A 115,343-nucleotide genomic window follows, 5' to 3' on the forward strand; every position below is an offset into this window, starting at 1 on the left:
CTCTCGGGACTTGATATAAATCAAGCGTCACCCTCGGCGAACACCCCCACAACGGGCAAGCGCCCGGTCCATTCAGCATCATGCTTCCACAGAGCATTGATGCAGGCTTCTGCATCTTGCTCTGTTACGGGCTCAAGTGACTGCGGAGCCAGTAAGTGGCTGTCGACCAAGGCAAGTCGCACAACTCCGTTTTTTTTGAGCAGCGCTTTTGCCTGACATTCGCACAAGGATCGCGATAGAACTTCGAGCGGAGGCTCTACTTCGGCCTGTTCGAACTCTACTTCAAAACGCGCGGTACAAACGTTCACCAGCTCCCTCAACGTATGGGCAGCAAAGTGATACGCAGTGAAGTATCCAACCGGCAACAGCAGCAAGATTATCAACAGGTGGGTTGCGTCACGTATCCAATGCCTTTTGCCCGGTCGGCGCAGATTTCCAGCTGTTGCTCCCCTGCTCCGCCGCCAGCCTTGCACCGCGTGAATCCCCATTGGTTTGTTGGTGTTCATGACCCGGCGCCAATCTCCGCATGTGACCAGAGCATGGAACCGATGACAGGCTGCCTATTGATTTAGATCAACCTGGCTGCCTGCAGCTTACTCATGTTCAGTAATCTGCAGGCTTAAGCACTTCGGGTTATTAATAACAAAAGAAACATGTGCTTTTGATCAATCAAAGCAACGCTGTTGAACAACTGTGGTTGCACGCGAATGAGGCCCGACGTCAATCAGCAAACGCTCGACTTAAAATTGATAAAAATCAATGTTGGCCCCAATAAGTTGCCTCTCAATACAGTCGAGGAGTCGGTCGATAGTCCGTTCCAGTTGTCTTCCTTTGCACTCAATTGAGTCTGATGGGGATCGAGCATGCACTTCCTTGCCTTGGCAGTTGACTACGACGGGACCATTGCCGAAAACGGTAGCGTTCCTGCTCAAGTCTGCGCATCGCTCAGCGAAGTGAAAAAAAGCGGTCGCAAGTTATTGCTGATTTCAGGCCGGGAATTGCAAGCGCTTAAACATCATTTTCCGCATCTGGATCTTTTTGACAGGGTGGTTGCCGAAAATGGCGCGCTCTTGTACGACCCGAGTACCGATACCGAGGAGCTTATTGCAGATCCCGCTTCAACCGAGCTGGTGGGTCACCTGCGCGCCAAAGGGGTGTCACCGTTGTCGATCGGACAGTCGGTCATCGCTACTTGGCAGCCATTCGAAAATGAGGTGATCAGTAGCATTCACGAGTTGGGGCTTGAACTGCAGATAACCTTCAACAAGGACGCCATCATGATCCTGCCGCCTGGCGTGAACAAAGCGTCCGGTCTTGTTGCAGCGTTACGAGATTTAGGCATATGCGAATTGAACGTGGTCGGAGTGGGCGATGCGGAAAACGACCATTCCTTTCTGTCGATCTGCGGCTGTGCCGCAGCGGTCAGCAATGCCATAGCCTCCATAAAATCCAGCGCTGACCTGTGCCTGACGCGTGACCATGGTCAAGGCGTGTGCGAGCTGGTCGAAATGCTGCTGGAAAAAGATGCCGCGCTGGTTGGCGTCGAACGCATCGGGGTTCAGTTGGGGCAGTCCACCGATGGGCACCCGTTATGGCTGCCTCCAGAATCGGTGATGTTGGTAATTGGCAATTCCGGGGCCGGAAAATCCAGTTACATCACCTGGCTGACGGAAAGAATGGTCCAGGCTCATCAGGGATTCTGCATCATCGATCCAGAGGGCGACTACCTCACGCTGGAAGACGCGGTGACCATCGGCGGCCTCACTGCGCCCCCGACGACAGAAGATGCCGTGCACTATCTTTTGCAGGCGCAGCTCAATGTGGTGGTCAATGCCCTTGCCCTGGATCTCTCGGCGCGCGTGCAGTTGTTTGGCGACCTGCTGCCTTTTCTTCAGCATTTGCGCAGCACTTCAGGTCGCCCCTACTGGTTGATCGTCGACGAAGCGCATTACATGCTTCCCCACTGTTCAAGTTGGCCGCCCGGCTTTCTCAAGGACATCGGCGCAATCATCGTAGCCCTCGACTTCGACCAGGTCTGCCCGGAGCTACTTGATGGGGTCGACGTGCTGGTAACGCTTGGCAGCACTGCTCGGGAACTGGTCGAGCAATTCGCCAAGCGCATGCAGCGACCTTCCCCTCGGTTTCCCGAGCGGACGCCAGGTCTGGAGCATGCCTGTCTCTGGAGCTTGCACGGAGACGACGAGGTATACCTGATCGAACAGATGCAGCCGCATCAAAAGCACCATCGCCACAGCGGCAAGTACGTTGCGGGAGACGTCGGTGCATGGCGATCATTCTATTTTCCTGCGCTTGGCCGGAGTGCCGCCAACCTGACTGAGTTTTTATCCTGTTTAACGCAAATTGAAGAACCAGCCCTTCGAGAGCATCTCGATGCCGGGGATTTCTCCAATTGGTTTCGCAAAGTGATCCGGGACGATGTGCTTGCCAATAAGACCCGCCTTATCGAAATGGACAAAAGCATGGTCCCCAAAAAGGCAATGGATCAGATCAGGCGCATCATCCAATCGCGCTATCACCTCTGAATCGGCCGGAGTCAGACGCTCAGCCGGTATCCACAACGTTCGTTCAGCGTGAGTCAAGGAAACGGAACAGCTCCTCCTCTTGGTCAAAGTGCAGGCGCACCAGGGTATCGAGCCTGATCAATTGATGCTGAATTTCGTCGGCATCGGCCCTGGCCGATTCGGCATTGAAATCACGACTCATGCGCGCCAGCAAATGGATCAGGCGGAAGATCTCTCGGTGGGCGTGACTCATGGCTGACATCGGGTCCTCGCCTGGCAACCGTTGCGTTAAAAGCGGGTAAAGCAGCTGTTCATCATCATGCTCGTGGTGCGCCAATGAGGTTTGTAACCTGTCGACCAGCTCCTGCAGTTCGGTTCGTGCCTGTACAACCGGGCGCCGGGCGAAGTCAGCGGCCAGGTGGTGCAGGTCACTCAGCACGCTGGACAGTTGCCGGTGTTCATCCTGCAGCCGATCAATATGCTCTGCAGTCAGCATGCCCTTTCGACGCCCCCACAGTGGCCCCAATGCCCGCAACGCATTGAGGATAATCAGCACATCAATGCCCTCCTGCACCACAGCGCCGATGAGTGGCGCAAGAAAGCCGAGCGCCGCCGCGACCATGGCCAGCAACGATAGGCCCATGCCGGCCAGCACACCGACGACAGCGATATGACGGGTTCGCTGAGCGATGTCCAGGGCCTCGACCAGACGATCCAGGCGATCGACCAGCAGAACGACGCCTGCGGCTTGTGCCGAAGCGGTTGCACCGCTGGCCCCCATTGCCACACCAACGTTAGCCGCCGCCAATGCGGGCGCATCATTGATGCCGTCACCGACCATCAGCGTGGGGCTGCGCAAACAGCCCTCCTGCACAGCCCGCACCTTATCCTCGGGTGTCAAACCCGCGCGCAGCTCGTCGATTCCGGCAGACATTGCGATCATCTCGGCAGTTTCCGGGCGATCGCCGGTGAGCATGACGATTCTCTCGATCCCTTTGCAGCGTAACCGGCGCAGCGTTTGTGGAGTTTCGCGCCGAACAGTGTCAGCGAGGACCAAAAGGCCCGCCAGTTTTCCATCCACTTCGATAAAGCTTCCGCTACAGGCCAGATAATCCATGTGGCGAAGCATGGCGACAGCCCAATCGGTTTCGTAAGCGTCCTGATGAGCAAAAGACAGTGTGCCCAATCGCACCTGCTTACCGTCGATGCGCCCGCAAAGCCCCTCGCCCGGACTCTCCTGCACCTCGGTTGGCAGGCTCAGGGACACCCTGCGCTGTTGCGCTGCCTCGACAATGGCCTGAGAGATGGGATGCGTCGAAGCCTGTGCGAGCGAGGCCGCCAGGCCAAGCAATTGCTGCGGATCGGCCAGTCCATTGACTTCGATCGACTGCAGGCGCGCGTGTCCACTGGTCAGCGTGCCGGTTTTGTCGAAAAACACTTGTTTGATCCCGGCCAGCGCTTCCAGGGTGGCGCCATCCTTGATCAATATTCCGCGCCGCGCGGCTCGGGATATACCCGACATGATCGAAATGGGCACTGCCAGAATCAGAGGACAAGGCGTGGCCACCACCAGCACCGCCAACGCTCGCAAGGGGTCGCCGCTCAGATGCCACGCCAGCGCCGCCACCAACAAAGTCAACGGGATAAAAAACAGTGCATAGCGGTCAGCCAGGCGCACAAAAGGCGCGCGTGAACGGCGCGCCGCTTCGGCCAGCCGCACGATGGCAGCGTAGGTGCTTTGCGCAACCGTTCGCGTAGCGACCAGCAGAATGGGGGCGCCTACGTTGGAGACTCCGCTGGGCAACTGCTCACCTTCTCTTCGGGTCACGGGCAAGGATTCACCGCTGAGTGCCGACTCGTCCAGAATCGCTGTCGGGCTGAGCAAGCGACCATCGACCGGTACAACCTCTCCTAGCCGTACCAGCAATGTCTGATCTGGATGAATCTGTTCAACGGGAATCTGGCGTAAGCCCCCCTTCTCCTGCAACCAGGCAAAACGCGGTGCCCGATCGATAAGCGCACGCAGTTCACGCTCGGCTCGTTGACGGGTAAAGAATTCCAGCGTGCGACCGGTCGCCAGCATCAGAGCGATCACTGCTGCGACCAAAGCCTGCTCGAAAAACAGGGCGGCGCTGATCGACAACAGTGCGATCAAATCCACTCCTGCCTCACGTCGGGCCAATCGCCCGGCAATCTCGACGAGCAGAACCAATGCCATCGTCAGGCTGCCTGCGGCCCAGCAATACGATGCCCAATCATTCTCTTGCGCACGATGTGCAACGACACCAGCCAGCAACGCCAGCGTTGTAAGCAGCAAAAGCATGGGGTCCAGCCATTTACTGAACATTGCTCTTCACGCCTCTGAACCGAATGTAGCCCCGCCTGTTACCGGAGCTCTGCACCCGGGAGTTGTGGTCTTTTTGATTTAGCTCAAAGTCTTTCTATCGCTCCAGCGTAGAAAAAAGACATGGGCTTTGCCGGCCCATGCATTTCAGTCACCTGGAAGAGGACAAGATCATGAGCGACATCACCCTGCGCAATACCATTTTGGATGAGCTTGACTTTCAACCCGACATCGATGCCGCCCACATTGGCGTCAGCGTGGAAAATGGCATCGTCACACTGTCCGGCCACGTGAAAAGCTACGCTCAAAAAATCAGCGCCGAGCGCGCGGTCAAGGCGATCAAAGGAGTACGTGCCGTGGCTGAAGAAATACAGGTTCGCCTGGATAAGGGTGCAGGTACGGACGATGACACCATCGCAAACCGTGCCGTCAATATCATCTCGTGGCGTTCCGACACACCCGCCGGCGACATCAAGGTCGTCGTGCAAAAAGGCTGGGTAACCCTGGAAGGCCAGGTGGACTGGCAGTATCAGAAAGAAGTCGCTGAAAGTGCGGTGCGCAAATTGTCAGGCGTTGTCGGGGTGGATAACCGAATCACCCTGCGCCCGAGAGTGAAGGTCGTCGATATCCAACAAAGTATCGAAGAAGCCCTCAAGCGCAATGCCGAAGTTGATGCCAAGGGCATACGGATCAAGGTCGATGGCAGTGTTGTAAAACTCGAAGGCAAAGTGCATTTCTGGCGTGAGCGTGAAATCGCCGAACGAGCAGCGTGGTCGGTGCCGGGCGTCAGCAAAGTGGAAGACCAGCTATTGATAGCCTGAATCACGGCCCCGGAAATTCCCTGAATATCCGGGGCTGTCCATGCTACGCCGCCTCCATCGGGGAATCGTGTGTGATCACGACATGCTGATGCTGCCGGGCAACATGAATGAGGAAATTGGCATCTACGTGGGCCTGCTTTTTGAGTCCATATGCAGATCAAGTCCGGTGACGGCCAACAGCGCAAGAAAGAACTTGAGCGTTTGAGATTTCCTTGCGTCAAGTGACCGCCCGATGGAGGGCTGAACGGTGAACGCCTCTGAAAATTCCTGGATTGATATTCTCGGCAACGGCCGCCCGGTGTTGATCAGGTATGTCACGCAAGCAGATCAAGTTCGTGAATACGCTCTGGTCCGGCATTCGGCGCCTGAATCCCGGCATGCGCTTTTACTCAGGCAGCAGCACGCCCCCCACCAGACCCAAGCCTGTATCGCGCTGGCCCACGAGAATGGCCGCTTGATCGAAATCGGCGCCAGTCGCTATGCCGCGACGGGCAAATACCAGTGCGAATGCGCCGTGACCATCGCATCTGGCTGGAAACGCCTCGGTCTGGGAACGTTATTGCTGGAGTACTTGATCGACGCTGCCCGCGCCAATGGCGTCCACCACTTGTACTCGGTCAGCACCTCCAGCAACGCGCCCTTTCGTGAGTTGGCCAGATGTCTGGGTTTTGAAACCCACGACGATCCTTTCGACCCCCATAAGGTCATTCATCGCCTGTACCTGTAACGCCTGTGCAAAGTTTCAAGCCGACGCATCAACTTCTGGTATGACCCGAGCGCCTTGCCGCCACAAGTTGCTCGCCATTCGGAGGACGACACTCATGAACTCTCATACGCACACATTGCTGGACAAATTAATCGGCCAGCGACACTTCCATGACACATCGCACATACCGGCAGTGTTGCGTCAATACGCCGAGCCGCTACCAGACCTGGACTCCCCCGCTTTCGGGGACCTGTTTGATCGCTACGCTGACGCGAGGGTGGTGATGATTGGCGAAGCAAGCCATGGGACCGCCGATTTCTATCGAGCCCGGGCAGTCATCACCCAAAGCCTGATCGAGCGACACGGTTTTAATATCGTCGCAGTGGAAGCCGACTGGCCGGACGCCGGCCACGTAGATCAGTATGTCCGAGGTCTGGCGCACACGGCGTGGACGCGCCACATTTTCAGCCGTTTCCCCACCTGGATGTGGCGAAACGGCGAAGTAAAAGCCTTCGCCCACTGGCTGCATCAATTCAACCATCGGCAGAGCCCTCAACATCGCGTCGAGTTTCGCGGCCTGGATGTCTACAGCTTGCGCAACTCCATCCATGAGGTACTGAGTTATCTGGATCGGATTGACCCGAAATTGGCCCAAGAAGCGCGTCGGCGCTATGGGTGTCTGACCCCATGGCAGGATGATCCTTCTTTGTACGGTCATTTCGTCGAGCGTGGCGGCGTGATGCCCTGTGAGCAACCAGTGATCGAGCAGCTCAGTGCCATGCTGGCTGACCAATTGACGGGGCTTATCCAAAACAACGAAGCATTCTTCAATGCGACGCAGAATGCCCGCGTAGTGATAGCGGCCGAGCAATATTACCGCGCGATCTATCGGGGTTCGGCAGCCTCCTGGAACCTGCGAGACCGACACATGTTCGATACGTTGCGCGCAGTACTGGAACATCGGGGGCCGCAGGCCAAGGCTGTGGTCTGGGCCCACAACTCCCATATCGGCAATGCCGCCGCCACGGAAATGGGCTGGAAGGGGCAGTTCAATATCGGCCAACTGTGCCGCAATGCCTTTGGACGTGATGTGGTCCTGATTGGTATGGCCACCGACCGTGGTCAGGTCGCAGCGGCCGATGACTGGGATGGCGAGATGTTGATCAAGGACATTCGCCCTTCTCGACCAGACAGCTGGGAACATCAATTTCTCAAGGCCGGGGTTGCAGCATCATTGACGGACTGGCGTGCTCCGCAGCAAAAGGAGCTTCGCAGTGCTCTGTCCGCGGTCTTGCTGGGACGCGCCATCGGGGTGATTTACCGTCCCCAGACTGAACGCTTCAGTCACTACTTCGAGTCGATGCTGGCGGAGCAATTCGATGCCATGATCTGGTTCGAGCAAACCAGGCCGGTCACCGCGCTGCCGCTGCCGAAAAACCAGCGACTGGAAGCAGAAGATGAAACCTATCCGTTTGGCGTGTGATGAACCTGAAACGATGTTCAGCGTTATGGTTGACGACTATCGCGAGCAATTAGTGTTGGCAATCTGCTGCGACAGTAAGAACGACCCACTACGTCGTCCGCAGGTGCTGCTCAAACCAGTCGCCGGCGAGCCTGGCGACTTCTTCCAGCGTGCCAGGCTCTTCAAAAAGATGCGTGGCACCCTCCACGACTTCCAGCCGTTGCTCACACCGCAGGATTTGTGAGCTCCGGCGATTCAAGGCCAGTGTCATTGGGTCTTGTGCGCCAACAATCTGCAACGTTGGCGCCTTCACTCGGGCCAGGGCCGGCCCGGCCAGATCGGTTCGCCCACCCCGGCTGACCACTGCCCCTACCACCGACGCTCGCTCGGCGGCAGCCACCATTGCTGCCGCCGCACCGGTACTGGCGCCGAACAGACCCATGAGCAAAGAACACAACTCACGGTCCCGCCCGACCCAATCGATCACATCGATCAACCGTCTAGCCAGCAGGGAAATATCGAAGCGCAGGACCCCGCTAAGATTATCCAGGCGCTGCTCCGGTTCCGTCAGCAAGTCGAACAGCAGCGAGGCCAAGCCCCGAAGGGCTAATACATCGGCCACGTATTGATTGCGCGGGCTCAATCGACCACTCCCGCTGCCGTGTACGAAGATGACCAGGGCGCGCGCGTTCTCCGGCAAACGCAAATCGGCGGACAATTCAACGCCAGGCAGATCCAGGCATCTAAATTCAGCTTCAGGCATCGCGATGTTCCGTGCAGGAGACGCTCGGCAATTTTCGCTCCCAAGCGCGTTGCAAGAGATCGATGACTTCTTCGTCCGAGGTCTGGGGAAAATCCAGATACCAGTAGCCGATCGACATCATCCAGTCAGGAATGAGCGAACAGACGACTTCGTCCACTTGCATCGATAAATCCTCGACTGTTTCCCGAGGAGCAACCGGTACCGCAACGATGACGCGCTCCGGCGCCTGCATCTTTACCGCCTGGATCGCAGCCATCATCGAAGAACCTGTGGCAAGACCGTCGTCGATCAGGATGACCACCTGGCCCCTTACTTTCGGTGGCGGGCGGGTTCCCCGATACGCTTTTTCACGTCGCGACAGCTCCTGCGCTTCCCGGGCGACCACCGCCTCGAAACCGGCTCGATCGATCGGGTGCGCCCGCAGCGCATCCTCGTTGAGGATTTGTACACCGCCACTGGCTATGGCGCCCATGGCGTATTCGGGGTGCGAAGGGACGCCGAGCTTGCGTACCAGCATCAGGTCCAGCCGCACACGCAGGGCGGTGGCGACTTCATAGGCCACCGGGACACCGCCACGGGGCAAGGCCAGGATGATTACCTCAGGCCTGTCAGCGTATTTGAGCAAGGGTTCGACCAAGCGCCGACCGGCTTCGGCGCGGTTAGGCAAGGTCGTTTGCAGTGAGGGACTGTGGATCACGTTAACCTCCTGGGAAGTTGAAGAAGGAAGTTGAACAATGGCGATTCATGACCGCGCTAAACGGCCAGGATGCTGCACGTCACCTGGTACAGGACATGTTCGGTGGTGCTGCCCAACAGTTTGTCCATGCCGTGACGCTCGACTCTGCCCATCACAATCACGTCCATCTCTCGCTCATCGGCGAACGCTTGCAGCACGGCTACGGGATGCCCCTCGATGAAATGCCGCCGGTCAGCCGGCACGCCATACCGACCAGCCAGGTCGAGGAAGGATTTTTCATGGCCTTGGCGCAACTGACTGTAGAGATCCGGGAGGGTCAGGCCCCCGCCGCCCATATCACCCAGGAACAGCGCAGATGCGTCGCAGGCATACACCAGGTGCAACTCGGCCTGACACTGGATAGCCAGGCTGGACGCCTGCTGGATGATCCGCTCATTGAGCCCGTCCTCCTGTTCCAGGGTGTCGGCCACATCGACCGCTGCCACTACCTTGCGCGGCAAAGGATGATCACCTTCGCCAGGCAGGTACACCGGTACCGGACAATGACGCAACAGACGCCAGTCCAGTGGGGTAAAGAAACCGCGCTTGAGCGCGGGCTCGCGTTGCACCTGCTTGATCAACAGGTCGGGCTGCATTTCCGCGACATAATCGAGAATGTCTTGCTGCAGGTCATCGGCCCATTTCGCCTCCGCCGTCACCTCAAGCCCCCTGCTGCGCAGGTGACCGGTGTGGTATTCGAGCCAGTTGCGCTGGTCTTGCAGGTACTCTTCGCGTGCTTTTTCCCGATCGCCTTCTTCGAGTAGCGACAAGAGCTTCCAGGTTGGGATCAAGGCGGCGACGTGCAGGCTGGCACCACTGGCCTTGGCCAGCGCGGCGGCATGGTCCAGGGCTTTGGACTGGCGCAGGGCCGGGTTGATGATCAGCAATAATCGTTGATACTGGCTCATGATCGGACTCCACGAAACTTGCTTGTCGCTGCCCGCCACCCTGAACGAACCGCTTGCTGTCCGGTGACCAGGCACCTGTATGGATTTCAGAATCCACCGTGAAGGCGGCCTTGACGTTGATTTATGTCAAGTGCCTGTACGAGCAGGCGACTTGTGGTCAAGCGCACGCTTCGCGCCTTCGGCACACACCGTGTACAGCAGACTGATCGCCAGCACCGATGCCAGGATCGGTAACGGCAAAGGCGCCAATCCCAGCGAAGCGGCGATTGAGCTGTACGGCAGCCCGATCGCCAGCAGCCCGACCGCCAGGGCACTGACCATCAGTAGCGTTGCCGGGCGACTGCGATAGAACGGTTTGTAGGTACGCACAATGAAAATCGTCAGCAGCTGAGTCAGCAGCGACTCCACGAACCAGCCGCTGCGAAAAACCTCGGGCACCATCTGCGACAGCAGGTACAAAGCCACGAACGTCACGATGTCGAACAACGAGCTCACCAGCCCGAAGACCACCATGAAATTGCGGATCTGAATGATGTCCCAGCGATGCGGGGTACTTTGCCATTCCCGGTCAACGTTATCGCTGGCGATACCCATGGAGGGAATGTCCGACAGGAAGTTGTTAAGCAGGATCTGCTTGGCGAGCAGCGGCAGAAAGGGCAGCGCCAGCGACGCGAGGGCCATGCTGATCATGTTGCCGAAGTTGGCGCTGGAAACGATGGAAATGTACTTCAATGTGTTGGCAAACGTGTGCCGCCCCTCTTCGATACCCTCGCGCAGCACGTCCAGGTCGTGCTCCAGCAACACAAAGTCGGCGGCCTGCTTGGCCACGTCGGCAGCGTTGTCCACGGAGATCCCGATGTCCGCCACTTGCAGCGCCGGGGCATCGTTGATTCCGTCCCCCATGTACCCCACCACATGACCGGTCTTCTGCAGGGCGCGGATGATGCGCTCCTTCTGATTGGGGTCGACTTCGGCGAACAGGGTCGTGCGCGCCGCCAGGTGCATCAGCGCCTCGTCCTTCATTACTGCCAGCTCGGCGCCGGTAATGATGCGCTCCACAGGCAGGCCGACTGCCGTGCCGACATGCTGCACCACCAGGTGATTGTCGCCGCTGATGATTTTCACCTGCACTCCGAGCCTGTCGAGGGTGGCGATGGTTTGCGTGACTCCCGGTTCCGGCGGATCAAAAAACAACAGGAAACCGCGAAAGCTCATGTCTCGCTCATCCTCGCGGCCATAATGCATCTGCTCCGGCAGCTCACGCGTGGCAAGTCCCAGGACGCGGTAGCCCTGCTCGCTCCACTCGCCGAAGCGTTGCGCGATCAATGCCCGTTCAGCGGTGTCCAGTGCCACGCTCTGGCCCCCATGCCGCACCTGCGTACAGACCTGCAACACGTTGTCCAACGCTCCCTTGGTAATCATCAAGCGGGGAGCCGGCGGCTTCTGGCTGACCACCACACTCAGGCGCTTGCGCACGAAGTCATAAGGGATTTCATCGATTTTCCGCACCCCGTCGTCCGTCCCCAGGTCTTTGCCCGCGAGGGTGATGGCATCGTCCATGGCGTTGCGCATGCCGGTCTGCAGGCTCGCGTTGAGCACTGCCAGTTGCAGAACGCTCGGTGCTGCGATGCCTTCGACATCCATCGCTGCGTCCAGAACCACAACCCCGCGGGTCAGGGTTCCAGTCTTGTCGGTACACAGAATGTCGATGGTCCCGAGATTTTCAATGGCATTGAGGTGACGCACGATCACCCCCTTGCCGGCCATGCGCTGCGCACCTTTGGCCAGGGTGATACTGAGGATCGCCGGCAACAGTTCCGGCGACAGTCCGATGGACAGGGCAATCGCAAACATGAGCGTGTCGAGGGGGGGACGATGCAGCAGGATGTTGATGCCGAACACGACGATGGTGATCACCAGCATTACGCGCAGCAGCAGGCCGCCAAAGTGCCGCAGGCCTCGCTCGAACTCCGTTTCCGGAGGGCGTAGCGCAAGAGTTCTGGCGATATGACCGATTTCACTGTCCTGGCCGTAGCGGGTCACCAGAACTTCGGCCGAACCGCTGCGCACCGACGTGCCCATGAACACACAATTGTGACGCTGCGCGAGGGTGGCTTCCGGGGCGCAATCCCCCGGTGTTTTCTCCACCGGGTAGGTTTCGCCGGTCAGCAGGCCCTCGCCGATGAAACAATCGAGTGCCTGCAGGATACGACCGTCGGCAGCGATCAGGCTGCCGGCGGTGAGCACCAGAATGTCCCCGGGCACCACATCGCTGGCGGCAACATCCAGCAAGTGGCCCTCTCGCCGCACGGTCGCTCGCAAGGCAATCTTGCTGCGCAACTGCTCAACCGCACGGCTGGCACGATTCTCGTACCAGGCACTGAGCACCGCGCTGATCAGCACAATGCAACCAACGATTGCCGCATCCAGCCAGTCCCCCACCCACACGGCAATACCGGCGCCGGCGATCAGAATCAATACCAACGGCGTACGCATCTGCTCCAGCACCAGCCTGCCCAGTCCCTTGGGTCGATCCTTGATTGGGGCGGGGGGCTCGACGCCGTCGTGCCCTGGCTTGAGCGTGACTCAATCCCGCTGGCCCACTGTGCAAGCTAATGAACAATTGACTGACCGCCGGACTCCAGTAATCCGGGTTTGCCGCAAGGCCGTGCCCGTGAGCGGAGGAATGCCATTCCCGGTGCGCCAGCCAAAGGCCGGGAAGCATCGGCAACCAGAACGTCAGCCCGCGAAACAGCAAGGTTGCGGAAAGCGCCACCGCCACGTCGATACCGGCCCAGTGCATGGTGACGACGGCAGCCGCCTCGAACGCCCCAAGACCACCCGGCACAATGCCAATACTGCGCAAGACGCTGGCGAGCATGAACCCGGCAAACAGGCCCAAGGGCGGCGCCGAAACACCTAGCGAGCGCACCAGCACCCACAGGGTTGCACTGTCCAGAAGGATGATTGCCAGTTCCAGCAAGGTGATGCGCAACAGCAGAAGGCGGCTGCGCACCAGACGCCGGTCCGCGCCGGTCAGCAAGGCAAGGCTTCTGGCAACGATCGCCAACCGTTGGCCCGGCACATGGGTCATCAGTCGTGCATTGCCCGCCAGCCCCGGAGTGACAAGCGCCAGCAGCAGGCTGAATGCGACGAAGATCACGCAGGTGGTCAGCACGGCGGTGGTACCGTGCCCCTGAACAATGATGACCGGCAACGCCAGGCCCACCGACAAGGCATAGGCCAGAAAATACCCCGACAGGTCCAGTACCAGACACGCCAGCACCACCGGCCTGACAAAGCCCAGACGAACAAACGAGGCCACGACAGCGAACGCCCCGCTGATCCCGGAGGATGGCAGCGCCTGGTCGACAAACAGCTTCATCACGCTGAGCTTGCCCGCGACCCACAGGGACAGGTCCTGGCCCCCGGCCTTGAGCACTACGCGAAAGACCTGGCCCTGGGCGACGTATGTCAGGGCCTGCAGAACGAAAGCAACGATGAGCCATTGCGGCTGCGCCTGCGTCAGCAAGCGGCTGAAGGATTCGACATCGGTAAAATGCAGAGCAACCCCTACCACCGTCGCAAACATCGCGGCGCCCAGCAGCCAGGTCAGCCACAGGGCCGACCGGCTGTAATGCCGGCCACGTTCCAGTGCTGGCTGTCGGTCGATCTCTGAAACGGGTGGTTTTAACGACATGCCGTGCCCCTGCGCAAATGAAGGCACCCGGGTACTGGCGCTGCCATCAGTCGACCCCGGACGTGGGCTTGACGATCATCAGGCTGCAGGGTGCCCGGTTCGTCAACGTTTCGACCGTACTGCCGACAAAACCATCGACATCGCGTTGATAGGCCGACCCCAGCACCAGCATGTCAAAAGCATTCTGGCGGGCGAACAGTTCGATTACCTTGTGGGGAATGCCGGTCAGTTGATGCCGCCGAGGCTTGTCGATGCCGTAGCGTTCGGCGAGCGCATCGAATGCCTCTTGTTGGGTATCGGTAATCGCCTCGCACAAGCTGCGGTCCAGACTTGGTGTCGGCACACTCATCGCGGCGTCCCCCAGCACCGACCAGTTACAGACGTTCAACAGCTGCAACGTCGCGCCGGTTGCGTCTGCCAGGGTTTTGGCGAGATCGAGAATCCGGTCGTTGAGGCCCTGGGTCAGTTCTTCCAGATGAGAAAGGTCGATGGCTGCCAGTATTTTCGCAGGCACGGGATTGGCGCCTTCGCTCACCAGGTGCAGATGAGCCGGACAGTCGCGCAGCAATACCCAGTCCAGCGGCCGATGAAAGGCACGCTCGAGTGCCGGCACATACTGCATGTCCTTGATCACCAGATCGGCATGGAAGTCATTGATGTATTCGAGTACATGGGCGGGCGTGGTCCTGGCCCACACCACTTCGGTGCTGACTGGCAGTCCGGCGCTGCGCTGAAACTGCGCTTGCTGTTCCAGCCACTGCCGGTGCACTTGCAGATAGCCCTCCCGCGCCTGGGTCATGGCATTCGGGTCCAAGAGGCCCGCTACCGCCAGCGCCTGGACATAATCGAATGCCACGATGTGCAAAAGCGCTCCGGTTGCCCTGGCCAGCGCTTCGGCACGTTCGAAGGCCGGAGAACGATTCATCTCGGGGCGAGCGATCAACAAAATGCGTTTGAGTTTGAGCATCACTTTTCCCCGGCAATGCTTGGCTGATCCTGCCAGCCTGACGTCCCTGTTCCGACTCGTGACCGATCTCGATTACTTGCGCACCGCTTTTTCGGCCATGCGTCTTGCGCGCTCGTACGCCTCTTCAGCCGCTCGCTGCGCCTGCTCTGCCTTGAGCAACGCCTCATCGGCCCGAAGCCTGGCGGTTGCGGCGTTGTCCTCGGCGGACTCCAGCCGAGCGTCGAATTCTTCGGTCTGGCGATGACCGCAACCGCCAGTCGCCGCCACCAGCAAACCGAGCACGACGATGACCAAGCGCCTGTTCATGGTTTTCTCCTCAATGGATCAATGCTGAAGGCCGTGTTGGCTTGAGTATCTGGCGTTGGCCGCCGCCGGCTCTGATCTTTGTCAACAAATCGCTCGCTTGCGGCCGCTGCGGCCCGAAGCGCCATTGTTGATATTCCTCAACGAAATTTTGTCGGCCAGGCGTAGAAAAAAGACTTGGCCAAGGCTATTCGCGTCAAGGTCGAAGGTCCCGATCAAATGATCGATTCTGGAGGGCGGCCCCCGCCGTAACTTGATTTAAATCAAGCGTCACCCTCAGCGCACAGGTTCAATTGACGACTCGCCCTGAAGCGAAAGTAGATGATGAGTGACATATTCCATTGGTCGTTTTTTTTCTTTGCCGACGCCGGTTTGAGTGCCCCTGACAGACGGGCAACTATAATTAAACGCCCGTGTGATGGGGATCACATTCATGTCCGACACCAAAGCGTTGCAATTTCGTCGCCTCAAGTCGGCCTGCTCCAACTGCAGTGTGCTGGAGCTGTGTTTGCCGATCGGCCTGTCCGGGCCGGAGGTAGAGCGGCTGGATGCACTCATCGCCCAGCGCTTCAAAGTCAGGAAAGGCGCGGCCCTTTACCGTGAAGGTGATCCGTTGCGATCCCTGTATGCCGTCCGCCTGGGTTCATTCAAGACCAACTTGCTGTCCCTCGACGGGCGTGAGCAGGTCACCGGTTTTCAAATGCCGGGAGAAATGCTCGGCCTGGACGCCATCAGCACTGACTCCCATACCTGCAACGCCTTTGCACTGGAAGACAGCGAAGTCTGCCCGATCCATTTTTCCCATCTGGAAAAACTCGCGCAGCAACTGCCCTCGCTGCAACACAACCTGACCAAGCTGCTGAGCCGGGAAATCGTGCGCGACCACGACATGCTCATGTTGCTCGGTACGATGAACTCCGACGAACGCCTGGCAGCCTTCCTTCTGAACCTCTCGCAACGCCTGAACCAGCGCGGTTACTCGGCGAAAAACTTCGTACTGAAAATGCGCCGCGAGGAAATCGGCTCGTACCTGGGTTTGCGCCTGGAAACCATTTGCCGGGGCATCGCGCACTTGCGCGACAAGGATCTGGTGGAGATCTCCGGGCGTGACGTAAAAGTCCTCGACCTGGAAGGGCTCAAGCAGATGATCGCCGGTTGCCATCGCCCTGTCGGGCATTGATCTCGTCCAATCTGGAGCCTGCCTGTGCGCGCCATGGTTCTGCACTCGCCCGGACAGCCGCTGCAACGGGAAGAACGTCCGGTTCCCGTTCCCGGCGAACGGCAACTGTTGATCAAAGTCCTGGCCTGCGGTGTGTGCCGTACCGATTTGCACCTGTTGGACGGCGAACTGCCGCAAGCCGTGCTGCCTCGGGTGCCGGGGCATGAAATCGTCGGTGAAGTCACCGCTGTGGGTAGCGACGTCGCCTCTGAGTGGATCGGACGACGGGTCGGTGTTCCCTGGCTGGGCTGGACCTGTGGCAAATGCTCGTTCTGTCGATCGGGCCGAGAAAACCTCTGCGATCAGGCGCAGTTCACCGGCTGCCAACTGGACGGCGGCTACGCCGAGTACACCGTTGCCGATCCGCGATTCTGCTTCCCGATTCCCGATGCCCTGAGCGATCTGCAGGCCGCGCCCCTGCTGTGTGCCGGACTGATCGGCTTTCGTGCGTTGCAAATGGCCCGTGACGCCCGCCACCTCGGTCTCTACGGGTTTGGCGCGGCAGCCCACCTGGCGATCCAGATCGCCCGGGGCCGCCACCAACAGGTGTACGCCTTCACCCGGCCCGAGGATCACGAAAGCCAGGCCTATGCCCGCAAGCTGGGGGCCGTATGGGCCGGCCCTTCGGATCAACTGCCGCCTCATCCGCTGGATGCCGGCCTGATTTTCGCTCCGGTCGGCGCGCTGGTGCCTCTGGCGCTGTCGGCAACAGTCAAGGGCGGTTGCGTGATCTGCGCCGGAATTCACATGAGCGACATCCCCGCTTTCCCCTATCGTCTGCTCTGGGGCGAACGCATCCTGCGCTCGGTTGCAAACCTGACCCGTGAGGACGGCACTGCGTTTTTCGCCGAGCTGCAACACACGTCAGTGCACTGCGACGTCACCCGGTTTGCGCTGGATGAGGCCAATCAGGCCTTGGCCTGTTTGCGCAGTGGTCGGTTCAACGGCGCCATCGTGCTCACTCCCTGATGCTTGATCGACCACATTGTTGACGTGACCACAGGCATCGTTGTCATGCCAACGCGTAGTGATCTGGTTGAATAGTGATCTGGGTGAAGTTGCGGTAGCTGGCACCAGACCGCGGATCGCTCATCACCAAGCCGCCCTGTAAATGGCCAAAGCATCGTCATGGCTGACTTCGCGCGGATTGTTCACCAACAGTCGTTGCTGCAGCATCGCGTCACTGGCCAATTGTTCGAGGCAATTCCCGGGGACGTTGATATCACGCAGGCGAGCCGGCAGGCCGCAGCGCTGCGTCAGTTGCTCCAGTTCCGTAATCATCTGCTCGGCGAGGCTGCTGCGATCACCTGCCTGCAACCGGTCCCCAAGCAATGGCGCGGCAAGTTCGGCGTAATCCGCTTGGGCCATGGGCAGGTTGAAACGCAGAACGTGCGGCAGCACTAACGCATTGGACAAGCCGTGGGGAATATGGAAGTGCCCGCCCAGCGGATAAGCCAGGGCATGCACTGCAGCAACCGGTGCGTTGGCAAACGCCTGCCCGGCAAGGCAGGCACCGAGCAGCATGGCCTGACGTGCAGCGAGATGACCGCCGTTATGTACCGCTTGATCAAGGTTCGTCGCCAGCAGTCGCAACGCCTCGCGAGCGAGCAGGCTGGACAGCGGGTTGCGTTTGATTTTGCTGGTGTAAGCCTCGATGGCGTGGACCATCGCATCGATACCCGTAGCGGCCGTGACCTGTGGTGGCAGCCCCAGGGTGCAGACGGCGTCGAGGATGGCGAGATCCGGCAGCAGCAATGACGAAACGATGCCCATTTTGCTGGTTTCGCCGGTGGTGACGATGGCGATCGGCGTGACTTCCGAACCGGTGCCCGCCGTGGTCGGCACCTGAATCAACGACAGGCGCCTGCCCTTGGCCTGATCGACGCCGTACAACTGGTTAAGTGTCTGGGCATTGTCGGGATGGGCGAGCAACGCGACCAGTTTGGCGACGTCCATCGAGCTGCCGCCACCGAAACCGACAATCAGGTCGGCACCGATATGCCGGGCGCGCTCGACCGCCGCCAGTACGCAGTTTTCATGGGGGTCGGCGGATACATCACTGAAAATCGCCACAGCGACTTTCGCAGTACTGAACCCTGGCAGCAGGTCGTCAAGTAAACCGAGCCGGGCAATTCCCGGATCGGTGACGATCAAAACGCGCCGGGCACCGCGTTCCCGGCACAGGTTGGCGAGTCGTTGCACCGCGCCGGCTTCGCAGAGAATCTGCGCGGCGGTGGCAAAGCTGAAGGACTGCATCGACACGATTCCTTGTTTTTATGAGTGACAGGCCTGATCAGGCGTTGAAATCGCCGGCCGCAATTGCCATCAGGCAATTCGCTCCGCCCAGTAACGCTTCGCGATGAGCGCCGGCGCGGGGCAGCAGACGTCGCCAATAGAAGTCAGCAGTGTGCAATTTGGTTTGATAAAACTCACGATCAGGACTTCCTTGCGACAAGGCCTGCTGCGCGCAGACAGCAGCCTGCAGCCAAAGAGCGGCCAGCAGGACGTATGCCGAGTAGGCAAGAAAATCCACCGACACCGCGCCGATTTCCTGCGGATCGCGCTGACAGGCTTCGATGACCGAGGTGCCGAGTGCGCGCCATTCGGTCAAGCGCAGGCTGACTACCCGGGCCATTTCCTGCAGCGTTTCATGGGATTGGGCGGTATCAAGCCCTGTTGCCAATTCATCGATCAGCGCATCGAGCTCGGCACCGCCGTCGGCCAGCAGTTTGCGGCGTATCAGATCCAGCGCCTGGATACCGTTGGTGCCTTCGTAGAGTTGAGTGATGCGGCTATCGCGCATTAACTGCTCCATGCCCCACTCGCGGATATAGCCGTGTCCGCCATAGAGCTGCACGCCAAGGCTGGCGACTTCCTGCCCCACGTCGGTAAAGAACGCTTTGACAATCGGAATCAGCAGCGCTGCACGGCGCTTCGCCGCGTTATGTTCCTCGCCCATTCCCCCTTCCTGGTCCAGCTGCCGCGCGGTATAGGCAGCGAGCATCCGGCAACCTTCAGTCAGCGCTTTTTGCGTCAACAGCATGCGGCGCACGTCGGGATGAACAATGATCGGATCGGCGGCCTGATCAGGCGCGACCGCACCGGCCAGGGAGCGGGACTGTAAACGCTCACGGGCGTAGCTCAGGCCACCCTGAAACGCCGCTTCGGCAATACCCAGGCCTTGCAGGCCCACCTGGAAACGCGCGTCATTCATCATGGTGAACATGCAGGCCAATCCCTGATTCGCCTCACCAACCAGCCAGCCTTGCGCACCGTCGAAATTCATCACGCACGTCGAGGTGCCCTTGATGCCCATCTTGTGTTCCAGCGCACCGCAACCAAGACTGTTGCGCTGGCCATCGGGCAGAATTTTCGGCACAAGAAACAGGCTGATCCCCCTCACCCCCGGCGGCGCGCTCGGCAGACGGGCGAGTACCAGGTGGATGATGTTATCGGTCAGATCCTGCTCGCCACCGCTGATGAAAATCTTGGTACCCGTGACCCGGTAACTGCCATCACCTTCAGGCTGAGCACGGGTGCGCAACAGGGCCAGATCGGTGCCGGCATGAGGTTCGGTGAGGCACATGGTTCCGGTCCATTCACCGCTGACCATTTTCGCCAGATAGGCTTGTTTGAGCGCCGGGCTGCCGTGTCGATGCACGGCCAGCACCGCGCTTTCAGTCAGACCTGAGTAAATGCGAAAGGCCAGGGAAGCCGACATCAGCATTTCGTGAAAACATGCCGCAACCATCTGCGGCACGCCCTGCCCCCCGAACGCCAGCGGCCCGGTCATGCTGGCCCAACCGTTAGCAACGTATTGTCGATACGCCTGGCGAAACCCTCGTGGCGTGCTGACTTCACGGCCATGCATCTGACAGCCCTGCTCGTCACTGTTGCGATTGAGCGGAGCGATGACTTCGCCGGCAAAACGCGCCGCCTCCTCGAGGATGCCATCAATCGTGTCGCGGTCGAGCTCAGTGCGCATTTGCTGACAATGTTCAGTGACGTTGAACAGTTCGTGCAAAACAAAGCGCATTTCACGCAGTGGCGCCTGGTAAGTCATACCTCACCCTCCTGGACATTGAAGAAGTGCCTGCCGTCAGCAATCAATTGGCGGATCAGCGCTGCCGGTCGCCAGCACTCACCGAACAGGCTTTGCAAATGTTCGAGCCGTGCGGCAATCAGGGGTAAACCTTGTGCGTCAGCCCAGCGCATCGGGCCACCTGCGTCCTTGGGAAACCCGTAACCGTTGAGCCAGACTTGATCGATGTCATGGCTGTTGGCAGCGATCTTTTCTTCGAGGATTTTCGCGCCCTCATTGATCAAGGCCAGCAGGCAGCGCTCGAGGATTTCCTGTTTGGAGATCTCGCGGCGGCGATAACCCAGCCCATGAGAGATTTCGAGCACCAGCGCGTCGACCTGAGGATCGTGTTCGGCGTGACGGCTGTCCTCCGGGTAGCTGTAGTAGCCATGGCCGGTTTTCTGACCGAAGCGGCCAAGGTCGCACAGCGCGTTATCAACCTGTACCAAAGGTGCCTCCATGCCCTCCCCGGCCAGTTGCCGCGCGCGCCACTCCAGATCGATACCGACCACGTCATACATGCGGAACGGGCCCATGGCGAAACCGAATTGCTGCAATACCGCATCGACCTGATGGGGCAATGCGCCCTCAAGCAACAGCTTGCGCGCTTCGGCCACGTAGCTGGCGAGCATGCGATTACCGATGAAGCCGGGACAGTTCCCTGCGACGACCACAACCTTGCCGATCCGCTCGCCCAGCCTGCACGCAGCATCGAGCACCGCGTTGTCGGTGCGTGCACCACGGATGACTTCCAGCAGCTTCATGACGTGCGCCGGGCTGAAGAAATGCAGTCCCAATACTTGCTGCGGGCGAGCCGTGACGGCGGCAATGGCGTCGATGTCCAGCGCTGACGTATTACTGGCCAGAATGGCCTGCGGCTTGAGTTGGCGGTCGAGTGCGCGAAAGATTTCCTGTTTGAGCTCAAGGCTCTCGTACACCGCTTCGATCACCAGATCGACCTCGGCCAGCGCCGCATAATCGTGAACGGCCTGGACACGCTGGCGGTTGGCTTCAGCCTCAGGCTGGCTGATGCGCTGCTTGACGACCTGCTGCGACCAGATCTGCTCGATCGTACTCAACCCTGCGTCGAGAGTCGGTGTATTGCTGTCCAGCCAAAGCACTGGCAGTCCGGCGCTGGCCAGGCTGATGACGATGCCGCGACCCATGGTGCCGGCACCAATGACAGCAACCTGTCTGATATCCAAAGAGGTACTCACACGCATGCTCCAGAGACGAAAAGAACAGCCGCCACCCTAAGCACGCATCAGATATTTTTGAAATTTAGATTAACCATGGAATATATTTTTCCCATGAATATGTCGAACTTTGATCTGAATCTATTGCGCGTCCTTGACATGCTGTTGCGCGAGCAAAATGTCTCGCGCGCAGCTGAGCGGCTGGCATTGACGCAACCTACGGTCAGCAATGCACTGGCGCGGTTGCGTGACCTGCTTGACGATCCGCTGCTGGTGCGTGTCGGCCGTCGCATGTGCCCGACGCCTCGCGCACTCGCCCTCGAAGGGCCAATTCGCGCGGCACTCGGGCAAATTGAGCAGACGCTGGCTATCGGCGATGTCTTCCAGCCGCTGCTCAGCCACCGCCAGTTGCGCATTGCGTTGACCGATTTTGTCGAACAGCTGTGCATGCCACCCTTGCTGGCGCATCTGCAGACAGCGGCGCCGCACCTGCGCATCGACGTTGTGCACCTGGCACCCAATCTGCCGGCCGATGCGCTGGACCGCGGCGATCTGGACATGGTGCTCGGGCGCTTCAACGAGCTGCCGGCGAGGTTCACCCGGCAACTTTGGCGCCGGGAAACGTTGCGGGTTGCCGTGCGCCGCAATCATCCGCAGGTCAACCACTCTCTGGATCTTCAAACCTTCTTGCGGTTGCGCCACCTCTGGGTGCACGGCGGGCAAACCCGCGGAATGGTCGATCAATGGCTGGCCGAGCAGAATCTGCAACGACAGATCGTGTACACCACACCCAATTACTTGCAGGCCGCGCACCTTGTAGCAGCCACCGACCTCTGCGTTGTCCTGCCCACTCAGCTCGCCCAGCAGTTCGCCGAATTGCTGCCACTGGACTTGCATGATCTGCCGTTTGCGCTGGATCCGTTCGAACTGGATCTGGTGTATCTGAGCCATCGCCAACATGACCCGGCGCTGGCCTGGCTGTCGGAGCAGATCCTCGCCATCGCGCAGCCTTGAAAGCATCGAAAAATGAGATGGCCACCATGCCGCTCTGGTATTGGCTGCGCTTTGGCAGGCTACTTAGAGTGATTGGCCCTCAACAATAACAAGGAACACCCCATGCGTTTGCGACCCTCATTGCTGGCACTGGCCGTGCTTGCACCGTTGTCCGGCCTGGCAGCTACGCCAGCCAAGGATGCAACGGCCATCACCCTCGACAGCAACGCGCAATGGCTGCAACGTCTGCCATTTGCCGACCGTAGTGATTTCGAGGCCGCGAACCGTGGCCTGATCGAGCGTTATGACGCAGTGGTCAGCAACGGCGCGGGCAACAGTGTCTGGGACCCAGGTCAATACGCGTTTCTCAACAACGCTGACGCGCCTGGCACGGTCAATCCGAGTCTGTGGCGGATCGCCCGACTCAACAGCATCGCGGGGCTCTTCAAGGTCACCGAAGGCATTTATCAGATCCGCGGCCTGGACCTGGCGAACATGACTATTGTCGAGGGCGACAGCGGGCTGATCGTGATGGATCCGCTGCTGTCGGTCGAGACGGCAAAAGCTGGCATGGCGCTGTATTTCAAACACCGACCGCGCAAACCGGTCAACACAGTGATTTACACCCATCCGCACGTCGATCATTTTGGCGGCGTGCGCGGGGTGATCGATGAGGCCGACGTCAAGGCGGGCAAGGTTCAGGTCATTGCACCGCAGGGGTTTTTCGAGCACGCCATCGGTGAAAACGTATTGGCCGGGCCGGCGATGAAGCGTCGCGCCCAATACATGTACGGCGCCGCGTTGCCGCGCAGTGAGCGCGGTCAGGTGGATGCGGGCCTGGGCAAAGGAATTCCGGCCAACGCCACCATCAGCCTCATCGCCCCCACACGGGAAATCACCCAGCCGCTGGAACGGCTGACACTGGACGGCATTGAGGCCGAGTTCCAGCTCACCCCCGGCACCGAAGCCCCAGCAGAAATGAACATCTATTTTCCAGGATTCAAGGCATTGTGCATGGCCGAAAACGCCACGCACGTTCAGCACAACGTGCTGACCTTGCGTGGCGCGTTGGTACGTGACCCGAAAATCTGGGCACATTATCTCGATCAGTCATTACGCCAATACGGTGATCAGGCGCAGGTCGTTTTCGCCCAGCATCACTGGCCGACCTGGGGTGGCCAGCAAATACGCGACTACCTGGCCGATCAACGTGACATGTACGCTTTCATCGACAGCCAGACGCTGCGCCTGATCAACCAGGGCCTGACGCCAATGGAAATCGCGGCGACCCTGACAAGTCTGCCGCCGCAATTGGCGAGCAAGTGGTATAGCCGTGACTACTACGGCTCGTTGAGCCACAACGTACGCGCGGTCTACCAGCGTTACATGGGGTTCTATGACGGTAATCCCGCCAATCTCGACCCGCTGACGCCACGCGATGCCGGCAAGCGTTACGTGGCGGCCATGGGCGGTGCCGATCAGGTACTCAAGCAAGCGCATACCGCGTTCGACGCAGGCGACTATCGCTGGGTGGCGCAGTTGGTCAACCACTTGGTGTTTGCCGAACCGGACAACGTTCAGGCGCGACAACTGCAGGCCGACGCGCTGGAACAATTGGGTTATCAAAGCGAAAACGCCACATGGCGCAATGCCTACCTCAGCGGCGCACAGGAATTGCGCGATGGCGTAGCTGCCGCAAGCGGTGCCGGTGGCAACGCCGATGACATGGTGCGTGCCCTCACACCCACCCTGTTTTTTGATTACCTGGCGGTGCGCATTGATGCGTTCAAGGCCGCTGACCGCGACCTGACCATCAACTGGCGCTTTACCGACCTGAACGAGGATTACGCCCTGACCCTGCGCAACGGTGTATTGACCCACCGTGACCGAACCCGCCACGAGCACGCCGATGTCGAGGTCAGCATGGCCAAGTCAACGCTCGACCGCATTGCCCTCAAGCAGACCGGTTTTCTCAAGGAAGCCACCCTGGGCGACATTTCCATTCATGGCGAACGTTTGAAGTTTTTGCAGTTCATGGGCGGTCTCGACGAAGCGGATGCGCGATTCAACATCGTCACCCCTTGAATAGGCCGAGCGGTGTGTCAATCACCGCTCAACAATCCCGCCACGCCAATGACTGCCATGACACATACACCAGCGCCGAGGCTCAATATCGAACCCGGCGCCGGCATTGCACGCTCCGCCTCCAGCATCGCCAGGCCCTGACGATATCGCCGTCCGGGCTGACACATCATGACCAGCACCGGCACCATTGCGACGGCGGACTGCAGCCAATCGCCCGCCCGGAACGCCAGCACCGCTACGACCAGCAGCGAGACGGTCGTGCGTCGCCACGCCAGCTCAGTGCGTTCGGCCTGCAAGCCTGGATCAACCATGCCAACGCGGCCACAACACTACCGCGAGCATCAACGCCGCAAAGACGCAAGCGAGAGTCAACAAGGGCACCAACGTCGGCAGTGGCAGCGCCCGGCCCTGTCGCAATGCTCGCTCCACGCGCAGCCAGCGCAAGCAAGCCCCCGAACTGATCAACAGGCTTACGAGCATCAGGCTCAGCGCCATGCCCATGCGCAATGGCGGCGCGAAGGCGTTCACCGCCAGGGCTTCGACTGCGATGCCCCCTCCGAGCAATGCCAGGGAGGTGCGCATCCAGGCAAGAAAGGTTCGCTCGTTGGCTAATGTAAAGCGTGGGTCCGGCGGCTCGCCCTCGCCCAGCAACCGCTCGGTCCAGCAACGGGTTGATCGCTCGCTCATCAACGCACTCCGAAGCTGCGCAATGCGCCGGGCGAAAAGTACGAGAGGCTGGTGGCGAGGTTGAACACAAACGGGCGCTGTTGTTCGTTGATCAATCCGGAGACGTGATAGCGCGAGCTCTTGAGGTCATAAGTGACCTCCAGCGCGTTCACTGCCACCTGCCCGACCGGGTGATAAAAACTGTGTGCCGCAGTGGTGCGCCACAGCTCGCCGTGCTGATCGTAGACGTCCGCCTCCAGAATCGCCCAGGTATCTTCATCAACGTAGAAATGGCGTTGGGTGTAGATGTGCCTGGCGCCGGGCTTCAGGGTAGCGACCACTTCCCAGACACGGTGCAGTTCGTAGCGCGTCGGCCCCGGGTCGAGATGACCACGCTGGATCAGCCCGCTGTAGCGCAAGTCCGGGGACGCCAGCCGGTAGCTGTTGTAGGGCACATGCAGCAGTTTTTTGCCGAGCAATTTCCACTCGTACCGGTCGGGTGCGCCATTGAACATGTCGCGGCTGTCTGCGGTACGCAGTCCTGCCGTGCCGGGGCCGGTGGTGTCATAGTCGACTCCCGGGGCGCGGCGCACCCGTCGCTGGCCGGCACTGTAGACCCAAGAAAGGCGTGGTTGGGCGACTTGATCGAGCGTCTCGTGCACGACGATGGCATCGCCGGCCACACGTGACGGCGCGGTCATCCGGTAGGTGAAGTAGTACAGGATATTATCGGTCGCATCATCTGAGACGGGTTGCGGGAGAGCGACGTCCTGACGCGAGCTCATGCGCACGAAGCGACCGTTCTTCAGCGGCGTCACGCTGTCGGACATCAGGCTGTAGCTGGCGTTGCGTGGGCGTGTCAGATGGTTCCAGATCACCTGCAGGCCGTTGGCAGGAATGGGAAAGGCAATCGCCCCGGAAAAACCCTTCAAGCCATTGCCACCATCCACCAGCGTTGCATTGGCAGCATTGCGTGCTGCCGACAGGGCCACCGCTGAAGGTACGCCGGCACTGCGATGAGTCGGGTAGACCGGCAATCGCATTGTTTCGGGAAACCGCTTGAGCATGGCGATCTGGCCTGGTGTCAACTGATCCTGATACTGCTGCGCATTCGCGGCGGTGATCTCATAAAGCGGTTGTTCATCGGCGTATGGGTCAAGCGGCGTACCATTGCTGGCCAACCGAAACTGCGCGGTGTCGAGTCCGCCCTGCCAGGCTGGAATTCTGCCATCGGCGCTGGCGGCACGTTCCGCTCCCGCCGGGGTCAGGTGTTCGCCAAGGCCGTCCGCCGCCATCGCACCGGTGATCCAGAGCAAACCGAATAGCATCATGCATGTGGTCTTCATCGTCGTGCCCTTCAGAAAGTGACGCCCAAGCTCAGTGAGAGAAAATCGCGGTCGCCGCGCGTGCCGTAATCGCCGTCGATGTAATCGGTGTAAGCGAGACTTACGCTGTAGGTACTGGCGAGCGTCGCGTCCAGACCGACGCTGATGGCTTTCGAGCCCTCACTGAATGCCGAGCCCTCCAGCGGCCCTGTGCCGTGCACGTCATGAGCCCAGGACAGGTTCGGGCGAAAATCGAAACCGGCCAGAACATTGGGATAGGTCCACGTTGCGCGCACGCGGTAGCCCCAGGAAAACGGCGTGAGAAACCCTTCGTTGTTGCAGTGCTGCGGCGTTTTCGAGATGGCCTGACAAACGCGAGGATCGGCCAGTTCTCCGCTGTTGAATGTGCCCGAGCGTCCATACCGGGGGCCGCCGCGCCCCTCCAGACCGCCGACATACGTGGCGCCGATTTCGCCCACCAGCAGCAGCTGACTGGCCCCCATCATTTGACCGAACGAATGCAGGGCGGTGATTTGTGCCTGGGTCATTTCCTTGCGCCGGTAGCCATCGAACAGCGCACTGTCGCGGTCGGTTCTCAAACCTTCGCCCAGCAATGGCGAGCGACCGTCGATATTGAGCAGTGACTGAATAATGTCCGTGCCGTTGAGTTGCATCGGCATGTTCGGCCGATAGCTCAGTTCGCCCTGCAGCGCCGTTCCAGTACGCAGGGTGGTGGCGAACGAAAGCCCATACAGGCGAATGTCTTCCGGGTACTGGACCTGATATTGCGAAGTCCCCAGACGCAGTGCGCCAGTCAGCGACTGGCCTGCGGCCGAGGCCACAAATGCCCCGCACCCGGCAGCGCCAATACCCAGGTTGGCGCACAACTGCGGAGCAAACGCGGTGTTGTTGAAATACGGGCTGCTGACGGTGCCCATGTAAGGCGTGCGGCTGTGATAGTTGGCCGCGTAGGCGCCGAATTCGGTGTCCACAGCGCTGACGTACCAGCGCAGCGACAATCCCCATTGCCCGCCGTTGCGTGCGTCATCGTCTGCTGCGCGGGGAATGCGCACGCCCTCTTGCGTCAGGTTGACCCCCAACGGCGTCAACCCGGCCACGGCGGCAGGGTTACCCAGCAATTTGGCGCCGACATCAAGGCCATCGCAGCCGTCAGGCAGAAAATCGTTGTTGGAGAAAAACGTCGCGCAGTTGTCGAGTTGAGTCTGCTCCCAATCAAGTTGATAGAAAGCGTCGAACGACAGTGCCTCGGTCAGGTTTTGCGTGACATAGAACAGGTTGACCGGCACCAGCGCATCCTTGACTTCGGAACCCGGACGGCGCAGCGCGGACAGGTTGAACGGGTTGATGACGTTGAGCCCGCCCTGAATGAAGGTGCTTTCGCCCCAGTTCACCACTTGCTTGCCCAGGCGCACCGAGCCCGGCTGGCCGTCGATGTCGTAGAGGTAGTAGCCAAAAGCATCGAGCAACTGAGTGCCCGCGGTTTTCGCCGATCGCTTGCGGTTGTTGTCGGCGACCTTCTTGAAGCGCTGGTCATGATCGCGCAGCGCGGTGTCGTACCAATATGTGCCGCGTAAAAACACGCCAATGTTGTCACGCTTCAGCTCAAGGTCATGGGTACCCTTGAACACCGCCGAGAACACATCGCCGGAGGCGAAGTTGAGTTTGCCATCGTCGCTGTTGGCGCTGTTGTGCAACGCCGGATCAGGGTTGGCCGTGGAAATACTCGTGCCCAGGCTCAGCGCCGAATCGAACTGGGCTTCGAGATCGTTCCATTGAAATTGCAGAGCGACGGCAGGACTGGAAACACAACAGCAAGACAATAAAAAAAACGACGGTCGAGCGAGACCGCGAATATGCAATTGCATCACTCTTTACCTCTTATTGTGTTTATCGAGAGTGAGATTTCCGGGGATGTCTTGTAGCGGGGACAGCGGCCGCTGACTCAGCAGGCAAGCGGATTGTTGCGGTTGATCTGGGCCTCTTGTTATGTCTCTATGGATACTAAGTAGGCGCCCCGACCTGAACAAATAGCGTCTTCAGATAGTTGCCATAACACTTCGGCATACCAGAGATTGACCCCATGACGTTGAAACAGCTGCGTTACCTCATCGCGATTGTCGAGGCTGGAAGCTTCTCCAGCGCCGCGCGACGCGCCTTCATTGCCCAACCGGCGTTGAGTCGACAGATCGGCTTGCTGGAAAGCGAACTGGATATGCAATTGCTGTCGCGCCTGCATGACGGCATCGAATTGACCGACGCCGGCCGGCAGTTGTATGAGGTGGCGCGTTCGGTGATTCAGCAAGTCGACTCGGTGAAGGATGAGCTCAAATCAAGCCGTGGCAATCCCATGGGGCACGTGTCGATCTCCATTCCGGCGACGGCGTCGGCGCTGCTGCTGCCCGCGATCATCACCCAGGCGCAGAGCAAATTTCCGGGGATCAAATTGACGGTGTGGGACGGCCTGAGCCGTGAAGGCGGCCAGGCGATCGAGTTGGGCAAGGTCGATTTCGGTGTGGTGCCCAATGCCGAGGAGCTGGAACACGTCATCGCCGAACCGGTGTTTACCGAGGACCTTTTCTGGGTCGGTGCCACCGCGCAAGAAGCCAATCACTCACCGATCAGCCTCGCCGAAGCGGCCGCGACGCGCCTGGTGATGCCGCCGCGCGCACTGCATCTGCGCCGGCGTATCGAACAGGCCGCAATGGAAGCCGGCGTGACACTCGATTCCAGCTACGAACAACAGTCGGCGCCGGGCATCAGCAGTCTGGTGCGCGCGGGACTGGCAGCGACCATCAGCAACTGGCCGCCATTGACGGATCTGCTTGAACCGATCTCAGCGCGACTGATCGTCGAGCCGCGCATCACGCGCACCGTGTCCCTCGCCCATTCGCAGCACAAGCCGCTGTCGTTCGCCGCCACCTGCATGCGCGACCTGGTGCGCAGCCTGCTTGTAGACGCTGTCATCGAAGGCCGCTGGAAAGGCAGCCTGATCGAACGCACTATCGAGCCACCGCTGAGTTTTGTCGGCGAAGCCTGAAGCTGTCACGGCGCAGTCGGACGGCGCCGTTTGCTCAAATCACTGCCGGCCGCCCGACAGCGTCGACCTGAAGCAAGCGCTGGCGAGTCTTCTGCGGATTCATCCACAACAAGCCCGCCAGCCCGGCAACCACCAGCACCGCCCCGCATACCAGAAACCCTTCGGCGTAACCCGCCGGATGCTCGGCGCCAGCACCCTGCACCAACAATCCGGTGACCACCGGAGCCGACAGACCGGCCAGCGACGCAATGCCGTTGCCAATCGCGAGGACGCCTGCACGCTGGCTGCCCGGCGTGAACTCGGCGAGCATCGCCGGGCCGACCGAATACATCACCAGGGCCAGCCCCCCGCTGAACGTCAGACAGACGATCCGCTCCACGTTGCTCAGTCCCTCAAGCATGAGCGCGGCGGACAGCAGGCCGCTGACAATCAGGCAAATGGCAACGAATGCGCCCCGCGACCAGCGGGTCGTGATGCCCGCACGCATGAACCGTTGCGATAACCAGGCCAGAAACAGACTCAACGGTGTCGTCACCACCACGAACAGTACAAACACCCGCCCCGTCATGATCGGGTCAATGCCCAAACCGGTCTGCAGGTAGCTCGGCACCCATGTCAGGGTCAGTGCCAGCGACCAGTTGGCGGCGAAATGACAGAGGTAGTTGCTCAGTACCGTGCTGTCGAGCAGCAGCCGCCGATAAGCGACTCTCCCTTCGTCCAGTCTCAATTGCCCGGTGCGAATCCTGTCGAGGGTGCCTTCGCTGCCAAGCAACCACCACAACACACACCACACTGCACCGATCACCGCGAGCACGATGAAGTTCATGCGCCAGCCGTAATGCACGCTGATCCACGGGATCATCGCACCGGCGACCAGCAGCCCCAGCGCACTGCCCGTGTGCAGCAGCGCAACCGGCAGATTGCGACGGTCATTGGGAAACCATTTGTACAGCGCATGGGTCGCAACTGGCGACGCCGGGCCTTCGCCAATACCGAGCAACACCCGGCAGGCAATGATGGCCCACAGCGAACTGACGAACAGCATCGGTAACTGGATCACCGCCCAGAACGCCCCCATGCCCAGCAACAATGTGCGCGTGGGGCGGCGGTTGGCGACAAATCCCCCGATCACAGCGGATATGGCAAAAAACCAGTGCAAGGCGCCGCCCACCAGACCGAATTCGGTGGGGGTCAGGCCCAGCTCCTTGGACATCGGTACCGCGACCAGGCCAATGACCACTTTGTCGAGGAAGTTCACCAGCATCAAAACCGCCAGCAGTACCGCAATCATCCAGGCCGTGCCCGGACGCGCAGGTTTGTCAGTGTGAGTCATGGTCATCTCTCGTTATTGTTTTTATCGGAGCGTCCGGCCCGCAAGGCCGGACGTACAGCAAGCGACCCTAAGCGGGCATCAGCACGCCTTTGGCGATGGTGTTGCGCTGGATTTCACTGGTTCCGGTCAGGATGCGCATCATTCGCGTCGCACGGAAAATCCACTCCACGGGATGCCCGCGCAACAGACCGGCACCGCCGTGGATCTGCACTGCACGATCAGCGATCCGGAACGCGGTCTCCGAGACGAACAGCTTGCACATCGGTGCCTGGGTACGAATGTCGCCACCGCTGTCATTTACTGCCGCAGTGGCGTACACCATGCTTCGGGCAGCGTGCAGTTCGGTGGCCATGTCGGCGATCATGTGATTGATCGACTGGAACATCGCGATCGGCTGACCGAACTGCTTGCGGGTTCGCGCGTAGTCGATCGACAGGTTCAGCGCCAGACCGGCCAGCCCCAGCAACGTCGGGCAATGGAGCAGGCGGTTGAGGGTAATGCGGCCCATCGCCAATTTGAAGCCCTGCCCCTCTTCGCCGATGCGATGGGTCACCGGTACGCGAACTTCATCGAGAAAAATATCCCCATGCGCACCGCCGCCGGACATCACCGAATAGTCGCTTTCGATGCGTACGCCGGGTGCTTTCAGGTCGACAAAAAAAGCCGAAATGTTTTGTGCTCCCGTGCCCGGTCCGGTGACCGCCAATAGCACGGCAATGTCGGCGTAAGGTGCGCCTGAAATGAAGCGTTTGCCGCCGTTGAGAACGTAATGGTCACCCTCCAGCCGCGCACGGGTCTGAATGGCCGCCGCATCAGAACCGGCCTCGCTTTCAGTGAGGGCGAAGCACACGGTTTTCTGCGCTTTGCAGATGGGCTGCAGGATCGTTTCGACCTGCACGGGACTTGCGACTTTGAACAGATGACCAATGCGCGGCGGACCGGACAGTTCGCCCAGAATGTGTGGCGCCAGCATCGAACCGGTCAGCACCGTCGCCTCCTTCACCGCACACAGATCGGCGACGCTCAGCCCCGCGCCGCCGATGGCTTCGGGCAGCATGATGTTGTAGTAACCCAATTCGCACGAACGCTGCCAGACCTGCTGCAATACCTGGCGGGGATGCGGTTCGGCCCAACTGAGGCCTTCACGCTGTTCAAGCGGGCGGATTTCTTCGCGTACAAAGCCCTCGATGCCTTCGATAATGCCGCGCGCCTTTTCACTTGGTTGATACATGATGATGTCCTCGGTCAGATGCGGCGTTCGCTGTTTTGCCAATAGGCATCGCGGATCAGGCGGCGGACCACCTTGCCGTTGGGGTTTTTCGGCAACTCGCTGACGAAATCCACGCCGCGCGGTTTCTTGAAGCCGGCCAGGATCCGGGCGCAATGCTCGATGATTTCGGTTGCGCTGATCTCGGCGCCGGGCTTGAGTACGATGACGGCGTGCACCGCTTCGCCCCACTGCTCGTCGGGGACGCCGACCACCGCCGCCTCAAAGACCTGCGGCAAGGTGTAAAGCACCTGTTCGACCTCGGTCGGGTAGACGTTGAAGCCGCCGGAAATGATCATTTCCTTTTTGCGGTCGACGATGAATACATAACCCTCGTCGTCCACCGTCGCCAGGTCGCCAGTAAGGTAGTAACCGTCGCGCATCACCTCCGCGGTCAGCTGTGGCGCCCGCCAGTAGCCCTGCATGATGTCTGGCCCCTTAACGACAATTTCGCCAATCTCACCGGGCTTTACATCGTCGAACCCATCATTGACCACCCGCAGGTCTGTCTCGAAATAACAACGCCCGCACGAGCCCAGACGCCGGTAGTCACCGTCCTCGCACAAGTGATCCTGTTCGGTCAGCACGGTCACCAGCGAGCAGGTTTCACCCGCGCCGTAACCCTGCGCCAGAATCGGCCCGAACACCTCTATAGCGCGTTTTACCAACGACGGTGCCATGGGCGCGGCGCCATACATGAGCAGGCGCAGACTGCTCAGGTCATACCGTGACACGTCTGGGAGATTCACCAGCCGATTGATCATCGCAGGGACCAGAAACAGGCGCGTTACCCGTTCGCGCTGAATGCTTTCCAGCAACTGCCGATCGTCGTAACGCTCCAGCAGCAGGTTGCAGGCACCGACAGCCAGCAACGGCATCAACTGCATGCCGCTGGCATGGGTGATCGGGCCGACGTGAGCCATGACATCGCCCGGCACTGCTCGTCGCGTGGGGCTGGCGATACTCTTGCGGATCAGCGCCTTGCGGTTGCCGACGCTGAGCATGGCAGCCTTGAGCACGCCGGAACTGCCAGAGGTGTAATGCAAAACGGCGAGGGTGTCGTCAGGCAGATCACAGCTGACAGGCTTGTCACAGCCTTGGCTGAGCAAGGTCGGGTAATCGATGTCGGCGCCACCTTCGTCCAGCGATACGATCAAGCGCAGTGCGGGCACTTCGGTACGTCGGGCGATCAGCGCTTCGGCGAATGCCGCCGTGGTGATCAGCGCCACGCTGCAGGAATCGTTGAGGATCTGAACGACTTCATCCAGCGACAGCCTTGCGTTGATCGGGACCTTGACCAGCCCAGCCTTGTAGAACGCCACCTCGGCCTCCACCAGCTCGACTCGGTTGGGCGCAAGAATGCCGACATGCTCACCGGTGCGGATACCCTTCTCCAGCAGGCTGGAAGCAAGCTGATTGGTGCGTCGCTCAAGCTGAGCAAATGTAAGCCGGCTTCGGTGATCAATGACCGCCATATGCTGCGGCCAGTACTTGGCACTTCGACTAATTATTTTTCCGAGGTTCACGTTGTTGTTCTCGTCGACAGTAAAAACCCGATCGATGCTAAACAGCGCAAACCCAACGGCGGTAATAACAGTTACGGATGGGGGCTATAACGTTTTTGACTGGAGCACGATGGATCCGTTGAGCAAGACCTCACGAGCGTCACGATCAATATCCGTCCCGTCCCCGCTACTCAACCAAGCCTTCACGTCGTGATGTGAGGCTTCGGATACACACGAAAAATTGCCGCTTCATTGTCAGGTGGTGTTTTTCCGCCTATCTTGTTTAATACCTATACAAAATGATCTTATGCGTACAACATTTTTTGCTGCCAACCTATTTTTACGGGCCCTCCTGCCGCGAGAAAGCGAAATTTGATGGCCACAACCCTGTACGTGCGATGCATGGCGTACAAGAAAGCGGGGCGAATACTTCCCCCGGTACCTCCGCAATCAGGAAGTAAGGCAATGTCTCGATTACTGCTGTTACTGACACTGATGCTCAGCATCGCAAGCTGCACCGGCGTGGATGTCAATCGTTATGCCGATCAACAGCCAGCCCTGGATCTGCACCGTTTTTTCAGCCAGCCCGTCAAGGCCTGGGGAATGTTCCAGAAGCGCAGCGGCGAAGTGACCAAGCGTTTCGAAGTCACGATCGTCAGCCGTCGCGAAGGCGACAACCTGATTCTCGACGAGCGCTTCCTGTACAGCGACGGTACTCGCCAGCAGCGCGTATGGACATTGACACCCGAGGGCCAGGGACGCTGGAGCGGTCGCGCCGGCGATGTGGTCGGCGTTGCCCGGGGCCAGATTGCCGGGAACGCCCTGCACTGGCGTTATCGCCTGAACCTGCCGGTCGACGATTCGACCTATGAAATGAGCATGGACGACTGGATGTACCTGATGGATGAGGACACGTTGATCAACCGCACCAGCATGTCCAAGTTTGGCGTGGAAGTCGGTCAGGTGACTTTGTTCTTCCGTCGTCAGGGCACAGAAGCAAGCCCATGATCCGTACAACGCAGAGCCCAGTTGAATGAACGCAACCCGCCGTCTGTGCCTGGTACTGGGCGACCAGTTGTCCTTCGACCTGGCTTCATTACAGGCACTCGATGCCGAGCGCGATACGGTGTTGCTGGTCGAAGTCATGGAAGAAGCCAGCCATGTGCCCCACCATCCACAGAAGATTGCCCTGATCTTCAGCGCCATGCGCCACTTCGCCAAGGCGCTGCGAGACCAGGGTGTACGTGTTGAATATGTCACCCTGGATGATCCAGATAACCGCAATTCGGTGCCGGGTGAGTTACAGCGCTGGCAAGCGCTGTTGCAGGCCGAAGAAGTGCACGTCACCGAGTGCGGCGACTGGCGGCTGGAGCATTCGATGAAGGAATGCGGCTTGCCGATTCACTGGCACGCCGATACGCGTTTTCTGTGCAGTCGCGAAGAGTTCGCTGCATGGGCCGAGGGCAAAAAACAGCTGCGCATGGAGTTTTTCTACCGGGAGATGCGGCGCAAGAGCCGCTTGCTGCTCAATGGCGACGGTTCGCCAGTGGGCGGCGCGTGGAATTTCGATGCCGAGAATCGCAAGGCCCTGCCCAAAGGCGTGAAAGCCCCCTACCCCGCGCGCTTCCATAACGACGCCATCACCAGCGAAGTACTGGCACTGGTCAAGGCGCGTTTCAGCCAGCACTACGGCGCGCTCGATGACTTCAACTATCCCGTCACCCATGCCGATGCGCAGGCACTGTGGGCGTACTTTCTCGATTACGGTCTGGCCGGGTTTGGCGATTACCAGGACGCCATGGCCAGTGATGAGCCGTTCCTGTTTCATGCGCGCATCAGCGCAGCACTCAATATCGGCCTGCTGGACTTGCGGCAGCTGTGCAGCGACGTGGAGTCGGCGTACTGGTCCGGCAGCGTTGCGCTCAACGCCGCCGAAGGCTTCATTCGGCAACTGATCGGCTGGCGTGAATATGTGCGGGGCGTGTATTGGCTGAAAATGCCCGACTACGCGCTGGGCAACTCGTTCGGCAACACCCGGCCACTGCCCGAGTTCTACTGGACCGGCGATACACAGATGAACTGCATGCGCCACGCCATCGGGCAAAGCTTGCAGCACGCCTACGCGCATCACATTCAGCGGCTGATGGTCACCGGCAATTTCGCCCTGCTCGCCGGTATCGCACCGAGCCAGATCTGCGAATGGTATCTGGCGATCTACATGGATGCCTTTGACTGGGTCGAGCTGCCTAACACACTGGGCATGGTCATGCACGCCGATGGCAGTTATCTCGGTTCCAAACCCTATTGCGCCAGCGGCCAGTACATCAATCGCATGTCGGATTACTGCCGCGATTGCGCGTACAAGGTCAGCGAAAGCACGGCTGACAATGCCTGCCCGTTCAATTCGCTGTACTGGCATTTCCTGATGCGCCACGGCGAGCTGCTGCGGGGCAATCAGCGCATGAGCATGATGTACAAGAACCTCGATCGCATGCCGCAGGCCAGGCAAGAGGCACTGTGGCAACGCGGCGAGAGGCTGTTGGCCCGCCTGGACAAGGGGGAGTCGATCTGAACTCAGTGTTCGCCCGAAACCATCGGTGAAACTTAACGACGGCGCCACCTGTCAACGAATGAACAGCAATCAAGCCTGACCGTTTTGCGATGACCACTGTCCCAGTCCGGCCTATCCGCCCCATGAAACCGGCCCCTGAAAAACCTAACAAAGCAGGTGAGATGGATACCCTCAAACACCTTACTCGCGAAGCACTTGAGTCCGAGGTAAAGCGATTACGCGCCGCGCTGCTGAGCAGTGAAGTCGACACTGAGCAAAATGTGGCGGCCCAACTGCAGGCCAGTAGAGCTGCGCTCGCCCGCAGTGAGGAACGCTTCAGCACCATTCTGGAAACCATCGAATCGGCATTTGCCATCGTCAAAGTCAAATTCGACGCCAACGACGATCCCGTCGACTACTACTTCGTCGAGGCCAATCCGGCGTTCGAGCGCCAGTGCGGGGTCAACCTGCGCGGCAAATGGGTCACCGAATTCGCGCCCAATCTGGAACGCTTCTGGTTCGAAACCTACGGCCATGTGGCCAAGACCGGGGAACCGGCGAACTTCGAAAATTACGCCAATACCTTTGAACGCTGGTTCGATGTGCGCGCCGTGCGGGTCGGCGATCCGGCCGACCGGCAGATCGCGATCCTGTTCAACGACGTCACCGAGCGACGCGATGCCGAGGAGCGCTTGCGCGCCAGTGAAGCGATCGCCCGAGAGAACGTCGAACGCGTGCAACTTGCCCTCGCCGCCGGTGCCATTATCGGCACCTGGCATTGGGACCTGCTGACTGATCGTTTTGCCGTCGACGAAGGCTTCGCCCAGGTGTTCAACCTCGACCCGAGTCTGGGGCGCGAGGGCCTCAGCCTCGAACAAGTGATCACCAGCGTGCACCCCGACGATCGGGATGCGCTGACCACGGCGATCGACGAAGCCATTGGTCGCGGCGGCGCCTATTCCCATCAGTACCGCGTGCGCCGCGCCGACGGCAGATACCAGTGGATCGAAGCCAACGGCCGCGTTGAGTGTGCCGATGACAACAAACCACTACGCTTCCCCGGCGTCCTGATCGACGTCGAGGAACGCCGCACCGTTGAGGCGGAGCGCGACGGGGCTATCGCCGCCTTGCGTGCGCTCAACGACACACTGGAACAGCGGGTGTCATCGCGCACCGCCGAGTTGATGCAAGCGGAAGAAAAACTGCGTCAGTCGCAGAAGATGGAGGCGGTCGGCCAACTGACGGGGGGCCTGGCTCATGACTTCAATAATTTGCTGGCCGGCGTTTCTGGCGCGCTGGAATTGATGGGGACGCGGATCAGTCAGGGCCGGTATAGCGAAGTCGACAAATACATGGTCACCGCTCAGGGCGCGGTCAAGCGTGCTGCTGCCCTCACCCACCGCCTGCTGGCGTTCTCCAGACGCCAGACCCTCGATCCGCGCCCTACCGACGTCAACATGCTGATGACCGGCATGACCGAACTGATCCAGCGCACCGTGGGCCCGAGCATTTTTCTGGAAACCATTGGCTCGCCGGAGCTCTGGCCGACGCTGGTGGATGCCAGTCAACTGGAAAACGCGCTGCTCAACCTGTGCATCAACGCCCGCGATGCGATGCCCGATGGCGGACGCATTACCATTGAAACGGCCAATCGCACCATGGATGCCGAGACCGCCGCCGCGCTGGACATTCCCGAAGGTGAATACGTGTGTCTGTGCGTCACCGATACCGGCATCGGCATGTCGGCGGATGTGGTCGCCAAGGCCTTCGACCCGTTCTTTACCACCAAGCCGCTGGGCCAGGGCACGGGGCTCGGGCTGTCGATGATCTACGGTTTCGCCAAGCAATCCGGCGGCCAGGTGCGCGTGCACTCGCAGGTCGACCGGGGCACCACGATGTGCATCTACCTGCCGCGTCACTGCGGCGACCCCGTGCACAGTCTCGATGACAAGCACATCGCACCGGCTGTAGTTCCCAAGGCCAGCGAGACCATTCTGGTGGTGGACGATGAACCCACGGTGCGCGCCTTACTGACCGAAGTGCTTGGCGATCTCGGCTACAACCTGCTTGAGGCAAGCGACAGCGTTGCAGGACTGAAGGTGTTGCAATCGAACGTGCATATCGACTTGCTGATCACCGACGTCGGCCTGCCGGGTGGCATGAACGGCCGACAATTGGCTGACGCCGGCAGAGAGATCCGGCCGAACCTGACGACCCTCTTCATTACCGGTTACGCGGAGAACGCAGTGATCGGCGCCGGTCAACTGGGCCCCGGCATGCAGGTGCTGACCAAGCCCTTCGCGATCGACACGCTGGTGGCGCGGGTCAGTGAACTGATGTGCTCAAGATCCGAATGAACGACCGCTGCGGCGGAACAAACCAGGCAGACGGGCTGCGGCCAAGGAGTATGAAATGGTGACTTTCCTGATTTTCCTGATCGCCTGCGGCGCGGCCGCAACCACCGGCATGGTTTTCAAGCCAGGCCAATGGTACGCGCAGCTCGACAAACCGAAGTTCACCCCGCCCAACTGGGTGTTTCCGGTGGCATGGACGACGATCTACCTGCTGCTGGCCTGGGTTGGCTTCCGCTTGACCCTGATTCCCGGCAGCGAAATGGTGTTGGCGTTATGGGCGGCGCAGATTGCCCTGAACACGCTGTGGACACCGGTGTTTTTCGGTGCCCAGCGGATCGTTGCCGCGATGATCATTCTCGTACTGTTGTGGCTGGTCGTCGCCGTGATGGTGGTCCTGGCCTTGCGCCTGGATGTCATCACCGGGTTGATCCTGTTCCCTTATCTGGCCTGGCTGTGTGTCGCCGCGGCGCTGAACTTCTCGATCATGCGCAATAACCGGGTGAGGTAGTGTGTGCCCGTCACAAAGACGACGAGCGCTTCAAGGTCTCGCTCGGCAACTCCTTGAACATCGCCCGGTAACTGCTTGAAAAGCGGCCCAAATGCCAGAACGACCAGTTCATCGCGACTTCTGCCACTGTCGTATCTGCCGGCGAGCGTTTGAGCAATTCTCGCCGGGCACTGTTGAGCCTGCGCAAACGCAGCCAATGGCTCGGCGACATCCCCGTGTACGCCTTGAACGTCTGCTGCAACTGGCGCAGGGAAACTCCGGCGACCCGCGACAGTTCCAGCAGATTCAGGGTTTGCTCCGGTGAATCTGCCGCCCACTCGCCCACGCGCTTGAGGGTGATTCGTTCTTCGGCGCGACGCTGCAAACCACCGCCGTCCAGGCACACGCTCGCGTTGTCGAGGATGAACAGGCAGTCCTCCAGCAACTGCTGGGTCAGCGCTTCTTTGCTTGGTTGATCAAGGGTTTGCGACAACTTCGTGAGTGTCGAGCTTAACCAGCGACTGAACAATCCGTTCTGCGCGCCATTGAGCGGCGCCATGAACAGACCTTCCAGTCTGGCCATGTCCAACCCATTGCGCTGGACGAATTGCGGGCCGAACACCACGGCGATCTCCTGGTAGTTCTCCGGAGTGATCCAGATGTTGCGGCTCTCTTCATTGAGCAGATAAAGCGCGTTGTCGCTGCGATCGAAACAGAACGCCAGCGAGCCTTCCGGCGCGCTGAAATTCTGCTCGACCCGGGTGTTCATCTGTTCCTCGTAGACCTCCACACCCTGCAAATCCAGATAACGGATCTGCCCGGCGAAATGCCCCGGCGACATCTGCTGGTAATGCTGAACCCAACCCGGCGTGGCGCGGATCTGTTCGGTGACATCGGCGGTGTTGAAAGCTTGAACCTGTAGCGGATTACACGTCGTCATGGGAGACCTTGCGCACTCTTTTGGTGCGCTTTGGTGCTGCTGAAAGTGGATAGATGGAACGTCAAGGCCCGCCCAAGATAGTCGTCAACGCGCCACAGGGGAAGCCTGCGAAAGATGAAATCGCTTTTCCCCCGCGTCAACAAAACCAACGACGAGGTCTTTATGAATGCCCCTTTCGATCAGCTGTTCACATGGCTGAAAGATCACAAGATTACCGAAGTGGAATGCGTGGTCAGCGACCTGACCGGCATCGCCCGCGGCAAGATCGCACCGACCAACAAGTTCCTGCATGAGCGAGGCATGCGCCTGCCGGAAAGTGTGCTGCTGCAAACGGTAACCGGGGATTTTGTCGACGACGACGTCTACTACGATCTGCTCGATCCGGCCGACATCGACATGGTCTGCAAGCCGGTGAGCGACGCGGTGTACGTGATTCCGTGGGCCATCGAGCCGACCGCCATCGTCATCCACGACACCTTCGACAAGTTCGGCAACCCGATCGAACTGTCGCCGCGCAACGTGCTCAAGAAAGTCCTTCAGCTGTACACCGACAAAGGCTGGAAGCCGATCGTGGCGCCGGAAATGGAGTTCTACCTGACCCAGCGCTGCGAAGACCCGGACTTGCCGTTGAAGGCACCGCTGGGCCGTTCCGGTCGTGCCGAGAGTGGTCGTCAGTCGTTCTCCATCGATGCCGCCAACGAATTCGATCCACTGTTCGAAGACGTTTACGACTGGTGTGAACTGCAAGGCCTGGACCTGGACACGCTGATCCACGAAGACGGCCCGGCGCAGATGGAAATCAACTTTCGTCACGGCGATGCGCTGGATCTGGCCGACCAGATCACCGTGTTCAAGCGCACCCTGCGTGAAGCCGCGCTCAAGCACAACGTGACCGCAACCTTCATGGCCAAGCCGATCGGCGACGAGCCCGGCAGCGCCATGCACCTGCATCAGAGCGTGGTCGAGATCGCCAGCGGCCAACCGATTTTCGCCAATGCCGACGGCAGCATGAGCGACCTGTTCCGCCACCACATCGGCGGCCTGCAGAAATACATCCCGAAGGTGCTGCCGATGTTCGCGCCGAACGTGAACTCGTTCCGCCGCTTCCTGCCGGACACTTCGGCGCCGGTCAACGTCGAGTGGGGCGAAGAAAACCGCACCGTCGGCCTGCGGGTGCCGACCTCCGGGCCTGAGGCGATGCGGGTTGAAAACCGTTTGCCGGGTGCTGACGCCAACCCGTACCTGGCGATCGCGGCGAGCCTGCTGTGCGGTTACATCGGCATGGTCGAAGGCGTCGAGCCGAGCGCTGCCGTCGAAGGCCGGGCTTACGAGCGTCGCAACCTGCGCTTGCCGATCACCATCGAAGAAGCCCTGACCCAAATGGAAGAGTGCGACACCGTCGCGCAATACCTGGGCAGCAAATTCGTACGCGGCTACGTCGCGGTGAAACGCGCCGAGCATGAAAACTTCAAGCGCGTGATCAGCTCCTGGGAGCGGGAGTTCCTGTTGCTGAGCGTCTGATTAAAACAACAAAAACCAACCCACGATCGTTCCCACGCTCTGCGTGGGAATGCCTCAATGGACGCTCAGCGTCCGCTTTGGGACGCAGAGCGTCCCGGGCTGCATTCCCACGCGGAGCGTGGGAACGATCAGCAAGAGTCGCCTGAAAAATCCAATAATTCGAAGAGGTGTCGATATGCGTCTGTTGAAATCCTTGATCCCCGCCGCTCTGGCCCTGGCGTGCAGTGCCGGAGCCATCGCCCAACCCCAGGTCAGCGTCTACAACTGGACCGATTACATCGGCGAAACCACCCTCGCCGACTTCCAGTCCACCAGCGGAATCAAGGTGATCTACGACGTCTTCGACTCCAATGAAACCCTTGAAGGCAAACTGCTCGCCGGCCGTACCGGGTACGACGTAGTGGTGCCGTCCAACCACTTCCTCGCCCGTCAGGTCAAGGCCGGTGCGTTCCTCAAACTGGATCGCTCGCAGCTGCCGAACTGGAAAAACCTCGACCCGAAACTGCTGGCCCTGCTTGAGAAAAACGATCCGGGCAACGAGCACTCGGTGCCATACCTGTGGGGCACCAACGGCATCGGCTACAACGTCGACAAGGTCAAGCAAGTGCTGGGCATCGATCACATCGATTCCTGGGCCGTGCTGTTCGAACCGGAGAACCTGAAGAAACTCACCCAGTGCGGCGTGTCGATGATGGACTCGGCCGATGAAGTGTTCCCGGCCATCCTCAACTACATGGGCATGGACCCGCGCAGCGAAAAACCCGAAGACTACAAGAAGGCTGAAGAGAAACTGCTGAGCATCCGGCCGTACATCACTTATTTCCATTCCTCGAAATACGTGTCCGACCTGGCCAACGGCGACATCTGCGTGGCCTTCGGTTACTCCGGCGACGTGTTCCAGGCCGCCAACCGCGCCAAGGAAGCCAAGAACGGCGTGAACATCGCTTACTCGATTCCCAAGGAAGGCGCGAACCTGTGGTTCGACCTGCTGGCGATTCCTGCCGATGCCGGCAACACCAAGGAAGCCCACGCCTTCATCAATTACCTGCTCGACCCGCAAGTGATCGCCAAGGTCAGCGCCTCGGTCGGCTACGCCAACCCGAACCCGGCGGCCAAGCAATACATGGATGCCGAGCTGGTCAACAATCCCGAGGTCTATCCGTCCCAGGAAGTCCTCGACAAGCTCTATATCTCCTCTACCCCGCCTCAGTCGATCATGCGTCTGATGACCCGGTCCTGGAGCAAAGTGAAGTCGAACAAATGAATCAGTACACCCAGGAACACGCCCTCTCCTATTACGCCGCGTCGGCCCGTGCCAGCACACCCTATCCGGAACTGGCGGATGACCTGATCGCCGATGTCTGCGTGATCGGCGGCGGTTTCACCGGCGTCAACACGGCCATTGAACTGGCGCAGCGCGGGCTCTCGGTGATCCTGCTCGAAGCCCGGCGCATCGGCTGGGGCGCCAGCGGGCGCAATGGCGGGCAATTGATTCGCGGGATCGGTCATGACGTCGAAGGTTTCTCACGGCATGTCGGCAGCGAAGGCGTGCGCTACCTGCACCGGGCCGGGATCGACTCGGTGGAGCTGGTGCGCCAGCGCATCACCGACAACGCCATCGAGTGCGACCTGCGCTGGGGCTTCTGTGAGCTGGCCAACACGCCGGCGCAGTTCGACGCCTTCAAGGCCGAGCAGGACAGTCTCGCGCAGCTGGGTTATCGCCATGAAACGCGGCTGGTTGCCCCTGAGCTGATTCGTCAGCAAGTGGTGAACGCGGGTGTCTACAAGGGCGGCCTGATCGACATGGGCTCAGGCCACTTGCACCCATTGGATCTGGTGCAGGGCGAAGCGCGGCTGGCAGCCACCCTCGGGGTGCGGATTTTCGAGCAGAGCCCGGTGCTGAAAATCGTCCACGGCTCGACCGTTCAGGTTCGCACTCAGAGCGGCACCGTGCGCGCTGGCAGCCTGGTGCTCGGCTGCAACGCGCACCTGGACGAACTCGAACAGCAACTCAGTGGCAAGGTGCTGCCCGCCGGCAGTTACATCATCGCCACCGAACCGCTGTCGGCGGCGCGCGCCGCCGAACTGATTCCGCAGAACCTGGCGCTGTGCGACCAGAAAGTCGGCCTCGACTACTACCGGCTCTCGGCGGACCGCCGCTTGCTGTTCGGCGGCGCCTGCCATTATTCGGGACGGGACCCGGCGGACATCGCCGCCTACATGCGCCCGAAGATGCTCAAGGTCTTCCCGCAACTGGCGGACGTACGCATCGACTACCAGTGGGGCGGCAAGATCGGCATCACCGCCAACCGTTTCCCGCAGGTCGGTCGACTCAAGCAACAGCCGAACGTGTTCTACGCCCAGGGCTATTCCGGCCACGGTCTGAACGTTACCCACTGGTGCGCCAAGCTGTTGGGTGAGGCGATCCACGCCGGTCACAGTCAGGGCATGGACGTGTTCAGCCACGTACCGCACATGACCTTCCCCGGCGGTCCGGCGCTGCGCTCGCCATTGCTGGCACTGGGCATGTTCTGGTATCGCCTGCGAGAGTTGTTGGGATAAGGCGTCCTGCACATTTGCTCTATCGCGAAGCACTTCTATATTGATGAAGTGCTTTGGCGTTCCTGACGCTCAGTGCCCGATACACTCTGGAGGTCATGGATGGAGTCGTCAGCCGCCGATCAACCGCGAGCGCCCGGCCAGGCGTCGGTCAAGACCCGCCGTTTCAGCATTTCGCTGGTGTGGATCGTGCCGATCATCGCGGTGCTGGTGGGCATTTCGCTGGTAGTGCACAACCTGATGCAGGAAGGCCCCAGCATCATCGTCACTTTCAAGACCGGCAGCGGCCTGACCGCCAACAAGACCGAGGTCAAATACCGCAACGTGGTGATCGGCCAGGTCACGGATGTCGAGCTGAGCAACGACCAGAAACACGTCAACGCCACGATCAAACTGGCCAAGCAAGCCGAAACCTTTACCCGCGCAGACTCACAGTTCTGGGTGGTGCGCCCGCGCATTGGTGCGGGCGGTGTCTCGGGCATCGACACGTTGCTGTCCGGTGACTACATCGGCGCCGACATCGGTCAGTCCAACTCGCGCGCAAAACACTTCAAAGGCCTGGAAAACCCGCCGCCGATCACCTACGGCGAACCGGGCAAGCGCTTCAACCTGCACGCCTCGGACCTCGGCTCGCTGGACATCGGCTCGCCGGTCTATTACCGCAAGATTCCAGTCGGTCAGGTGGTGGCCTACGCACTGGACGCCGATGGCAAAGGGGTGAACATCGAGGTGTTCATCCACGCGCCAAACGATGCTTTTGTCACCGAAAACACCCGGTTCTGGAACGCCAGCGGCATTGACGTCAACGTCGGCGCCAACGGCTTTGCGGTGAAAACCGAATCGTTGTCGACCTTGCTGGTCGGCGGCATCGCCTTTCGCGCGCCGGAGTACAGCCCCAACGATGTCGCTGCCGCCGAAGAAAAAACCTATGACCTGTTCGACGATCAGCAAACCGCCCTCGCCCCGCCCAACGGCAAGGCGCAGTACCTGAGTTTGCGTTTCGACCAGGCGCTGCGCGGGCTGAAAGTCGATGCGCCGGTGGAATTTCTCGGCATCGAGATCGGCCGGGTGGTCAGCGTCAACCTCGATTTCGACGCGAAAAAACGCAGCTTCCCGCTCAACGTCGGCATCGTGATCTACCCGGCACGCCTCGGCCAGGCTCATATCAAGATGCTCAAGGCACTCGAGCACAATCCGGACGACGAAGCGGCGGCCGTGCGCCTGATCGGCACCTTCATCGACAACGGTCTGCGCGCCCAGGCCCGTAGCGGCAACCTGCTGACCGGCCAGTTGTACATTGCCCTGGACTTCTTCCCCAAAGCCGAAAAAGTCGCGTTTGACCCCACTGCCCGCCCGGTCAGCGTTCCGACCGTCCCCGGCAGCCTCGAACAGTTGCAGGAAAAACTCGAAGCGATGGTCGACAAACTCAACAAGCTGCCGGTGGAACGGATTGCCGGCAACCTCGACAGCAACCTCGTGGAATTGCGCAAAGGCCTGACCCAGTTCAACGCCAAGACCCTGCCCGGCGTGCAGAACACCCTCGCCGACGTGAGCAAGACCTTGCAATCGGCCAGTTCGACCCTGGCCGAAGATTCACCGCAACGCGAACAACTGAGCCAGACCCTCGACGAGCTCGGGCGCATGTCCCGTTCGCTGCGTGAGCTGTCCGATTATCTGGGCCGTCATCCGGAATCGTTGATTCGCGGCCGCCCCGACAACGCCGCGCCACTGGACCTCAAAGGGCCGCCGCGCAACTGAGCACAGGAGCTGTCCCATGGCTTTAAAGCTGAAGTTCACCGTGCTCGCGATCAGCTTGTTGCTCGGCGCGTGCAGCAGCGCCCCGATCAGCTTTCATACACTGACGCCGACGCAACCGGTGGCCGGCCGCGCTGATTCGGAGATCGCCATCGAAAGCATCAGCGTGCCGCCGCAGGTCGACCGGCCGCAAATCGTGATCCGCCAGGGCAACAGCGGCCTGGCGATTCTTGAGACCGAATGGTGGGCCGCGAGCCTCAGTGATGAATTGCGCAGCGCGCTGGTGGATCAACTGAGCAATGCCGGCGGCGTGCGCAAAACGTCCGTGCGCATCGATGTGCAACGCTTCGATTCGATTCCCGGGCAATACGGGCTGATCGACGTCAAATGGCGCCTGCGCCAGGCCAACCCCGGGGACGATGTCCTGCTCGCCTGCCGTTCGCTGCTGCAAACCCCGTCCGGACCGACCATCGACGATCTGGTGGTGGCCCAGCAGAACAACGTCAAGCGTCTGGCTGCGCTGATCAGTCAGGCAGCGGGCACTTCGCGCGGCTGTCCACCGTCCTCTTGAGGAACCGGGCTCAGCGAGACGGCAAAACGACAACCGTGGGGCTCGCGCGTGGTGAGCCGGACTTGCCAGTGCTCCCGGTTGCAGATCCGCTGCACCAGTGACAATCCCAGTCCTAGCCCCTCTCCTCGACGCTCGTCACCGCGCACGAACGGCTGAAACATCGCTTGTCGCTGCTCCTCCGGAATACCGATGCCGCTGTCTTCGACCACAAAACCGTTTTCCCCGACGCTCAGCCTGACAAAACCCTGATCGGTGTAATGCCAGGCATTTCGCAGCAGGTTGCCCATTACTGACTGCAAGAAGGTCTGGTTGTAGCGAGCCGCGCCGGCCGGGTTGATGTCGCAGAAAAAATCGAGCCCTTTTTCGCGGATCAGCCGACCCCAGATTTCACCTTGGACCCGCGCAACCTCCTCAAGCGTGACGCAAATGTCACCACCGGTATCTTCCTGCGAGCGGGCGAGCATGAGGAAGGTGTCCACCAGCTGACGCATTTCATGGCTGGCCCGGGCGATACGGTTGACCTGCGCGGCCGAACGCGCATCGAGCGACGGATTGGCGAGCAGTAATTCGCAGGCGCCGCCGAGCACCATCAACGGTGTGCGAAGCTCATGGCTCACGTCGCTGGTAAAGAGCTTTTCACGGCTCAGCGTTTCGCGCAGCCGGCCCAGTGTCTGATCGAACGAGAGCGCCAGTTCCCCGACCTCGTCCGCCGCGTAGTCCGGATGCAGGGGCGGCGCCAGCACCAGCAGCTGGTCGCGGTGACGAACCTGGCGTGCCAGCCGAATGACCGGGGCCATCACGCGCCGTGCCAGCAATCGGCCCAGCACAATCGCAAGCAGAATGCTCAGAATGAATCCCACCGCGACCACAATAAACAACAGACGCTCACGCTGCTCGAGACTCTCCTGATCACGCAACAGCACGTATTTGCGTCCACCCACCATCTCGACCATGGCGAAAAAACCGTCACCCTCGAACATGACCTCCTGAAACCCCGGTGACAGAGACGCCAGTGACGGAACCAGCGCCATGGCACCCGGCCCGCCTTCGAAGAAAAACAGCTCGCTCTTTTCCGGTCGATGGCTCCAGCGACTGATGTCATCCATAGCCAGCAAACGATGTAGACCGCCCATCAAGGTCGTGGCGGTCAACTTGTGTTCCACCACATGCACGGTGGCAACGATTCCCAGCGCAAATACGCCGGCCACCAGCGCACTCATCGAGGCGAATACGATGACGATCCGTTTCGTCAGGCTTTGCTTGAAATCCATTCGGCTGGAGGACTCCACCTCTGTTGTCAGACTCAGCGGTCAACATCAGGTGTGTACTCAGTAGATGTGACCGAACAGATTCAGCTTCACCTCAAACAGCAACAGTTGTTAAGCCAGCCCGGTAAAAAAAGCGTATTTGAGTCTGGTTATCAGAAACTTGATTAATTGCACACTTTCAACTCTCGCAAATTTTTCACATGTTCTTCACTGCGGCCCAACGTGAACAGCTCCAACATTCAGCCAGCATTCAAGTACGCAACCATAAAGTTGATCAAATCGCAGGCCACTCGCGCCTGCGAAGTTAAGGGGCATGGCGTGGAGCGACAGATGCTGTTAACAGCAGTCTATAAACAACGTCGAATATTGCGACCTGGAAAACTGCTGACGGTTATCGGTGCAGGGGTAGCGATTGCACTGGTCAGCGGCTTCGTCTGGGTAACCCGCTCGCCCATTGATCTGGGCCATGCGGGGAAGGCCTCAAGAGCTGATTGGACCAACGCCTGGCAGGCGGGCGAAGTCGTGGCGCTGGTGCGCCATGCTGAACGTTGCGACCGCTCCGACCATGTTTGTCTGGGCCCGGAAGACGGTATCACTCAGGTAGGCAATGACTCGGCTGCGCGGGTGGGCAAGGGTTTTGCGAGGCTGGGCATGCAGCAGGCGCAGGTGTTGACCAGCCCGCTGACCCGGACCGTGCAAACGGCGCGTGCCATGTTCGGGCAGGACGCTACTGCCCAGACCTGGCTTGAATCCTGCGGTCCGTCGCTGCGTAACGAGGTGGTGGCGCACAAAGTTGCGCAACGCAATCTGGTGCTGATCACCCACAGCGGCTGTATCAGCGACTTTGAAAAACAGACCGGTTTCCCTCACGCGATCGCCGCTGATTATGGAAGCACGCTGTTTGTTCGCCTTGATGCCAAGGGGCAACTTAAAGTGCTGGGTATTCTGGATGCCGAGGCCTGGTCTCAACTCAATAGTGATTAACGCCTTGGACAGCTAATTGACAGTTCCGAGTTGTATTCAATCAAACAAAGCAGACTTCATTAAATTGTAATAAGCGGTGTATCTGCCCCCGATTTACTGGACAGCTGTTTTTTTCAGGCTTTGCTGTATTGCGAGAACTTCGGCCTGGAGGTACGGCAGTTCTCTGGATACAGGAAATGCCCCGACACCTGCATTCATTCAGCACGATGACACGCTCGTTCAGGAACACGCCGGGCAGGTCATCGACATCAGAATTTCGTACGGTACCAAGGCTTTGTCATGACGTCTGAGAACAACCCGCTGCGACACACCGCCCTCTTGTCCCCGGCAACAACAATCGAACGCTGGGCCATTCCCGGCCTGATTCTCGCGTTCGTGGTGTTTTACCTGCTGCCGTTGATGAACCACGGCCTGTGGATCCCCGATGAAACCCGCTACGGCCAGATCAGCCAGGAAATGCTGCTGAGTGGCAATTGGGTAGCCCCGCATTTCATGGGCATCCGTTATTTCGAGAAACCGATTGCCGGCTACTGGTTGATTGCCATCGGCCAGGCGATTTTCGGTGACAACCTGTTTGGCGTACGCATTGCTTCGGCGCTGAGTACCGGAGTCAGTGTCTGGCTGACTTATCTGCTGGCCCGTCGACTCTGGAACAACCCTCGAATCAGCCTCGCGAGCGCCCTGCTGTACATGAGTTTCGGGCTGATCGCAGGTCAAGCTGGCTATGCCAATCTCGATCCGCAATTCACCTTGTGGGTCAACCTGAGCATGGTGGCTGCGTGGTTTGCCATCGACAGCCGCACGCCCCGCGCTCGCCTGGGTGGCTGGGTCCTGCTCGGCGTCGCATGTGGCATGGGCCTGATGACCAAAGGCTTCCTCGCCCTGCTGTTGCCGGTGCTGATCGCCCTGCCCTACATGGTCTGGCAACGACGGTTCGGTGAGCTGGTGCGTTACGGACTGGTCGCTATGGCGGTCTGCGCCCTCGTCAGCCTGCCTTGGGTATTGGCAGTCCATTACCGGGAACCGGACTTCTGGCGGTTCTTCTTCTGGCACGAACACATCCGTCGCTTTGCCGCCGGAGACGACGCGCAACATGCCCGTCCGTGGTGGTTCTACCTGCCTTTGCTGTTTGCCTCAACCCTGCCGTGGGCGCTGCTGCTTCCTTCGAGCTTGCTGCGCATGTGGCGCGAAAGGGGTGAGGCAAAAATTGCGTACCTGACACTGTGGTTCCTGCTGCCACTGGCCTTTTTCAGTCTGAGCAGCGGCAAACTTCCTACGTACATCATGCCGTGCCTGCTGCCCGTCGCGCTGTTGATGGGGCAAACCGTGGTCTGGTGGCAGGATCAACGCAATGGCCGGATCCTGCGCCTGAACGGTGTGATCAACACGGTGCTTGCCAGTGTTGCGTTGGTGGCCCTGCTCTATCTTCAGGCCAGGAAAGAAATCTACGAAAACACCGAGATGTTCAGCCTGTCGCTGGCTTATATCGTGGTGATGGGCTGGATCATCGCCAACGCCTTGCAAGTGCTGCGGCCACTGACGTTGTGGGCAATGCCGGCGTTGGGTATCGGACTGCTCGTAGCATTGCTGCCTGCGGCCATGCCGGCGCAGATCGTCAACAGCAAGATGCCCGATCAGTTCATTGCCGAGCATCAACGGGAACTGAGTGAAACCGCGTCCCTGCTGAGCAACGATCTGGGCGCGGCCTCGGCGCTGGCGTGGCGCCTGAAACGCCCGCAAGTGGACCTGTTCAACACCATCGGCGAATTGAAATACGGCCTCGAAGACCCGGCCATGTCGGCACGCAAAGTCACCCTGGACAGCGTCGACCAGTGGATGACCGACGCGCGAAAAAAAGGCGCCGTCGGTGTGGTGTTGCGCGTCAACAGCACTCAGGAAGAGCAGGAAGTAGAACGGCTGCCGGTGGACGGCAAGCATTATCGGCGCGGCAATCTGCACATTTTCATCTTTGCGCAGGGTCAGCCATGACGGTGCGCAACAATGACCGCACCGCCCTGCTGCTCCTGCTGGCCGCCAGCGCCCTGATGTTGCTGCTGGGCCTGGGCAGCCGCGAACTGTGGGGCGCGGAAACCCGCTGGGCCAACATCGCGTTGCAGATGCTGCAAAGCGGCGATTACTTCGATCCGTACCTCAAGGGCGATCCCTATTACGACAAGCCGTTGCTGTCGTACTGGCTGATCACCGCAACCGCAGGGTTGACCGGTGGCCTGGATCACTGGTCGCTGCGTCTGCCTTCGGTGCTGTCCGCGTGGTTGAGCGTTTGGCTGGTGTATCGGCTGGGCGAGCAGTTATTTCGCAAGGGCACGGGGCTGATCGCCGGGTGGATGCTGGCAACCACCTTCTATTTCGTGTTCTGGGCACGGGTCGCCACGGCCGACATTCTGACCGTGTGCGGGGTGCTGGCAGCGGTCTGGTGGTATTGGCGCGGGCCGGAGGACACCCGTTTTTCGCGTTACGTGGTGTTCTGCTGTTTGCTGGCCCTGACCTCACTGTTCAAGGGGCTGATCGGCTTTATCCTGCCGGGGCTGGTGCTGCTGCCGCACCTGTTGAATAACGGTCGCTGGAAGCGTCATCTCAATCTGAGACTGCTCGCCGCGCTGCTGATTGCCGGGGTGTTCTACATGACGCCGTTCCTGCTGTCCCACCTCTACGGCGCGCCGAATTACGGGCAAAGCGGCCTTGGGCTGGTATTGCGGGAAAACGTCGTGCGGTTTTTCCAGCCATTCGACAATATCGGCCCGATCTACACCTATTTACTGTACCTGCCGATTTATACCCTGCCCTGGGCGCCGTGCTGGATCGTTGCCTTGTGGGTCGCGGCGCGGAACTGGAAACACATCGAGCCGGACACCCGCTGGCTGATTCAGGGGCTGGGATTATTAATGCTGTTCTTCACGGCCAGCGGCAGCCGACGCAGTTATTACGTGCTGCCACTGGTGCCGTTCGCGCAACTGCTCGGGGCGTGGTGGATCACCCGGCGCGCGGCGGCTCGAAATGGCGCAGGCCCGTTCGACGGGCGTGGCCTGAAAATCGCTTTCGGCGTGGCTACTGCCCTGCTGCTCGGCATACTCGGTGTGCTTTACCCGTGGACCAACAGCGGAGGCGGTGTAATCCGTTTCGGCGAAACCGTCCTTCTGCAAGCCAGCCAACGCGCACCGTTGAGCCAATGGCGCCTGGTCATGGTCGACGTCGACAACAAAGTCCCCTTGTACCTGCAGACGGGCGGTGCACCGTTCTACTACGTACCGGAAAACCGGGATTTCCCCCGCGACGGCGATACCGCTGCCATGTTCGCCTGGCTGGAACGCACCAGCGGCCAGCACTGGGATCCGCAACGGACCCTTTTTGTCGCCCAATACCGCACCGGCGATCCCATTCCGCTGAATCACCTCAGCCGCGACTATCAAGTCATCACCACCACGCCCACGCGCGGCGAACAGTTGTTCCACGGCCGGGAAGATCAAAGCGTGGCCTACCTCCCCCAACGTTTCTGAAAGACAGCGCCGGGTTCGCCCGGCGTCCCCGCCAAGTGACTGCTAACCTGAATGGCAATGACATGTATAAACGGTTGGTTTGACGATTTTTTCTCATTTGCTTCTCTACATTGCCAGCCAACATATGCAAATCATTCGCATTGAAACTCACGCGAACGCTTGCCCATGAACGTCTAAAAAACAGGAGCTGCCCCGCCATGAGTCCATCCCTTCCGTCCTTCCTGAAACAGGCCGCGCTGGCGACTGCGCTGCTCGCTGCCGGGCAGGCCTTTGCCGCCGATTCAGTCGGCCTTCTGGTCTACAACGCCCAGCACGAAACCCTGACCAAGGCCTGGGTGGCCGGGTTCACCGAAGAAACCGGGATTCCGGTCACGGTGCGCAACGGCGACGATACGGAAATGGGCAATCAGATCGTGCAGGAAGGTGCGGCGTCGCCAGCGGATGTGTTCCTGACGGAAAACTCCCCGGCCATGGTGCTGGTGGACAACGCCAAGCTGTTCGCGCCCGTGGCTCCGGCGACCCTCGAACAAGTCGATGCGGCGTATCGCCCGGCCCACGGCCATTGGGTCGGTATCGCCGCGCGCTCCACGGTGTTCGTCTACAACCCGGCCAAGCTGTCGGAAAAAGACCTGCCCAAATCGCTGATGGACCTCGCAAGCCCGGCCTGGAAAGGTCGCTGGGCCGCGTCGCCTGCCGGTGCGGATTTCCAGGCGATCGTCGCCGCCGTGCTGCAACAGAAAGGCGAAGCCGCCACCCTCGAATGGCTCAAGGGCATGAAAGCCAACTTCACCGCCTACCGTGGCAACAGCTCGGTGCTCAAAGCGGTGAACGCCGGACAAGTCGACAGCGGCGTGATCTATCACTATTACGCTTTCGTCGATCAGGCCAAGACCGGCGAAAACAGCAAGAACACCGCCCTGCACTACTTCAAGCATCAGGATCCGGGCGCATTCGTGAGCATTTCCGGTGGCGGCGTGCTGGCTTCCAGCAAACACCAGGAAGACGCGCAGAAATTCCTCCAATACATCACCGGCAAGCAAGGCCAGGAAGTGTTGCGTACCGGCAATTCTTTTGAATACGCCGTTGGCAAGGACGCCGGTTCCAATCCGAAACTGGTGCCGTTGAAGGACCTGGACGCGCCGAAAGTCGATGCATCGAAGCTCGACAGCAAGAAAGCCGTCGAACTGATGACCCAGGCAGGACTGCTGTAATTGATGCCTGAATCGCTGCCCGCGGAGATCGTTGCGACGCCCTCCGCCCATTTGTCACGCAGGACCCGCGCCCTCAACGGACGCGGGAGTCCGTGGGTGGTCGTGCTGGCCATCGCGGTGTCGCTGTTGTCGTTGGTGCCGATCGGCTTTGTGATCGGCGTGTCGTGGTACACCGGCTGGGCAACCATCGAAGCTTTGGTCTTCCGCCCTCGGGTGGCCGAGCTGCTGATCAACACCGTGCTGCTGGTACTGATCACGCTGCCGATCTGCATCGTGCTCGGCACCACTCTGGCGTGGCTGACCGAACGTACCGACCTCCCGGGGCGACGGCTGTGGTCATTGCTGGCGGTCGCCCCGCTGGCGGTGCCGGCGTTCGTGCACAGCTACGCGTGGGTCAGTCTGATTCCGTCGATCAATGGATTGCCGGCCGGGGTGCTGGTGTCGGTGATCGCCTATTTTCCGTTTCTGTACTTGCCGATTGCAGCGACGTTGCGCCGCCTCGATCCGGCGATTGAAGACGTCGCCGAATCCCTCGGCCTCAAGCCGTGGGCAGTGTTTTTCCGGGTGGTGTTGCCGCAACTGCGCCTGGCGATCTGCGGCGGTGCGTTGCTGGTCGGTCTGCACTTGCTGGCGGAATACGGCCTGTACGCGATGATCCGCTTCGACACTTTCACCACGGCGATTTTCGACCAGTTCAAGTCAACCTTTAACGGCCCGGCCGCCAACATGCTCGCCAGTGTATTGGCGCTGTGTTGCCTGGCGATGCTGATGGTGGAATCCGGCGCCCGTGGTCATGCGCGATACGCCCGCGTCGGCTCCGGCAGCGCTCGCGAACAACGCACCGTGCGCCTGCATCGGCGCACTGCCGCGCTGGGCTTGTGCCTGCAAGGCCTGACCTGCCTGCTGGCGCTCGGCGTGCCGTTGCTGACCCTCGGCAAATGGCTGATCGCCGGCGGCGCCGAGGTCTGGCAAGGCAACGAATTGCTGCCGGCGTTGCTGCAAACGCTGTCGTTCGGGGTGGCCGGTGCGCTGTTGACCAGCCTCGCGGCGATCCCGATTGCCTGGCTGTCAATTCGTGCCCCCGGCAAGCTGCAGCGCCTGCTCGAAGGCTGCAATTACATCACCAGCGCGCTGCCGGGAATCGTCGTGGCGCTGGCACTGGTGACCGTGACCATCCATTTCGCCCGACCGATCTACCAGACCACGATCACCGTGCTGCTGGCCTATCTGCTGATGTTTCTGCCCCGGGCACTGGTCAGCCTGCGCGCCGGGTTTGCGCAGGCGCCGGTCGAGCTGGAAAACATCGCGCAAAGCCTCGGGCGCTCACCGTTGCGCGCCCTGTGGCAGATCACCTTGCGTCTGGCGGCGCCCGGTGCGGCGGCGGGCGCGGCGCTGGTATTTCTGGCGATCACCAATGAACTGACCGCGACCCTGCTGCTCGCGCCCAACGGCACGCGCACCCTGGCCACCGGTTTCTGGGCCATGACCAGCGAAATCGACTACGCCGCCGCAGCGCCTTACGCGCTGCTGATGGTGCTGTTGTCGCTGCCGCTCACGGCCATCCTCTATCACCAATCCAGGCGCAGTGCCGGCCGATGAACGCTCTCGAAATCAACTCATTAAGCAAAGCCTTCGGCGCACAAACGGCGCTGGACTCCGTCAACCTGTCCGTCCCGACCGGCAGCCGCACAGTGATCGTCGGCCCCTCCGGCTCCGGCAAGACCACCCTGTTGCGGATGATCGCCGGGTTCGAATTCCCCGACGCCGGCAGCCTCACGCTCAACGGCCAGACCCTGGTCGACAGCACCCACGCCGTACCCGCGTATCAACGGCAGATTGGTTACGTGCCGCAGGACGGTGCGCTGTTCCCGCACATGACCGTGGCCGACAACATCGGATTCGGACTGACGGAAACCGGCGGCACCCGAACCGAACGCATTCAGGCACTGATGGACAGCGTCGCCCTGAACGCCGACATGGCTGCGCGTTGGCCCCACGAACTGTCCGGCGGCCAGCAACAACGGGTGTCACTCGCTCGCGCACTGGCCCAGCGGCCACGCCTGATGCTGCTCGACGAGCCCTTTTCCGCCCTCGACACCGGCTTGCGCGGCGCCATGCGCAAAATGGTCGCGCGCCTGCTGGAGGATGCCGGCGTGACCACGATTCTGGTGACCCACGATCAGGGCGAAGCGCTGTCGTTCGCCGACCAGTTGGCCGTCATGCGCGACGGTCGTCTGGTGCAGTCGGGGCATCCGATGGACCTCTACCGCTATCCCTGCGACGAACAGACCGCGCATTTTCTCGGCGAAGCCGTGGTCATGCCCGCCCGGATCGAAGCCGGCTGGGCCCATTGCGATCTGGGTCGGGTGGCGGTCAACACCAACGGTTTTTCCGGCGCCGCGCAGATCATGCTGCGGCCTGAACAACTTCAACTCTCGGACATCCCGCCCGACCCGGACGGCTGCCACGCAGTGGTCACTGATCGAGACTTCGGCGGCAACGTCTGCACCCTGACCGTGGAACTTCGCTCCCGGGCCAGCCCCGGCCGCTCATTGCTGGTACGCAGCTCCGGCATGCACGCGCCACCGGCCGGCAGCACCGTGCAGTTGTCCATTCTGGGGGCAGCCCACGTCTTTGCGATGCCCTGACTACAGGTCGAAGCGATCCACCGCGCGGCGCCGCTCGTTGTCGTCGCGCACGTCGTAGCTGGCGGTCGTCTGGATGTTGCTGTGGTGGGCCAGCTTCTGGGCGATCGACAGGTCGTGTTCTTCGATCACCCGAGTGATGAACGAACGACGGAAATCATGGGGCATGATTTTCACACCGACCTGGGTCCCGCGCTGGCGGGCAATGTAATAGATCGCGTGCTTGGTAATGCGCTCACGGGTGATGTGGCTGCCACGGCGGATGCGGTTGAACAGAAACGTGTCGTCGCTCTCGCCTTCCTTGAGTTCCGAGCGACGAAACTCCAGCCAGGCATTCAGTTTGGCGAACGCCCAGGCTGGCGCGTACTTGATCAGTTGTTTATTGCCCTTGGCGGTGACGCACAGACTGCGCTCGTTGAAGTCCACCTGATTGAGGTCCAGATCCACCGACTCCGACTTGCGCATGCCGGTGCCGTACAACAGCGCAATCACCGCCGCATCACGCAAACCTTGCGGTCGCGGATCGGCCGCGCAGACTTCCATCAATTCATGTATCAGCGTGCGCTTCAAGTTGCGCCCCTGAGACAGTCGTGTACCGGCAATGCCTTTGACCGAGCGCATCTTCAATAGATGTTCCTGGCTGATAAGACTCATGCGCCAGGCTTCATTCATCACACCGCGAATCGCGTTTACATACAGCGAAGACGTATTCGGCGCGTAATTGTCGGCGCGCAATGCGGCGACTAACGCAACCACATCTTCCGGTTGCAGTGCATGCCAGGGAATGTCTTCGACGTTCATGTCTTCGAAGCCGAGACGGTCGGCGGCATCTTGCAGAACGTAACGCATGGTCAGTTGGCTGGAGGGAGCCAGACGCGCCAGATACACGGTCATCGGGTTGGTTTTCAGGGTGTCGGGGGATGCAACGGGTAAGTCAATCAAACGTCGGGCCTTGAGTAAAAACAGTTCAACACAGCAACTAACAACTGCAACATTTTTAATATAAGGGGAACACTTCCGTAGGACTTTTCTACTAAAAACCGCGATAAGCGGTAGAAGTCTGAACAGTGGCTGTATGGGTTTCAGATAAACGATTCGCCGACCGGTTTTTCATGTTCCTTTCACAAAAACGGGCATAACCTTAATTCCACTGAGTCCTGTGCCGGCGCTGCCCAACCTGCCGGGCAACGCCTGAAATGTCAACCGAACCCGACGTTATGTCGTCTTGGCAACTTATTGATGCAAAGGATTTTTTCGCGTCTACGCTTTGATTGGATCCGATTTCCTATTGGATCTATTTCTTTTTTCTTTGCAATGAGGTGTGCATGAGTCAGGCGTTTCTCCCCTTCTCTCGCCCCAGTATCGGCGACGAAGAAATTGCCGCCGTAGAGCAAGTACTGCGGTCCGGCTGGATCACCACCGGGCCGAAAAACCAGGCACTTGAAGAACAGTTTGCGCAGTACGTCGGTTGCCGGCATGCCGTGGCACTTTCCTCGGCCACCGGTGCCATGCATGTAACGTTGCTGGCGCTGGGCATCGGCCCCGGCGATGAAGTCATCACCCCGTCGCAGACCTGGGTGTCCACCGCCAACATGATTTCCCTGCTCGGCGCCACGCCAGTGTTCGTCGATGTCGACCGCGACACCCTGATGACCGACGCCGCGCGCATCGAAGCCGCCATTACCCCGCGTACCAAAGCGATCATTCCCGTGCATTACGCCGGCGCCGCGTTCGACCTTGATCCGCTGTACGCGCTGGCCGACAAGCACGGCATCGCCGTGATCGAAGACGCCGCCCATGCCGCCGGAACCCGCTATAAGGGCCGCCACGTCGGTTCGCATGGCACCGCGATCTTCTCATTCCACGCGATCAAGAACATGACCTGCGCCGAAGGCGCGATGTTCGTCACCGACGACCAAGCCCTGGCCAACCGCGTGCGCATGCTCAAGTTCCATGGCCTGGGCGTCGATGCCTACGACCGTTTGACCCATGGCCGCAAACCCCAGGCCCAGGTGATCGAGCCCGGTTTCAAATACAACCTGGCCGACATCAACGCGGCGATTGCGCTGGTGCAACTGGAACGTCTGGACGCAATCAACGCCCGCCGCACCGAACTGGCCACGCAATACCTGCAAAAACTCGAAGGCCTGCCGGTGCAACCGCTGGCGGTTCCGCATTACGCGCAACAGCACGCCTGGCACCTGTTCATCCTGCGCATCGACAGCGAGCGCTGCGGGATCGATCGCGAAGCCTTCATGAAGGGTTTGCAGGAGCAAGGCATCGGCACCGGCATCCACTTCATCGCCACCCACCTGCACACCTGGTATCGCCAGCGTGACCCGCACTTGTCCTTGCCTGACACCGAGTGGAACTCGGCGCGGCTGTGCTCGATTCCCTTGTTCCCCGACATGACCGACCATGATCTGGACCGGGTCGTCGGGGCCATTGAACACCTGATGGGGAAACGCCCGTGAGACCTTATCCGATTCATTGCGTGTCGATCGTCATCCCGGTCTACAACGAAGAAGACAGCCTGCCGGAACTGCTGCGCCGCACCCGCGCCGCCTGCCAGCAATTGCGCCATGACTACGAAATTGTGCTGGTCGATGACGGCAGTCGCGACGCCTCTGCGCAGTTGCTCGAAGACGCCGCGTTAGTCGAGGACAGCCCATTCGTGGCGGTCATCCTCAACCGCAACTACGGTCAGCACGCCGCGATCATGGCCGGCTTCGAACAGTGCAAGGGCGACGTGGTGATCACCCTCGACGCCGACCTGCAGAACCCGCCGGAAGAAATCCCGCGTCTGGTGGCCGAGGCCGAAAAGGGCTACGACGTGGTCGGCACCGTGCGCGGCAATCGTCAGGACTCGGCGTTGCGCCGCTATCCGTCGAAACTGATCAACCTCGCCGTGCAACGCTCAACCGGTGTCGCCATGAGCGACTACGGCTGCATGCTCCGCGCCTACCGCCGCACCATCATCGACGCGATGCTCGCCTGCCGCGAACGCAGCACATTCATTCCGATCCTCGCCAACAGCTTCGCCCGCCACACCACCGAAATCCCCGTGGCCCACGCCGAGCGCGAACACGGCGATTCGAAATACAGCCCGATGCGCCTGATCAACCTGATGTTCGACTTGATCACCTGCATGACCACCACGCCCCTGCGCCTGCTGAGCATCATCGGCTTCGCCATGGCCGGGCTCGGCGTGCTGTTCGCGGCGGCGCTGATTGTCATGCGCCTGGCGTTTGGCGCCGGCTGGGCCGGCGATGGCCTGTTCGTGCTGTTCGCCGTGCTGTTCGTGTTCACCGGTGGCCAGTTCATCGGCATGGGCCTGCTGGGCGAATACCTGGGCCGCATGTACAGCGATGTGCGCGCCCGCCCGCGTTTCTTCATCGAAAAGGTCCTGCGCGGGCACCCCGCCAAGCCGGTTCCAGCCATCACCGTTGACGGCCTCAATTCCAACTCCACGTCTGATCAGGTTCTCTCATGAGCGCAAAAACCGTTGTCTTCGCTTACCACGATATTGGCTGCGCCGGCATTCAAGCCCTGCTCGACAGTGGCTATGACATTGCGGCGGTGTTTACCCATGCCGATGATCCGAAGGAGAACACCTTCTACGCCTCGGTTGCACAACTGTGCGCCAACAAAGGCATTGCGGTTCATGCCCCGGAAGACGCCAACCACCCGTTGTGGATCGAGCGGATTGCCAAGCTCGATCCGGACTACATCTTCTCCTTCTACTATCGCCACCTGCTGAGCGAGCCCCTGCTGGCGCTGGCCAAAAAAGGCGCCTTCAACCTGCACGGCTCGTTGCTGCCGCGCTATCGTGGCCGCGCGCCGGCCAACTGGGTGCTGGTCAACGGCGAAACCGAGACCGGCGTGACCCTGCACCGCATGGTCAAACGTGCCGACGCTGGCGCCATCGTCGCCCAGCAGCGCGTCGCCATCGAGCGCGTCGACACGGCGCTGAGCCTGCACGGAAAATTGCGCACTGCCGCCAGCGACCTGTTGCGCGACGCTTTGCCGGCGATGCTTCAGGGCCAACTCACCGAAACTCCGCAAGACGAATCCAAAGCCACGGTGTTCGGCCGTCGCACTCCGGCGGACGGCAAACTGGTCTGGGCGCAACCGGCGGAAAAACTGTTCAATCTGGTGCGGGCCGTGACCCAGCCCTACCCCGGCGCCTTCTGCGCCGTGGGCGAGCACAAGCTGATTGTGTGGAGCGCCGAAGTCGTCAAGGGCAACGAAGGCCAGGCGCCGGGCCGGGTCATCAGCGTCGATCCGCTGCGCATCGCCTGCGGTGAGGACTCGCTGGTGATCAACGCCGGTCAGCGCAACGACAACGGCCTGTACCTGAGCGGCCCGCAACTGGCCAATGAACTGGGTCTGGTGGACGGTTCGCTGCTGCGCGGTGCCGAGTCCGGCCGTGGCCCGCGCCACACACGGGTGCTGATCCTCGGTGTCAACGGTTTCATCGGCAACCATTTGTCCGAGCGCCTGCTGCGTGACGAGCGCTACGAAGTCTATGGCCTGGACATCGGTTCCGATGCCATCGACCGACTGCGCAGCCATCCGCGTTTTCACTTCGTCGAAGGCGACATCAGCATTCACTCGGAATGGATCGAGTACCACATCAAGAAATGCGACGTGGTCCTGCCGCTGGTGGCCATCGCCACGCCAATCGAATACACGCGCAATCCGCTGCGGGTGTTCGAGCTCGACTTCGAAGAAAACCTCAAGCTGGTGCGCTACTGCGTCAAATACAACAAGCGCGTGATCTTCCCGTCGACCTCGGAAGTCTATGGCATGTGCCAGGACAAGCACTTCGACGAAGACACCTCGAACCTGATCGTTGGCCCGATCAACAAGCAGCGCTGGATCTACTCGGTGTCCAAGCAACTGCTGGACCGGGTGATCTGGGCGTATGGCGCCAAAGGGTTGAACTTCACCCTGTTCCGTCCCTTCAACTGGATGGGGCCACGACTGGATCGCCTTGATTCGGCGCGTATCGGCAGCTCCCGCGCCATCACCCAGTTAATCCTCAATCTGGTGGAAGGCACGCCGATCCGCCTGTTCGATGGTGGCGAGCAGAAACGCTGCTTCACCGACATCGCCGATGGCGTCGAGGCGCTGGCGCGGATCATCGATAACGACAACGACGTCTGCAACGGCCAGATCATCAACATCGGCAACCCGGACAACGAGGCGAGCATTCGTCAGTTGGGCGAAGAACTGTTGCGCCAGTTCGAAGCGCATCCGCTGCGTTCCAACTTCCCGCCGTTCGCCGGTTTCCGCGACGTCGAAAGCAAGGCGTTCTACGGCGCCGGCTACCAGGACGTCGAGCACCGCAAACCGAGCATCGCCAACGCCAAGCGCCTGCTGGACTGGACGCCGACCGTGGAAATGCGCGAGACCATCGGCAACACGCTGGATTTCTTCCTGCGTGAAGCGATGCTGGAAATCGAGAAGCGCCCTCATAAAGAGGCATGCTGATGCAGGCCGGATTGCGCATCGATGTCGACACCTATCGCGGCACCCGCGAAGGCGTGCCGCGCTTGCTGGAAATTCTCGATGAAGCGCAGATCAAGGCGACGTTTTTCTTCAGTGTCGGTCCGGACAACATGGGCCGGCATCTGTGGCGCCTGATCCGTCCGCAGTTCCTCTGGAAAATGCTGCGCTCCAATGCCGCCGGTCTGTACGGCTGGGACATCCTGCTCGCAGGCACGGCGTGGCCGGGCAAACCGATCGGCCGCGACCTCGGGCACCTGATGCGTCAGGCCCGGGCCGCCGGCCACGAGGTCGGCCTGCACGCCTGGGATCACCACGGCTGGCAGGCCAATGCCGGGCGCTGGAGCGATGCGCAACTGGTCGAGCAGATCCGTCAGGGCGTCGACACCTTGAGCGACATCCTCGGCGAAAAGGTCATGTGTTCAGCCGCCGCCGGTTGGCGTGCGGACGAGCGTGTGATCGAAGCCAAACAAGCCTTCGGCTTTCGCTACAACAGCGATTGCCGTGGGCAGCGGCTGTTTCGCCCATTGCTGTCTGACGGCTCGGTCGGCGCGCCGCAGATTCCGGTGGACCTGCCGACCTTCGATGAAGTGGTCGGGCCGAGTGTGGCGGCGAAGGATTTCAACGCTTTCATCCTCGACCGGTTCCGCCCGGACAACCTCAACGTCTACACCATTCACGCCGAAGTAGAAGGGATTCTGATGGCCGAAGATTTTCGTCGACTGCTGGCCGACGCACGCCAGCGACATATCCACTTTCAGCCGCTGGGCGACTTGCTGCCCGAGTTTCTCAACACCCTGCCCGTCGGCCGTGTGCAACGCGGCGCCCTCGAAGGCCGCGAAGGCTGGCTGGGAGTGCAAGGCGCATGAGCAAACGCTGGGCATTACCGCTGTTGCTGGGGATTTTTCTGCTGGCCTATTTACTGCCGCTGGGCAGTCATGGTCTGTGGATTCCCGATGAAACCCGTTATGCGCAGATCAGCCAGGACATGCTGCTGAGCGGCAACTGGGTGTCGCCGCATTTCATGAACCTGCGCTACTTCGAAAAACCAGCGGCCGGGTACTGGATGATCGCCCTCGGGCAGGCCGTGTTCGGGCAGAACCTGTTCGGCGTGCGGTTTGCCTCGGCCCTGAGCACCGGGCTGAGCGTGTTGCTGTGTTTTCTCATCGCCCGCCGTTTGTGGAATGACCCGCGCAAAAGCTTCGTCTGCGCCCTGCTCTACATGAGCTTCGTCATCGTTGCCGGCCAGGCCGGTTACGCCAACCTTGACCCGCAATTCACCTTTTGGGTCAACCTGAGTCTGGTGGCGCTGTGGTTTGCCCTCGACAGCCGTTCCAACGGCCAGCGCATGGCCGGTTGGGCGGTGCTGGGCCTGGCGTGCGGCATGGGGTTCATGACCAAGGGGTTTCTCGCCTGGCTGCTGCCGGTGCTGATCGCCTTGCCGTGGATGCTCTGGCAAAAGCGCTGGAAGGAATTGCTGCTGTACGGCCCGATTGCGATTGCCGTAGCGATCATCGTCAGCCTGCCGTGGGTGTTGGCGGTGCACGGTCAGGAACCGGATTACTGGCGATTTTTCTTCTGGCACGAGCACATCCGCCGGTTTGCCGGCGACGATGCCCAGCATGACGCGCCGTGGTGGTTCTATCTGCCGCTGCTGGTGGCGTTCAGTCTGCCGTGGGTGGGAATGCTGCCGGTGGCGCTGAAACAGGCGTGGCAGACCCGTCGTGATACGAGCATTGCGTTTCTCGGCCTGTGGCTGCTGATGCCGCTGCTGTTCTTCAGTCTGAGCAACGGCAAGTTGCCGACCTACATTTTGCCGTGCCTGCTGCCGCTGGCGTTGCTGCTGGGCCATGCACTGGCCGATCGCCTGCGCCTGGAGCAAGGCCGGGCACTGGGCCTCAATGGCCTGCTGAACCTGTTGCTGGGCATCGTCACGCTGATCGGGCTGGTTTACGTGCAGCTCAAGCGCCCGCTGTACGACCACGAATTGCACAGTCTGGTGCTGGTGTTCATCGCCCTGACCGGCTGGATCATCAGCAACCTGCTGCAAGCGTTTCGTCCGTTGCAATGCTGGGCGGCGCCGGCGGTGGGCAGTTTGCTGCTGATCGCATTGCTGCCGGCAGCGCTGCCCAAATCGGTGGTGGCGAACAAGATGCCAGACCAGTTCATCCTCGCCCATCAAACGGAACTGGCAAGCGCCACGCACCTGCTGAGCAACGACCTGGGCGCCGCATCGGCCCTGTCCTGGCGCCTGAAACGTCCGCAGGTCGCGCTATACAACACGATAGGCGAATTGAAATATGGGCTTGCCTATCCTGACGGCATTCAACAACGGGTCGATCCCGATCAGGTGCAACAGTGGATGCGCGAAGCCCGCAAGACCGGTTCGGTCGGCGTGGTGATGCGGGTCAAGGGGCAAGACGAACTGGACGAACTCGACAGACTGCCCAAGGACGGCGTTCGTTATGAGCAAGGCAATCTGGTGATCATGATGCTTCCGCAGGAGGCGTCATGAGCCTGTGGTTGCTGTTGCTCGCCTGCCTGCTGACCTGCCTGGGCCAGGTCGCGCAGAAATTCGCCGTCGAGAGCTGGCGCGGCGCGAGCCTGACGTGGTCGCGCAAAGTGCGCTCGCCGTGGCTGTGGCTGGCCCTGTTTGCCCTCGGCGGCGGATTGCTGGTGTGGTTGCTGGTGTTGCAGCGCCTGCCGGTCGGCATCGCCTACCCGATGCTCAGCCTGAATTTCGTGATCATCACCCTGATCGCCCGTTTCGCGTTCAAGGAGCCCGTCGACATTCAGCACTGGTTCGGCGTGTTGCTGGTGATCGGCGGCGTAGCGTTGTTGGGGCAACAGTCATGAACCGGCGCCGTGGAATTTTCTTCGCCCTGGCCAGCGTGCTGCTGGTGAGCGTGGCGCAACTGAGCATGCGCTGGAGCATGACGCGCCTGCCCCGACCGGATCAGTGGCTGACCGTGCCCGGTGTCGATTCAGTCGCGCTGGCCGTGGTGTTCGCGGCGATCTTCGCCTATGCGCTGTCGATGCTCTGCTGGCTCGCCGCCCTGCGCGATCTGCCACTGGGCCGGGCCTATTCGCTGCTGAGCATCAGCTATGCGCTGGTGTATCTGCTGGCGGCCAGCCTGCCGTGGTTCAACGAATCCTTCAGTTTCTCCAAATCACTGGGCGTGGCGCTGGTCATGCTCGGGGTCATCACCATCAATACTCGTCCGGCCCGTGCGCCCGAATTGAGGAGTTCGCCATGAAAATCACAGTGTTTGGTAGCGGTTATGTCGGCCTGGTGCAGGCCGCCGTGCTGGCCGAAGTCGGCCATGACGTGGTGTGCATGGACATCGACGAGAAAAAAGTCGAACTGCTGCGTCAGGGCCACGTCAGCATCTTCGAGCCGGGGCTGGCCAGCCTGGTCCGCGAAGGCCTGGACGCCGGGCGCCTGCAATTCACCTGCGATGAAAAACTCGCGGTGCAGCATGGCAAGGTCGCGTTCATTGCCGTCGGCACCCCGTCAAAAGAAGACGGTTCGGCCGACCTGCGTTACGTGCTCTCGGTAGGCGACGCCGTGGCCCGCCACCGTGAACAGCCGCTGATTCTGGTGGAGAAATCCACCGTACCCGTCGGCACCGGCGACACCTTGCGCACCCATCTGGACAAAGCGCTACTCAAGGCCGGACGCCTGTTGCAGTTCGATATCGTCTCCAACCCGGAATTTCTCAAGGAAGGCTCGGCGGTCGCCGATTGCCGTCGGCCGGACCGGATCGTCATCGGCTGCGAACGCGAAGAAGTGCGCGACGTGATGCGCGATCTGTACTCGCCGTTCAACCGCAATCATGACCGCATCATGTTCATGGACCTGCGCAGCGCCGAACTGACCAAGTACGCCGCCAACTGCATGCTGGCGACCAAGATCAGTTTCATCAACCAGATCGCCGAGCTGGCCGAACACCTGGGTGCGGACATCGAATCGGTGCGTCAGGGCATCGGCGCCGACAGCCGCATCGGCTACCACTTCATCTACCCCGGTTGCGGTTACGGCGGCTCGTGCTTCCCAAAAGACATGCGCGCACTGATCCACAGCGCCGAAGAGGCACACTGCTCCAGTGATTTGCTGCAAGCGGTGGAAGCGATCAACCAGCGGCAGAAACACAAGTTGTTCGAACGCATCAACGCGTTCTACAAGGGCGAACTGCGCGGCAAGACCTTCGCCCTGTGGGGCCTGGCCTTCAAGCCGAACACCGACGACATGCGCGACGCGCCGAGCCGGGTGCTGCTGGAGTCATTGTGGGCCGCTGGCGCCAATGTGCGGGCGTTCGACCCGGAAGCCATGCAGGAAACCCAGCATCTGTACCCGGACGAATCGAAACTGATGCTGATGGGCACCCCGGAATCCGTGCTCGCCGGTTCCGACGCGCTGATCATCTGCACCGAATGGCAGCAGTTCAAGGCGCCGGATTTCGACCTGATCCAACAACGCCTCAAGGCCCCGGTGATCTTCGACGGCCGCAACCTGTACGACGCCGAACGCCTGGCCCGCAATGGCTTCCATTACTTCCCGATGGGTCGGGGCGAGTCGCGCACCTTGCCGATTCCGTTGCAGCAATGGCCGCACGCTTCGGACGTGGCCTGATGGGGTTATCCCCCACCCTGCGCCGGCAGTCCCTGATCGCAGGGCTGCTGGCGTTCGTGTTGTTCATTGCCGGCGTGTACGGGCAAGCGCCGATCGGTTTCGACTCACGCTTCGTGCTGTTCGCCCAGGAAATGCTGCGACACGGACCCAGCGTGTTTCCCACCACTTATGGTGAGCCGTACGCGGATTATTCGGCGCTGTCGACGCTGTTCATCTGGCTGTTGTCGTTACCGTTCGGCACGGTCAACAGCCTGACGGCGTGGCTGCCGAGCGCGGTTGCCAGTGCGGTGATCGTGACGTTGATGTATCGCTTGCTCGCACCTTCATCCGTGCGCTGGGCGGTGGTCAGCATCGCGTTGCTGATGCTCACCGGCACCTTCATCACCGAGACCCGCGCGGTGTCGCAGGATCTGATGCTCGCCGCCGTGGCGTTTTCGGTGTTCTACCTCGGCTATGCCCACGATCATTTCGCTGCCGCTCGACGCTGGCCGCTGGTGTTCCTTCTATTGCTGCTGGGGTTCGGTATTCGCGGGCCGATCGGGCTGGTGGTGCCGACCGGCATGCTGTGCAGTTACTACCTGCTGGGTCGCCAATGGTCGCGTCTGTTGACCTTCGGTGTGCTGGCGTCGCTGCTGCTGGCGGCGTGCGTCGGGCTGTTGTTGTGGCTGGCGGATCTCAGCGGCGGGTCGGCGTTTCGTCAGGACGTGATCCGCATGCAGTTCATGGGGCGCATGGACGGCAGCGAAGGCGTCAGCGGTTCGCTGTATTACTTCACCAGCTCGCTGGGCAACTACGCGCTGGCGTATCCGCTGGCCTTGCTGGCGCTGGCGGCCGCGTGGCTGAGCCAACCGCGGCAGCGCGGCCCGGCCTTGCGACTGGTGCAGTATTGCGCGGCGGCGGGGTTGATCGTGATGCTCGGGCTGTCAATTCCGCAGGCGAAAAAGGCCCGTTACCTGCTGCCGATGCTGCCCATGGCGGCGATCATTGCGGCGTATCCGTTTCAGGTGTTGCATGGCCGGGTGTTTGCCTGGCTGCGTGTCGGCCTGCAGGGTTTGTGGTTATTGATTCCTGGATTGTTGATCGTCCTGTTGTGGGTGGCGAAGCGACGGTTCCCCGAGTCGTTGACCGACCTGACACCGGTAATGATCGTGCTGGGATTGCTGCAGCTGGCCGCAATGTCGCGGTTGCGACTGCCGCGCTGGCGAACCGAAGTCCTCGCGTTCAGCGCCGTGCTGGCGGTCTGGTCGGCCTATGCGCTGGTGTTCGAACCGGTCGAGCGCCAGCTCTATGACACGCGAACCTTCAGTCAGGCGGTAATAAAGCGGATCCACGAGCAACCCGCGCCGCTGGTGCTGCACGGCATGGGCAAGGACGCCAAGGCGATCAAGTTCATGGTCAACGTCGAGCAGGACCTGCAACCGCTGTTCACCGAAACCACGCAGGCACTCGAAGCACTCAAGGGGCCGGCGTGGCTGATGATGGATCGCAGTGACTACCTGGCCCTGCAAGGCACGCCGATCGGGGCGTTGCAGCCGGTGCTGAGCGGGCGATTCGACAAAAACGATTATGTGTTGCTATGGCTGACGCCTTAACCTGCGCGCCTTGATTTCGACAGGGACCGCTGACTGATGACCTTTACCGTGCGACTGGCCCTGGCAGCCGATGCCATCGCCCTCCCCGCCATCGAGCGTTCGGCCACCGCGCTGTTTCGCCTCGACCCGTCACTGGCCTGGCTGGCAGATGCCGCTGTGCCGCAGGCCTCGGCGCATTTAGCGGCCATTGAACGGGACGAACTGTGGGTGGCGGAAAACAACGACGGGCAACTTGCAGGTTTTTTAAGGGCGGTGACTGTCGATCAACAGTTGCACATTGAGGAACTGTCCGTCAGCCAACACTTTCAAGGTCGGGGCGTCGGTCGCAAGTTGCTGTTGTCGGCGATTGAACAAGCGCGTCTGTGGCAACTTCGGGCGGTGACGCTGACGACGTTTCGCGACCTTGCATGGAATGCGCCGTTCTATCAGCGCATGGGTTTTGCGCTATTGAACGCCGAAGACTGCGACGCGCGCCTGAACCAAGTATTGCGCAATGAAATCGCTCACGGATTGCCCGGCGAGCGACGTTGCGCCATGCGCCTGGTGCTCACGCCGTCGCCTTGAGATCAACCCCCAGCGCCTGGGCAAACGCCTTGACCAACGGGCTGCGCACGGTGTTGTGTCGCAGGATCAGATTGAACGGCGTGTCGAAGTGGATCAGCTCCGGGCACACCGCGCGAAACTGCCCGGCGGCCACCAGCGTGGCGGCGTAATGCTGGGGCAGAAAGCCCACGAAACGCCCGGTCTTGATCAACAACGCCACCGCTTCGACCTGGGTCGCCGAGGCGGAATAACTGTCGTAGCGGGCAAAGTTGAGCTTGTCGCGATGGATCGCATAGCGGTGGTTGATGCACTCGTAATCCTGCAGCACGTTGCCGCCTATCTGGTCTGCCGGCAGGTCGAACAACGGGTGGCCGACGGCGCAGTAAGCCTGCGAGCGTTCTTCATAGAGCGGGTAATAATCGAATTCTTCGCGCTTTTGATATACCGGAACGATTCCGGCCACTAAGCGGCCTTCCACTACGCCTCTTTCAACTTCATCCAACTGGGTCGCCTGAAGTTGAAACCTTACTTTCGGCGAGTGTTCATTTATCTTTCTAAGTGCGGCAACTAACGGCGAATTATCGTCGCTGATCGTATTGTCGATCACCCCCACTCCCAGATCACCGATAAGTTCGTTCTGCGCTGAACTAAGCCGGTCACGAAAGTTGTCGACCGAGGCAAACAAGTCAATCGACGCCTGATACACCAGACGCCCCTCTTCGGTCAGGTGAAACCCTTCGCGCCCCCGGGTACACAGGCGCATGCCGATGCGGATTTCCAGGTCGGAGATCTGCTTGCTGATCGCCGCCAAGCCCACGTTCAGCTCGTTTTGCGCCGCGCTGAAGCCGCCGGCCTCGACCACCGCCTTGAACACCTTGAGCAGTTTGAAATCCAGTCCGCTGAGGGCCAAAGGTGCCCGGTGAGCGGTTTTGACCGGTGGGTTTCCGGAATTGGAAAGTGGGGTTTCCATAATGCTGATTTACCTCTGGCGCAATGTTCAACAATCTGTGTCCAACAACAAAAACATCGCCGGCTAATAATAATGACCACAGAAAACAAGCCTTGGCAACCGCCAAAAAATCCCGAACATCAGTGCCAACTCACTGATCGGCAAACATAAAAAGCTGACACTTCGATCAGCTCTTGTCTCTTTGCAACTGCCCTCTTGAAAACTGCTTTGGCCTTATTCCGTCCGCGGCTGTTCGCTAAATAGCCAGCGCGATTTTCAGGGCCATGCACACCGATTTCAGTTCGCTTTACCGACGAGGAAAACAACAAATGTCTCAAACCACCGACCGTCTCTGGGGCGCCCGTTTCAAAAGCGGCCCGTCCGCAGCCCTGGCGGCCCTGTCCCGTTGCCCCGAGCGCTATTTCCGCCTGACGCCGTACGATCTTGCCGGCTCCAAGGCGCACGCCGGGGAGCTGCAGCGTGCCGGCCTGCTGGACGAGCAGGAAACCCGCACGATGATCGAAACCCTGGACGGCATCGGTGCCGATTTCGCTGCCGGGCGCATCGCCCCGACGCTGGACGACGAAGACGTTCACACCTTCATCGAACGCCTGCTGACCGAGCGCCTCGGCGCACTGGGCGGCAAGCTGCGTGCCGGCCGCTCGCGCAACGACCAGACCGCCAACGATCTGCGCCTGTTCCTGCGCGATCACGTGCGCACCCTGGCCGTGGAAGTGCTGGCCCTGCAAACGGCGCTGGTGGATCAGGCCGAGCAGCACGTCGAAAGCATCTGCCCCGGTTTCACCCACTTGCAGCAGGCGCAACCGATCGTGTTCGCCCATCACCTGCTGGCCCACGCCCAATCGATGTTGCGTGACGTGCAGCGTCTGGTGGACTGGGACGCACGCACTTCGCTGTCGCCCCTCGGTGCTGCGGCCATGGCCGGTTCCGCCATCGCTCGCCAGCCGCAGCAATCGGCCAAGGAAATGGGCTACGCCGGGGTTTGCGAAAACTCCATCGACGCCGTGGCCAGCCGCGATCACGTCGCCGAATTCCTGTTCATCGCCAGCATGCTCGGGATCAATATCTCGCGTCTGGCCGAAGAGTTCTGCCTGTGGTCGTCGCGCCAGTTCCGCTGGGTCGATCTGGATGACGCCTACGCCACCGGCAGCTCGATCATGCCGCAGAAGAAAAACCCCGACATCGCCGAACTGGCCCGGGGCAAGGCTGGTCGCCTGATCGGCAACCTGACCGGCCTGCTCTCGACGCTCAAATCCCTGCCGCTGTCGTACAACCGCGACCTGAGCGAAGACAAGAACGGCGTGCTCGACAGTGTCGACACTCTGCTGCTGGTGCTGCCGGCCATGGCCGGAATGGTTGCGACCATGACCGTCAACGTCGAGGAATTGCGGCGTCAGGCGCCGCTGGGTTTCACCCTCGCCACCGAAGTCGCCGACTGGCTGGCGGTGCGCGGTGTGCCGTTCAAGGAAGCCCACGAAATGACCGGAGCGCTGGTGCAAGCCTGCGAAAAACACGACCTCGAATTGTGGGAAGCCTCGCCGGCATTGCTGGCCGAGATCGACCCGCGCCTCACGGCAGACGTGCGTGACAGCCTGACCCTGGAAGCCGCCATCGCTGCCCGCAGCGGTTGGGGCGGCACCGCGCCGCAACAGGTGCGCGAGCAGATCAGCCGCTTGAAAACCGCCCTCGCCGCGCAGCAACAGTGGACCGAAAACTACCAGGGCTTCCGCCTCTGAGCCGGGTCCCCCTCCCACCGGGAGGGGGTTGATCGAAAAGTACAGTGTACGGAGAAACACCATGAGCCAGACTCAGGCAGAACGACTCCAGGCGGAGCGCAAACTGGCGGAAAACCAGTTCGACATTACCCAGTACCAACACGTGCCACGGCGTTATTACGGGCGGATTTTCTTCGCCACCGTGATCGTCATCGCCATCATCGGCCTGGTGCGGGCCTTCGCCGAAGGCAAGATCGAATGGTCGTACATCGGCCAGTTCCTCACCTCCGAAGCGATCATGTGGGGCCTGTTCAACACGATCATCATGGCCGTGCTGGCCATGGCGCTGGGCATCGTGTTCGGGGTCATCACCGCCATCATGCGCATGTCGGCCAACCCGATCCTGCGCTACGTGGCAGTGACCTACACCTGGCTGTTTCGCGGTACGCCGCTGATTCTGCAACTGCTGTTGTGGTTCAACCTGGCGCTGATCTTCCCCACCATCGGCATTCCCGGCCTGTTCCAGCTCGACACCGTGAGCCTGATGACGCCGTTCGTGGCCGCCCTGCTCGGCTTGAGCATCAACCAGGGCGCCTACACCGCTGAAGTGGTACGCGCCGGCCTGCTGTCGGTGGACACCGGCCAGTACGAAGCGGCCAAGTCGATCGGCATGCCACGCCTGCAAGCGCTGCGCCGGATCATCTTGCCCCAGGCCATGCGAATCATCATTCCGCCGGTCGGCAACGAATTTATCGGCATGGTGAAAATGACCTCGCTGGCGAGCGTGATCCAGTACTCGGAACTGCTCTACAACGCCCAGAACATCTACTACGCCAACGCCCGGGTCATGGAGCTGCTGATCGTCGCCGGTATCTGGTACCTGGCCACCGTCACCGTCCTGTCCTTTGGTCAAAGCCGTCTGGAGCGTCGTTTCGCTCGCGGCGCCGGCAAGCGTTCTTGAGGAATCCGTCATGAGAAGCATCGTCAAGGCCGTGAGCCTGAACAAATATTACGACCAGTACCACGCGCTCAAGGACATCAACATCGAGGTCGAGCAAGGCGAAGTGCTGTGCATCATCGGCCCGTCCGGCTCGGGCAAGAGCACCCTGCTGCGCTGCGTCAATCAGCTGGAAAAGATCGACAAGGGCGGCCTCTGGGTCGACGGCGAACTGGTCGGCTACCGCGTCGTCGGGCACAAGCTGCACGAACTCAACGAGTCGCAGATAGCTCGCCAGCGCCTGGCCACCGGCATGGTGTTCCAGCGCTTCAATCTGTTTCCGCACATGACTGTGCTGCAAAACATCATCGAGGGCCCGTGTCAGGTGCTCAAGCGTTCGCCCAAGGAGGCGCACGAAGAAGCCCTGGAACTGCTGGCCCGGGTCGGCCTGGCCGACAAACGCAACAGCTACCCGATTGAACTCTCGGGCGGTCAGCAGCAACGGGTGGCGATTGCCCGAGCCCTGGCCATGCGACCCAAGCTGATGCTGTTCGATGAACCTACTTCGGCACTCGACCCGGAACTGGTCGGTGAGGTGCTGTCGGTGATGCGCGACCTGGCGCAGACCGGCATGACCATGATCGTCGTCACCCATGAACTGGGCTTCGCCCGGGAGGTTTCCAACCGCATGGTGTTCATGGACGACGGGCAGATCGTGGAGGCTGGAAGCCCCGAAGAAATACTAATAAGTCCGCAAAACCCGCGCACCCAAAGCTTCATTTCTGCCGTTCGAACCTGAGGCCCCTTTGGCCTTCACAACACTCATAAGAGAACGTCCATGAAGAACTTCGTCATTCCAGCAGTACTCACCTCCCTCATGTCTTGCGGTTTCGCCGTGGCCGCCGACTTGCCGGCCAGCATCAAGGAGAAAGGCGAGATCGTCGTCGCGATCATGCCCAACTATCCGCCGATGGATTTCAAGGACCCGGCCACCAACAAGCTCACCGGCCTTGACTACGACCTGGGCAACGCCCTGGCCGAACGCCTCGGGGTCAAGATCAAGTGGCAGGAGACCGGCTTCGAGCAAATGATCAACGCCCTGACCACCGAACGCGTGGACATGGTCCTGTCGGGCATGACCGACACCGCCGAGCGTCAGGCCAGCGTGACCTTCGTCGACTACTTCACCAGCGGCCCGCAGTTCTACACCTTGCAGAAAAACACCGCGACCAACGAGATCATCGACCTGTGCGGCAAGAAAGTCGGCACCAGCCGCCGCACCACCTTCCCGTCGGAAATTGCCGAGTGGAGCAAGGCCAACTGTGAAGCGGCCGGCAAGCCTGCGATCAACGTGGTCGGCACTGAAGGCTCGGCCGACGCCCGCGCCCAACTGCGCCAGAGCCGCATTGATGCGGCGATGCAGGGCAGCGAAACCCTGTCGTACCTCAAGACCCAGGAAAAGGACATGTACAAAACGGTCGGCCAACCGATCTCCGTGCAGTTCACCGGGCTGGGAGTGAGCAAGAAGAAGCCTGAGCTGAGTGAAGCCGTGAAAGTGGCGCTGCAGAGCATGGTGGATGACGGCAGCTATGGCGCGATTCTGAAGAAGTGGGATCTGGAATTGGGTGCGATCAAGGAAGTGACCATTAACGCGGGCAAGTAATCCGGTCAGCGCCACCTTTCCATTGTGGGAGCGAGCTTGCTCTGGGCGGCATTCCGACGAAGTCAGTGTGTCATTCACCAGGGATGTCGACTGACATGGCCTCATCGCGAGCAAGCTCGCTCCCACAGGTACAGCGTACGTCCCTACATGTGTGGAGCGCCCAATGCTCAGTTCACCCCAACCCGCCTGGCCCGACCAGCACAAAGCCTGCCTGGCCCTGGCCTTCGACCTCGACGGCCCGACCGGCGATGCCATGCTCAACAACTCGATCTGGCACAAACCCGAGTATTTCGGCTTCGGCGGCTACGGCCCTTACCGCGCCCTGCCGCGCCTGCTGGATCTGCTCGACACCTTCAAGATCCCGACCACCTTCTTCGTCCCCGCGTGGGTCGTGGAAAACTGGCCGAAACAATGCCAGGCCATCGTCGAACGCGGCCATGAAGTCGCCTACCACGGCTACAAGCACGAATCCTTCTACGCCCTGACGCTGGATCAGCAGCAGGCCGTGATGAACAAATCCCGCGACGTCTTCTGGCAATACCTGCACATCCGCGCCGAGGGCTTTCGCACGCCGTCCGGCGACTGGCGCGCCGAAACCCCGGCGATGCTGGCCGACAACGGCGTGATCTATTCCAGCAGCATGCGCGGCGACGATCGCCCGTATCTGGTCAACGTCCCCGGCCACGACACGCCGCTGGTGGAAATTCCCGGCCGCTGGGAAATGGACGACTACGCCTCCCTCGCCTACACCCGCGCACCGAACTTTCCGTCCGGGCTCGACCGCACCGCCAGCTACGAGCTGACCCTCGACAACTGGCAGCGCGAGTACGACGGCGCGATGGACGAAGGCCTGTGCCTGACCACCCTGTTCCACCCGAAAATCACTGGCAAACCGGGACGCATCCTGTTGCTGGAGAAACTCTTCCAACACATGCGCCAGCGCGAAGACGTGTGGTTTGCCACCTGCCGCGACGTCGCACGCTGGTGGCTGAAGGAGCATCACCATGGCTGACGCGAATAATCTCTGGCCTGCCGGTAAACGCTGCGCAGTGGTGCTGACCGTCGATTACAACGATATCCACGGCATTCTCACCCAGGCCCCGGAAGTCGCCGGGCGCGACAAGACGCTGTCGGTGTGGCGCTACGGCACCCAACGCGGCGTCGAGCGTTTGCTCAGCCTTTTCAGGGAACTCGGGGTGCGCAGCAGCTGGTTCGTGCCCGGCATCGTCGCCGAGGAAAACCCGCAGCATATCGTCGCGATCCAGGCTGACGGCCATGAAATCGCCTGCGCCGGCTACCGCCATCAGGATTACGACACGCTGGATCTGGCGACACAAAGCGCAGAGGTCGCCAAGGGTTGTGCTGCGCTGGAAGCCTTGACCGGCGTGCATCCCAGCGGATTCCGGATCCCTGCGGGCAACGGCGCGCCGGGCTTCATCGAAGCCTTGAAAGATCACGGCATTCACTGGTCGTCATCATGGCGCGGCGATGACCTGCCGTTCCTTCATCCAACCGCGCCTGAAGTCGTCGAGTTGCCGTTGCATTACGAACTGGAAGACGAACCCTATTTCGCCTTCAACCTGAGCCCGGCCGTGCCGCCGGCGCAATCGCGGATCGCCTCCTACAGCCACACCCTGGGCAACCTGCAAATGGACTTCGCCGGATTTCACCGCTTCGGCCTGTGCTACGTGCTGCGCCTGCATCCGGAAATCATTGCCACGCCGGGGCGCGTCGGCGTGCTGCGCGAATTGCTGCAAGGCATTCAGCAGCATGACGACGTGTGGATCGCCACCGGCGCCGAAGTCGCGCAGTGGTGGGCGCAAACGGCGGCGCCGGTCGCGCAGGATCATCCGGCGTCGGTGTATGAACGCCATTATCGGGACTACCTCGTATGACGGAACGCATGCAGCGGCTGGCGCAGTTTTGCGTCGAGACCCGGTTTGAAGACCTGCCGCCGGCGTTGGTGGAACAGGCCAAACGGCACATTCTCGACACCTTCGGCGCAGCACTGGCCGGGGCCGACAGTGCGGTAGCGCTTCAGGCACGGCAGGTGTTCGGCGCCGAACCGGGCACCGCACTGGTCTGGGGTACAACACTGGGCGTCGGTGCGGGGCACGCCGCATTGCTCAACGGTATCGCCGCCCACGCGCTGGAACTGGACGACACCGGCGGTTGCGACCACTCCGGCGCGGTGGTGTTGCCGGCAGTGATGGCGGCGCTATCGCTGGTGGATCGGCCGGTAGACGGTCGCGAGTTCATCACCGCTACGGTGATCGGCTACGAAATCGGCCGGCGCGTGCTGGAAGCCTGCGGCAGTTATTCGGCGCACAACGGCGCCGGCTGGCATTCCACCGCCACCTGCGGCGTGTTCGGCGCGGCGGCGGCCTGTGCGCGGATCTTTGCGCTGGATCTCGGGCAAACCGTGTCGGCGCTCGGCATCGCCGGCAGTTTCAGCGGTGGGTTGTGGGCGTTCATCCATGACGGTTCGCAAAGCAAGAAACTGCACAGCGGTCGTGCGGCCGAGGGCGGTTTGCTCGCGGCGCGTTTTGCTCGCGAAGGTGTCAGTGGGCCGTCGATGTTGTTCGAGGATGTCTGGGGTGGTTTTCTTAAAACCCTCGCGCCGGGCAGTGCGCAGCCGGATGCGCTGAATGCTGATTTGCGACGGGTCTGGAAACTCGCGCGCTGTTCGATCAAACCCTATGCCGCGTGTCGTGGCACTCATTCGGCCATCGATGCGCTCGGTTTGTTGCTGGAGCAATTACAGGTCGGCGCGGATCAGGTGGAAGACGTCCAGGTGAGTTTGTGCGGGTTTCTGCTCGACATGTGCGGCGGTCGCGACACCCGAAGTCTGGCCGCTGCGCAGATGAGCCTGCCCTACGCCCTCGCCGTGCGACTGGTACACGGTCATTGCCGGTTGGAGGCTTATGACGAACAGCCACGCAACGATCCGCGCATTGCCCACTGGCTGACGCGCATTCGCCTTGAAGTGGATGAGCGACTGTCGGAGGATGGCGAGCCGGTAGTCGTCGTTCGAACCCGCGACGGGCGCGAAGCAAGCCTGTGTGTCGAGGTGCCGCTGGGCGCGCCGGGTAATCCGCTGAGTGAGGCGGCGCTGGAGGAAAAGTTTTTCAGTCTGGCGTTGCGGGTGATTTCACCGCTCAAGGCCGAGCCGCTATTTGCGCAGCTACGACAGCTGCAAACGCTGGATTCCGTGCGCGATCTCGAGCACCTGTTAACCGAATAAGGACATTTGATTTTTCCGTGGCCACCTACTCGCTCGTTATCCGCCGCCTGATGATCGTCTCGCTGACCATCGTCGCCAGCCGCGCCATCACCAGTCCGTTGCTCACACTGTTCTTGAGCAACAAGCTCGGCCTCAACCAACAGGACGTCGGATTGTTGCTGGGCATCGCGGTGTTTATCGCCACCCTGCTTGCGCTGTACGGCGGTTACATCATCGACCGGCTCGAGAAGCGTCGGTTGCTGATTCTGGCGATGCTCTCCAGTGCCATCGGCTTCGTGCTGCTGACCTTCGCCAAAGATCTGTACCTGACCACCCTGACGCTGGTCATTACTGAAACCGCGTCGGCGCTGTTCCTGATCGGCTCCAAGGCGATCCTCAGTGAAAACCTGCCCATGGGCCAGCGGGCCAAGGCGTTCTCGCTGCGCTACACCCTGACCAACATCGGCTACGCCACCGGCCCGATGCTCGGTGTGGTGATCGCCGGGGTGTATCCGATTGCGCCGTTCCTGATTGCTGCCGGCATCGCTTTCGGCAGCATCTTCCTGATGATCGGCATCCCGAAAGACGCCAGTCCGGTCGCCGCCATCGGCCAGCCGCAGAGCTTCCTGAAAACCCTGATCACCCTGAAAAACGACCGCACGCTCATCATGTTCACTTGCGGTTGCCTGCTCAGCACCGTGGTTCACGGGCGTTTCACGTTGTACCTGTCGCAATACCTGCTGGTGGTCGAAGACTCGCAGCGAGCCCTGCAAACCATGGCCGCCCTGCTCGCCTGCAACGCCATCGCGGTGATCCTGTTGCAGTACCAGATCGGCCGCTTTCTCAACCGGGAAAAACTGCGCTACTGGATCGCCGCCGGCACCAGCCTGTTCATCCTCGGCCTGATCGGCTTCAGCCTGGCCGACAGCCTGGTGACCTGGTGCATCGCCATGTTCATCTTCACCCTTGGCGAGATGATCATTTACCCGTCGGAATTCCTGTTCGTCGACACCCTGGCCCCGGAGGAACTGCGCGGCAGCTATTACGGAGCGCAGAATCTGGCGGCGCTGGGCGGCGCATTGAGCCCGGTGATTTGCGGTTTCCTGCTGATGCATACGCCGGCGCCGACGATGTTCTACGCCCTCAGCGCACTGACCGCGCTGGGTGGTTTTCTGTGTTTCATGAGCGGGCGGCGCGTGGCTTTACTGCATAAATAATGCACTGAAACTGCATTTATATGAATTTGTCAGCATCGTGATTGCTTGGCACACTGTGCGCGTTCCTCCCCCAATAGTTGGAACTCTTCGAAGGACTTTCCGCGTTTACGGACAGTCCTTTTTTTTGCCCTGAATTTCACAAAGGATCGAATCTGCATGCTCGCTCGCTGGTTGCCCGCCGCCATCAACACCCGCCCCACCGAATGGAGCCGCGCCGCCATCGGTATGGCGCTGGGCACGTTGTTCAGCGTGTGGGCATGCAGTCAGGTGTTCGGCATTGAAGTGGCCTACCACCTGATCGGCCCGCTGGGCGCTTCGGCGGTGCTGCTGTTCGCGGTGTCGTCCGGCGCACTCGCCCAGCCTTGGTCGATCATCGGTGGCTACCTGTGCGCGGGTGTCGTCGCGTTGCTGGTGGCCCACGTCCTCGGCCGAACCCTGGGCAGCGCCTGCCTCGCGGCGGGCATGGCGCTGATCCTGATGTGCTGGCTGCGCTGCCTGCATCCACCGGCCGGCGCCGTCGCGTTGACCATGGTGCTGGCCGACCCGATGACCATCGCCATGGACTGGAAAGCCCTGGAACCGGTGATGCTCAGCGCCGCATGCCTGCTGCTGGCCGCGCTGGCCTACAACAACCTCACCCGCATCCGCTACCCGAAACGCCCCGCCGAACCGGCGCCGGCCGTGGCACCGGTGGATATTCAGTCCATCACGGCCGAGGATCTGAAACGGGCGCTGGCGGACATGGAGGCGTTCATCGATGTCACACCGGAGGATCTGGAGCAGCTGATTCATGCCAGTGAATTGCATGCCAGGCGGCGGAGCATTGGCCAGGTGTTCAGCTGAGCCAGGAGCCCGCGCCTGTCAGCGTTGTCGATTGAAAAGAAGCGGCGATCCCGTGCATTTGGCCTAAGGCAAAAATGCAGACAGCCCGTGCACATATCTCCGTTGTACATGGCAAATTTGCACTGTTACGATCCGGTAACGCTCGCGCGCGAGCTTCTCGAATAAAGACAATAAAAGCAGGGAGTTAGTGATGACTGCTCAGGCTTCATCCCCGCGGACTTCGTCCATGGATGCCACGCCACACGAAGTGTTGGCCGAGGTTCGCAATCACATCGGTCATCTGACCCTCAACCGCCCCGCCGGTCTCAATGCCCTGACCCTCGACATGGTGCGCCAGCTCCAGCAACACCTGGACGCCTGGGCCGCTGATGCCGATATCCACGCGGTCACGCTGCGCGGTGCCGGCGAGAAAGCCTTCTGTGCCGGGGGCGACATTCGCTCCCTGTACGACAGCCATAAAAGCGGTGACACGCTGCACGAAGATTTCTTCGTCGAGGAATACGCCCTCGACCTGACGATCCACCACTACCGTAAACCGGTGCTGGCGCTGATGGACGGTTTCGTTCTCGGCGGCGGCATGGGTCTGGTGCAAGGCGCTGATCTGCGGGTGGTCACCGAGAAAAGCCGTCTGGCGATGCCGGAAGTGGCGATCGGGTATTTCCCGGATGTCGGTGGCAGCTATTTCCTGCCGCGCATTCCCGGTGAGCTGGGGATTTACCTGGGTGTCAGCGGCGTGCAGATCCGGGCGGCGGATGCGCTGTATTGCGGCCTCGCTGACTGGTATCTGGACAGCAGCAAACTCGGCACCCTCGACGAACAGCTCGACCAGTTGCAGTGGCACGACACGCCGCTGAAAGACCTGCAAAACCTGCTGGCCCGCCACGCGGTGCAAACCTTGCCGGATGCGCCGCTTGAAGCCTTGCGCCCGGCCATCGACCACTTCTTTGCCTTGCCTGACGTGCCGAGCATCGTCGAGCAACTGCGCGCCGTGACCGTCGCCGACAGCCACGAATGGGCGACCACCACCGCCGACCTGCTGGAAACCCGTTCGCCGCTGGCGATGGGCGTGACCCTGGAAATGCTCCGTCGCGGCCGGCACCTGAGCCTGGAACACTGCTTCGCCCTCGAACTGCATCTGGATCGCCAGTGGTTCGAGCGTGGCGACCTGATCGAAGGCGTGCGTGCCTTGCTGATCGACAAAGACAAATCACCGCGCTGGAACCCGCCGACGCTTGCTGCGCTGCACGCCGAGCACATCGCGAGTTTCTTCCACGGTTTTGAAGAGAGCGGGAGCTGAGCCATGCACGATCTCGAATTGACTGAAGACCAGGTAATGATCCGCGACATGGCCCGGGACTTTGCCCGTGGCGAAATCGCGCCACACGCGCAAGCCTGGGAAAAGGCCGGCTGGATCGATGACGGTCTGGTGGCGAAGATGGGTGAACTCGGCCTGCTGGGCATGGTAGTGCCGGAAGAATGGGGCGGCACTTACGTCGACTACGTGGCTTATGCGCTGGCGGTGGAAGAAATTTCCGCCGGTGACGGCGCGACCGGCGCGTTCATGAGCATTCACAACTCGGTGGGTTGTGGGCCGGTGCTCAATTACGGCAGCGAAGAACAGAAACAGACCTGGCTGGCCGATTTGGCCAGCGGCGCGGTGATCGGCTGCTTCTGCCTGACCGAACCCCAGGCCGGCTCCGAAGCGCACAATTTGCGCACCCGCGCCGAACTGCGCGACGGGCAGTGGGTGATCAACGGCGCCAAGCAATTTGTCAGCAATGGCAAGCGGGCGAAGCTGGCAATCGTGTTTGCGGTGACCGATCCGGATCTCGGCAAGCGCGGCATCTCGGCGTTTCTGGTGCCGACCGATACGCCGGGATTCATCGTCGACCGCACCGAACACAAGATGGGCATTCGCGCCTCCGACACCTGCGCGGTGACGCTGAACAATTGCAGCATTCCTGAAGCAAATCTGTTGGGTGAACGCGGTAAAGGTTTGGCGATTGCCCTTTCCAACCTGGAAGGCGGACGCATCGGCATTGCCGCGCAAGCATTGGGCATCGCCCGTGCGGCATTCGAAGCGGCGCTGGGTTACGCCCGTGATCGGGTGCAGTTCGGCAAGGCCATTGTCGAACACCAGAGCATCGCCAATCTGCTGGCGGACATGCAGATGCAGATCAACGCGGCACGCTTGATGATTCTGCACGCCGCGCGACTGAGAACAGCGGGTAAGCCGTGTCTGTCGGAGGCTTCGCAGGCCAAGCTGTTTGCTTCGGAAATGGCTGAGAAGGTGTGCTCGTCAGCGATTCAGATTCATGGCGGGTACGGGTATCTGGAGGATTACCCGGTGGAGAAGTATTACCGGGATGCGCGGATTACCCAGATTTATGAAGGGTCCAGCGAAATACAGCGGATGGTGATTGCGCGAGAGTTGAAGAACTACCAGCTCTAAAAGCTTCGCGAGCAAGCTCTGCTCCCACAGGGATTGGTGTAAACCTCAGATCCAATGTGGGAGCTGGCTTGCCAGCGATGGCGTCAGTGAATACGCCGCGTTACTTGCCCTGGAACTCCGGCGACCGCTTGGCCACAAACGCCGCCATGCCTTCCTTCTGATCCTGCGTCGCAAATGCCGCATGGAACACCCGACGCTCGAAACGCACGCCTTCAGTCAGGTTCACTTCGAACGCGCGGTTGACGCTTTCCTTGACCATCATCGCAATCGGCAACGATTTGCTGGCGATCACCGCTGCGACTTTCAGCGCTTCATCCAGCAACTCGGCACTCGGCACGATGCGCGCGACGATGCCGCAACGCTCGGCTTCCACCGCGTCGATCAAACGTCCGCTCAGGCACATCTCCATCGCTTTGGCCTTGCCTACAGCGCGGGTCAGGCGCTGGGTACCGCCCATGCCCGGCAGCACGCCGAGGTTGATTTCCGGCTGGCCAAACCTGGCGTTGTCGCCAGCCAGGATGAAGTCGCACATCAGCGCCAGTTCACAGCCGCCGCCGAGAGCAAAACCGTTGACCGCAGCGATGATCGGTTTGCGGCGGTTAGCCACGCGGTCGCTGTCGCTGAACAGGTCGTCCATGTAGATCTTTGGGTAGGTCAGATCAGCCATTTCCTTGATGTCGGCGCCGGCGGCAAAGGCTTTGGTCGAGCCGGTGATGACGATGCAACCAATGTTTGCGTCGGCTTCGAAACCATCGAGCGCGCGGTTCACTTCGCTGACCAGTTGCGCGTTGAGGGCATTCAGCGCCTGCGGGCGATTGAGGGTGATCAGGCCGACGCGGCCATGGGTTTCCAGCAAGATCGTTTCGTAACTCATGTGCAGATTCCTTCTCAAAGATTGCGCGAAATGACCATGCGCTGAATGTCGCTGGTGCCTTCGTAGATCTGGCAGACCCGCACGTCGCGGTAGATGCGCTCCAGCGGGAAGTCGTTGAGGTAACCGTAACCGCCGAGGGTTTGCAAGGCCATGGAGCAGACCTTCTCGGCCATTTCCGAGGCGAACAGCTTGGCCATCGACGCTTCGACCAGCGCCGGCTGACCGCTGTCACGCAGGGCGGCGGCGTAGTGCACCATCTGCCGCGCCACGGCGATCTGGGTCGCCATGTCCGCCAGGCGGAACGCCACAGCCTGATGCTCGATGATCGGCTTGCCGAAGGTGTCGCGTTCACGGGCGTAATCACGGGCCGCTTCGAACGCGGCGCGGGCCATGCCCACCGCTTGCGAAGCGATGCCGACGCGGCCGCCTTCGAGGTTGGCCAGGGCGATCTTGTAGCCCTCGCCCTCCTCACCCAAAAGGTTGGCCACCGGCACTTTCACGTCTTCGAACAGGATCTGGCAGGTGTCCGAGGCGTGCTGGCCGAGCTTGTCTTCAACCCGGGCGACTTTGTAGCCCGGCGAGTCGGTCGGAACGATGAAGGCGCTGATCCCGCGCTTGCCGGCACTCGGGTCGGTGACCGCAAACACGATCACGACCCCGGCGTTCTGCCCGGAGGTGATGAACTGTTTGCAGCCGTTGAGCACATAGTGATCGCCTTCCCGCCGTGCACGGGTTTTCAGGCTGCTGGCGTCCGAGCCAGCCTGCGGCTCGGTCAACGCGAAAGCACCGAGCATCTCGCCGCTGGCCAGCGGTTTGAGGAAGCGCTCGCGCTGGTCGTCGTTGCCGAACTTGAGGATCGGCACGCAACCCACCGAGTTGTGCACGCTCATGATCGTCGAGCAGGCGCCGTCGCCGGCGGCGATTTCTTCCAGGGCCATGGCGTAGGCCAGGTAACCGGTGTCGCAACCGCCCCACTGCTCCGGCACCAGCATGCCGAAGAAGCCCAGTTCGGCCATTTCGCCGATGGCTTCTTTCGGGAAGCGATGCTCGCGGTCCCACTCGGCAGCAAACGGTTTCAGCCGTTCCTCGGCAAACTGCCGGGCCATGTCGCGGATTTGTTGTTGGTCATCGTTGGGAATCATGGCAAATCCTTAACTCGGGTTCAGACGCACTCGACGGCCATCGCCGTGGCTTCGCCGCCGCCGATGCAGATTGCCGCAACGCCGCGCTTCAGGCCTTTCTGGCGCAGGGCCGAGAGCAAGGTCACCAGAATCCGCGCGCCGGATGCGCCGATCGGATGGCCCAGGGCGCAGGCACCGCCGTGGATGTTGAGCTTGTCGTGAGGGATTTCCAGGTGAGTCATCGCCGCCATGCCGACCACGGCGAAGGCTTCGTTGACTTCGAACAGGTCAACCTGATCCAGCGACCAGCCGGTTTTCTTCATCAGCTTCTTGATCGCGCCAATCGGTGCCACCGGGAACAGGCCCGGGGTGTCGGCAAACGCGGCGTGACCGTGGATCACCGCCAGCGGTTTCAGCCCCTGTTTCTGCGCTTGCGACTGACGCATCAGCACCAGTGCGGCAGCGCCGTCGGAGATCGAGCTGGAGTTGGCCGCAGTTACCGTACCGCCCTCGCGGAACGCCGGTTTCAGCGAGGCAATCTTGTCCAGTTTGGCTTTCGGTGGCTGCTCGTCATTGCTGATCACCACTTGTTCCTTGCCGACGGTGACAGTCAGCGGGACGATCTCGGCCTTGAAGCTGCCGTCCTTGATCGCTTGCTGGGCGCGGGTGGTCGAGGCGATGGCGAAGGCGTCCTGAGCCTCGCGGCTGAAATCGTTGGTTTCGGCGCAGTCCTCGGCGAAGGTGCCCATCAGGCGGCCCTTGTCGTAGGCGTCTTCGAGGCCGTCGAGGAACATCGAATCGAGCACCCGGCCGTGGCCCATGCGGTAACCGGCACGGGCCCGGTCCAGCAGGTATGGCGCGTTGGACATGCTTTCCATGCCGCCGGCGATCACCACATCGGCGCTGCCGGCCAGCAGCATGTCGTGGGCCAGAATGGCGGTTTCCATGCCCGAGCCACACATTTTGTTGACGGTGGTGCAACGGGTGGATTTATCCAGCCCGGCGCCCAGCGCAGCCTGACGGGCAGGCGCCTGACCGAGACCGGCCGGCAGTACGCAGCCGAACAGCACTTCATCGACCGCGTCGGCGGCAATACCCGCGCGCTCAACCGCAGCCTTGATTGCAGCGGCGCCCAGTTGCGGCGCGGTCAGGCTTTTCAGTTCGCCCTGGAAACCGCCCATCGGGGTGCGGACAGCGCTGACGATGACAATCGGATCGTTGGAAATGGTCATGGAAAATCCTCCTTACTTGGCGGCCATGCGCAAGGCACCGTCGAGACGGATCACCTCGCCGTTGAGCATGCTGTTTTCAATGATATGCCGCACCAGCGCAGCGTACTCGGCAGGTTTGCCCAAGCGCGGCGGGAACGGCACGCCGGCGGCCAGCGAGTCACGCACTTCCGGGGTCATGCCGGCCATCATCGGGGTCTCGAAAATGCCCGGAGCGATGGTCATCACGCGGATACCGAAGCGCGCCAGCTCGCGGGCGGCAGGCAGGGTCAGGCTGGCGATGGCGCCTTTGGACGCGGAATACGCGGCCTGACCGATCTGGCCATCGAACGCCGCAACGGAGGCGGTGTTGATGATCACACCGCGCTCACCATCGGCGTTGGCTTCGCTTTCGGCAATCGCTGCCGCCGCCAGGCGCAGCATATTGAAGCTGCCGATCAGGTTGACGTTGATCACCTGAGCGAAGCTGGACAAGGCATGCGGGCCGTTCTTGCCGAGGATCTTTTCGCCACGAACGATGCCGGCGCAGTTCACCAGACCATTCAGGCTGCCGAAGGCTTTAACGGTCGCCTGCACGGCGGCTTCGGCGGCGGCTTCGTTGCTGATGTCGGCCACCACGCTTTGCGCGCCGAGGCGCTGGGCCTGGGCGGCAACGGCGTCGGCGTTCATGTCCACCAGCATCACTTTGGCGCCGGCGTTGACCAGCAATTCAGCGGTGGCGGCACCCAGGCCGGATGCGCCGCCGGTGACGATAAAAACCTTGTTCTCGATCTGCATGACAGTTTCCTTGGATTCAAGCTGAAACGTTGTGCGCCGCAGCCTCTTGAGCCTTGGCGATTTCCTGATTGCGCAAGATAAAGCGCTGCAATTTGCCGCTCGGGGTTTTCGGCAACTCGCTGACAAATTCGATTTCACGGGGGTACGAATGCGCGGCCAGACGTTTGCGCACGTGTTGGCGCAGTTCTTCGGCCAACGCCGGTTCGGCCCGATATTGCGGGTTGAGCACGACAAAGGCTTTGACCAGCTCAGTGCGCTCCGGATCGGGTTTGCCGACCACTGCGGCTTCCACCACGGCCGGGTGTTCGATCAGTGCGCTTTCCACGTCGAACGGGCCGACCCGGTAGCCGGACGTGGTAATCACATCATCGCTGCGACCGACGAAGCTGATGCTGCCGTCCGGGTTCCACTCGACGGTGTCGCCGCTCAGGTAGTAATCGCCGACGAAGGCCTTGGTCGGTACGCCTTCGTAACCGGCAAACCAGCACATCGGCGACTGTGTGCGGTCGATGGCGAGGATGCCGGGCTGGCCGACGCCGAGTTCGTTGTTCTGTTCGTCGAGCACCACGATGCGATGGCCCGGCGAGGCGAAACCGGCGGCGCCAAGGTGGATCGGGTGTTCGAGGCCGTGGTGGTTGCACAGCACCATGCCCAGCTCGGTCTGGCCGTAGTGATCGTGAATGACCACGCCGAGATTGTCGGCGAACCAGCGAATCACTTCCGGGTTCAGCGGCTCGCCGGCGCTGCTGACGATGCGCAGCTTGCCCTTGATCGATTTGGCGAACTCGTCGCCGCCGGCAATCAGCAGACGATACGCGGTGGGCGAACCGGTGAGGTTGGTGATGCCGTACTTGTTGATCACCCGGCAAGTGCTTTCGAGGGTGAACGGGCCATCGTAGAACGTGATCGGATGGCCCATCGACAACGGGCCGGTGACGCCGAAATAGATGCCGTAGGCCCAGCCCGGATCGGCGACGTTCCAGAACGCATCTTCCGGGCGCAAATCCACGGCATCGCGGGTGTAGCTCTGGAACGCGACGATCGCCTTGAGCGGCACCGACAGCGCTTTCGACGGGCCAGTGGTGCCCGAGGTGAACATCAGCAGGAACGGGTCTTCGCCGGTCAGCATGACCGGTTCGCAGATATTGGAATGGTTGGCCAGCTCGGCCCAGAAACTGAAATCGCCACGGACGATGCCCTGGCCTTTCGGACCGCCGACGGTGACCAGCGTCGGGCAGTCGGCGACTTCGGCGAGTTTCGGCCGGTTGACCGCATCGGTAACCACGACTTTGGCACCGGAACTGTTCAGGCGATGCTCAAGGGCTTTAGGGCCGAACGCAGTGAACAGCGGTTGATACACCGCGCCGATGCGCCAGGTGGCGAACACGGTGATCAGCAATTCGATATTGCGCGGCAGCAGGCCGGCGACCTTGTCACCCTTCTGCACGCCCTGAGCCAGAAGGAAATTGGCGAACCGCGCGGCTTTGTCCTGCAGATCGCTGAACGTGTACGTTGCACTGGCGCCATCGCGGCCTTCCCAGAACAGCGCGATGCGCCCCGGCAGCGCGTGGCGGTCACAACATTCGACGCTGGCGTTGAGCGCCTCGAGCGTGCCGCTCAGTGCGGCGTCCACGGTGTGCTGATAATCAAACTGTGCGGTGGCAGACAAGTAATCGCGCATTGCCAGAATCCCTCTGTTCTTATTAGGTTGGGGAACCGTAAACAACAGAGGAATACTCGCGCTGCACGCCGGCTGCGGCAATGGTCAAAGCCCTCAAAGTGGATGACTGGTTTGGCCAAGAATCCGGTTGCAACTGATCGTTCCCACGCTCTGCGTGGGAATGCAGCCCAGGACGCTCCGCGTCCCCTCTAGAGCTGGAACGCGGAGCGTCCCTTGAGGCATTCCCACGCAGAGCGTGGGAACGAGAATCAACGGTGGGAGGTGTGGGTCAGACCGCTTCGTTGAGAATCAAGCTGCGATAGTGCCCAGGATTGGTCCCCGACCACTTGCGAAACGCCTTGTAGAATGAACTGGCATCGGCAAACCCCAACCGCGTGGCGATCTCGGCAAAACTGATCGAAGGCTCCGCCAGCCAGGTGATTGCCAGCTCCTTGCGCACGCTGTCCTTGAGGCCCTGATAGGTCTGCCCTTCTTCCGCCAATCGCCGGCGCAGGGTCGAGGCCGACATGCACAGTTGCTGGGCAAGCGCATCGGTTTCCGGCCAGTGTTCGGCGGCCAGCTGCCGCAGATCCTGCTTGATCCGGCTCGCAAGGCTTTCCGGATCGCGGTACTTGACCAGAATATTGGCCGGGGCATGGGCCAGAAAACGCTTCAACTCCTCAGGACTGCGCTTGATCGGCAGATCCAGCACCTCGGCGGCGAAGATCATCCGCGTGCGTGGCCGGTCGAAGCGCAGGTTTTCCGAGAACATCACCCGATAGTCATCGCAGAAATCCGGCGCCGGGCAGCGCAGTTCGATAGCCAGGATCGGAATACGCCGCCCCGCCAGCCAGCACGCCACGCCGTGGACGATCATCCAGTAAGTGAAATAGGTGAAGGCGCGGCGCGGTTGTGGGTCGTCTTCCAGCAGCACGATTTCCGCCAGGCTTTGCTGGCGCACCAGTTGCGCCGGCATGCGTTCGAGCATCAGCGACAGGAAATTCAAACCCGCTCCAAGCCCTGCGGCCAGATTCGGCTGGGCCATGGCGCTGCGGCAAAGAAATTCCAGGCTGCCGGATTTCAGCTTGCGCGGGTCCATGCCAAAAAACTCATCGTCGCCGCGCCGCGCCAACAGGCGCCATAACCGCGCGTACTGGCTGGCCGGCACACGCGCGTCGGTGGGCAGCAGCGCCGGATCGATCCCGACCTTGTTCAAGACTTCTTCCGTGGCCACGCCCGGGGCACAACTTTGCAGCAGTGCTTCGCGCACCAGTTGAATGGCGATGGTGTCTTTTTCCGACATGGAACGCGCGCAATCCTGGTTGTAGTTTGAGTGGCGGGCATCTTAACGCAGCTGGCCGGACGTCGTGGATGTTCAGACTCGTTCAGCTGAGGTTCAGGTAAATGTCAATGAGTGCCATGTGAGAATGACTTTCATTATGTTACAACTTGTAACCTCATTTCGTTACACAGTGATCGTCGAATGCTCGTTCCCTTTTTGATCATGTTGCGCGAAGGCATCGAAGCCGCGCTGATCGTTGGCATCATCGCCAGCTACCTGCAACAGACCGGCCGTGGCCAGTGGATGCCGGCGGTGTGGATCGGGGTGTTTCTCGCTGCTGCACTGGCGTTGCTGGTCGGTGGCGGCCTGGAACTGGTCAGTGCCGAATTCCCGCAAAAACAGCAGGAACTGTTCGAAGGCGTGGTCGGGCTGGTGGCCGTGGGCATTCTCAGTTCGATGGTGTTCTGGATGCGCAAGGTGGCGCGTTCGATCAAGCATTCGCTGCAAGCCTCTCTCGATCACGCACTGACTGCTTCGAAACATCAGGTCATCGCCCTGATCGCCATGGTGTTCTTTGCCGTGGCCCGGGAAGGTCTGGAAACCGTGTTCTTCCTGCTGGCCGTGTTCCAGCAAAGCGAAGGACCGGCCGCGCCGATCGGTGCCCTGCTCGGCCTGATCCTCGCAATCATTGTCGGCTTCCTGATCTACAGCGGCAGCATGCGCCTGAACCTCTCGGCATTCTTCCGCTGGACCGGGCTGTTCATCCTCGTGGTCGCCGCCGGGATTCTCGCCAACTCGGTGCAGGCGCTGCATGAAGCCGGGGTCTGGAATCACCTGCAAACCGTGCTTTTCGACTTCAGCGCGACGCTGCCGATGGACGGCCCGCTGGGCTCGGTGCTGGCCGGCATGTTCGGTTATCAGGATGCGCCGACCGTCAGCACCCTCGGCGCATACCTGATTTACCTGGTGGTGGCGCTGGTGATGTTTTTCATGCCGGCGCCCAAGCCTGCCGCCCAATCGTCTTCCGTTTCCAGCCAATAAGGGCCTTCATGTCAAAGCCTGATATTCCTCAGAACTCTCCTCCCCGCGCCTTGCGCTGGGCGGTGGCCGGTTCGGTGGTCGTGATGATCGCCGCCGGTGGCCTGTTCTACTACGCCTCGAAAATGGCCGCCGCCAAACGTCAGCACAACCGTGATGAAGTGGTGGTCAATATTCATCCCCACAGTTGCGAACCGAACGCCCTGACGGTGCCGGCCGGTCGCGCCAGTTTCCGCATCGTCAACCGCTCCGACCGGGCGGTGGAATGGGAAATCCTCGACGGCGTGCTGGTGATCGAAGAGCGCGAGAACATCGCGCCGGGCCTGAGCCAGGTGATCAACGCCAACCTGCAACCCGGCGACTACGCCATCACTTGCGGTCTGTTGAGCAACCCGCGCGGCACCCTGCACGTGACACCGACCGCCGCGTCGGATGCCGCCGCCAAGGCCAAGCCGTCGATGGTTGCCTTCGTCGGGCCGTTGTCGGAGTTCCGCGTGTACCTGGCCAGCCAGGGCAGCGCGTTGATCAAAGCGGTGACGGCGCTGAATCAAGCCATCGACAGCGGCGATCTGGCCCAGGCTCAGGCGCTGTATTTGCCGGCCCGCGCCGCCTATCAGCGTCTGGCCCCCGCCGCTCAACGCCTGGCCGAACTGGACAACAGCATCAACGCCCGCGCCGATTACTTCGAGAAACGCGAGCAGGATCCAGCCTTCGTCGGTTTCCATCGCCTTGAATACGCGCTGTTCCAGCAACGCAAACTCGACGGCCTGACGCCCATTGCCCAAGGCCTGCTCGACAACGTCACCACGTTGAAACAACAGCTGCTGGCCCAGTCGCTGCCGCCGGAGCAACTGGTGGAAATCGTCGTGCGCAACCTCAACACCCTCGCCGACGTGCGCGCCGCCAGCGGCGAAGAGGAACGCTACAGCCACAGCGATCTCAACGGCTTCACGGCCAATCAGGAAACCGCGCACAAAGTCGTCGAACTGTTGCGCCCGCTGCTGAGCAAATCCGCCGCTGACCTGCTGCCGAAAATCGACAGCGCGATGGCTGATTTCGATACCACGCTGAACGGTTTCAAGGTCAAGGACGGCTACGCCAGTTACGACACCGTCAACGGTGAGCAACGCAAGCAGATCGCCGACAAGGCCAAGGCCCTGGCCGAGGCCCTCGACGCCATTGATCCCGCCCTCGGCCTCTCCGGCCTGTAAGCAGAAGACGAATACCGATGAACGATTCCGAACACTTCAACCTGCAACGTCGCCGCGTATTGATGGGGATGGGCGCCGCCGGTGTCGCACTGGCCGGCACGGCGTTGAGCTGCCCGGCAATGGCCGCCGCGCCTGCGCAAGTCACCGAAGCGCCGAGCAGCGACAAGACCCAGGATCACCACGACTTTCATGGCGTACACCAGAGCGGCATCGTCACCCCGCGCCCGGCGTCTGGCATGCTGGTGTCGTTCGATGTGCTGGCCAGCGACCGTGAAGACCTGGAGCGGCTGTTCCGTACCCTCAACGAGCGCATCGCGTTCCTGATGAAGGGCGGCCCGGTGGCGCAGATCGATCCGAAGTTGCCACCGCCGGATTCCGGCATCCTCGGCCCGGTGGTGACACCAGACAACCTGACCATCACCGTGTCTGTCGGCGAATCATTGTTCGATGAGCGCTTTGGTCTTGCGTCCGCCAAACCCAAGCGTCTGGTGCGCATGGTCGGCTTCCCCAACGATGCGCTGGAGGCCGATTGCTGCCACGGCGACCTGAGCCTGCAGTTCTGCTCCAACACCGCCGACACCAACATCCACGCCCTGCGCGACATCGTGAAGAACCTGCCGGATCTGCTGCTGGTGCGCTGGAAACAGGAAGGCAGCGTGCCGCCGCAAGCACCGGCCAAGCCCGGTATGCCGGCGCAATCAGCACGTAACTTCCTCGGTTTCCGCGACGGTTCGGCCAACCCGGATTCCAACGACGGCAAAGCCATGGATCGCATCGTCTGGGTGCAACCGGGCAGCGACGAACCGGCCTGGGCGGCCCACGGCAGTTATCAGGCGGTGCGGATCATCCGCAACTTCGTCGAACGCTGGGACCGCACGCCGTTGCAGGAACAGGAAAGCATCATCGGCCGGGTCAAAACCACCGGCGCGCCGATGGGCGCCAGCCATGAGGCCGAAGTGCCGGATTACAGCAAGGACCCGCAAGGCAAGCTGACCAAGCTAGACGCGCACATCCGCCTGGCCAACCCGCGCACCGCCGCGAGCCAGGCCAACCTGATCCTGCGCCGGCCGTTCAACTACTCCAACGGCGTGAACAAGAACGGCCAGCTCGACATGGGCCTGCTGTTCATCTGTTACCAGGCCGACCTGGAAAAAGGCTTCATCACCGTGCAGACCCGCCTCAATGGCGAGCCGCTGGAGGAATACCTCAAGCCTGTCGGAGGCGGTTACTTCTTCACCCTGCCGGGTGTCATGGGCGACAAAGACTTCATCGGTCGCTCGCTGCTCGACGCTACTCAACCAAAAACAACTGCATAGCATTCAACAGGAGCCGCCCCATGAAAAAGACGCCACTCGCGTTATTGCTGACCCTTGGTTTGCTCAACATCCCGCTGTCGGCGTTCGCCGCGACCGCGCCACTGGATCTGGTGGGGCCGGTGTCGGACTACAAAATCTATGTCACCGAACAACTGGATGAACTGGCCAGCCACACCCAGCAGTTCACCGACGCCGTGAAGAAAGGCGACCTGACCACCGCGCAAAAGCTCTACGCGCCAACCCGCGTCTACTACGAGTCGATCGAGCCGATTGCCGAGTTGTTCAGTGACCTCGACGCCTCCATCGACTCCCGCGTCGACGACCACGAACAAGGCGTGAAAGCCGAAGACTTCACCGGTTTCCACCGAATCGAATACTCGCTGTTGTCGGAAAAGAGCACCAAGGATCTGGACGCTCTGGCCGATGGCCTGAACAAGGACGTGAAGGACCTGCAAACCCGCGTCGCCGGTCTGACCTTCCCGCCGGAAAAAGTCGTCGGTGGCGCCGCTGCGCTGCTCGAAGAAGTCGCTGCAACCAAGATTTCCGGTGAAGAAGACCGTTACAGCCACACCGACTTGTACGACTTCCAGGGCAACATCGACGGCGCGAAAAAAATCGTCGACCTGTTCCGTCCGCAGATCGAGAAGCAGGACAAGGCCTTCGTCGCCAAAGTCGACAAGAACTTCGCCACCGTGGACAAGATCCTGGCCAAGTACAGGACCAAGGACGGTGGTTTCGAGACCTATGACAAAGTGAAGGACAACGATCGCAAGGCGCTGGTGGGCCCGGTCAATACCCTGGCCGAAGACCTGTCGACCTTGCGTGGCAAGCTCGGTCTGAACTGAGACTTGTAGCGCCTGTTCCACCCCTTTCGCGAGCAAGCTCGCTCCCACACCAGGTCTTTGTTGAACACAGAAATTGTGCTCAGCGAAGATCCAATGTGGGAGCGAGCTTGCTCGCGAAGGCATTTCTAGCGGCGCTGAAAATTCTGTGCCTTACAGAATGCGATAGAGCAACCGCTCCACCCGCACCCGGCTCACGCGCTTGAGGAACTTGGCGACCCCGGCCGGGTAATCCGGCAAGGCTTCCAGGTCCTGAAAACGTGCGATCCGCGTGGTGTGTTCGAAGATGTTTTCCAGCTCCAGCCGGCGCGGTTCCAACCACTCGCCTTTCGGGTCATCGATCAGCAAGGCGTTTTCCAGATCGAGACGGAACGCCCGCGGGTTGAGGTTGTTGCCGGTCAGCAATGTGTAGCGCTGGTCGATCCACATGCCCTTGAGGTGATAGCTGTTGTCGCCTTCACGCCACAGGTGCAGGTTCAACTGGCCGCTGTCGATGTTGCGCTGATGCCGTTTGGCGAAACGGCGCAGGCTGATCTCGTACAAATACGGCAGCGCGGCAATCACCTTGAACGGCTCGCTCGGCGGGATGTAGAAGTCGTTGGCGGTCTTGTCGCCGACCACGATGTCGATCTTCACGCCGCGCGCCAGCGCCCGGTTGATCTCGCGGATCACCCCCAGCGGCAGGTTGAAGTACGGCGTGCAGATGGTCAGTTGCTTCTGCGCGCTGGCGATCAGCTCCAGAATCACCCGGTTCAGCGGGTTGTTCTTGCCCACACCCAGCAACGGGCTGACCGACAGGCCGGTATGCGCCGTGCTGCCGGCACTGGTGTCGTACGCCGCATATTTGAGACGGCTGCGCAGATCGCCGATGTCGTTGCGCAGGCTGCGAGTGGTCGGCAGGTTCGGCAGGTCGAGGCGGTGCACCGCTTTCGATTCGATCAGGCCGTGCTTGACCAGATGGTGCATCGAGTCCGCCAGTTCGCGGCTTTGCAGCACGTGATAACGGTCGAACCGGTACTTGTCGAATTTGTGCAGGTAAACGTTGTTCAGACTCGCACCGCTGTAGACCACGCAATCGTCGATCACGAAGCCTTTGAGGTGCAGCACGCCGAACAGCTCGCGGGTCTGCACCGGCACGCCATAGATCGGCACCTCGCTCTGGTGGGTGCGGGTCATTTCCTGATACCACGCCGAGTTGCCCGGCTGTTTGCCGGCGCCGATCAAGCCGCGTTGGGCCCGCAGCCAGTCGACGACCACCGCGATCTCGAGCTCTGGGCGCTTGAGTTTGGCGGCGTGCAAGGCATCAAGGATTTCCTGGCCGGCTTCGTCGTTTTGCAGATAGAGCGCGACGAGGTAGATGCGCTGGGTCGCCTGGGCGATTTTCTCCAGCAGGCAACGGCGGAAATCGGCGGCGCCGGGCAGGATCGTCACGGCCTCGGCGGTCAGCGGAAAGCTGCGCAGTTTGGGCAGCAGAGAGCGTTTGAAAAGCAACGGCATAGGGCTCGCAATGGGTCGAATCCGAAGAACCCGAGAGCTTACACCATCAACTCCTTCGGGTCTTGTGAGTGTCTGTAATGACTTGACTGATCGTTGATCGTTCCCACGCTCTGCGTGGGAATGCCTCAAGGGACGCTCCGCGTTCCAGCTCTGGAAGGGACGCGGAGCGTCCCGGGCTGCATTCCCACGCGGAGCGTGGGAACGATCAAAGCAAGAACAATAGAAATAACTGCTTGACCAAGGAGAACAATCGTTCTACTGTCCACCACATGAACGAAATCACAAGCAACAACACGACCCGAGACATCATTCTGGATGTCACCGAAAAGTTGATCTACAAAAGTGGCATCGCCGCCACCGGCATGGATCTACTGGTGAAAACCGCCGGTGTTTCCAGAAAGAGTATCTACCGCTACTTCGCCAACAAGGAGGAGTTGACCGTCGCCGCCCTGCAGCGCCGCGATGTGCGCTGGATGCACTGGTACAGAAGCGCCGTCGATCAGGCTGAAACCCCGGCCGACCGCCTGCTCAACCTGTTTACCGTGCTCAAGGCCTGGTTCGCCTCGGAAGGCTTTCGGGGCTGTGCCTTCATCAACACCAGCGGCGAGACGGGCGATCCCGAGGATCCGGTCCGCCTGGTCGCCAAGGACCACAAACAAAAGCTGCTCGACTACCTGTGCGAGCTGTGTACCGAACATGGTGCCGAGGAACCGCAACTGTTGGCCAAGCAGTTGCTGATCCTGATTGATGGCGCCATTACCGTAGCGCTTGTGATGGGTGATCACAGTGCCGCCGATAATGCGCAATGCATGGCGCGAAAGTTATTGGAGCTGTAACGCCTTAATAAGCCTGACAAGTTGTTTAACTGTTAATAGATCCGGAGACAAACATGTCTACTGCAGCCGAAGTTCGTCCGCCATTGCCACCCTTCAACCGTGAATCGGCCATTGAAAAAGTTCGTCTGGCCGAGGATGGCTGGAACTCCCGCGACCCGCATCGCGTGTCGCTGGCCTATACCCTGGACACCAAATGGCGCAACCGCGCCGAATTCGCCAACAACCGCGAAGAAGCCAAGGCATTTCTGACCCGCAAATGGGCCAAGGAACTGGATTACCGCCTGATCAAGGAACTCTGGGCTTACTCCGACACCCGCATCGCCGTGCGCTACGCCTACGAGTGGCGCGACGACTCGGGCAACTGGTTCCGCTCCTATGGCAACGAAAACTGGGAATTCGACGAGCACGGCCTGATGTTCCAGCGTTACGCCTGCATCAACGACATGCCGATCAAGGAAAGCGAACGCAAGTTCCACTGGCCACTGGGCCGGCGTCCGGATGATCATCCGGGGTTGTCTGAACTGGGTCTGTAATCACGGAGCCCGCCACTCAAGATGGAAGCAAGGATGCTTCCATTTCGTGCTTTCCCCAAAACAACAAAAGCCCGTTGTTTTTATCGCAAAAGGTACTTGTGGACTGTCAGTAATGACAGTAGTGACAACTGCAAATTCATCAAATCATTGTCATGCAACGAACGTGGCCGGTTGGACGACCGCCCTCTCTTCTACCCATGACAATGAGCAACTGATATGACGCAAAATAATCTGATCCCAAACGGTGATTTCGGCACCGGTGACTTTAGTCACTGGATTCCACGAAATTACGACACGCCTATGTCTGTCGTACACCACAACGGTAACTATGTCGCACGCTTGGTCGGCGGTAGAAACCAGGGGCAGAATCTGGCAACCGAGCCCTTCCCCATTCAGCCCGGTGCATTCGCTTTGACATTCAATGTTCAGGCGCCCGAGGCTGTCCCGCTGCAAAACACCAAGGATCGACGGTTTCACATCACCGATAGCGGCAAAGCTTCCAATCCACTGGTTCACGCATTTATCGTCTACACACTTTGGGCGACCAACCGCAGCACTGGTGAAGCAGAAATCTGGTCAGGGTCGGAGTATGTCGATCCAAAAACAAGAACGATTACGCTCAATGGCATGATTCGACCAGGCTTCGAATGGTTGGACATTGTCTTCGCCATTCCCAGCAATCCCTTTGGCAACAAAGGGCCGTTCTTCATCGGCAATGTCTGGCTCTCGGTGGTGTAACAACTCCCTTCAGGCGCCGCTGGATGATTGAGGATCCCATTCGCGATGAACCAGTGTTACAGCTATGATGACCGCCCGTCCCTGCCCTGCCGAATAAGCCGATTCCATGCCTTTCGAACTCAGCGTTGACCTCACCACTCTGGCCATTCTGGCCCTTGTCGCTTTCATTGCCGGATTCATCGATGCCATCGCTGGCGGCGGCGGTCTGTTGACCACGCCCGCGTTGCTTACCGCCGGTTTGCCGCCGCATCTGGTGCTGGGTACCAACAAGCTGAGTTCGACCTTCGGTTCGGCCACCGCCAGTTTCACCTTCTACCGCCGCAAGCTGTTCCACCCCAAACAATGGATGCACGCGATTGTCGGCACGCTGGTCGGTGCGCTGACCGGCGCCATCGTCGCCCATTACCTGCCCGCCGAATGGTTGAACAAGATGCTGCCGGTGATCGTCTTCGCCTGCGGCCTGTACCTGTTGTTTGGCGGTACGCCGAAAGCGCCGCTGGACAGCGACGCACCGATCAAGAAGAAGTGGCAATCGACGCAAGGCTTCAGCCTGGGTTTCTACGACGGCGTGGCCGGCCCCGGCACGGGCGCGTTCTGGACCGTCAGCAGTCTGCTGCTGTACCCGATCGATCTGGTCAAGGCCAGCGGCGTGGCGCGCAGCATGAACTTCGTCAGCAACATTGCGGCGCTGTCGGTGTTCATGTTTTCCGGGCAGGTGGACTGGATCATCGGCCTGAGCATGGGCCTGTCGGTGATGGTCGGCGCATTCTTCGGGGCGCGCACCGCGATCAGCGGCGGCGCCAAGTTCATTCGTCCGGTGTTCATCACCGTGGTGCTGGGGTTGACCGTGCGTCTAGCCTGGCAGCACTGGTTCAGCGTGGCCTAAGCGCCGCGCCACATAGACGTCGATCAGGTAACGTGCAATCGATTTGGACGCCGGCAACGGCGGCAGATCGTGCACGTTGAACCACTGGGCGTCCTCGATCTCGTCTTCCTGGCAGACAATCTCGCCACCGGCGTATTCGGCATGGAAGCCGAGCATCATCGAATGCGGAAACGGCCAGCACTGGCTGCCCATGTACTGGATGTTCTTCACTTCGATGCTGACTTCTTCGCGCACCTCTCGGATCAGGCAATCCTCAGCCGATTCCCCAGGCTCGGCAAACCCCGCCAGCGTGCTGTAGACCCCGGTGACGAAACGCGGTGAACGCGCCAGCAGCACTTCATCGCCACGGGTCACCAGCACGATCATGCTCGGCGAAATTCGCGGATAGCTGCGCAGATCGCACGGTTGGCAATACATCGCCCGCTCCCGTGGCACCTGGATCATGGCCTGACCGCAATTGCCGCAGAAACGGTGTTCGCGCGCCCATGTCCCGATTTGCGCGGCGTAGCCCAGCACCTTGTAGATCGTATGATCGCCGTCGAGCATGAACGCCCGCAGGCCTTTCCAGTTGCAACCCGGCACCTCGCTGGTGCTGCGCAGTTCCAGCAGATACACCGGTTCGCCATCGAGATGACCGATACCGTGCTCGGCAAGGATCGACAATTCCTGACGCTTGAGCCATTCCCGAGGGAACAGCGCGCCGTTGTCATCGAACAGGAAACCCTCGGGGCTGCGCGCCACGGCCCAGCCGCCGGGTTGATCGGTGTCCAGTACTGCAGTGGTCCAGCGAGATGTCATGGTTTCTCAATCCAGAAATTCGGGTTTCTGTTTGCTCATATGGGCGGCCATGGCCACGCGCAAATCGTTGGATTGCAGCATGGCAGCGTTCCAGGTGGCAACGTACTCGAGACCGTCGTCGATGCGATGGTCGCGCATGTAGCTGATCATTTCCTTGGTGCCGGTGACCGCGATCGGCGACTTGCCGGCGATGTCCCGGGCAATGTCCATCACGCCTTCGATCAGACCGTCCTTGTCGCTGTAGACGCGATTGACCAGACCGATGCTGCGCGCTTCTTCGGCGCCAAACGTGCGACCGGTGTAAGCCAGCTCACGCAGCATGCCGTCACCAATGATCCGTGGCAACCGTTGCAGGGTGCCAACGTCCGCCGCCATGCCGATGTCGATTTCCTTGATCGAGAATTGCGCGTCCTCGGCGGCGTAGCGCATGTCGCAGGCGGCGATCAGGTCGATGGCGCCGCCCAGGCAGTAACCCTGGATCGCCGCGAGTACCGGTTTGCGGCAATTGTCGACCGCATTGAAGGATGCCTGCAGGGTCAGGATCTTCTTGCGCAACAGGCGTGCATTGCGGCCGACATCCTTGCCCAGCTCATTGGCCACGCCGGCCAGCATCATCAGGTCGATGCCCGAGGAAAAGTGTTTGCCGGCGCCGCTGAGCACCACCACCCGCACTTCGTCGGTGTCGTCGATCCACTGGAACACTTCGACGATTTCGCTCCAGAACGCGGCGTTCATCGAGTTGATCTTTTCCGGACGATTGATCTGCACATGGGCGATGTTGTCGGCCAGTTCGACGCTGAAGGCGGTGTATTGAGTCATGGCAGAAATCCTTTACCGGGCTGGAAATGAGGCCCGAACTATAACAAGGCATCAGCACGGCGGTTCGGCCAAATGCGGGACTCTAGCCGTTCTTCACTGCGACGAAGGCCGCCGTCTCATAGGGCACTGTTACCACGTCCCTGCCCCGCAGCAGCGGCTCGCCGGCAATCAGCTCTGCTATCTGCTCGTCAATCCTCGCGCGCTGCTGGTCGCTCAGTGCGGCAATGAAACTGGTGGAACGCACCCGGTTGAAAATCACATCTTCCGGCGAGCCGGTATGGCCATGCTGAAAGTGTTGGGCCTGCAAAGGCCCGAACGCCGCATGGGGAAAGGCCTTGCGCCATTCGCCGGTGTAAAAGCGCGGCGTGTCGCCCTCCAGCGCATTGACGATGGCGTCCAGCTTGGGCACCCAGTCGACCCGGGTGTCGCGCAGGTTCCAGATCAAACCCAGTTTGCCGCCCGGTTTGAGGACCCGGGCGATTTCATCCAGCGCCTCGGTACTGGCAAACCAGTGAAAGGCCTGCGCGCAGACCACCGCATCCACCGAGGCATCCGGCAGCGGCAAATCCGTTGCCGTACCGCTGACAGCCAGCACCTGTGGCCAGGCCAGTGACAGTTTTTCCAGCATCTGTGCCACCGGTTCGACGGCGATTACCTGGGCGCCGGTCGCCACCAGCCGTCCGGTGAATTTGCCGGTGCCGGCGCCAAGGTCGATAACGGTCTTGTGGCCATCAAGGCCCAGTGTGCCCGTCAGCCATTCACTGACGGCCGGCGGATAGTCGGGCCGGCCTTTGACGTAGGTGTCGGCGGCGGTTTTGTAGCCGCTGGCGGCCGAGTGGTGAACCTGATCTTTCATGGCCAAACTCCCATGGTAGAACTGCAGATCGACAACGAATGCTGACGAGCATAACGCCGGAAAAAGGGCTTTCCTTTAACAAAGCCTGACAAAGCAATGAATAAATTTTCACCTTGCGGTGTTCAAAGTAAAACATGCCTCTCTGTGGAGCCTTGCCCATGACTATCCGTTCCGTTATGTTCGCCGCCCCGTTGCTGGTGGCCGCCGTTTTCGCGAGCCCCCTCGCCTTCGCCAATGGCGATGAAGAGGCGCCGGTGCAGAAACCCAACTGCCCCAAAGGCCAGGTGTTCGATACCAAAACCCAGAAGTGCGTGATGCAGACCAGCCGTCTGGTGCCCGACGCCGACCGGACCGATTACGCCTACCGTCTGGCCAAGGCCGGACGTTATGAAGAAGCCCTGGCCCTGCTCGACACGCTGGAACAACCGAATACCGCCAAGGCCCTCAACTATCGCGGTTATGCCACACGAAAACTGGGGCGCACCGACGAAGGCATCGGTTATTACCTGCAATCGGTCAAGCTTGATCCGCAGTACGCGCAAGTCCGCGAATACCTGGGCGAAGCCTATGTGATCAAGGGCCGCGTCGATCTGGCGCAGGAGCAGTTGCAGCACATCCGGAAGATTTGCGGCACGACCTGCGAGGAATACCGGGACCTGGCCGAAGCCATCAACGACTCATCGAAAACCTGACACGACACGCGGAGGCGAACATTTTCAGCGATCAGGCCTTCAGAGCCGAACTCGGGCAACACTTGGCACGCCTGTGGCGTTACGGCTTGATGCTGTCGCGCAACCGGCACGTGGCCGAGGATCTGGTGCAAGCCACCTGCGTGCGGGCGCTCGAGCGTTCGGGCCAGTACGTGGCCGGCACGCGCATGGACCGCTGGCTGCTGAGCATTCTGCATTCGATCTGGCTTAACGAAGTGCGCGCCCGCCGGGTGCGCCAGGGTCAGGGCGTAGTGGACACCGACAGCCAACTGGCATTCGACGGCGAATACGCCGTGCAGACCCATGTCATGGCAGCGCAGATAATCCGCCGGGTCGATGCGCTGCCGGAAACCCAGCGCGAAACGGTATATCTGGCCTACGTTGAAGGCCTGTCCTACCGCGAAGTCGCCGAGATCCTGCAAGTGCCGATCGGCACGGTCATGAGTCGCCTGGCCACCGCGCGCCTGAAACTGGCCGAATACCCGCCGTTGCAAACGGTACCGAACAGCCCCGCAGGAGACCGGCAATGAATACGCCTTCCGACGAGCAACTGGTGGCGTATCTGGACGATGAACTGGACCGGGAACAGCGCAGCCACCTCGACAGCCTCATTGCCGACGATCCGTTGCTGAGTTTGCGGGTGCAATGGTTGAGCCGCAGCAGCCTGCCATTCAAGGCTGCCTACGACGAACTGGCGCAACAGGCGCCGCTTGATCGCCTGCAGGCCCGACTCGACGCCGCGCCGTCACCGCAAGAACCCGGTTTCAGCCGGCGCTGGTTCATCGGCGCCGCAGCAGCGGGCGTGGCGCTCGCAGGTGTCGCGGCGGACCGCTTGTTTCTGGCCTGGCAGACACAGCAATCGCACAACTGGCGCGAGCTGGTGGGTGATTACATGGCGCTGTATGTGCCGCAGACCCTCGAACATCTGCCCACTGATGAAGCCTCGCAACTGGCACAGTTGCGAACCGTCGATGCGCGGCTGGGCGTAAGCCTGTCGCCGGCGAAACTGAAACTGCCCGGCGCGCAGTTCAAACGCGCGCAGCTCCTTGAATACGACGGCGTGCCCATCGCCCAGATGACCTGGCTCGACGCCACCCACGGCCCGCTGGCGCTGTGCGTCACGCGCACCAACAGCGGCAGCCAGCCGCTGGCCCATGAACGTCGGCACGCAATGAACGTGGTGTACTGGACCGAACGCGAACACGCCTGGATGCTGATCGGCCATCACCCGGCTTCCGAACTGGAAGACATGGCGAAAATGTTTAAGACCCGGCTCAACGGTTAAAGAATTTTTTCACTATGCTGCCCGGGTGAGTTTCCAAGAAGGATGGATTTATGCCGATTTCGCCACGCACAGCCCTGCTGGTCATCGACGTGCAGAACGACTTCATTCCCGGTGGCCAGTTGGCCGTGCCCGAAGGTGATTTGATCGTGCCGCTGATCAACCGGCTGGCCGGGCAGTTCAAGCAAGTGGTCATTTCCCAGGACTGGCACCCGGCCGGACATGCTTCGTTTGCCTCCAGTCATCCCGGCCGCCAACCCTATGACCTGATTCAACTGCCGTATGGCGAGCAGACGCTGTGGCCGGATCACTGCATTCAGGGCTCACGCGGTGCCGAGTTTCATTCGGGACTCGACCTGCCCCACGCGCAGTTGATCATCCGCAAGGGTTGCAACCCGGACATCGACAGCTATTCGGCGTTTCTGGAAGCGGATCGCGTAACGACCACGGGTCTGGCCGGTTATCTGAAGGAGCGCGGCATCGACACGGTGTACATGGTCGGCCTGGCGCTGGATTTCTGCGTGATGTTCTCTGCGCTGGACGCACGGGCGGCGGGGTTTAACACCTTTGTAGTGCTGGATGCGTGCCGGGCCATTGATTTGAATGGCTCGCGGGCGACCGCGAACCAGCGGATGCAGGTAGCCGGGGTCGGATTGATCCAGTCGACTGAACTGCTTTGACCGACTTGCTGATCGTTCCCACGCTCCGCGTGGGAATGCATACGGTGACGCTCTGCGTCACAAAGGACGCGGAGCGTCCTAGGCGGCATTCCCACGCAGAGCGTGGGAACGATCAGCGCTCTGGGTGGGAACTCAGCGATCATCAGGTCGGGGTTGGCAGCCAGAGCCTGAACCGCGCCCCGCCCAACGGCGAGCCTTCCACCGTCAGCGTACCGCCCTGCGCCTCGAGCGCCCGACGGCTGATCGCCAGCCCCAGGCCAAAGCCGCCGGTCGCCCGATCGCGGCTGCGATCCAGGCGATAGAACGGCTCGAAAATCCGCTCCCGCTCGTCTTCCGGAATGCCGATCCCGTCGTCATCCACCCAGATCTCGCACCCCTTCGGGCACACTTGCACGCCAATCTGAATGCGTTTTTCGCAGTAGCGCATGGCGTTGCGCAGCAGGTTCTGAATCGCCCGGGCCGTCAGGCGCGGGTCGAGAGAGAAGCGTTCCAGCTGATTGTGCAGCAGCACATCAATGACGATTTCCGGGGATTCCAGTTCTTCGTCGACGCTGCCCAGAATGCTGTCAATGAATTCGTCCAGCGACACTTCGACCTGCTCCGGCAGCTTCGCCGGATTCTGCAGGCGGCTGTAGGACAGCAGCTCCAGCACCAATTCATCCAGTTCACGAATGTGCGCGACCAACCCTTGCAGGCGTTCGCGGCTGGCTTGCGGCAAGTCATCGGACAGCGCCAGCGCCAAGCCGAAGTCCAGGCGGGTCAGCGGCGTGCGCAGTTCGTGGGACACCGCGTTGAGCAGATCCCGCTGCTGGTTGAGCAGGTTTTCGATGTCGCCGGCCATGGTGTCGAACACGTGGGCCAGACTGCCGATGTTCGAATTCGGGCCAATCTGCGTACGTTCGCTCAAATGGCCCTTGCCGAAACGTTCGGCCGTGCCCTTGAGGCGTTCCAGATCGCGCCAGTGCGGGCGAAACCAGAGCAACAGGCACGCCAGCAGACTCGCGCCGATCAGTACGTTGATGCTCCAGTACAACAGGTTCACGTCCATCGGATCCGGCGGCACCACCATCTGCACCGCCATTTCGTCGTTCAGCGGCGTGACCGCCAGCGTCCGCCAGCCCCAGTCACCGATGCGCACCACGTTTTCCCCGCGACGCAGGCGCTCTTGTTCAATCGGGGTGAAGTCGGCGTTATCGATACGGGCGAGGACGATGTGCAGCGGCTGGAAATCCTTGTCCATCGACGCCGCAACCGCGGGCCACTGATCCTGCGGCGCAGCGTGAAACTGCTTGGTGATCAGCGACTGCAGGCCCCGGGAATAGTCGAGGTTGTAAGTCACGAAGCGGTCCCTGAACGCCATCACTACCAGATCCGGCACCAGATAGATCGCCGCGCTGTAGGAAACGATCGTTACCAGGTAGAGGCGAAACAGGATTCTGAACATCGAATCAGCATTCCCACTCGGAACGGCTGAACAGATAACCCTTGCCCCACACGGTCTTGATCTTGCGCGCCTCGCCGGCATGGTCGTCGAACTTGCGTCGCAGCTTGGAAATCGCCACGTCCACCGAACGATCGGTGCCGTTGAACTCGATGCCGCGCAGGCGTTGCAGGATCTGGTCACGACTCAGCACTTCGCCGGCATGACGGGCCAGCACCACCAGCAGGTTGTATTCGCCGCTGGACAGTTCGACCGGTTGCTCGCGCCAGGTCACGGTGCGCTCCGACAGGTCGATGCACAGATTGCCCATCAGAATCCGGTCGTTGGCGGTCATCGGTTCGCCGAGGCTGCTTCGACGCAACAAAGTACGGACCCGCGCCAGCAAGACGCGCGGCTCGCAGGGTTTGGTCACGTAATCGTCGGCGCCCATTTCCAGGCCCAGCACCTGATCGTGGCTGTCGTCACGAGCGGTGAGCATCAGGATCGGCAGCGTTGCCGAGTCGGCGCGCAACAAGCGACAGACCTGCAAGCCATCCAGGCCCGGCAGCATCAGGTCGAGGATCACCAGGTCCGGCGGATTGAGCCTTGCCCGTTCGCGCACATGGTCGCCCCGGCCGATCACGCTGACGGAATAGCCGTTGCGCTCGAGATAGCTGGAGATCAGTTCGGCGAGGGCGGTGTCGTCTTCGACCAGGAGGATGTTGGGCATTGATGATCCAGATATTGCAGTGGTGTTTGTCAGGACCTCTTCGCGAGCAAGCTCGCTCCCACATTGAATTTGTGTCGTTCACAAAACCTGTGGGAGCGAGCTTGCTCGCGAAAGCGGCTTAACAGTCACGAAATAATTCAAGGCGTAAAGGATATACGCCCTCACTCGTCCCTGAGCAAAACCCTTACACAATTTCACACAGCACCTACAAAGCTTCACCGCTACCCTCGGCGACTGTCCGTAGGATGCGCAGATCAATATTGGGGGTTGTACATGTCGAAGAATCTGCTGGCCGGGCTCGGCCTGATCGCATTGGCGCTGACGCTGAGTGCCTGTGATAAATCCTCGAACGCCGAGGAACAGGCACCGCCGGCCACCGTGCGGATCGAAACCCTTGAGGCGCGCCCCCTGTCGATCAGCAGCGAACTCAGCGGGCGGATTGCCGCACCACGCATCGCCGAAGTCCGTGCCCGGGTGGCTGGCGTCGTGCTGCAACGCACCTTCCGCGAAGGCAGCGACGTTAAAAAGGGTGACGTGTTGTTCCGCATTGATCCGGCACCGTTCAAGGCTGACCTCGATAGCGCCGAAGCGGCCCTGCGCAAGGCCGAGGCCAACGCGTTCCAGGCAAAACTGCAGGAACAGCGCTACGCCCGGTTGATCGACGACAAGGCCATCAGCGCTCAGGACTACGACAACGCCCGTGCCAATGCCCGGCAAACCGCTGCCGACGTTGCGGCCAACAAGGCGGCCGTCGAGCGCGCGAAGCTGAACCTGGGCTACGCCACCGTTACCGCGCCGATTTCCGGGCGCGTCGGTCGTGCCTTGGTGACCGAAGGCGCGCTGGTCGGCCAGAACGAAACCACGCCCATGGCGCTGATCCAGCAACTGAACCCGATCCACGCCGACCTCACCCAGTCGACCCGCGAACTGAATGAGCTGCGCCGGGCCTTCCGTTCCGGCCAGTTGCAGCAGGTCGGCCAGGATCAGGTCAAGGCCACGTTGATTCAGGACGATGGCAGCCTCTATCCGCTGCCGGGCAAGTTGCTGTTCAGCGACATCACCGTCGATCCGGGCACCGGGCAGATTATTCTGCGCAGCGAGTTTCCCAACCCCGACCTGGACCTGTTGCCCGGCAGCTATGTTCGCGTGCGTCTGGAACAAGGCGTGATTGAGCACGGATTGACCGTGCCGCAACGCGCGGTGCAGCGTGACAGCGCCGGTGTGGCGCAGGTACTGACCGTCGACGATCAGAAGCGCGTCGCCCTGCAACCGGTGCAACTGGGCGCCGTACAGAACGACCGCTGGATCGTCACCGGTGGCCTGAAGGCCGGCGACCGCATTGTCATCGAAGGCCTGCAACACGCCCGCCCGGGCGAAGTGGTGCAGATCGACGACACCCCTCTTCCACTTGCCCAGACCTCTGGTCAGTAAGCAGGACGCTCTTCTATGCCGCAGTTCTTTATCGACCGCCCGGTGTTCGCCTGGGTCGTCGCGTTGTTCATCCTGTTGGCCGGTGCGCTGGCCATCCCGCAATTGCCGGTGGCGCAATACCCCGACGTCGCGCCGCCGCAGATCGAAATCTATGCCGTGTACCCGGGCGCCTCGGCGCAGACCGTCGACGAAAGCGTGGTCAGCCTGATTGAGGAAGAGCTTAACGGCGCCGATCACCTGCTGTATTTCGAATCGCAGAGCAGTCTCGGCAGCGCCACCATCAAGGCCACGTTCCAGCCGGGCACCAACCCGGAACTGGCGCAGGTCGATGTGCAGAACCGCCTGAAAGTGGTCGAGTCGCGCCTGCCGCAAGCGGTCAATCAGCAAGGTTTGCAGGTGGAGAAAGTCTCCGCCGGCTTCCTGTTGCTGATCACCCTCACGTCCAGTGACGGCAAGCTCGACGACGTGGCGCTCAGCGATTATCTGGCGCGCAACGTGATGAACGAGATCAAGCGCATCGACGGCGTCGGCAAGGCCCAGCTGTATGGCGCCGAGCGGGCGATGCGGATCTGGGTCGATCCGCAGAAGCTAATCGGTTTCAACCTGACGCCGGCTGACGTCAACGCCGCCATCGTCGCGCAGAACGCCCAGGTCTCGGCGGGCAGCATCGGCGATCTGCCGAACCCGAGCACTCAGGAGATCACCGCGACGATTCTGGTCAAGGGCCAACTGTCGACGCCGGAAGAGTTCGCCGACATCGTGCTCAAGGCCAATCCGGATGGTTCCACCGTACGCATCAAGGATGTGGCGCGGGTCGAGATCGGCAGCCAGGAATACCAGTTCGGCACCCGCCTGAACGGCAAGCCGTCCACCGCCGTCGGCGTGCAACTGTCGCCGGGCGCCAACGCCCTCAGCACCGCCACTTTGATCCGGGCGAAGATGGATGAACTGTCGCGCTACTTCCCGACTGGCGTGGAATACAAGATCCCCTACGACACTTCGCCATTCGTGAAGGTCTCGATCACCAAAGTGGTTTACACCCTCGGCGAGGCGATGTTGCTGGTGTTTGCGGTGATGTTCCTGTTCCTGCAGAACATCCGCTACACCCTGATCCCGACGCTGGTGGTGCCGGTGGCGCTGATGGGCACCTTCGCGACCATGCTCGCGCTGGGCTTCTCGATCAACGTGCTGACCATGTTCGGCATGGTGCTGGCCATCGGCATTCTGGTGGACGACGCCATCGTCGTGGTGGAGAACGTCGAACGGATCATGGCCACCGAAGGCCTGTCGCCCAAAGAGGCGACGCGCAAGGCGATGCGGCAGATTACCGGCGCGATCATCGGTATCACGCTGGTGCTGGTGGCGGTGTTCATTCCGATGGCGTTCATGCAGGGTTCGGTGGGCGTGATTTACCGGCAGTTCTCGCTGTCGATGGCCACTTCGATTCTGTTCTCGGCGTTCCTTGCCCTGACCTTGACCCCGGCACTGTGCGCAACGCTGCTCAAGCCGATCGCCAAGGGTGAACATCACGAGAAGACCGGGTTCTTCGGCTGGTTCAATTGCCGCTTCGAGCAACTGACCGATCGCTATCAGGGCTGGGTCGGCTACGCGCTGAAACGCACCGGGCGTTACCTGCTGATTTACGTTGTGCTGCTGGTGGGGCTGGGCCTGTGCTTTGCGCGTCTGCCCTCCTCGTTCCTGCCAGTCGAGGATCAGGGTTACACCATCACCGACATTCAGCTGCCGCCGGGCGCGACCAAGAATCGTACCGTGCAGGTCGCCGAGCAGCTCGAAGCGCACAACAATGGCGAACCGGGCATCAGTGACAGCGTGGTGATCCTGGGTTTCAGCTTCTCCGGTAGCGGGCAGAACGCCGCACTGGCGTTCACCACGCTCAAGGACTGGTCACAGCGTGGCAGCGATGATTCGGCCAGTTCGATTGCCGACCGCGCCAACATCGCCCTGAGTCAGATCAAGGATGCGATGGCGTTTTCGGTGCTGCCGCCGCCGGTGGACGGCCTCGGCACTTCCAGCGGCTTCGAATTTCGCCTGCAGGATCGCGGCGGCCTCGGCCACGCAACCTTGATGGAGGCACGCACCCAACTGCTGGAAGCCGCAGAGAAAAGCCCGATCCTGATGAACGTGCGTGAAAGCGCCCTGGCCGAAGCGCCGCAAGTGCAACTGGAAGTGGACCGCAAACAGGCCAACGCGCTGGGCATTTCGTTCGCCGACGTCGGCAACGTGCTGTCCACTGCCATCGGTTCTTCGTACGTCAATGACTTCCCCAATCAGGGGCGGATGCAACGCGTTGTCGTACAGGCTGAAGGCGATCGCCGCAGTCAGGTCGATGATCTGCTGAAAATGCACGTGCGCAACGACGCCGGGAAAATGGTGCCGCTGTCGGCATTTGTCCGAGCCACATGGACTCAGGGCCCTGCGCAGCTGACCCGCTACAACGGCTACCCGGCAATCTCGATTTCCGGTGAGCCGAAACCCGGCCACAGTACCGGCGAGGCCATGGCGGAGATCGAACGACTGGTAGCGCAAGGGCCGAAAGGCATGGGTCAGGAATGGACCGGTCTGTCGCTGCAGGAGCGTTTGTCCGGCAGTCAGGCGCCGATCCTGCTCGGGTTGTCGTTGCTGATCGTGTTCCTGTGCCTGGCGGCGTTGTACGAGAGCTGGTCGATTCCGACTTCCGTGCTGCTGGTGGTGCCGCTCGGTGTGCTCGGCGCAGTGCTGGCGGTGACTTTGCGCGGGATGCCTAACGATGTGTTCTTCAAGGTCGGCCTGATCACCATCATCGGCCTGTCGGCGAAGAACGCGATCCTGATCATCGAGTTTGCCAAGAGTCTGTATGACGAAGGTCACGATCTGATTGACGCCACGCTGCAAGCGGCACGCCTGCGGCTGCGGCCGATTGTCATGACCTCGCTGGCGTTCATTCTGGGTGTGGTGCCGTTGGCGATTGCCACCGGCGCGAGTTCGGCGAGCCAGCAGGCGATTGGTACCGGGGTGATCGGCGGGATGATTACCGCGACGTTGGCGGTAATCTTTGTACCGGTGTTCTTCGTTGTCGTGATCAAGCTTGTGCGCCGGTTCACCAAGCCTGAGTAATCGAGCGCTCCCGGCGCGGTGGCCAGAGGTCGCCGCGCTGGGCTAAGGTGTCTGAACCACCCTGGCCCATCGAGTCCCCATGCGCTTCCTCGCCCGCACCCACCCTCGCCTCTCCGCTGCCGCCTTGCTCGGCCTTGCCGCAGGCCTGCTGGCCCCGGCCGACTCCGTTATCAGCAAAATCCTCATCGGCTGGAACGCCGGAGTCTGGACGTACCTGATCCTGATGCTTTGGCTGACCATCCGCGCCAAAGCGCCGGACGTCAGACGCATCGCCGAAGTCGAGGATGAAAATGCCGGGTTGGTGCTGTTCGTCGTCTGCATTGCCGCTTTGACCAGCCTGGCGGCCATTACCGTCGAGCTTGCTGGCAGCAAGGATCTGGAAACCACCCGCAAACTTCTGCATTACGGTTTTACCGCATTGACGGTCATCGGCTCATGGCTGCTGATCGGGGTGATTTTCTGCGTTCACTATGCCCGGCTGTTTTACACCTGGGACGGCAAGGAGCCGGCGCTGCGATTTGCCGAGGGCCTGACCACACCCAATTACTGGGACTTTTTGTACTTCTCGTTCACCATCGGCGTGGCGGTGCAGACGGCGGATGTCGGTGTGGCTACGCGGGAGATCCGCAAGATCGTGCTGGCGCAGTCATTGATCGGGTTTGTGTTCAATACGGCGATTCTGGGGTTCTCGATCAACATCGCCGCCGGCTTGTTTGGCTGACGTCAGCGGCTCCCTGCGAAACGCCATTTGTCGGCGACTTACGAATTTCTCCCGATCATTCACTTGACGATCGATTCTCTTCTGGTGTTTCCTGAAACCGGTTTCAGATCCAGATACAGTGATCCGACCTGACAAATCCAATAACAAGGTTACAAACCGTGAACGACTTCTCCGCCGCCCAGCGCAGCCGCGTGACCATGCTTGACGTCGCCGAACACGCTGGCGTGTCCAAGGCCAGCGTCTCGCGCTTCATCGGCGATGACCGCGCCCTGCTCTCCGATGCCATCGCCCAACGCATCGAGCAGGCGATTGCCGAACTCGGCTACCGTCCCAATCAAATGGCCCGTGGTTTGAAGCGCGGCCGCACCCGCCTGATCGGCATGCTGGTGGCCGATATCCGCAACCCTTATTCGATTGCCGTGATGCACGGGGTGGAAACTGCCTGCCGCCGACACGGTTACAGCCTGGTGGTGTGCAACACCGATCGCGATGACGAGCAGGAACGCCAGCACCTGGCGCTGCTGCGCTCGTACAACATCGAAGGGTTGATCGTGAACACCCTGGGCCATCACCGGGATGAACTGGATGAGCTGAAGCGGGAAATGCCTCTGGTGCTAGTGGATCGCAAGGTCGACGGGCTCGACAGCGACATGGTCGGGTTGAACAATCCGCAAGCCATCGAAATGGCGCTGGAACATCTTCAGCAGCGCGGCTACCGCGACGTGCTGCTGGTGACTGAGCCCTATGACGGCACCAGTTCACGGATCGAGCGGGTCAGCAGTTTTCAGCAGCAGATTGGCCAGCGCGAAGACATGCGTGGCGCGGTGGTGGAAACCGGCCCAAGCCTTGCGAGCGATCTTCAAACCTTTTTGAACACACCTGATTCGGGCCCGAAAGCCCTGTTCTGCGCCAATGGCGTGGCGGCGCTGGCGTGCACACTGGCCTTGCGCGGGGTTGGCTGCCGGTTGTTCGAGGATGTCGGGTTGATCGCGCTGGATGATCTGGATTGGTATCCGTTGGTGGGCAGCGGGATTACCGCACTCGCCCAGCCTACAGAGGACATTGGTGCGCGGGCGTTTGAGTGTTTGCTCAAGCGGTTGCGTGGGGATATCGAGGCGGCGCGGACACTGGATTTTGCGCCGGTGCTCATTGAGCGCGGTTCCACCCAATGGAAATCGGCTGACTGATCAGGCCCTGTCGCTGGCAAGCCAGCTCCCACAGGTGTTCGGGTGAACTTGAGAACTGTGAATGACGCGATATCTGTGGGAGCGGCGGTGCGACGACTCGACTTGCCCGCGAAGGGGCCCGAAAGAGCACTGCACAACTTGATGTTTTTTTTGAACAAAAATGAAACCGGTTTCAGAGGTAGATAACAATGAATAAACCTGCCGTTTCCATCAGTTTGTCCAGCTACGGCGCCGACCTTGTTCGCCAGCGTGGCCAGGCTTCATTCATCGAAGTGCTGGCCAGCGCCGGCGCCAATCGCATCGAATGGCGCGAAGAACTGCTGACCAATGAAGTCCCTGGACAACTCGCCGCCGCCACGCAAGCTCAAAGCCTGCAAAGCATCTATTCCTCGCCCACCGAACTGTGGCTCGCCGGTCAGTCGCGGCCCAATCCCGAACTCATCACCGCGTTGCACAATGCCGAAGCATTCGGTTCGAAGTGGCTGAAAGTTTCCCTTGGCTTTTTCACCGACAACAACGATCTGCAGACCCTCGCGCAAATCCTCTCGCAAAGCCCGGTGAAACTGCTGGTGGAGAACGATCAGACCCTGCACGGTGGTCGCATCGAGCCGTTCCAGCGTTTCTTCGCCGCCGTCGAACAACACAGCCTGCCCATCAAAATGACTTTCGATATCGGCAACTGGCAGTGGCAAGACCAGTCCGCCAACAGCGCTGCACGACTGCTGGGCCGCCACGTCGGTTATGTGCATTGCAAAGCCGTGGCCCGCCGTGCCGACGGCAAACTGGTTGCGGTTCCGCCGGCCGCCACCGACCTGCATCTGTGGGAACAACTGCTGCGGCACATGGCCCAAGGGGTCATGCGCGCCGCCGAATACCCGTTGCAGGGCGAGGACCTGGTGCAACTCACCACCGAACACGTCGCTGCCCTTGCCCGCCTCGGCCAATCCCGCCTGGAGCCTGCTCATGTCTGAGATCGATATTCTGTCGTTCGGTGAAACCATGGCCATGTTTGTCGCCGAACAGAGCGGTGATCTGGCATTCGTCGATCAGTTCCACAGGCGGATTGCCGGGGCCGACAGCAACGTGGCCATCGGGTTGTCCCGGCTGGGTTTCAACGTTGCCTGGCTGAGCCGGGTCGGTGCCGATTCGCTGGGACGATTTGTCGTCGAGACCCTGGTTCGCGAAGGACTGGATTGCAGCCATGTGGAAGTCGACAACGCGCACCCGACCGGTTTCCAGCTCAAGTCGCGCAACGATGACGGCAGCGATCCGACGGTCGAGTACTTCCGTCGGGGCTCGGCGGCCAGTCATCTGTCACCGCAGTCGATCACTCCGACGCTGCTCGGCGCCCGGCATCTGCACGCTACCGGCATTCCGCCGGCGCTTTCGGCATCGGCCCGGGAAATGTCCCGTGAATTGATGACCCGCATGCGCAACGCCGGGCGCAGTGTGTCGTTCGATCCGAACCTGCGCCCGAGCCTGTGGGCCAGCGAGCGGGAGATGATCACCGAGATCAACCGCCTCGCCGCCCTCGCCCACTGGGTGTTGCCGGGGTTGAGTGAAGGTCGCTTGCTGACCGGGTTTGAAGACCCGGCGGATATTGCTGCGTTTTACCTCGATCAGGGTGCCGAAGCCGTGGCCATCAAACTCGGGCCGCAGGGCGCCTACTACCGCACGCATCTGGATCAGGGGTTTGTCGCCGGGGTGCCGGTCGAGACTGTGGTCGATACGGTCGGCGCCGGCGATGGATTTGCGGTCGGAATGATCAGCGCCCTGCTGGAGCATCAGAGCTTTCCCGAAGCGGTCAGACGTGCCAACTGGATTGGCAGTCGCGCGGTGCAGAGCCGTGGCGACATGGAGGGTTTGCCGACCCGATCCGAACTCCCTGCTGATCGTTCCCACGCTCCTGCGTGGGAATGCAGCCCGTGACGCTCTGCGTCACATGGGACGCGGAGCGTCCCCGTAGGCATTCCCACGCGGAGCGTGGGAACGAGCATGCAATAAACCATTGAACCTGCTGCGACAAAAACAACAAGCTCAGGAGCAAGACCATGAAAACCGCAACCCTCGCCACCCGCCGCTGGTGGTACATCATGCCGATCGTGTTCATCACCTACAGCCTGGCGTACCTGGATCGGGCCAACTACGGTTTCGCCGCCGCCTCCGGAATGGCCGCAGACCTGATGATCACCCCGGGCCTGTCCTCGCTGCTCGGCGCGCTGTTCTTCCTCGGGTACTTTTTCTTCCAGGTGCCCGGCGCGATCTACGCGCAAAAGCACAGCGTGAAGAAGCTGATTTTCGTCAGCCTGATTCTCTGGGGCGGGCTCGCCACGCTGACCGGTGTGGTCTCCAACGCGTATTGGCTGATCGTCATCCGCTTCATGCTCGGCGTGGTCGAAGCGGCAGTGATGCCGGCGATGCTGGTCTATCTCTGCCACTGGTTCACCCGTGCCGAACGTTCGCGGGCCAACACCTTCCTGATCCTCGGCAACCCGGTGACGATGCTCTGGATGTCGGTGGTTTCGGGCTATCTGGTGCAGCACTTCAGCTGGCGCTGGATGTTCATCATCGAAGGCTTGCCGGCGGTGCTCTGGGCGTTCATCTGGTGGAAACTCGCCGACGATCGCCCGGCCCAGGCCAAGTGGCTCAACGACCAGGAAAAGCACGATCTGGAAAGCGCTCTCGCCGCCGAACAAGTCGGAATCAAAGCGGTGAAGAACTACGCCGAAGCCTTCCGCTCGCCGAAGGTGATCATTCTGGCGCTGCAGTTTTTCTGCTGGAGCATCGGCGTCTACGGCTTCGTGCTGTGGCTGCCATCGATCCTCAAGGCCGGCGCGCAGATGGACATGATCGAGGCCGGCTGGCTGTCGGCGTTGCCTTATCTGGCGGCAGTGATCGGCATGCTGCTGGTGTCGTGGGGCTCGGACAAACTTCAAAAGCGTAAACGCTTCGTCTGGCCGCCATTGCTGATTGCCTCGGTGGCGTTCTACGGCTCCTACGCTTTGGGCGCCGAGCATTTCTGGTGGTCGTACACGCTGCTGGTGATTGCCGGCGCCTGCATGTACGCGCCTTACGGGCCGTTCTTCGCCATCGTCCCGGAGATCCTTCCGGCCAACGTGGCCGGTGGCGCCATGGCGCTGATCAACAGCATGGGCGCCCTCGGTTCGTTCGGCGGCTCGTATCTGGTCGGTTACCTGAACAGCTCCACCGGTTCGCCCGGCGCTTCGTATCTGCTGATGAGCGGCGCGCTGATGCTCTCGGTAGTGCTGACGATTTTTCTCAAGCCCGGCGCCAGCGACCGGGTGACGGCCAAGCGCGGCGCACCGCGTCCGCTGCCGGCCCATTCCTGAATTGATAGAGAGATGACTGCGATGAAAAAGCAGGTTGTGTTGTACAAGAAACTGTCGCCGGCGCTGATGGCGCATCTGCAGGAGCAGGTTGATGTAACGCTGATTGACAGCCTCGACGCCACTGGCCTGATGAAACTGCGCGACGCCCTGCCGGGCGCCCACGGCTTGCTCGGCGCCAGCCTGAAACTGGACGCGGCGCTGCTCGATCTGGCGCCGAAGCTCGAAGCGATTTCCAGCGTGTCGGTGGGCGTCGACAACTACGACATCGACTACCTGACCCGGCGCAAAATCCTGCTGACCAACACCCCGGACGTGCTCACCGAAACCACCGCCGACACCGGATTCGCCCTGATATTGGCCACGGCCCGGCGCGTGGTTGAACTGGCGAACATGGTGCGCGGCGGGCACTGGCATCGCAGCATCGGCCCGGCGCATTTCGGCACCGACGTGCATGGCAAGACGTTGGGCATTATCGGCATGGGGCGGATCGGCGAAGCGCTGGCGCAGCGTGGGCATTTCGGGTTCGGGATGCCGGTGATCTATCACAGTCAGTCGCGCAAACCGGCGGTCGAAGAACGTTTCGATGCGCAGTACCGCAGTCTGGAGGAGTTGCTGCGACAAGCGGATTTCATTTGTCTGACGTTGCCGTTGACCGCGCAGACTGAAGGTTTGATCGGCGCCGAACAGTTTGCGCTGATGCGCCCCGAAAGCATCTTCATCAACATCTCGCGGGGCAAGGTGGTGGACGAAGGCGCGATGATCGACACCTTGCGACATAACCGGAT

Annotated in this window: 100 protein-coding genes (1 of these 100 running past the window's edge); 65 read left to right on the forward strand and 35 right to left on the reverse strand. The window is 60.9% G+C overall.

All coding sequences use genetic code 11. The features are described from left to right. Positions 1-20: 20 nt before the first annotated feature. Positions 21-506 carry a hypothetical protein gene (locus I5961_RS14065; RefSeq protein ID WP_085702066.1) on the reverse strand — a complete coding sequence of 162 codons (486 nt, stop codon included), beginning with the start codon at positions 504-506 and terminating at the stop codon, positions 21-23. Between the two features lie 357 nt (positions 507-863). Here I5961_RS14065 and I5961_RS14070 point away from each other — a divergent pair, with 357 nt between their 5' ends. Beyond that, positions 864-2,543, forward strand: coding sequence for an HAD-IIB family hydrolase (locus tag I5961_RS14070; RefSeq protein WP_227235546.1), 1,680 nt, complete (start codon positions 864-866; stop codon positions 2,541-2,543). A gap of 43 nt (positions 2,544-2,586) precedes the next feature. On the opposite strand, the gene I5961_RS14075 is transcribed toward I5961_RS14070, so the two are convergent. Next, positions 2,587-4,869, reverse strand: a complete 2,283-nt coding sequence (locus I5961_RS14075; RefSeq protein WP_227235547.1) for a heavy metal translocating P-type ATPase — start codon at positions 4,867-4,869, stop codon at positions 2,587-2,589. Positions 4,870-5,039: 170 nt separating this feature from the next. Here I5961_RS14075 and I5961_RS14080 point away from each other — a divergent pair, with 170 nt between their 5' ends. From I5961_RS14080 to I5961_RS14090, 3 genes are all read left to right on the forward strand, one after another. Beyond that, entirely contained in the window at positions 5,040-5,687 is a 648-nt protein-coding gene (locus I5961_RS14080; RefSeq protein WP_085696450.1) for a BON domain-containing protein, read from the forward strand. Between the two features lie 247 nt (positions 5,688-5,934). Next, the gene (locus tag I5961_RS14085) at positions 5,935-6,414 is read left to right on the forward strand and encodes a GNAT family N-acetyltransferase (protein WP_227235548.1); all 480 of its coding nucleotides are present in this window, start codon (positions 5,935-5,937) and stop codon (positions 6,412-6,414) included. A 94-nt stretch (positions 6,415-6,508) separates the two neighbouring features. Next, entirely contained in the window at positions 6,509-7,876 is a 1,368-nt protein-coding gene (locus I5961_RS14090; RefSeq protein WP_227235549.1) for an erythromycin esterase family protein, read from the forward strand. Positions 7,877-7,964: 88 nt separating this feature from the next. Here the strand turns inward: I5961_RS14090 and I5961_RS14095 are convergent, their stop codons facing one another. The 7 genes from I5961_RS14095 to I5961_RS14125 form a co-directional block, all read right to left on the reverse strand. Next, a complete protein-coding gene (locus I5961_RS14095) occupies positions 7,965-8,618 on the reverse strand; it encodes a dienelactone hydrolase family protein (RefSeq protein WP_085696125.1) in 654 nt (217 codons plus the stop codon). Then, the gene (locus I5961_RS14100) at positions 8,611-9,315 is read right to left on the reverse strand and encodes a phosphoribosyltransferase (RefSeq protein WP_227235550.1); all 705 of its coding nucleotides are present in this window, start codon (positions 9,313-9,315) and stop codon (positions 8,611-8,613) included. The genes I5961_RS14095 and I5961_RS14100 overlap by 8 nt, the downstream gene beginning before the upstream one ends. A 56-nt stretch (positions 9,316-9,371) precedes the next feature. Next, a complete protein-coding gene (locus I5961_RS14105; protein ID WP_227235551.1) occupies positions 9,372-10,262 on the reverse strand; it encodes a universal stress protein in 891 nt (296 codons plus the stop codon). A gap of 126 nt (positions 10,263-10,388) precedes the next feature. After that, complete coding sequence (mgtA, locus tag I5961_RS14110; RefSeq protein ID WP_227235596.1) at positions 10,389-12,716, reverse strand: magnesium-translocating P-type ATPase; 2,328 nt, start codon at positions 12,714-12,716, stop codon at positions 10,389-10,391. Beyond that, complete coding sequence (locus I5961_RS14115) at positions 12,607-13,962, reverse strand: lysylphosphatidylglycerol synthase transmembrane domain-containing protein (protein WP_227235552.1); 1,356 nt, start codon at positions 13,960-13,962, stop codon at positions 12,607-12,609. Before I5961_RS14115 ends, mgtA begins: the two co-directional genes overlap by 110 nt. A gap of 46 nt (positions 13,963-14,008) precedes the next feature. Further along, on the reverse strand, positions 14,009-14,929 hold the full coding sequence (locus I5961_RS14120) for a universal stress protein (protein WP_085702059.1): 921 nt from the start codon (positions 14,927-14,929) through the stop codon (positions 14,009-14,011). 72 nt (positions 14,930-15,001) lie between these two features. Next, positions 15,002-15,235 carry an Lpp/OprI family alanine-zipper lipoprotein gene (locus I5961_RS14125; protein WP_085696120.1) on the reverse strand — a complete coding sequence of 78 codons (234 nt, stop codon included), beginning with the start codon at positions 15,233-15,235 and terminating at the stop codon, positions 15,002-15,004. A 430-nt stretch (positions 15,236-15,665) separates the two neighbouring features. On the opposite strand from I5961_RS14125, the gene fnr reads away from it, so the two are divergent. After that, complete coding sequence (gene fnr / locus I5961_RS14130; protein WP_085696119.1) at positions 15,666-16,412, forward strand: fumarate/nitrate reduction transcriptional regulator Fnr; 747 nt, start codon at positions 15,666-15,668, stop codon at positions 16,410-16,412. 24 nt (positions 16,413-16,436) lie between these two features. Next, entirely contained in the window at positions 16,437-17,420 is a 984-nt protein-coding gene (locus tag I5961_RS14135; protein ID WP_227235553.1) for a zinc-dependent alcohol dehydrogenase family protein, read from the forward strand. Positions 17,421-17,543: 123 nt separating this feature from the next. Here I5961_RS14135 and I5961_RS14140 read toward each other — a convergent pair whose 3' ends face one another. From I5961_RS14140 to I5961_RS14150, 3 genes are read right to left on the reverse strand one after another with little or no spacing between them, the layout of a single operon-like run. Continuing rightward, positions 17,544-18,707: an iron-containing alcohol dehydrogenase gene (locus I5961_RS14140; protein ID WP_227235554.1), complete on the reverse strand. Its 1,164-nt coding sequence runs from the start codon at positions 18,705-18,707 to the stop codon at positions 17,544-17,546. A gap of 37 nt (positions 18,708-18,744) precedes the next feature. After that, complete coding sequence (locus tag I5961_RS14145) at positions 18,745-20,514, reverse strand: acyl-CoA dehydrogenase C-terminal domain-containing protein (protein ID WP_227235555.1); 1,770 nt, start codon at positions 20,512-20,514, stop codon at positions 18,745-18,747. Continuing rightward, positions 20,511-21,749 (reverse strand): 3-hydroxyacyl-CoA dehydrogenase, encoded by a 1,239-nt coding sequence (locus I5961_RS14150; protein ID WP_227232596.1) that lies wholly within the window; start codon positions 21,747-21,749, stop codon positions 20,511-20,513. The genes I5961_RS14145 and I5961_RS14150 overlap by 4 nt, the downstream gene beginning before the upstream one ends. A gap of 75 nt (positions 21,750-21,824) precedes the next feature. Between I5961_RS14150 and I5961_RS14155 the strand changes: the two genes are divergently transcribed. Together I5961_RS14155 and I5961_RS14160 are read left to right on the forward strand one after the other, a co-directional pair. Beyond that, positions 21,825-22,742: a LysR family transcriptional regulator gene (locus I5961_RS14155; RefSeq protein ID WP_085696114.1), complete on the forward strand. Its 918-nt coding sequence runs from the start codon at positions 21,825-21,827 to the stop codon at positions 22,740-22,742. A gap of 102 nt (positions 22,743-22,844) precedes the next feature. After that, positions 22,845-24,806, forward strand: a complete 1,962-nt coding sequence (locus tag I5961_RS14160; protein ID WP_227232597.1) for an alkyl/aryl-sulfatase — start codon at positions 22,845-22,847, stop codon at positions 24,804-24,806. A 17-nt stretch (positions 24,807-24,823) separates the two neighbouring features. On the opposite strand, the gene I5961_RS14165 is transcribed toward I5961_RS14160, so the two are convergent. From I5961_RS14165 to I5961_RS14180, 4 genes are read right to left on the reverse strand one after another with little or no spacing between them, the layout of a single operon-like run. After that, the gene (locus I5961_RS14165; protein WP_227232598.1) at positions 24,824-25,117 is read right to left on the reverse strand and encodes a DUF202 domain-containing protein; all 294 of its coding nucleotides are present in this window, start codon (positions 25,115-25,117) and stop codon (positions 24,824-24,826) included. Further along, complete coding sequence (locus tag I5961_RS14170; protein WP_227232599.1) at positions 25,110-25,493, reverse strand: YidH family protein; 384 nt, start codon at positions 25,491-25,493, stop codon at positions 25,110-25,112. Before I5961_RS14170 ends, I5961_RS14165 begins: the two co-directional genes overlap by 8 nt. Continuing rightward, complete coding sequence (locus tag I5961_RS14175; RefSeq protein WP_085696110.1) at positions 25,493-26,803, reverse strand: DUF1329 domain-containing protein; 1,311 nt, start codon at positions 26,801-26,803, stop codon at positions 25,493-25,495. Before I5961_RS14175 ends, I5961_RS14170 begins: the two co-directional genes overlap by 1 nt. Positions 26,804-26,829: 26 nt before the next feature. Next, positions 26,830-28,683, reverse strand: coding sequence for a DUF1302 domain-containing protein (locus I5961_RS14180; RefSeq protein WP_227232600.1), 1,854 nt, complete (start codon positions 28,681-28,683; stop codon positions 26,830-26,832). Between the two features lie 215 nt (positions 28,684-28,898). On the opposite strand from I5961_RS14180, the gene I5961_RS14185 reads away from it, so the two are divergent. After that, complete coding sequence (locus tag I5961_RS14185; protein ID WP_227232601.1) at positions 28,899-29,855, forward strand: LysR family transcriptional regulator; 957 nt, start codon at positions 28,899-28,901, stop codon at positions 29,853-29,855. Positions 29,856-29,889: 34 nt separating this feature from the next. On the opposite strand, the gene I5961_RS14190 is transcribed toward I5961_RS14185, so the two are convergent. The 3 genes from I5961_RS14190 to I5961_RS14200 form a co-directional block, all read right to left on the reverse strand. After that, positions 29,890-31,146 (reverse strand): MFS transporter, encoded by a 1,257-nt coding sequence (locus tag I5961_RS14190; protein WP_227235597.1) that lies wholly within the window; start codon positions 31,144-31,146, stop codon positions 29,890-29,892. Positions 31,147-31,255: 109 nt separating this feature from the next. Continuing rightward, positions 31,256-32,419 (reverse strand): acyl-CoA dehydrogenase family protein, encoded by a 1,164-nt coding sequence (locus I5961_RS14195; RefSeq protein WP_227232602.1) that lies wholly within the window; start codon positions 32,417-32,419, stop codon positions 31,256-31,258. Between the two features lie 14 nt (positions 32,420-32,433). After that, complete coding sequence (locus I5961_RS14200) at positions 32,434-33,981, reverse strand: AMP-binding protein (protein ID WP_227232603.1); 1,548 nt, start codon at positions 33,979-33,981, stop codon at positions 32,434-32,436. Between the two features lie 444 nt (positions 33,982-34,425). On the opposite strand from I5961_RS14200, the gene I5961_RS14205 reads away from it, so the two are divergent. The 4 genes from I5961_RS14205 (at position 34,426) to tspO (ending at position 39,373) form a co-directional block, all read left to right on the forward strand. Beyond that, complete coding sequence (locus I5961_RS14205) at positions 34,426-34,968, forward strand: DUF3833 domain-containing protein (RefSeq protein ID WP_085696105.1); 543 nt, start codon at positions 34,426-34,428, stop codon at positions 34,966-34,968. A 25-nt stretch (positions 34,969-34,993) separates the two neighbouring features. After that, complete coding sequence (locus I5961_RS14210) at positions 34,994-36,532, forward strand: cryptochrome/photolyase family protein (protein WP_227232604.1); 1,539 nt, start codon at positions 34,994-34,996, stop codon at positions 36,530-36,532. A gap of 161 nt (positions 36,533-36,693) precedes the next feature. Next, positions 36,694-38,868 (forward strand): hybrid sensor histidine kinase/response regulator, encoded by a 2,175-nt coding sequence (locus I5961_RS14215; RefSeq protein ID WP_085696103.1) that lies wholly within the window; start codon positions 36,694-36,696, stop codon positions 38,866-38,868. Between the two features lie 58 nt (positions 38,869-38,926). Continuing rightward, entirely contained in the window at positions 38,927-39,373 is a 447-nt protein-coding gene (tspO, locus tag I5961_RS14220; protein ID WP_227235598.1) for a tryptophan-rich sensory protein TspO, read from the forward strand. A 10-nt stretch (positions 39,374-39,383) separates the two neighbouring features. Here the strand turns inward: tspO and I5961_RS14225 are convergent, their stop codons facing one another. Next, positions 39,384-40,292: a helix-turn-helix domain-containing protein gene (locus I5961_RS14225; protein ID WP_085702045.1), complete on the reverse strand. Its 909-nt coding sequence runs from the start codon at positions 40,290-40,292 to the stop codon at positions 39,384-39,386. Positions 40,293-40,454: 162 nt separating this feature from the next. Here I5961_RS14225 and I5961_RS14230 point away from each other — a divergent pair, with 162 nt between their 5' ends. The 5 genes from I5961_RS14230 to I5961_RS14250 all read left to right on the forward strand — a co-directional run bounded on the left by I5961_RS14230 (position 40,455) and on the right by I5961_RS14250 (position 46,698). After that, positions 40,455-41,813 carry a glutamine synthetase family protein gene (locus I5961_RS14230; protein ID WP_085696443.1) on the forward strand — a complete coding sequence of 453 codons (1,359 nt, stop codon included), beginning with the start codon at positions 40,455-40,457 and terminating at the stop codon, positions 41,811-41,813. A gap of 175 nt (positions 41,814-41,988) precedes the next feature. After that, the gene (locus tag I5961_RS14235; RefSeq protein ID WP_227232605.1) at positions 41,989-43,077 is read left to right on the forward strand and encodes a polyamine ABC transporter substrate-binding protein; all 1,089 of its coding nucleotides are present in this window, start codon (positions 41,989-41,991) and stop codon (positions 43,075-43,077) included. Then, the gene (locus tag I5961_RS14240) at positions 43,074-44,375 is read left to right on the forward strand and encodes an NAD(P)/FAD-dependent oxidoreductase (RefSeq protein ID WP_227232606.1); all 1,302 of its coding nucleotides are present in this window, start codon (positions 43,074-43,076) and stop codon (positions 44,373-44,375) included. The genes I5961_RS14235 and I5961_RS14240 overlap by 4 nt, the downstream gene beginning before the upstream one ends. Before the next feature lie 99 nt (positions 44,376-44,474). Next, the gene (locus I5961_RS14245; protein ID WP_085696099.1) at positions 44,475-46,130 is read left to right on the forward strand and encodes an intermembrane transport protein PqiB; all 1,656 of its coding nucleotides are present in this window, start codon (positions 44,475-44,477) and stop codon (positions 46,128-46,130) included. Positions 46,131-46,146: 16 nt separating this feature from the next. Next, positions 46,147-46,698 (forward strand): membrane integrity-associated transporter subunit PqiC, encoded by a 552-nt coding sequence (locus tag I5961_RS14250; protein ID WP_227232607.1) that lies wholly within the window; start codon positions 46,147-46,149, stop codon positions 46,696-46,698. On the opposite strand, the gene I5961_RS14255 is transcribed toward I5961_RS14250, so the two are convergent. Beyond that, positions 46,656-47,969, reverse strand: coding sequence for a sensor histidine kinase (locus tag I5961_RS14255; protein ID WP_227232608.1), 1,314 nt, complete (start codon positions 47,967-47,969; stop codon positions 46,656-46,658). The genes I5961_RS14250 and I5961_RS14255 overlap by 43 nt on opposite strands. A gap of 327 nt (positions 47,970-48,296) precedes the next feature. Here I5961_RS14255 and I5961_RS14260 point away from each other — a divergent pair, with 327 nt between their 5' ends. The 6 genes from I5961_RS14260 to I5961_RS14285 all read left to right on the forward strand — a co-directional run bounded on the left by I5961_RS14260 (position 48,297) and on the right by I5961_RS14285 (position 56,324). Further along, on the forward strand, positions 48,297-48,950 hold the full coding sequence (locus tag I5961_RS14260) for a histidine phosphatase family protein (RefSeq protein WP_227235599.1): 654 nt from the start codon (positions 48,297-48,299) through the stop codon (positions 48,948-48,950). A 279-nt stretch (positions 48,951-49,229) separates the two neighbouring features. Beyond that, the gene (gene arnT / locus I5961_RS14265) at positions 49,230-50,939 is read left to right on the forward strand and encodes a lipid IV(A) 4-amino-4-deoxy-L-arabinosyltransferase (RefSeq protein ID WP_227232609.1); all 1,710 of its coding nucleotides are present in this window, start codon (positions 49,230-49,232) and stop codon (positions 50,937-50,939) included. Further along, complete coding sequence (locus I5961_RS14270) at positions 50,936-52,465, forward strand: ArnT family glycosyltransferase (protein WP_227232610.1); 1,530 nt, start codon at positions 50,936-50,938, stop codon at positions 52,463-52,465. The genes arnT (I5961_RS14265) and I5961_RS14270 overlap by 4 nt, the downstream gene beginning before the upstream one ends. A gap of 197 nt (positions 52,466-52,662) precedes the next feature. Continuing rightward, complete coding sequence (locus I5961_RS14275; RefSeq protein ID WP_227232611.1) at positions 52,663-53,676, forward strand: iron ABC transporter substrate-binding protein; 1,014 nt, start codon at positions 52,663-52,665, stop codon at positions 53,674-53,676. 3 nt (positions 53,677-53,679) lie between these two features. Next, positions 53,680-55,275: an ABC transporter permease gene (locus I5961_RS14280; protein WP_227232612.1), complete on the forward strand. Its 1,596-nt coding sequence runs from the start codon at positions 53,680-53,682 to the stop codon at positions 55,273-55,275. After that, a complete protein-coding gene (locus I5961_RS14285) occupies positions 55,272-56,324 on the forward strand; it encodes an ABC transporter ATP-binding protein (protein ID WP_227232613.1) in 1,053 nt (350 codons plus the stop codon). Before I5961_RS14280 ends, I5961_RS14285 begins: the two co-directional genes overlap by 4 nt. On the opposite strand, the gene xerC is transcribed toward I5961_RS14285, so the two are convergent. Then, a complete protein-coding gene (gene xerC, locus I5961_RS14290) occupies positions 56,325-57,215 on the reverse strand; it encodes a tyrosine recombinase XerC (protein WP_085696090.1) in 891 nt (296 codons plus the stop codon). A 431-nt stretch (positions 57,216-57,646) separates the two neighbouring features. Between xerC and arnB the strand changes: the two genes are divergently transcribed. The 10 genes from arnB to I5961_RS14340 are packed head-to-tail and all read left to right on the forward strand — an operon-like array spanning position 57,647 to position 68,621. Next, entirely contained in the window at positions 57,647-58,795 is a 1,149-nt protein-coding gene (gene arnB, locus I5961_RS14295; protein ID WP_227232614.1) for a UDP-4-amino-4-deoxy-L-arabinose aminotransferase, read from the forward strand. After that, positions 58,792-59,814, forward strand: a complete 1,023-nt coding sequence (arnC, locus tag I5961_RS14300; RefSeq protein ID WP_227232615.1) for an undecaprenyl-phosphate 4-deoxy-4-formamido-L-arabinose transferase — start codon at positions 58,792-58,794, stop codon at positions 59,812-59,814. The genes arnB and arnC overlap by 4 nt, the downstream gene beginning before the upstream one ends. Further along, positions 59,811-61,817, forward strand: a complete 2,007-nt coding sequence (gene arnA, locus I5961_RS14305; protein WP_227232616.1) for a bifunctional UDP-4-amino-4-deoxy-L-arabinose formyltransferase/UDP-glucuronic acid oxidase ArnA — start codon at positions 59,811-59,813, stop codon at positions 61,815-61,817. Before arnC ends, arnA begins: the two co-directional genes overlap by 4 nt. Further along, positions 61,817-62,701, forward strand: coding sequence for a 4-deoxy-4-formamido-L-arabinose-phosphoundecaprenol deformylase (arnD, locus tag I5961_RS14310; protein ID WP_085702033.1), 885 nt, complete (start codon positions 61,817-61,819; stop codon positions 62,699-62,701). Before arnA ends, arnD begins: the two co-directional genes overlap by 1 nt. Further along, positions 62,698-64,347, forward strand: a complete 1,650-nt coding sequence (gene arnT, locus I5961_RS14315) for a lipid IV(A) 4-amino-4-deoxy-L-arabinosyltransferase (RefSeq protein ID WP_227232617.1) — start codon at positions 62,698-62,700, stop codon at positions 64,345-64,347. The genes arnD and arnT (I5961_RS14315) overlap by 4 nt, the downstream gene beginning before the upstream one ends. Continuing rightward, positions 64,344-64,688, forward strand: a complete 345-nt coding sequence (arnE, locus tag I5961_RS14320; protein ID WP_227232618.1) for a 4-amino-4-deoxy-L-arabinose-phosphoundecaprenol flippase subunit ArnE — start codon at positions 64,344-64,346, stop codon at positions 64,686-64,688. The genes arnT (I5961_RS14315) and arnE overlap by 4 nt, the downstream gene beginning before the upstream one ends. Beyond that, entirely contained in the window at positions 64,685-65,089 is a 405-nt protein-coding gene (gene arnF / locus I5961_RS14325; RefSeq protein ID WP_227232619.1) for a 4-amino-4-deoxy-L-arabinose-phosphoundecaprenol flippase subunit ArnF, read from the forward strand. The genes arnE and arnF overlap by 4 nt, the downstream gene beginning before the upstream one ends. Further along, positions 65,086-66,465, forward strand: coding sequence for a UDP-glucose dehydrogenase family protein (locus tag I5961_RS14330; protein WP_227232620.1), 1,380 nt, complete (start codon positions 65,086-65,088; stop codon positions 66,463-66,465). Before arnF ends, I5961_RS14330 begins: the two co-directional genes overlap by 4 nt. Beyond that, positions 66,465-68,057, forward strand: a complete 1,593-nt coding sequence (locus I5961_RS14335; RefSeq protein ID WP_227232621.1) for an ArnT family glycosyltransferase — start codon at positions 66,465-66,467, stop codon at positions 68,055-68,057. The genes I5961_RS14330 and I5961_RS14335 overlap by 1 nt, the downstream gene beginning before the upstream one ends. 36 nt (positions 68,058-68,093) lie before the next feature. After that, the gene (locus I5961_RS14340; RefSeq protein ID WP_227232622.1) at positions 68,094-68,621 is read left to right on the forward strand and encodes a GNAT family N-acetyltransferase; all 528 of its coding nucleotides are present in this window, start codon (positions 68,094-68,096) and stop codon (positions 68,619-68,621) included. On the opposite strand, the gene I5961_RS14345 is transcribed toward I5961_RS14340, so the two are convergent. Beyond that, the gene (locus tag I5961_RS14345; protein ID WP_085696080.1) at positions 68,605-69,570 is read right to left on the reverse strand and encodes a LysR family transcriptional regulator; all 966 of its coding nucleotides are present in this window, start codon (positions 69,568-69,570) and stop codon (positions 68,605-68,607) included. The two genes, I5961_RS14340 and I5961_RS14345, sit on opposite strands and share 17 nt — an antisense overlap. A gap of 308 nt (positions 69,571-69,878) precedes the next feature. Between I5961_RS14345 and argH the strand changes: the two genes are divergently transcribed. The 11 genes from argH (at position 69,879) to I5961_RS14400 (ending at position 81,620) form a co-directional block, all read left to right on the forward strand. Continuing rightward, positions 69,879-71,306: an argininosuccinate lyase gene (argH, locus tag I5961_RS14350; protein WP_227232623.1), complete on the forward strand. Its 1,428-nt coding sequence runs from the start codon at positions 69,879-69,881 to the stop codon at positions 71,304-71,306. A 61-nt stretch (positions 71,307-71,367) separates the two neighbouring features. Further along, entirely contained in the window at positions 71,368-72,246 is an 879-nt protein-coding gene (locus tag I5961_RS14355) for an amino acid ABC transporter permease (protein ID WP_085687163.1), read from the forward strand. A gap of 10 nt (positions 72,247-72,256) precedes the next feature. Then, complete coding sequence (locus I5961_RS14360; protein WP_227232624.1) at positions 72,257-73,021, forward strand: amino acid ABC transporter ATP-binding protein; 765 nt, start codon at positions 72,257-72,259, stop codon at positions 73,019-73,021. 39 nt (positions 73,022-73,060) lie between these two features. Next, the gene (locus I5961_RS14365; protein WP_085696078.1) at positions 73,061-73,885 is read left to right on the forward strand and encodes an ABC transporter substrate-binding protein; all 825 of its coding nucleotides are present in this window, start codon (positions 73,061-73,063) and stop codon (positions 73,883-73,885) included. Positions 73,886-74,048: 163 nt separating this feature from the next. Next, complete coding sequence (locus I5961_RS14370) at positions 74,049-74,897, forward strand: polysaccharide deacetylase family protein (RefSeq protein WP_227232625.1); 849 nt, start codon at positions 74,049-74,051, stop codon at positions 74,895-74,897. Next, positions 74,890-75,780, forward strand: a complete 891-nt coding sequence (locus tag I5961_RS14375) for a polysaccharide deacetylase family protein (RefSeq protein WP_227232626.1) — start codon at positions 74,890-74,892, stop codon at positions 75,778-75,780. The genes I5961_RS14370 and I5961_RS14375 overlap by 8 nt, the downstream gene beginning before the upstream one ends. Continuing rightward, positions 75,777-77,129, forward strand: coding sequence for an MmgE/PrpD family protein (locus I5961_RS14380; RefSeq protein WP_227232627.1), 1,353 nt, complete (start codon positions 75,777-75,779; stop codon positions 77,127-77,129). The genes I5961_RS14375 and I5961_RS14380 overlap by 4 nt, the downstream gene beginning before the upstream one ends. Before the next feature lie 17 nt (positions 77,130-77,146). Next, the gene (locus tag I5961_RS14385; RefSeq protein ID WP_227232628.1) at positions 77,147-78,325 is read left to right on the forward strand and encodes an MFS transporter; all 1,179 of its coding nucleotides are present in this window, start codon (positions 77,147-77,149) and stop codon (positions 78,323-78,325) included. Between the two features lie 156 nt (positions 78,326-78,481). Further along, positions 78,482-79,168 (forward strand): HPP family protein, encoded by a 687-nt coding sequence (locus I5961_RS14390; protein ID WP_227232629.1) that lies wholly within the window; start codon positions 78,482-78,484, stop codon positions 79,166-79,168. Between the two features lie 190 nt (positions 79,169-79,358). Next, positions 79,359-80,465, forward strand: coding sequence for an enoyl-CoA hydratase/isomerase family protein (locus tag I5961_RS14395; protein ID WP_227232630.1), 1,107 nt, complete (start codon positions 79,359-79,361; stop codon positions 80,463-80,465). A 3-nt stretch (positions 80,466-80,468) separates the two neighbouring features. Beyond that, entirely contained in the window at positions 80,469-81,620 is a 1,152-nt protein-coding gene (locus I5961_RS14400; RefSeq protein ID WP_039768643.1) for an acyl-CoA dehydrogenase family protein, read from the forward strand. A gap of 100 nt (positions 81,621-81,720) precedes the next feature. Here the strand turns inward: I5961_RS14400 and I5961_RS14405 are convergent, their stop codons facing one another. From I5961_RS14405 to I5961_RS14430, 6 genes are all read right to left on the reverse strand, one after another. Continuing rightward, entirely contained in the window at positions 81,721-82,494 is a 774-nt protein-coding gene (locus I5961_RS14405; protein ID WP_227232631.1) for an enoyl-CoA hydratase, read from the reverse strand. Between the two features lie 14 nt (positions 82,495-82,508). Next, a complete protein-coding gene (locus I5961_RS14410; RefSeq protein WP_227232632.1) occupies positions 82,509-83,636 on the reverse strand; it encodes an acyl-CoA dehydrogenase in 1,128 nt (375 codons plus the stop codon). Positions 83,637-83,656: 20 nt separating this feature from the next. Next, positions 83,657-84,847 carry an acetyl-CoA C-acyltransferase gene (locus I5961_RS14415; RefSeq protein ID WP_085702021.1) on the reverse strand — a complete coding sequence of 397 codons (1,191 nt, stop codon included), beginning with the start codon at positions 84,845-84,847 and terminating at the stop codon, positions 83,657-83,659. Positions 84,848-84,859: 12 nt separating this feature from the next. Further along, positions 84,860-85,621, reverse strand: a complete 762-nt coding sequence (locus I5961_RS14420; RefSeq protein ID WP_227232633.1) for an SDR family NAD(P)-dependent oxidoreductase — start codon at positions 85,619-85,621, stop codon at positions 84,860-84,862. Positions 85,622-85,637: 16 nt separating this feature from the next. Further along, a complete protein-coding gene (locus tag I5961_RS14425) occupies positions 85,638-87,302 on the reverse strand; it encodes an AMP-binding protein (RefSeq protein WP_227232634.1) in 1,665 nt (554 codons plus the stop codon). Between the two features lie 268 nt (positions 87,303-87,570). Then, positions 87,571-88,584: an AraC family transcriptional regulator gene (locus tag I5961_RS14430; protein ID WP_085696066.1), complete on the reverse strand. Its 1,014-nt coding sequence runs from the start codon at positions 88,582-88,584 to the stop codon at positions 87,571-87,573. A 180-nt stretch (positions 88,585-88,764) separates the two neighbouring features. Between I5961_RS14430 and efeU the strand changes: the two genes are divergently transcribed. Genes efeU through efeO (I5961_RS14450) form a run of 4 tightly spaced genes read left to right on the forward strand, consistent with a single transcriptional unit; the run spans position 88,765 to position 92,973 of the window. After that, entirely contained in the window at positions 88,765-89,604 is an 840-nt protein-coding gene (gene efeU, locus I5961_RS14435) for an iron uptake transporter permease EfeU (RefSeq protein ID WP_085696065.1), read from the forward strand. 8 nt (positions 89,605-89,612) lie between these two features. Next, positions 89,613-90,812, forward strand: coding sequence for an iron uptake system protein EfeO (efeO, locus tag I5961_RS14440; RefSeq protein WP_227232635.1), 1,200 nt, complete (start codon positions 89,613-89,615; stop codon positions 90,810-90,812). 17 nt (positions 90,813-90,829) lie between these two features. Beyond that, positions 90,830-92,128, forward strand: coding sequence for an iron uptake transporter deferrochelatase/peroxidase subunit (efeB, locus tag I5961_RS14445; protein ID WP_227232636.1), 1,299 nt, complete (start codon positions 90,830-90,832; stop codon positions 92,126-92,128). A 20-nt stretch (positions 92,129-92,148) separates the two neighbouring features. After that, positions 92,149-92,973, forward strand: a complete 825-nt coding sequence (efeO, locus tag I5961_RS14450) for an iron uptake system protein EfeO (RefSeq protein ID WP_227232637.1) — start codon at positions 92,149-92,151, stop codon at positions 92,971-92,973. A 150-nt stretch (positions 92,974-93,123) separates the two neighbouring features. Here efeO (I5961_RS14450) and pssA read toward each other — a convergent pair whose 3' ends face one another. After that, entirely contained in the window at positions 93,124-94,467 is a 1,344-nt protein-coding gene (gene pssA, locus I5961_RS14455; RefSeq protein ID WP_085696061.1) for a CDP-diacylglycerol--serine O-phosphatidyltransferase, read from the reverse strand. Positions 94,468-94,736: 269 nt separating this feature from the next. Here pssA and I5961_RS14460 point away from each other — a divergent pair, with 269 nt between their 5' ends. From I5961_RS14460 to I5961_RS14475, 4 genes are all read left to right on the forward strand, one after another. Beyond that, a complete protein-coding gene (locus I5961_RS14460) occupies positions 94,737-95,303 on the forward strand; it encodes a TetR/AcrR family transcriptional regulator (protein WP_085696060.1) in 567 nt (188 codons plus the stop codon). Between the two features lie 53 nt (positions 95,304-95,356). Further along, the gene (locus I5961_RS14465; protein ID WP_085696059.1) at positions 95,357-95,836 is read left to right on the forward strand and encodes a DUF1348 family protein; all 480 of its coding nucleotides are present in this window, start codon (positions 95,357-95,359) and stop codon (positions 95,834-95,836) included. A gap of 216 nt (positions 95,837-96,052) precedes the next feature. Further along, entirely contained in the window at positions 96,053-96,574 is a 522-nt protein-coding gene (locus I5961_RS14470; RefSeq protein WP_227232638.1) for a hypothetical protein, read from the forward strand. A gap of 106 nt (positions 96,575-96,680) precedes the next feature. Beyond that, a complete protein-coding gene (locus I5961_RS14475) occupies positions 96,681-97,460 on the forward strand; it encodes a TSUP family transporter (RefSeq protein ID WP_085696057.1) in 780 nt (259 codons plus the stop codon). On the opposite strand, the gene nudC is transcribed toward I5961_RS14475, so the two are convergent. The 3 genes from nudC to I5961_RS14490 form a co-directional block, all read right to left on the reverse strand. Continuing rightward, positions 97,428-98,258 (reverse strand): NAD(+) diphosphatase, encoded by an 831-nt coding sequence (nudC, locus tag I5961_RS14480; RefSeq protein ID WP_085696056.1) that lies wholly within the window; start codon positions 98,256-98,258, stop codon positions 97,428-97,430. The genes I5961_RS14475 and nudC overlap by 33 nt on opposite strands. A gap of 6 nt (positions 98,259-98,264) precedes the next feature. Beyond that, positions 98,265-99,077, reverse strand: coding sequence for a crotonase/enoyl-CoA hydratase family protein (locus I5961_RS14485; protein ID WP_011334292.1), 813 nt, complete (start codon positions 99,075-99,077; stop codon positions 98,265-98,267). Positions 99,078-99,159: 82 nt separating this feature from the next. After that, the gene (locus tag I5961_RS14490; protein WP_227232639.1) at positions 99,160-99,933 is read right to left on the reverse strand and encodes a class I SAM-dependent methyltransferase; all 774 of its coding nucleotides are present in this window, start codon (positions 99,931-99,933) and stop codon (positions 99,160-99,162) included. Between the two features lie 158 nt (positions 99,934-100,091). Here I5961_RS14490 and I5961_RS14495 point away from each other — a divergent pair, with 158 nt between their 5' ends. The 4 genes from I5961_RS14495 to pncA all read left to right on the forward strand — a co-directional run bounded on the left by I5961_RS14495 (position 100,092) and on the right by pncA (position 102,605). Continuing rightward, positions 100,092-100,625 (forward strand): tetratricopeptide repeat protein, encoded by a 534-nt coding sequence (locus tag I5961_RS14495; protein ID WP_085696053.1) that lies wholly within the window; start codon positions 100,092-100,094, stop codon positions 100,623-100,625. Positions 100,626-100,714: 89 nt separating this feature from the next. Then, positions 100,715-101,173: an RNA polymerase sigma factor gene (locus tag I5961_RS14500; RefSeq protein ID WP_264373533.1), complete on the forward strand. Its 459-nt coding sequence runs from the start codon at positions 100,715-100,717 to the stop codon at positions 101,171-101,173. Continuing rightward, on the forward strand, positions 101,170-101,928 hold the full coding sequence (locus I5961_RS14505) for an anti-sigma factor family protein (RefSeq protein WP_227232640.1): 759 nt from the start codon (positions 101,170-101,172) through the stop codon (positions 101,926-101,928). The genes I5961_RS14500 and I5961_RS14505 overlap by 4 nt, the downstream gene beginning before the upstream one ends. Positions 101,929-101,978: 50 nt before the next feature. Further along, the gene (gene pncA / locus I5961_RS14510; RefSeq protein WP_227232641.1) at positions 101,979-102,605 is read left to right on the forward strand and encodes a bifunctional nicotinamidase/pyrazinamidase; all 627 of its coding nucleotides are present in this window, start codon (positions 101,979-101,981) and stop codon (positions 102,603-102,605) included. A gap of 142 nt (positions 102,606-102,747) precedes the next feature. Here pncA and I5961_RS14515 read toward each other — a convergent pair whose 3' ends face one another. Both I5961_RS14515 and I5961_RS14520 read right to left on the reverse strand, forming a co-directional pair. Next, on the reverse strand, positions 102,748-104,049 hold the full coding sequence (locus I5961_RS14515) for an ATP-binding protein (protein WP_227232642.1): 1,302 nt from the start codon (positions 104,047-104,049) through the stop codon (positions 102,748-102,750). Positions 104,050-104,053: 4 nt separating this feature from the next. Continuing rightward, a complete protein-coding gene (locus tag I5961_RS14520) occupies positions 104,054-104,755 on the reverse strand; it encodes a response regulator transcription factor (RefSeq protein WP_007960391.1) in 702 nt (233 codons plus the stop codon). 273 nt (positions 104,756-105,028) lie between these two features. On the opposite strand from I5961_RS14520, the gene I5961_RS14525 reads away from it, so the two are divergent. The 8 genes from I5961_RS14525 to I5961_RS14560 form a co-directional block, all read left to right on the forward strand. Then, positions 105,029-106,186 carry an efflux RND transporter periplasmic adaptor subunit gene (locus tag I5961_RS14525; RefSeq protein ID WP_085702012.1) on the forward strand — a complete coding sequence of 386 codons (1,158 nt, stop codon included), beginning with the start codon at positions 105,029-105,031 and terminating at the stop codon, positions 106,184-106,186. Positions 106,187-106,201: 15 nt separating this feature from the next. Next, positions 106,202-109,300, forward strand: coding sequence for an efflux RND transporter permease subunit (locus I5961_RS14530; protein ID WP_227232643.1), 3,099 nt, complete (start codon positions 106,202-106,204; stop codon positions 109,298-109,300). Positions 109,301-109,379: 79 nt separating this feature from the next. Continuing rightward, positions 109,380-110,021, forward strand: coding sequence for a DUF1345 domain-containing protein (locus I5961_RS14535; RefSeq protein ID WP_085696045.1), 642 nt, complete (start codon positions 109,380-109,382; stop codon positions 110,019-110,021). Positions 110,022-110,179: 158 nt separating this feature from the next. Next, on the forward strand, positions 110,180-111,208 hold the full coding sequence (locus I5961_RS14540) for a LacI family DNA-binding transcriptional regulator (RefSeq protein WP_319633867.1): 1,029 nt from the start codon (positions 110,180-110,182) through the stop codon (positions 111,206-111,208). Positions 111,209-111,396: 188 nt separating this feature from the next. Further along, complete coding sequence (locus I5961_RS14545) at positions 111,397-112,179, forward strand: sugar phosphate isomerase/epimerase family protein (RefSeq protein ID WP_227232644.1); 783 nt, start codon at positions 111,397-111,399, stop codon at positions 112,177-112,179. Then, a complete protein-coding gene (locus I5961_RS14550) occupies positions 112,172-113,137 on the forward strand; it encodes a sugar kinase (RefSeq protein WP_227232645.1) in 966 nt (321 codons plus the stop codon). Before I5961_RS14545 ends, I5961_RS14550 begins: the two co-directional genes overlap by 8 nt. A 122-nt stretch (positions 113,138-113,259) precedes the next feature. After that, on the forward strand, positions 113,260-114,558 hold the full coding sequence (locus I5961_RS14555) for an MFS transporter (protein ID WP_085696041.1): 1,299 nt from the start codon (positions 113,260-113,262) through the stop codon (positions 114,556-114,558). A gap of 21 nt (positions 114,559-114,579) precedes the next feature. Beyond that, positions 114,580-115,343, forward strand: partial view of a 2-hydroxyacid dehydrogenase gene (locus I5961_RS14560; RefSeq protein WP_227232646.1) — the 5' portion only. The gene runs 205 nt beyond the window's last position; 764 of the gene's 969 nt are visible here — the first part of the coding sequence; it begins with the start codon at positions 114,580-114,582; its stop codon lies beyond the right edge, outside the window.

Origin of the sequence: Pseudomonas sp. IAC-BECa141 (assembly GCF_020544405.1) — a bacterium.
Classification (GTDB): domain Bacteria; phylum Pseudomonadota; class Gammaproteobacteria; order Pseudomonadales; family Pseudomonadaceae; genus Aquipseudomonas.

What these genes read in the sequence shown, in the direction of transcription:
- I5961_RS14355 (WP_085687163.1), top strand. Translation starts at nt 71,368, where the DNA reads ATGAGCCAGACTCAGGCAGAACGACTCCAGGCGGAGCGCAAACTGGCG.
- I5961_RS14375 (WP_227232626.1), top strand. Translation starts at nt 74,890, where the DNA reads ATGGCTGACGCGAATAATCTCTGGCCTGCCGGTAAACGCTGCGCAGTG.
- efeO (WP_227232635.1), top strand. Translation starts at nt 89,613, where the DNA reads ATGTCAAAGCCTGATATTCCTCAGAACTCTCCTCCCCGCGCCTTGCGC.
- I5961_RS14270 (WP_227232610.1), top strand. Translation starts at nt 50,936, where the DNA reads ATGACGGTGCGCAACAATGACCGCACCGCCCTGCTGCTCCTGCTGGCC.
- I5961_RS14400 (WP_039768643.1), top strand. Translation starts at nt 80,469, where the DNA reads ATGCACGATCTCGAATTGACTGAAGACCAGGTAATGATCCGCGACATG.
- I5961_RS14285 (WP_227232613.1), top strand. Translation starts at nt 55,272, where the DNA reads ATGAACGCTCTCGAAATCAACTCATTAAGCAAAGCCTTCGGCGCACAA.
- I5961_RS14250 (WP_227232607.1), top strand. Translation starts at nt 46,147, where the DNA reads ATGGCTTTAAAGCTGAAGTTCACCGTGCTCGCGATCAGCTTGTTGCTC.
- I5961_RS14380 (WP_227232627.1), top strand. Translation starts at nt 75,777, where the DNA reads ATGACGGAACGCATGCAGCGGCTGGCGCAGTTTTGCGTCGAGACCCGG.
- I5961_RS14500 (WP_264373533.1), top strand. Translation starts at nt 100,715, where the DNA reads ATGCTGTCGCGCAACCGGCACGTGGCCGAGGATCTGGTGCAAGCCACC.
- efeB (WP_227232636.1), top strand. Translation starts at nt 90,830, where the DNA reads ATGAACGATTCCGAACACTTCAACCTGCAACGTCGCCGCGTATTGATG.
- xerC (WP_085696090.1), bottom strand. Translation starts at nt 57,215, where the DNA reads ATGACCGTGTATCTGGCGCGTCTGGCTCCCTCCAGCCAACTGACCATG.
- I5961_RS14155 (WP_085696114.1), top strand. Translation starts at nt 21,825, where the DNA reads ATGGAATATATTTTTCCCATGAATATGTCGAACTTTGATCTGAATCTA.
- I5961_RS14190 (WP_227235597.1), bottom strand. Translation starts at nt 31,146, where the DNA reads ATGATTGCGGTACTGCTGGCGGTTTTGATGCTGGTGAACTTCCTCGAC.
- I5961_RS14465 (WP_085696059.1), top strand. Translation starts at nt 95,357, where the DNA reads ATGTCTACTGCAGCCGAAGTTCGTCCGCCATTGCCACCCTTCAACCGT.
- I5961_RS14145 (WP_227235555.1), bottom strand. Translation starts at nt 20,514, where the DNA reads ATGACTTACCAGGCGCCACTGCGTGAAATGCGCTTTGTTTTGCACGAA.
- I5961_RS14545 (WP_227232644.1), top strand. Translation starts at nt 111,397, where the DNA reads ATGAATAAACCTGCCGTTTCCATCAGTTTGTCCAGCTACGGCGCCGAC.
- I5961_RS14280 (WP_227232612.1), top strand. Translation starts at nt 53,680, where the DNA reads ATGCCTGAATCGCTGCCCGCGGAGATCGTTGCGACGCCCTCCGCCCAT.
- I5961_RS14165 (WP_227232598.1), bottom strand. Translation starts at nt 25,117, where the DNA reads ATGGTTGATCCAGGCTTGCAGGCCGAACGCACTGAGCTGGCGTGGCGA.
- I5961_RS14420 (WP_227232633.1), bottom strand. Translation starts at nt 85,621, where the DNA reads ATGCAGATCGAGAACAAGGTTTTTATCGTCACCGGCGGCGCATCCGGC.
- I5961_RS14360 (WP_227232624.1), top strand. Translation starts at nt 72,257, where the DNA reads ATGAGAAGCATCGTCAAGGCCGTGAGCCTGAACAAATATTACGACCAG.
- I5961_RS14235 (WP_227232605.1), top strand. Translation starts at nt 41,989, where the DNA reads ATGCGTCTGTTGAAATCCTTGATCCCCGCCGCTCTGGCCCTGGCGTGC.
- fnr (WP_085696119.1), top strand. Translation starts at nt 15,666, where the DNA reads ATGTCCGACACCAAAGCGTTGCAATTTCGTCGCCTCAAGTCGGCCTGC.
- I5961_RS14405 (WP_227232631.1), bottom strand. Translation starts at nt 82,494, where the DNA reads ATGAGTTACGAAACGATCTTGCTGGAAACCCATGGCCGCGTCGGCCTG.
- I5961_RS14115 (WP_227235552.1), bottom strand. Translation starts at nt 13,962, where the DNA reads ATGTCGTTAAAACCACCCGTTTCAGAGATCGACCGACAGCCAGCACTG.
- I5961_RS14475 (WP_085696057.1), top strand. Translation starts at nt 96,681, where the DNA reads ATGCCTTTCGAACTCAGCGTTGACCTCACCACTCTGGCCATTCTGGCC.
- arnT (WP_227232609.1), top strand. Translation starts at nt 49,230, where the DNA reads ATGACGTCTGAGAACAACCCGCTGCGACACACCGCCCTCTTGTCCCCG.
- I5961_RS14460 (WP_085696060.1), top strand. Translation starts at nt 94,737, where the DNA reads ATGAACGAAATCACAAGCAACAACACGACCCGAGACATCATTCTGGAT.
- I5961_RS14335 (WP_227232621.1), top strand. Translation starts at nt 66,465, where the DNA reads ATGGGGTTATCCCCCACCCTGCGCCGGCAGTCCCTGATCGCAGGGCTG.
- I5961_RS14160 (WP_227232597.1), top strand. Translation starts at nt 22,845, where the DNA reads ATGCGTTTGCGACCCTCATTGCTGGCACTGGCCGTGCTTGCACCGTTG.
- I5961_RS14240 (WP_227232606.1), top strand. Translation starts at nt 43,074, where the DNA reads ATGAATCAGTACACCCAGGAACACGCCCTCTCCTATTACGCCGCGTCG.
- I5961_RS14430 (WP_085696066.1), bottom strand. Translation starts at nt 88,584, where the DNA reads ATGTCGGAAAAAGACACCATCGCCATTCAACTGGTGCGCGAAGCACTG.
- I5961_RS14175 (WP_085696110.1), bottom strand. Translation starts at nt 26,803, where the DNA reads ATGATGCTATTCGGTTTGCTCTGGATCACCGGTGCGATGGCGGCGGAC.
- I5961_RS14065 (WP_085702066.1), bottom strand. Translation starts at nt 506, where the DNA reads ATGAACACCAACAAACCAATGGGGATTCACGCGGTGCAAGGCTGGCGG.
- I5961_RS14095 (WP_085696125.1), bottom strand. Translation starts at nt 8,618, where the DNA reads ATGCCTGAAGCTGAATTTAGATGCCTGGATCTGCCTGGCGTTGAATTG.
- I5961_RS14255 (WP_227232608.1), bottom strand. Translation starts at nt 47,969, where the DNA reads ATGGATTTCAAGCAAAGCCTGACGAAACGGATCGTCATCGTATTCGCC.
- I5961_RS14140 (WP_227235554.1), bottom strand. Translation starts at nt 18,707, where the DNA reads ATGCAGTCCTTCAGCTTTGCCACCGCCGCGCAGATTCTCTGCGAAGCC.
- I5961_RS14170 (WP_227232599.1), bottom strand. Translation starts at nt 25,493, where the DNA reads ATGAGCGAGCGATCAACCCGTTGCTGGACCGAGCGGTTGCTGGGCGAG.
- I5961_RS14195 (WP_227232602.1), bottom strand. Translation starts at nt 32,419, where the DNA reads ATGTATCAACCAAGTGAAAAGGCGCGCGGCATTATCGAAGGCATCGAG.
- pncA (WP_227232641.1), top strand. Translation starts at nt 101,979, where the DNA reads ATGCCGATTTCGCCACGCACAGCCCTGCTGGTCATCGACGTGCAGAAC.
- I5961_RS14425 (WP_227232634.1), bottom strand. Translation starts at nt 87,302, where the DNA reads ATGCGCGATTACTTGTCTGCCACCGCACAGTTTGATTATCAGCACACC.
- I5961_RS14365 (WP_085696078.1), top strand. Translation starts at nt 73,061, where the DNA reads ATGAAGAACTTCGTCATTCCAGCAGTACTCACCTCCCTCATGTCTTGC.
- I5961_RS14370 (WP_227232625.1), top strand. Translation starts at nt 74,049, where the DNA reads ATGCTCAGTTCACCCCAACCCGCCTGGCCCGACCAGCACAAAGCCTGC.
- efeO (WP_227232637.1), top strand. Translation starts at nt 92,149, where the DNA reads ATGAAAAAGACGCCACTCGCGTTATTGCTGACCCTTGGTTTGCTCAAC.
- I5961_RS14345 (WP_085696080.1), bottom strand. Translation starts at nt 69,570, where the DNA reads ATGGAAACCCCACTTTCCAATTCCGGAAACCCACCGGTCAAAACCGCT.
- I5961_RS14525 (WP_085702012.1), top strand. Translation starts at nt 105,029, where the DNA reads ATGTCGAAGAATCTGCTGGCCGGGCTCGGCCTGATCGCATTGGCGCTG.
- I5961_RS14260 (WP_227235599.1), top strand. Translation starts at nt 48,297, where the DNA reads ATGCTGTTAACAGCAGTCTATAAACAACGTCGAATATTGCGACCTGGA.
- I5961_RS14275 (WP_227232611.1), top strand. Translation starts at nt 52,663, where the DNA reads ATGAGTCCATCCCTTCCGTCCTTCCTGAAACAGGCCGCGCTGGCGACT.
- I5961_RS14125 (WP_085696120.1), bottom strand. Translation starts at nt 15,235, where the DNA reads ATGAACAGGCGCTTGGTCATCGTCGTGCTCGGTTTGCTGGTGGCGGCG.
- I5961_RS14395 (WP_227232630.1), top strand. Translation starts at nt 79,359, where the DNA reads ATGACTGCTCAGGCTTCATCCCCGCGGACTTCGTCCATGGATGCCACG.
- arnE (WP_227232618.1), top strand. Translation starts at nt 64,344, where the DNA reads ATGAGCCTGTGGTTGCTGTTGCTCGCCTGCCTGCTGACCTGCCTGGGC.
- I5961_RS14090 (WP_227235549.1), top strand. Translation starts at nt 6,509, where the DNA reads ATGAACTCTCATACGCACACATTGCTGGACAAATTAATCGGCCAGCGA.
- I5961_RS14415 (WP_085702021.1), bottom strand. Translation starts at nt 84,847, where the DNA reads ATGACCATTTCCAACGATCCGATTGTCATCGTCAGCGCTGTCCGCACC.
- I5961_RS14230 (WP_085696443.1), top strand. Translation starts at nt 40,455, where the DNA reads ATGAATGCCCCTTTCGATCAGCTGTTCACATGGCTGAAAGATCACAAG.
- I5961_RS14470 (WP_227232638.1), top strand. Translation starts at nt 96,053, where the DNA reads ATGACGCAAAATAATCTGATCCCAAACGGTGATTTCGGCACCGGTGAC.
- I5961_RS14495 (WP_085696053.1), top strand. Translation starts at nt 100,092, where the DNA reads ATGACTATCCGTTCCGTTATGTTCGCCGCCCCGTTGCTGGTGGCCGCC.
- I5961_RS14340 (WP_227232622.1), top strand. Translation starts at nt 68,094, where the DNA reads ATGACCTTTACCGTGCGACTGGCCCTGGCAGCCGATGCCATCGCCCTC.
- nudC (WP_085696056.1), bottom strand. Translation starts at nt 98,258, where the DNA reads ATGACATCTCGCTGGACCACTGCAGTACTGGACACCGATCAACCCGGC.
- I5961_RS14505 (WP_227232640.1), top strand. Translation starts at nt 101,170, where the DNA reads ATGAATACGCCTTCCGACGAGCAACTGGTGGCGTATCTGGACGATGAA.
- efeU (WP_085696065.1), top strand. Translation starts at nt 88,765, where the DNA reads ATGCTCGTTCCCTTTTTGATCATGTTGCGCGAAGGCATCGAAGCCGCG.
- I5961_RS14075 (WP_227235547.1), bottom strand. Translation starts at nt 4,869, where the DNA reads ATGTTCAGTAAATGGCTGGACCCCATGCTTTTGCTGCTTACAACGCTG.
- I5961_RS14550 (WP_227232645.1), top strand. Translation starts at nt 112,172, where the DNA reads ATGTCTGAGATCGATATTCTGTCGTTCGGTGAAACCATGGCCATGTTT.
- I5961_RS14330 (WP_227232620.1), top strand. Translation starts at nt 65,086, where the DNA reads ATGAAAATCACAGTGTTTGGTAGCGGTTATGTCGGCCTGGTGCAGGCC.
- pssA (WP_085696061.1), bottom strand. Translation starts at nt 94,467, where the DNA reads ATGCCGTTGCTTTTCAAACGCTCTCTGCTGCCCAAACTGCGCAGCTTT.
- arnT (WP_227232617.1), top strand. Translation starts at nt 62,698, where the DNA reads ATGAGCAAACGCTGGGCATTACCGCTGTTGCTGGGGATTTTTCTGCTG.
- I5961_RS14245 (WP_085696099.1), top strand. Translation starts at nt 44,475, where the DNA reads ATGGAGTCGTCAGCCGCCGATCAACCGCGAGCGCCCGGCCAGGCGTCG.
- argH (WP_227232623.1), top strand. Translation starts at nt 69,879, where the DNA reads ATGTCTCAAACCACCGACCGTCTCTGGGGCGCCCGTTTCAAAAGCGGC.
- I5961_RS14515 (WP_227232642.1), bottom strand. Translation starts at nt 104,049, where the DNA reads ATGTTCAGAATCCTGTTTCGCCTCTACCTGGTAACGATCGTTTCCTAC.
- I5961_RS14535 (WP_085696045.1), top strand. Translation starts at nt 109,380, where the DNA reads ATGCGCTTCCTCGCCCGCACCCACCCTCGCCTCTCCGCTGCCGCCTTG.
- arnF (WP_227232619.1), top strand. Translation starts at nt 64,685, where the DNA reads ATGAACCGGCGCCGTGGAATTTTCTTCGCCCTGGCCAGCGTGCTGCTG.
- I5961_RS14185 (WP_227232601.1), top strand. Translation starts at nt 28,899, where the DNA reads ATGACGTTGAAACAGCTGCGTTACCTCATCGCGATTGTCGAGGCTGGA.
- I5961_RS14520 (WP_007960391.1), bottom strand. Translation starts at nt 104,755, where the DNA reads ATGCCCAACATCCTCCTGGTCGAAGACGACACCGCCCTCGCCGAACTG.
- I5961_RS14390 (WP_227232629.1), top strand. Translation starts at nt 78,482, where the DNA reads ATGCTCGCTCGCTGGTTGCCCGCCGCCATCAACACCCGCCCCACCGAA.
- I5961_RS14485 (WP_011334292.1), bottom strand. Translation starts at nt 99,077, where the DNA reads ATGACTCAATACACCGCCTTCAGCGTCGAACTGGCCGACAACATCGCC.
- I5961_RS14080 (WP_085696450.1), top strand. Translation starts at nt 5,040, where the DNA reads ATGAGCGACATCACCCTGCGCAATACCATTTTGGATGAGCTTGACTTT.
- I5961_RS14215 (WP_085696103.1), top strand. Translation starts at nt 36,694, where the DNA reads ATGGATACCCTCAAACACCTTACTCGCGAAGCACTTGAGTCCGAGGTA.
- arnB (WP_227232614.1), top strand. Translation starts at nt 57,647, where the DNA reads ATGAGTCAGGCGTTTCTCCCCTTCTCTCGCCCCAGTATCGGCGACGAA.
- arnD (WP_085702033.1), top strand. Translation starts at nt 61,817, where the DNA reads ATGCAGGCCGGATTGCGCATCGATGTCGACACCTATCGCGGCACCCGC.
- I5961_RS14410 (WP_227232632.1), bottom strand. Translation starts at nt 83,636, where the DNA reads ATGATTCCCAACGATGACCAACAACAAATCCGCGACATGGCCCGGCAG.
- I5961_RS14555 (WP_085696041.1), top strand. Translation starts at nt 113,260, where the DNA reads ATGAAAACCGCAACCCTCGCCACCCGCCGCTGGTGGTACATCATGCCG.
- I5961_RS14205 (WP_085696105.1), top strand. Translation starts at nt 34,426, where the DNA reads ATGTCTCGATTACTGCTGTTACTGACACTGATGCTCAGCATCGCAAGC.
- I5961_RS14210 (WP_227232604.1), top strand. Translation starts at nt 34,994, where the DNA reads ATGAACGCAACCCGCCGTCTGTGCCTGGTACTGGGCGACCAGTTGTCC.
- I5961_RS14120 (WP_085702059.1), bottom strand. Translation starts at nt 14,929, where the DNA reads ATGCTCAAACTCAAACGCATTTTGTTGATCGCTCGCCCCGAGATGAAT.
- arnA (WP_227232616.1), top strand. Translation starts at nt 59,811, where the DNA reads ATGAGCGCAAAAACCGTTGTCTTCGCTTACCACGATATTGGCTGCGCC.
- I5961_RS14225 (WP_085702045.1), bottom strand. Translation starts at nt 40,292, where the DNA reads ATGACGACGTGTAATCCGCTACAGGTTCAAGCTTTCAACACCGCCGAT.
- I5961_RS14180 (WP_227232600.1), bottom strand. Translation starts at nt 28,683, where the DNA reads ATGCAATTGCATATTCGCGGTCTCGCTCGACCGTCGTTTTTTTTATTG.
- I5961_RS14070 (WP_227235546.1), top strand. Translation starts at nt 864, where the DNA reads ATGCACTTCCTTGCCTTGGCAGTTGACTACGACGGGACCATTGCCGAA.
- I5961_RS14105 (WP_227235551.1), bottom strand. Translation starts at nt 10,262, where the DNA reads ATGAGCCAGTATCAACGATTATTGCTGATCATCAACCCGGCCCTGCGC.
- I5961_RS14490 (WP_227232639.1), bottom strand. Translation starts at nt 99,933, where the DNA reads ATGAAAGATCAGGTTCACCACTCGGCCGCCAGCGGCTACAAAACCGCC.
- I5961_RS14530 (WP_227232643.1), top strand. Translation starts at nt 106,202, where the DNA reads ATGCCGCAGTTCTTTATCGACCGCCCGGTGTTCGCCTGGGTCGTCGCG.